Origin of the sequence: Mycolicibacterium sp. MU0053, assembly GCF_963378095.1 — a bacterium.
Taxonomy (GTDB): Bacteria; Actinomycetota; Actinomycetes; order Mycobacteriales; family Mycobacteriaceae; genus Mycobacterium; species Mycobacterium burgundiense.
Map to the genome: position 1 here is coordinate 4378155 of NZ_OY726397.1, position 114469 is coordinate 4492623.

General features: G+C 67.7%; 109 protein-coding genes, 1 tRNA gene and 1 pseudogene (2 of these 111 only partly in view). 45 read left to right on the top strand and 66 right to left on the bottom strand.

Annotated features, from left to right (window positions below):
* From RCP80_RS20890 to clpB, 4 genes are all read right to left on the bottom strand, one after another.
* A protein-coding gene (locus RCP80_RS20890) for a hypothetical protein (protein WP_308479489.1) crosses the window boundary here: on the bottom strand, positions 1–283 show its 5' end (the start). The gene continues 542 nt to the left of window position 1, outside the view; only the first 283 of its 825 coding nucleotides appear in the window; it begins with the start codon at positions 281–283; the stop codon falls past the left edge of the window.
* Positions 276–821, bottom strand: coding sequence for an orotate phosphoribosyltransferase (gene pyrE, locus RCP80_RS20895; RefSeq protein WP_308482964.1), 546 nt, complete (start codon positions 819–821; stop codon positions 276–278). The genes RCP80_RS20890 and pyrE overlap by 8 nt, the downstream gene beginning before the upstream one ends.
* Before the next feature lie 26 nt (positions 822–847).
* Complete coding sequence (gene ttfA, locus RCP80_RS20900; RefSeq protein WP_308479490.1) at positions 848–1615, bottom strand: trehalose monomycolate transport factor TtfA; 768 nt, start codon at positions 1613–1615, stop codon at positions 848–850.
* Positions 1616–1700: 85 nt separating this feature from the next.
* Positions 1701–4247 carry an ATP-dependent chaperone ClpB gene (gene clpB, locus RCP80_RS20905; protein ID WP_308479491.1) on the bottom strand — a complete coding sequence of 849 codons (2547 nt, stop codon included), beginning with the start codon at positions 4245–4247 and terminating at the stop codon, positions 1701–1703.
* Positions 4248–4443: 196 nt separating this feature from the next.
* Between clpB and RCP80_RS20910 the strand changes: the two genes are divergently transcribed.
* Both RCP80_RS20910 and RCP80_RS20915 read left to right on the top strand, forming a co-directional pair.
* Positions 4444–5112, top strand: coding sequence for a GAP family protein (locus RCP80_RS20910; RefSeq protein ID WP_308479493.1), 669 nt, complete (start codon positions 4444–4446; stop codon positions 5110–5112).
* Between the two features lie 58 nt (positions 5113–5170).
* Entirely contained in the window at positions 5171–5812 is a 642-nt protein-coding gene (locus RCP80_RS20915; RefSeq protein ID WP_308479494.1) for a CYTH domain-containing protein, read from the top strand.
* 4 nt (positions 5813–5816) lie between these two features.
* Here RCP80_RS20915 and RCP80_RS20920 read toward each other — a convergent pair whose 3' ends face one another.
* Positions 5817–6455 carry a TetR/AcrR family transcriptional regulator gene (locus RCP80_RS20920; RefSeq protein WP_308479495.1) on the bottom strand — a complete coding sequence of 213 codons (639 nt, stop codon included), beginning with the start codon at positions 6453–6455 and terminating at the stop codon, positions 5817–5819.
* Positions 6456–6559: 104 nt separating this feature from the next.
* Between RCP80_RS20920 and RCP80_RS20925 the strand changes: the two genes are divergently transcribed.
* A complete protein-coding gene (locus RCP80_RS20925; RefSeq protein ID WP_308479496.1) occupies positions 6560–7546 on the top strand; it encodes an ABC transporter permease in 987 nt (328 codons plus the stop codon).
* Positions 7547–7557: 11 nt separating this feature from the next.
* Positions 7558–8721, top strand: a complete 1164-nt coding sequence (locus RCP80_RS20930; RefSeq protein WP_308479497.1) for an FAD-binding oxidoreductase — start codon at positions 7558–7560, stop codon at positions 8719–8721.
* Here RCP80_RS20930 and RCP80_RS20935 read toward each other — a convergent pair.
* The 4 genes from RCP80_RS20935 to dnaK are packed head-to-tail and all read right to left on the bottom strand — an operon-like array spanning position 8718 to position 12819.
* The gene (locus RCP80_RS20935) at positions 8718–9116 is read right to left on the bottom strand and encodes a heat shock protein transcriptional repressor HspR (protein ID WP_308479498.1); all 399 of its coding nucleotides are present in this window, start codon (positions 9114–9116) and stop codon (positions 8718–8720) included. The two genes, RCP80_RS20930 and RCP80_RS20935, sit on opposite strands and share 4 nt — an antisense overlap.
* Positions 9117–9122: 6 nt before the next feature.
* Positions 9123–10301, bottom strand: coding sequence for a molecular chaperone DnaJ (dnaJ, locus tag RCP80_RS20940; RefSeq protein ID WP_308479499.1), 1179 nt, complete (start codon positions 10299–10301; stop codon positions 9123–9125).
* Positions 10302–10345: 44 nt separating this feature from the next.
* Positions 10346–10969, bottom strand: a complete 624-nt coding sequence (gene grpE, locus RCP80_RS20945) for a nucleotide exchange factor GrpE (RefSeq protein WP_308479500.1) — start codon at positions 10967–10969, stop codon at positions 10346–10348.
* Positions 10966–12819 carry a molecular chaperone DnaK gene (dnaK, locus tag RCP80_RS20950; RefSeq protein ID WP_308479501.1) on the bottom strand — a complete coding sequence of 618 codons (1854 nt, stop codon included), beginning with the start codon at positions 12817–12819 and terminating at the stop codon, positions 10966–10968. Before dnaK ends, grpE begins: the two co-directional genes overlap by 4 nt.
* Before the next feature lie 306 nt (positions 12820–13125).
* Here dnaK and RCP80_RS20955 point away from each other — a divergent pair.
* Both RCP80_RS20955 and RCP80_RS20960 read left to right on the top strand, forming a co-directional pair.
* Positions 13126–13277: pseudogene (locus RCP80_RS20955) on the top strand (carotenoid oxygenase family protein); the annotation flags it as partial.
* Between the two features lie 41 nt (positions 13278–13318).
* Positions 13319–14041 (top strand): oxygen-binding di-iron domain-containing protein, encoded by a 723-nt coding sequence (locus tag RCP80_RS20960; RefSeq protein ID WP_308479502.1) that lies wholly within the window; start codon positions 13319–13321, stop codon positions 14039–14041.
* Here the strand turns inward: RCP80_RS20960 and RCP80_RS20965 are convergent.
* Positions 14036–14590, bottom strand: a complete 555-nt coding sequence (locus RCP80_RS20965; protein ID WP_308479503.1) for a DUF488 domain-containing protein — start codon at positions 14588–14590, stop codon at positions 14036–14038. The genes RCP80_RS20960 and RCP80_RS20965 overlap by 6 nt on opposite strands.
* An 85-nt stretch (positions 14591–14675) precedes the next feature.
* Between RCP80_RS20965 and RCP80_RS20970 the strand changes: the two genes are divergently transcribed.
* Genes RCP80_RS20970 through RCP80_RS20980 form a run of 3 tightly spaced genes read left to right on the top strand, consistent with a single transcriptional unit; the run spans position 14676 to position 16811 of the window.
* Positions 14676–15227: a hypothetical protein gene (locus RCP80_RS20970; RefSeq protein ID WP_308479504.1), complete on the top strand. Its 552-nt coding sequence runs from the start codon at positions 14676–14678 to the stop codon at positions 15225–15227.
* 18 nt (positions 15228–15245) lie between these two features.
* Positions 15246–16178, top strand: a complete 933-nt coding sequence (locus RCP80_RS20975; RefSeq protein ID WP_308479505.1) for an LLM class F420-dependent oxidoreductase — start codon at positions 15246–15248, stop codon at positions 16176–16178.
* Between the two features lie 27 nt (positions 16179–16205).
* Positions 16206–16811 carry a hypothetical protein gene (locus RCP80_RS20980; protein WP_308479506.1) on the top strand — a complete coding sequence of 202 codons (606 nt, stop codon included), beginning with the start codon at positions 16206–16208 and terminating at the stop codon, positions 16809–16811.
* A gap of 1 nt (position 16812) precedes the next feature.
* On the opposite strand, the gene RCP80_RS20985 is transcribed toward RCP80_RS20980, so the two are convergent.
* A complete protein-coding gene (locus RCP80_RS20985; protein WP_308479507.1) occupies positions 16813–18306 on the bottom strand; it encodes a dynamin family protein in 1494 nt (497 codons plus the stop codon).
* 59 nt (positions 18307–18365) lie between these two features.
* Between RCP80_RS20985 and RCP80_RS20990 the strand changes: the two genes are divergently transcribed.
* Entirely contained in the window at positions 18366–18815 is a 450-nt protein-coding gene (locus RCP80_RS20990) for a hypothetical protein (protein WP_308479508.1), read from the top strand.
* Here the strand turns inward: RCP80_RS20990 and RCP80_RS20995 are convergent.
* The 3 genes from RCP80_RS20995 to RCP80_RS21005 all read right to left on the bottom strand — a co-directional run bounded on the left by RCP80_RS20995 (position 18812) and on the right by RCP80_RS21005 (position 22665).
* The gene (locus RCP80_RS20995; RefSeq protein ID WP_308479509.1) at positions 18812–20668 is read right to left on the bottom strand and encodes a dynamin-like GTPase family protein; all 1857 of its coding nucleotides are present in this window, start codon (positions 20666–20668) and stop codon (positions 18812–18814) included. The genes RCP80_RS20990 and RCP80_RS20995 overlap by 4 nt on opposite strands.
* An 82-nt stretch (positions 20669–20750) precedes the next feature.
* Positions 20751–21833: an IniB N-terminal domain-containing protein gene (locus RCP80_RS21000; protein ID WP_308479510.1), complete on the bottom strand. Its 1083-nt coding sequence runs from the start codon at positions 21831–21833 to the stop codon at positions 20751–20753.
* Between the two features lie 295 nt (positions 21834–22128).
* On the bottom strand, positions 22129–22665 hold the full coding sequence (locus tag RCP80_RS21005; RefSeq protein WP_308479511.1) for an Rv0340 family IniB-related protein: 537 nt from the start codon (positions 22663–22665) through the stop codon (positions 22129–22131).
* Between the two features lie 222 nt (positions 22666–22887).
* Here RCP80_RS21005 and RCP80_RS21010 point away from each other — a divergent pair, with 222 nt between their 5' ends.
* The 3 genes from RCP80_RS21010 (at position 22888) to RCP80_RS21020 (ending at position 30326) form a co-directional block, all read left to right on the top strand.
* A complete protein-coding gene (locus tag RCP80_RS21010; RefSeq protein WP_308479512.1) occupies positions 22888–24732 on the top strand; it encodes an Hsp70 family protein in 1845 nt (614 codons plus the stop codon).
* A 14-nt stretch (positions 24733–24746) separates the two neighbouring features.
* Positions 24747–27206 carry an isoniazid response ATPase/transcriptional regulator IniR gene (gene iniR / locus RCP80_RS21015; protein ID WP_308479513.1) on the top strand — a complete coding sequence of 820 codons (2460 nt, stop codon included), beginning with the start codon at positions 24747–24749 and terminating at the stop codon, positions 27204–27206.
* Between the two features lie 168 nt (positions 27207–27374).
* Entirely contained in the window at positions 27375–30326 is a 2952-nt protein-coding gene (locus tag RCP80_RS21020) for a (Fe-S)-binding protein (RefSeq protein ID WP_308479514.1), read from the top strand.
* A 3-nt stretch (positions 30327–30329) separates the two neighbouring features.
* Here RCP80_RS21020 and RCP80_RS21025 read toward each other — a convergent pair whose 3' ends face one another.
* On the bottom strand, positions 30330–30752 hold the full coding sequence (locus tag RCP80_RS21025; RefSeq protein WP_308479515.1) for a hypothetical protein: 423 nt from the start codon (positions 30750–30752) through the stop codon (positions 30330–30332).
* Between the two features lie 199 nt (positions 30753–30951).
* Here RCP80_RS21025 and RCP80_RS21030 point away from each other — a divergent pair, with 199 nt between their 5' ends.
* On the top strand, positions 30952–32217 hold the full coding sequence (locus tag RCP80_RS21030; RefSeq protein WP_308479516.1) for a pyridoxal phosphate-dependent aminotransferase: 1266 nt from the start codon (positions 30952–30954) through the stop codon (positions 32215–32217).
* On the top strand, positions 32218–33468 hold the full coding sequence (locus RCP80_RS21035; RefSeq protein WP_308479517.1) for a YibE/F family protein: 1251 nt from the start codon (positions 32218–32220) through the stop codon (positions 33466–33468).
* On the opposite strand, the gene RCP80_RS21040 is transcribed toward RCP80_RS21035, so the two are convergent.
* The 4 genes from RCP80_RS21040 to RCP80_RS21055 form a co-directional block, all read right to left on the bottom strand.
* Entirely contained in the window at positions 33461–33817 is a 357-nt protein-coding gene (locus tag RCP80_RS21040) for a nuclear transport factor 2 family protein (RefSeq protein ID WP_308479518.1), read from the bottom strand. The two genes, RCP80_RS21035 and RCP80_RS21040, sit on opposite strands and share 8 nt — an antisense overlap.
* 18 nt (positions 33818–33835) lie before the next feature.
* Complete coding sequence (locus RCP80_RS21045; RefSeq protein ID WP_308479519.1) at positions 33836–34558, bottom strand: maleylpyruvate isomerase family mycothiol-dependent enzyme; 723 nt, start codon at positions 34556–34558, stop codon at positions 33836–33838.
* Positions 34559–34562: 4 nt separating this feature from the next.
* Positions 34563–35888, bottom strand: a complete 1326-nt coding sequence (locus tag RCP80_RS21050) for a UDP-glucose dehydrogenase family protein (RefSeq protein ID WP_308479520.1) — start codon at positions 35886–35888, stop codon at positions 34563–34565.
* Positions 35889–35973: 85 nt separating this feature from the next.
* Positions 35974–37632 (bottom strand): DUF7159 family protein, encoded by a 1659-nt coding sequence (locus tag RCP80_RS21055; RefSeq protein ID WP_465270702.1) that lies wholly within the window; start codon positions 37630–37632, stop codon positions 35974–35976.
* Positions 37633–37831: 199 nt separating this feature from the next.
* Between RCP80_RS21055 and RCP80_RS21060 the strand changes: the two genes are divergently transcribed.
* Positions 37832–38545 (top strand): mycothiol-dependent nitroreductase Rv2466c family protein, encoded by a 714-nt coding sequence (locus RCP80_RS21060; RefSeq protein WP_373693388.1) that lies wholly within the window; start codon positions 37832–37834, stop codon positions 38543–38545.
* Here RCP80_RS21060 and dcd read toward each other — a convergent pair.
* Positions 38542–39114 carry a dCTP deaminase gene (dcd, locus tag RCP80_RS21065; protein WP_308479522.1) on the bottom strand — a complete coding sequence of 191 codons (573 nt, stop codon included), beginning with the start codon at positions 39112–39114 and terminating at the stop codon, positions 38542–38544. The two genes, RCP80_RS21060 and dcd, sit on opposite strands and share 4 nt — an antisense overlap.
* A 45-nt stretch (positions 39115–39159) precedes the next feature.
* On the opposite strand from dcd, the gene RCP80_RS21070 reads away from it, so the two are divergent.
* Positions 39160–39233: transfer RNA gene (locus RCP80_RS21070), tRNA-Gly, on the top strand.
* Between the two features lie 218 nt (positions 39234–39451).
* Here RCP80_RS21070 and RCP80_RS21075 read toward each other — a convergent pair.
* Together RCP80_RS21075 and RCP80_RS21080 are read right to left on the bottom strand one after the other, a co-directional pair.
* The gene (locus tag RCP80_RS21075) at positions 39452–40126 is read right to left on the bottom strand and encodes a hypothetical protein (protein WP_308479523.1); all 675 of its coding nucleotides are present in this window, start codon (positions 40124–40126) and stop codon (positions 39452–39454) included.
* Between the two features lie 388 nt (positions 40127–40514).
* Positions 40515–40784, bottom strand: a complete 270-nt coding sequence (locus RCP80_RS21080) for a hypothetical protein (protein ID WP_308479524.1) — start codon at positions 40782–40784, stop codon at positions 40515–40517.
* Positions 40785–41415: 631 nt separating this feature from the next.
* Between RCP80_RS21080 and RCP80_RS21085 the strand changes: the two genes are divergently transcribed.
* Positions 41416–42897, top strand: coding sequence for a hypothetical protein (locus tag RCP80_RS21085; RefSeq protein ID WP_308479525.1), 1482 nt, complete (start codon positions 41416–41418; stop codon positions 42895–42897).
* A gap of 68 nt (positions 42898–42965) precedes the next feature.
* Here RCP80_RS21085 and RCP80_RS21090 read toward each other — a convergent pair whose 3' ends face one another.
* The 4 genes from RCP80_RS21090 to RCP80_RS21105 all read right to left on the bottom strand — a co-directional run bounded on the left by RCP80_RS21090 (position 42966) and on the right by RCP80_RS21105 (position 47697).
* A complete protein-coding gene (locus RCP80_RS21090) occupies positions 42966–43637 on the bottom strand; it encodes a VldE C-terminal domain-containing protein (protein ID WP_308479526.1) in 672 nt (223 codons plus the stop codon).
* 382 nt (positions 43638–44019) lie between these two features.
* The gene (locus RCP80_RS21095; RefSeq protein WP_308479527.1) at positions 44020–44412 is read right to left on the bottom strand and encodes an Rv0313 family protein; all 393 of its coding nucleotides are present in this window, start codon (positions 44410–44412) and stop codon (positions 44020–44022) included.
* Positions 44413–44492: 80 nt separating this feature from the next.
* On the bottom strand, positions 44493–46280 hold the full coding sequence (locus RCP80_RS21100; RefSeq protein ID WP_308479528.1) for an Hsp70 family protein: 1788 nt from the start codon (positions 46278–46280) through the stop codon (positions 44493–44495).
* A 184-nt stretch (positions 46281–46464) separates the two neighbouring features.
* Entirely contained in the window at positions 46465–47697 is a 1233-nt protein-coding gene (locus tag RCP80_RS21105; RefSeq protein WP_308479529.1) for a hypothetical protein, read from the bottom strand.
* 38 nt (positions 47698–47735) lie between these two features.
* Between RCP80_RS21105 and RCP80_RS21110 the strand changes: the two genes are divergently transcribed.
* The 4 genes from RCP80_RS21110 to RCP80_RS21125 all read left to right on the top strand — a co-directional run bounded on the left by RCP80_RS21110 (position 47736) and on the right by RCP80_RS21125 (position 49768).
* Positions 47736–48380: a TetR/AcrR family transcriptional regulator gene (locus RCP80_RS21110; protein ID WP_308479530.1), complete on the top strand. Its 645-nt coding sequence runs from the start codon at positions 47736–47738 to the stop codon at positions 48378–48380.
* A gap of 29 nt (positions 48381–48409) precedes the next feature.
* Positions 48410–48781, top strand: a complete 372-nt coding sequence (locus tag RCP80_RS21115; protein WP_308479531.1) for a hypothetical protein — start codon at positions 48410–48412, stop codon at positions 48779–48781.
* A gap of 33 nt (positions 48782–48814) precedes the next feature.
* A complete protein-coding gene (locus tag RCP80_RS21120) occupies positions 48815–49270 on the top strand; it encodes a nuclear transport factor 2 family protein (RefSeq protein WP_308479532.1) in 456 nt (151 codons plus the stop codon).
* A gap of 273 nt (positions 49271–49543) precedes the next feature.
* A complete protein-coding gene (locus RCP80_RS21125) occupies positions 49544–49768 on the top strand; it encodes a hypothetical protein (RefSeq protein ID WP_308479533.1) in 225 nt (74 codons plus the stop codon).
* A gap of 127 nt (positions 49769–49895) precedes the next feature.
* On the opposite strand, the gene RCP80_RS21130 is transcribed toward RCP80_RS21125, so the two are convergent.
* The 7 genes from RCP80_RS21130 to RCP80_RS21160 all read right to left on the bottom strand — a co-directional run bounded on the left by RCP80_RS21130 (position 49896) and on the right by RCP80_RS21160 (position 57201).
* Complete coding sequence (locus tag RCP80_RS21130; protein ID WP_308482966.1) at positions 49896–50165, bottom strand: hypothetical protein; 270 nt, start codon at positions 50163–50165, stop codon at positions 49896–49898.
* Positions 50166–50460: 295 nt separating this feature from the next.
* The gene (locus tag RCP80_RS21135) at positions 50461–51024 is read right to left on the bottom strand and encodes a hypothetical protein (RefSeq protein ID WP_308479534.1); all 564 of its coding nucleotides are present in this window, start codon (positions 51022–51024) and stop codon (positions 50461–50463) included.
* A 29-nt stretch (positions 51025–51053) separates the two neighbouring features.
* Positions 51054–53630, bottom strand: coding sequence for a glycohydrolase toxin TNT-related protein (locus RCP80_RS21140; RefSeq protein ID WP_308479535.1), 2577 nt, complete (start codon positions 53628–53630; stop codon positions 51054–51056).
* 39 nt (positions 53631–53669) lie between these two features.
* On the bottom strand, positions 53670–53960 hold the full coding sequence (locus RCP80_RS21145; protein WP_308479536.1) for a WXG100 family type VII secretion target: 291 nt from the start codon (positions 53958–53960) through the stop codon (positions 53670–53672).
* On the bottom strand, positions 53953–54267 hold the full coding sequence (locus RCP80_RS21150; RefSeq protein ID WP_308479537.1) for a WXG100 family type VII secretion target: 315 nt from the start codon (positions 54265–54267) through the stop codon (positions 53953–53955). The genes RCP80_RS21145 and RCP80_RS21150 overlap by 8 nt, the downstream gene beginning before the upstream one ends.
* A 1953-nt stretch (positions 54268–56220) precedes the next feature.
* Complete coding sequence (locus RCP80_RS21155) at positions 56221–56880, bottom strand: L,D-transpeptidase family protein (protein WP_308479538.1); 660 nt, start codon at positions 56878–56880, stop codon at positions 56221–56223.
* 174 nt (positions 56881–57054) lie between these two features.
* A complete protein-coding gene (locus RCP80_RS21160; RefSeq protein ID WP_308479539.1) occupies positions 57055–57201 on the bottom strand; it encodes a hypothetical protein in 147 nt (48 codons plus the stop codon).
* 19 nt (positions 57202–57220) lie between these two features.
* Here RCP80_RS21160 and RCP80_RS21165 point away from each other — a divergent pair, with 19 nt between their 5' ends.
* Positions 57221–57607: a hypothetical protein gene (locus RCP80_RS21165; protein WP_308479540.1), complete on the top strand. Its 387-nt coding sequence runs from the start codon at positions 57221–57223 to the stop codon at positions 57605–57607.
* Positions 57608–58002: 395 nt separating this feature from the next.
* Positions 58003–58467 carry a hypothetical protein gene (locus tag RCP80_RS21170; protein ID WP_308479541.1) on the top strand — a complete coding sequence of 155 codons (465 nt, stop codon included), beginning with the start codon at positions 58003–58005 and terminating at the stop codon, positions 58465–58467.
* Here RCP80_RS21170 and RCP80_RS21175 read toward each other — a convergent pair.
* On the bottom strand, positions 58429–59748 hold the full coding sequence (locus RCP80_RS21175) for an IS256 family transposase (protein WP_064961518.1): 1320 nt from the start codon (positions 59746–59748) through the stop codon (positions 58429–58431). The genes RCP80_RS21170 and RCP80_RS21175 overlap by 39 nt on opposite strands.
* Before the next feature lie 268 nt (positions 59749–60016).
* Between RCP80_RS21175 and RCP80_RS21180 the strand changes: the two genes are divergently transcribed.
* The 5 genes from RCP80_RS21180 to RCP80_RS21200 all read left to right on the top strand — a co-directional run bounded on the left by RCP80_RS21180 (position 60017) and on the right by RCP80_RS21200 (position 65527).
* Entirely contained in the window at positions 60017–60235 is a 219-nt protein-coding gene (locus RCP80_RS21180; protein WP_308479542.1) for a DUF5631 domain-containing protein, read from the top strand.
* 131 nt (positions 60236–60366) lie between these two features.
* Positions 60367–60912, top strand: a complete 546-nt coding sequence (locus RCP80_RS21185; protein ID WP_308479543.1) for a hypothetical protein — start codon at positions 60367–60369, stop codon at positions 60910–60912.
* A gap of 866 nt (positions 60913–61778) precedes the next feature.
* Positions 61779–63080 (top strand): DUF5631 domain-containing protein, encoded by a 1302-nt coding sequence (locus RCP80_RS21190; RefSeq protein ID WP_308479544.1) that lies wholly within the window; start codon positions 61779–61781, stop codon positions 63078–63080.
* Entirely contained in the window at positions 63077–64015 is a 939-nt protein-coding gene (locus RCP80_RS21195; protein ID WP_308479545.1) for a hypothetical protein, read from the top strand. Before RCP80_RS21190 ends, RCP80_RS21195 begins: the two co-directional genes overlap by 4 nt.
* A 24-nt stretch (positions 64016–64039) precedes the next feature.
* Complete coding sequence (locus RCP80_RS21200; protein WP_308479546.1) at positions 64040–65527, top strand: bifunctional phosphatase PAP2/diacylglycerol kinase family protein; 1488 nt, start codon at positions 64040–64042, stop codon at positions 65525–65527.
* Here the strand turns inward: RCP80_RS21200 and RCP80_RS21205 are convergent.
* Entirely contained in the window at positions 65481–66107 is a 627-nt protein-coding gene (locus RCP80_RS21205) for a phosphatase PAP2 family protein (protein ID WP_308479547.1), read from the bottom strand. The genes RCP80_RS21200 and RCP80_RS21205 overlap by 47 nt on opposite strands.
* 100 nt (positions 66108–66207) lie before the next feature.
* On the opposite strand from RCP80_RS21205, the gene RCP80_RS21210 reads away from it, so the two are divergent.
* Complete coding sequence (locus tag RCP80_RS21210) at positions 66208–67146, top strand: hypothetical protein (protein ID WP_308479548.1); 939 nt, start codon at positions 66208–66210, stop codon at positions 67144–67146.
* Between the two features lie 41 nt (positions 67147–67187).
* On the opposite strand, the gene RCP80_RS21215 is transcribed toward RCP80_RS21210, so the two are convergent.
* Genes RCP80_RS21215 through RCP80_RS21225 form a run of 3 tightly spaced genes read right to left on the bottom strand, consistent with a single transcriptional unit; the run spans position 67188 to position 71025 of the window.
* Positions 67188–68726 carry an adenylate/guanylate cyclase domain-containing protein gene (locus RCP80_RS21215; RefSeq protein WP_308479549.1) on the bottom strand — a complete coding sequence of 513 codons (1539 nt, stop codon included), beginning with the start codon at positions 68724–68726 and terminating at the stop codon, positions 67188–67190.
* 37 nt (positions 68727–68763) lie between these two features.
* Entirely contained in the window at positions 68764–70227 is a 1464-nt protein-coding gene (locus tag RCP80_RS21220) for an HNH endonuclease signature motif containing protein (RefSeq protein WP_308479550.1), read from the bottom strand.
* 33 nt (positions 70228–70260) lie between these two features.
* Positions 70261–71025, bottom strand: a complete 765-nt coding sequence (locus RCP80_RS21225) for a trans-aconitate 2-methyltransferase (RefSeq protein WP_308479551.1) — start codon at positions 71023–71025, stop codon at positions 70261–70263.
* A gap of 19 nt (positions 71026–71044) precedes the next feature.
* Between RCP80_RS21225 and RCP80_RS21230 the strand changes: the two genes are divergently transcribed.
* Together RCP80_RS21230 and RCP80_RS21235 are read left to right on the top strand one after the other, a co-directional pair.
* Entirely contained in the window at positions 71045–71923 is an 879-nt protein-coding gene (locus RCP80_RS21230) for an amidohydrolase family protein (protein ID WP_308479552.1), read from the top strand.
* A gap of 29 nt (positions 71924–71952) precedes the next feature.
* On the top strand, positions 71953–73179 hold the full coding sequence (locus RCP80_RS21235) for an alpha/beta hydrolase family protein (RefSeq protein ID WP_308479553.1): 1227 nt from the start codon (positions 71953–71955) through the stop codon (positions 73177–73179).
* On the opposite strand, the gene eccE is transcribed toward RCP80_RS21235, so the two are convergent.
* The 12 genes from eccE to RCP80_RS21295 all read right to left on the bottom strand — a co-directional run bounded on the left by eccE (position 73169) and on the right by RCP80_RS21295 (position 88832).
* Positions 73169–74116: a type VII secretion protein EccE gene (gene eccE, locus RCP80_RS21240; protein WP_308479554.1), complete on the bottom strand. Its 948-nt coding sequence runs from the start codon at positions 74114–74116 to the stop codon at positions 73169–73171. The genes RCP80_RS21235 and eccE overlap by 11 nt on opposite strands.
* Positions 74113–75489, bottom strand: coding sequence for a type VII secretion-associated serine protease mycosin (mycP, locus tag RCP80_RS21245; RefSeq protein WP_308479555.1), 1377 nt, complete (start codon positions 75487–75489; stop codon positions 74113–74115). The genes eccE and mycP overlap by 4 nt, the downstream gene beginning before the upstream one ends.
* Positions 75486–76913, bottom strand: a complete 1428-nt coding sequence (gene eccD, locus RCP80_RS21250; RefSeq protein WP_308479556.1) for a type VII secretion integral membrane protein EccD — start codon at positions 76911–76913, stop codon at positions 75486–75488. Before eccD ends, mycP begins: the two co-directional genes overlap by 4 nt.
* Positions 76914–76927: 14 nt before the next feature.
* On the bottom strand, positions 76928–77776 hold the full coding sequence (locus tag RCP80_RS21255; protein WP_308479557.1) for an ESX secretion-associated protein EspG: 849 nt from the start codon (positions 77774–77776) through the stop codon (positions 76928–76930).
* Between the two features lie 4 nt (positions 77777–77780).
* Positions 77781–78068 (bottom strand): WXG100 family type VII secretion target, encoded by a 288-nt coding sequence (locus RCP80_RS21260; protein ID WP_126335613.1) that lies wholly within the window; start codon positions 78066–78068, stop codon positions 77781–77783.
* On the bottom strand, positions 78068–78361 hold the full coding sequence (gene esxG, locus RCP80_RS21265; protein WP_308479558.1) for a type VII secretion system protein EsxG: 294 nt from the start codon (positions 78359–78361) through the stop codon (positions 78068–78070). The genes RCP80_RS21260 and esxG overlap by 1 nt, the downstream gene beginning before the upstream one ends.
* Before the next feature lie 45 nt (positions 78362–78406).
* Positions 78407–79984 (bottom strand): PPE family protein, encoded by a 1578-nt coding sequence (locus RCP80_RS21270; RefSeq protein ID WP_308479559.1) that lies wholly within the window; start codon positions 79982–79984, stop codon positions 78407–78409.
* On the bottom strand, positions 79984–80295 hold the full coding sequence (locus RCP80_RS21275; protein ID WP_308479560.1) for a PE family protein: 312 nt from the start codon (positions 80293–80295) through the stop codon (positions 79984–79986). The genes RCP80_RS21270 and RCP80_RS21275 overlap by 1 nt, the downstream gene beginning before the upstream one ends.
* A 5-nt stretch (positions 80296–80300) precedes the next feature.
* The gene (gene eccCa / locus RCP80_RS21280; protein ID WP_308479561.1) at positions 80301–84254 is read right to left on the bottom strand and encodes a type VII secretion protein EccCa; all 3954 of its coding nucleotides are present in this window, start codon (positions 84252–84254) and stop codon (positions 80301–80303) included.
* A complete protein-coding gene (gene eccB / locus RCP80_RS21285) occupies positions 84251–85816 on the bottom strand; it encodes a type VII secretion protein EccB (RefSeq protein ID WP_308479562.1) in 1566 nt (521 codons plus the stop codon). The genes eccCa and eccB overlap by 4 nt, the downstream gene beginning before the upstream one ends.
* Entirely contained in the window at positions 85813–87666 is a 1854-nt protein-coding gene (eccA, locus tag RCP80_RS21290) for a type VII secretion AAA-ATPase EccA (RefSeq protein ID WP_308479563.1), read from the bottom strand. Before eccA ends, eccB begins: the two co-directional genes overlap by 4 nt.
* Before the next feature lie 287 nt (positions 87667–87953).
* Positions 87954–88832, bottom strand: a complete 879-nt coding sequence (locus tag RCP80_RS21295; protein WP_308479564.1) for an oxygenase MpaB family protein — start codon at positions 88830–88832, stop codon at positions 87954–87956.
* Between the two features lie 81 nt (positions 88833–88913).
* Here RCP80_RS21295 and RCP80_RS21300 point away from each other — a divergent pair, with 81 nt between their 5' ends.
* Positions 88914–89528, top strand: coding sequence for a TetR/AcrR family transcriptional regulator (locus tag RCP80_RS21300; RefSeq protein ID WP_308479565.1), 615 nt, complete (start codon positions 88914–88916; stop codon positions 89526–89528).
* Here the strand turns inward: RCP80_RS21300 and RCP80_RS21305 are convergent.
* Positions 89525–90097: a VOC family protein gene (locus tag RCP80_RS21305; protein WP_308479566.1), complete on the bottom strand. Its 573-nt coding sequence runs from the start codon at positions 90095–90097 to the stop codon at positions 89525–89527. The two genes, RCP80_RS21300 and RCP80_RS21305, sit on opposite strands and share 4 nt — an antisense overlap.
* 56 nt (positions 90098–90153) lie before the next feature.
* Between RCP80_RS21305 and RCP80_RS21310 the strand changes: the two genes are divergently transcribed.
* The 5 genes from RCP80_RS21310 to RCP80_RS21330 all read left to right on the top strand — a co-directional run bounded on the left by RCP80_RS21310 (position 90154) and on the right by RCP80_RS21330 (position 95867).
* Entirely contained in the window at positions 90154–90759 is a 606-nt protein-coding gene (locus RCP80_RS21310) for a TetR/AcrR family transcriptional regulator (RefSeq protein WP_308479567.1), read from the top strand.
* A complete protein-coding gene (locus RCP80_RS21315; protein WP_308479568.1) occupies positions 90759–91844 on the top strand; it encodes an alpha/beta hydrolase in 1086 nt (361 codons plus the stop codon). The genes RCP80_RS21310 and RCP80_RS21315 overlap by 1 nt, the downstream gene beginning before the upstream one ends.
* The gene (locus RCP80_RS21320; protein WP_308479569.1) at positions 91820–92806 is read left to right on the top strand and encodes a 2-hydroxyacid dehydrogenase; all 987 of its coding nucleotides are present in this window, start codon (positions 91820–91822) and stop codon (positions 92804–92806) included. Before RCP80_RS21315 ends, RCP80_RS21320 begins: the two co-directional genes overlap by 25 nt.
* A 20-nt stretch (positions 92807–92826) precedes the next feature.
* On the top strand, positions 92827–95037 hold the full coding sequence (locus RCP80_RS21325) for an acyl-CoA dehydrogenase family protein (protein WP_308479570.1): 2211 nt from the start codon (positions 92827–92829) through the stop codon (positions 95035–95037).
* 101 nt (positions 95038–95138) lie between these two features.
* Positions 95139–95867 (top strand): DUF72 domain-containing protein, encoded by a 729-nt coding sequence (locus tag RCP80_RS21330; protein ID WP_308479571.1) that lies wholly within the window; start codon positions 95139–95141, stop codon positions 95865–95867.
* Here the strand turns inward: RCP80_RS21330 and RCP80_RS21335 are convergent.
* From RCP80_RS21335 to fadD2, 3 genes are all read right to left on the bottom strand, one after another.
* A complete protein-coding gene (locus RCP80_RS21335; RefSeq protein WP_308479572.1) occupies positions 95864–96853 on the bottom strand; it encodes an LLM class F420-dependent oxidoreductase in 990 nt (329 codons plus the stop codon). The genes RCP80_RS21330 and RCP80_RS21335 overlap by 4 nt on opposite strands.
* A gap of 42 nt (positions 96854–96895) precedes the next feature.
* Entirely contained in the window at positions 96896–97519 is a 624-nt protein-coding gene (locus RCP80_RS21340) for a UdgX family uracil-DNA binding protein (RefSeq protein WP_308479573.1), read from the bottom strand.
* 122 nt (positions 97520–97641) lie between these two features.
* Entirely contained in the window at positions 97642–99330 is a 1689-nt protein-coding gene (gene fadD2, locus RCP80_RS21345; protein WP_308479574.1) for a long-chain-fatty-acid--CoA ligase FadD2, read from the bottom strand.
* Positions 99331–99397: 67 nt separating this feature from the next.
* On the opposite strand from fadD2, the gene ligD reads away from it, so the two are divergent.
* A complete protein-coding gene (ligD, locus tag RCP80_RS21350) occupies positions 99398–100633 on the top strand; it encodes a non-homologous end-joining DNA ligase (protein ID WP_308479575.1) in 1236 nt (411 codons plus the stop codon).
* Positions 100634–100826: 193 nt separating this feature from the next.
* On the opposite strand, the gene RCP80_RS21355 is transcribed toward ligD, so the two are convergent.
* Positions 100827–101318 (bottom strand): nuclear transport factor 2 family protein, encoded by a 492-nt coding sequence (locus RCP80_RS21355; protein WP_308479576.1) that lies wholly within the window; start codon positions 101316–101318, stop codon positions 100827–100829.
* A gap of 4 nt (positions 101319–101322) precedes the next feature.
* Positions 101323–101790 carry a VOC family protein gene (locus tag RCP80_RS21360; RefSeq protein WP_308479577.1) on the bottom strand — a complete coding sequence of 156 codons (468 nt, stop codon included), beginning with the start codon at positions 101788–101790 and terminating at the stop codon, positions 101323–101325.
* A gap of 66 nt (positions 101791–101856) precedes the next feature.
* Here RCP80_RS21360 and RCP80_RS21365 point away from each other — a divergent pair, with 66 nt between their 5' ends.
* Entirely contained in the window at positions 101857–102795 is a 939-nt protein-coding gene (locus RCP80_RS21365; protein ID WP_308479578.1) for a DUF808 domain-containing protein, read from the top strand.
* On the opposite strand, the gene RCP80_RS21370 is transcribed toward RCP80_RS21365, so the two are convergent.
* The gene (locus tag RCP80_RS21370) at positions 102792–103745 is read right to left on the bottom strand and encodes a LysR family transcriptional regulator ArgP (protein WP_308479579.1); all 954 of its coding nucleotides are present in this window, start codon (positions 103743–103745) and stop codon (positions 102792–102794) included. The two genes, RCP80_RS21365 and RCP80_RS21370, sit on opposite strands and share 4 nt — an antisense overlap.
* Between RCP80_RS21370 and ygiD the strand changes: the two genes are divergently transcribed.
* Both ygiD and RCP80_RS21380 read left to right on the top strand, forming a co-directional pair.
* Positions 103744–104610 carry a 4,5-DOPA-extradiol-dioxygenase gene (gene ygiD / locus RCP80_RS21375; RefSeq protein WP_308479580.1) on the top strand — a complete coding sequence of 289 codons (867 nt, stop codon included), beginning with the start codon at positions 103744–103746 and terminating at the stop codon, positions 104608–104610. The genes RCP80_RS21370 and ygiD overlap by 2 nt on opposite strands.
* Before the next feature lie 72 nt (positions 104611–104682).
* Positions 104683–105294, top strand: a complete 612-nt coding sequence (locus RCP80_RS21380; protein ID WP_308479581.1) for a LysE/ArgO family amino acid transporter — start codon at positions 104683–104685, stop codon at positions 105292–105294.
* Between the two features lie 5 nt (positions 105295–105299).
* Here the strand turns inward: RCP80_RS21380 and RCP80_RS21385 are convergent, their stop codons facing one another.
* From RCP80_RS21385 to RCP80_RS21425, 9 genes are all read right to left on the bottom strand, one after another.
* Positions 105300–105731, bottom strand: a complete 432-nt coding sequence (locus RCP80_RS21385; protein ID WP_308479582.1) for a hypothetical protein — start codon at positions 105729–105731, stop codon at positions 105300–105302.
* A 21-nt stretch (positions 105732–105752) separates the two neighbouring features.
* The gene (locus RCP80_RS21390; protein ID WP_308482967.1) at positions 105753–106358 is read right to left on the bottom strand and encodes a hypothetical protein; all 606 of its coding nucleotides are present in this window, start codon (positions 106356–106358) and stop codon (positions 105753–105755) included.
* Between the two features lie 89 nt (positions 106359–106447).
* On the bottom strand, positions 106448–106579 hold the full coding sequence (locus tag RCP80_RS21395; protein ID WP_308479583.1) for a hypothetical protein: 132 nt from the start codon (positions 106577–106579) through the stop codon (positions 106448–106450).
* A gap of 16 nt (positions 106580–106595) precedes the next feature.
* On the bottom strand, positions 106596–107402 hold the full coding sequence (locus tag RCP80_RS21400) for a CbbQ/NirQ/NorQ/GpvN family protein (RefSeq protein WP_308479584.1): 807 nt from the start codon (positions 107400–107402) through the stop codon (positions 106596–106598).
* Positions 107403–107412: 10 nt separating this feature from the next.
* Positions 107413–108918, bottom strand: coding sequence for a nitric oxide reductase activation protein NorD (locus RCP80_RS21405; protein WP_308482968.1), 1506 nt, complete (start codon positions 108916–108918; stop codon positions 107413–107415).
* A 171-nt stretch (positions 108919–109089) separates the two neighbouring features.
* Entirely contained in the window at positions 109090–109692 is a 603-nt protein-coding gene (locus RCP80_RS21410) for a TetR family transcriptional regulator (RefSeq protein ID WP_308479585.1), read from the bottom strand.
* 219 nt (positions 109693–109911) lie between these two features.
* Positions 109912–110613, bottom strand: coding sequence for a hypothetical protein (locus RCP80_RS21415; protein ID WP_308479586.1), 702 nt, complete (start codon positions 110611–110613; stop codon positions 109912–109914).
* A 41-nt stretch (positions 110614–110654) separates the two neighbouring features.
* Positions 110655–111257: a TetR family transcriptional regulator gene (locus RCP80_RS21420; RefSeq protein WP_308479587.1), complete on the bottom strand. Its 603-nt coding sequence runs from the start codon at positions 111255–111257 to the stop codon at positions 110655–110657.
* 85 nt (positions 111258–111342) lie between these two features.
* Positions 111343–111948, bottom strand: coding sequence for a TetR/AcrR family transcriptional regulator (locus RCP80_RS21425; RefSeq protein ID WP_308479588.1), 606 nt, complete (start codon positions 111946–111948; stop codon positions 111343–111345).
* Between the two features lie 111 nt (positions 111949–112059).
* Between RCP80_RS21425 and RCP80_RS21430 the strand changes: the two genes are divergently transcribed.
* The 3 genes in view from RCP80_RS21430 to RCP80_RS21440 are tightly spaced (at most 27 nt apart) and all read left to right on the top strand, a layout consistent with a single transcriptional unit that may run on beyond the window.
* A complete protein-coding gene (locus RCP80_RS21430) occupies positions 112060–112890 on the top strand; it encodes a mycofactocin-coupled SDR family oxidoreductase (RefSeq protein ID WP_308479589.1) in 831 nt (276 codons plus the stop codon).
* Positions 112887–113690 carry a mycofactocin-coupled SDR family oxidoreductase gene (locus RCP80_RS21435; RefSeq protein WP_308479590.1) on the top strand — a complete coding sequence of 268 codons (804 nt, stop codon included), beginning with the start codon at positions 112887–112889 and terminating at the stop codon, positions 113688–113690. The genes RCP80_RS21430 and RCP80_RS21435 overlap by 4 nt, the downstream gene beginning before the upstream one ends.
* 27 nt (positions 113691–113717) lie before the next feature.
* A protein-coding gene (locus RCP80_RS21440; RefSeq protein WP_308479591.1) for a carboxymuconolactone decarboxylase family protein crosses the window boundary here: on the top strand, positions 113718–114469 show its 5' portion. 40 nt of this gene lie beyond the right edge of the window; 752 of the gene's 792 nt are visible here — the first part of the coding sequence; its start codon is at positions 113718–113720; its stop codon lies beyond the right edge, outside the window.

A 114469-nucleotide genomic window follows, 5' to 3' on the forward strand; every position in this document is an offset into this window, starting at 1 on the left:
CCGAATGGGTCCGGTCGTCGGGTTCGACCGGGACCACGTCATCGGTGACCTGACGCAGATACTCGGCGCTGTCCCCGACGAGTTCCCGCGCCGGGCGCACCCGGCACACGTGCCAGCCGAGGTTCGCGGCGGCCACCGCGGCGGCCGCGGCGACCGGGCTCAGGCCGACGCAGACCACGTCGACGGCGTCATCCCAGGCGAAACCGTCGGAGTCATCCGAATACTCGGGCTGATGCTGTGGCTCGGGCGCCGAGCGCCTCCCGCGGCGGTGTCCGTCAGCCATCGGCCAGCCCGAGATCATCCAGGCTGAGCACGCTGCGGTAGGGCAGCCCCTCGGCCTCGATGATCTCAGCGGCCCCGGTAGCGCGGTCGACAACGGTGGCCACGCCGACCACCTCGCCGCCCTTCTCTCGGACCGCGCGGACCGCGGTCAGCGGCGAGGCACCGGTGGTGCTGGTGTCCTCGACCACCAGCACCCGCTGTCCAGCGACATCGAATCCCTCGATGAGTCGTTGCATGCCATGGGTTTTGGTCGACTTGCGTACCACGAACGCGTCCACCGGAGGGCCCGGCGCGTGCATGATCGCGGTGGCCACCGGATCGGCGCCCAACGTCAGCCCGCCGACCGCGACGTAATCCCAGTCCGCCGTGAGTTCCCGCATCAGCGAACCGATCAGCCGGGCCGCCCGATGCTGCAGGGTGGAGCGGCGCAGGTCCACGTAGTAGTCCGATTCCTGCCCCGAGGACAGCACCACCCGGCCGCGGACCACGGAGAGTTCACGAACCAGGGCGGCCAATTCGGCGCGGTCGGTAGCCGTCAATTCGGGTGTGAGCGTCACGGCGGCTGCTAACGCTGGTAGTGGGGGGCTTGCCTGACGTTGTGCGGCGGGGCCGGCCGTCGGACCGGGTCGACCGGTCGGGCGGGTGGCTCGGGCCGGGCGCCCGGCGCGGTGGCCAGCGGCCGTCCCGGTGCCGCGTTGCGGCGCGGCGCGGCGATCGCGCGCTGCGCGGTCGGCGGCAGCACCCGCAGCAGGTCGTTGAACTGCCGGACGGTGCGCAGTCCCTCGTCCCACTGCGCGCGGGTGCTCGAGATCGGCATCGAGACCAGCGTCCAGTTCTCCTCGTTCCACATGATCTCCGCGCAATCCGGCGCGGTGTGGGCGAAGGTGACCATCCGGCGGTCGCAGGCCCGCCGCGCGGCATCGAGGTTGGTGGAGTACACGATCCGCGGGCCGATGGCACCCAGCAGCCAGATGTCGCTTTCCCGGGGCTCGTTGAGACCCTTGAGTCGCATGTCCATCACGACGCTCGTGCCGACCTTGCGATGCAGCGCGATGACGGTGGCGGCATCGTCGAGATCGAAGATGAACACCGCCTCACCGCGGATCTGTCCGAGCACCACATTGCGGGCCGTGACCTCGCCGACGCTCGACATGACGCCACGCTTCCAGCGTTCGAGGATCTCGGTCGACTCGGGCTCGTAGTCGAATCCGTGCGACCGAGCCCACGACTTCCGACGACGACCGAGTCCCCGACGCCGATCAATGTCGACATATAGCAGCACCCCCGCGCCTGTGAAACAGAGCGCGGACAGCGTGAACCAGAGCGGGACCATTGCGCCTAGCCTATCTGTTTCGGGCCGGATCCGAGAACGGCTGCCGGTCACAACCCAGTTACACCCTGTTCAGACCGGTGCGACCTCAACCCAGGATAAGGCTGTCGCCGTCCGGGCTGACGTTCACCGGCACCGTATCGCCGTCGTGCACCTCGCCCGCGAGCAGCATCTTGGCCAACTGATCGCCGATCGCCTTCTGCACGAGCCGGCGCAATGGCCGGGCGCCGTACATCGGGTCGAAGCCGCGGTGCGCCAGCCATTGCTTGGCCGGCAGCGACACCTCCAGCGTCAGTCGCCGCTGCGCCAGCCGCTTCTGCAGCTGGGCCAGCTGGATGTCGACGATGTGGACCAGTTCCTCGGGGTTGAGCCCGTCGAAGATCAGCACATCATCGAGCCGGTTGATGAACTCGGGCTTGAACGCCGAGCGCACGGCCGCCATCACCTGCTCCTCGTTGCCGCCGGACCCCAGGTTCGACGTCAGGATCAAGATGGTGTTGCGGAAGTCGACCGTGCGGCCCTGACCGTCGGTCAGCCGACCCTCGTCGAGCACCTGCAGCAGCACGTCGAACACGTCCGGGTGCGCCTTCTCGACCTCGTCGAACAGCACCACGGTGTAGGGGCGCCGCCGCACGGCCTCGGTGAGCTGACCGCCCTGGTCGTAGCCGATGTAGCCCGGCGGCGCCCCGACCAGGCGCGCCACCGAATGCTTCTCGCCGTATTCGCTCATGTCGATGCGGGTCATGGCGTGCTCGTCGTCGAACAGGAACTCCGCGACCGCCTTGGCCAGCTCGGTCTTGCCGACCCCGGTCGGGCCGAGGAACAGGAAGGAGCCGGTGGGCCGGTTCGGGTCGGCGACGCCGGCCCGGCTGCGACGCACCGCGTCGGAGACGGCGGCGATCGGGCGCTTCTGCCCGACGACGCGCTTGCCCAGCTCGTCCTCCATCCGGAGCAGCTTGGCGGTCTCGCCCTCCATCATCCGGCCGGCCGGGATCCCGGTCCACGCCGCGACCACGTCGGCCACGTCGTCGGGACCGACCTCCTCCTTGAGCATCACGTCCTCGCGGGCCTCGGCGGCCGGCAGCGCCGCGTCGAGCTGCTTCTCGAGCTCCGGGATGCGGCCGTAGCGCAGCTCCGCGGCCTTGGCCAGATCGCCGTCGCGTTCGGCGCGTTCGGACTCCCGGCGCAGCTCCTCGAGCTTCTCCTTGAGCTCGCGCACAATGTCGATGGCGTTCTTCTCGTTCTGCCAGCGGGCGGTCAGCTCGGCCAGCTGTTCCTTCTTGTCGGCCAGCTCGGACCGCAGCTTGTCCAGCCGCTCCTTGGACGCCTCGTCCTCTTCCTTGGCGAGCGCCATCTCCTCGATCTCCAGCCGCCGCACCACGCGCTCGACCTCGTCGACCTCGACGGGGCGCGAGTCGATCTCCATGCGCAGCCGGGAGGCGGCCTCGTCGACCAGGTCGATGGCCTTGTCCGGCAGGAACCGGGAGGTGATGTAGCGGTCACTGAGCGTGGCCGCGGCCACCAGCGCGGAGTCGGTGATGCGCACGCCGTGGTGGACCTCGTAGCGGTCCTTGAGGCCGCGCAGAATGCCCACGGTGTCCTCGACCGTCGGCTCGCCGACGTAGACCTGCTGGAACCGGCGTTCCAGCGCGGCGTCCTTCTCGATGTACTTGCGGTACTCGTCGAGCGTGGTCGCACCGACCAGGCGCAGCTCGCCGCGGGCGAGCATCGGCTTGATCATGTTGCCGGCGTCCATCGCGCCCTCGCCGGTCGCGCCCGCACCCACGATGGTGTGCAGCTCGTCGATGAAGGTGATGACCTGTCCGGCCGAGTTCTTGATGTCGTCCAGGACGGCCTTGAGCCGCTCCTCGAACTCGCCGCGGTACTTCGCGCCGGCCACCATCGAGCCCAGGTCCAGGCCGACGACCGTCTTGTCCCGCAGGCTTTCCGGCACGTCGCCGGCGACGATGCGCTGCGCCAGCCCCTCGACGATGGCGGTCTTGCCGACGCCGGGTTCACCGATGAGCACCGGGTTGTTCTTGGTGCGCCGGCTCAACACCTGGATGACCCGACGGATCTCGGTGTCTCGACCGATGACCGGGTCCAGCTTGCCTTCGCGGGCGCGGGCGGTCAGATCGGTGGAGTACTTCTCCAAGGCCTGGTAGCTGCCCTCGGGGTCCGGGCTGGTCACCCGGGCGCTGCCGCGAACCTTGACGAACGCCTCACGCAGGGCTTCCGGCGAGGCGCCGTGCCCGGTGAGCATCTTGGCGACGTCGCCGGTGCCGGTGGCCAGGCCGACCAGCAGATGCTCGGTGGAGACGTATTCGTCGTCGATCTCGGTGGCGAGCTGCTGGGCCACCGAGATGGCCGCGATGGCCTCCGGATTCAGCTGCGGTGTCGTGTTCGCCCCGCTGACGGTCGGCAGCCGGTCGAGCAGGCGTTGCGCCTCGACCCGGATGGTCGCGGGTTCGACACCGACGGCCTCCAACAGCGGCGCGGCGATGCCGTCGTTCTGCGTCAGCAGCGCCAACACCAGATGCGCGGGTGTGATCTGCGGGTTACCCGCGGCGGTGGCGGCCTGCAGGGCCGCGGTGAGGGCCGCCTGGGTCTTCGTGGTCGGGTTGAACGAGTCCACGTCACCTTCACTTTCTCCTAGAAGGGCCGTCAGGTGGCCCGGTAAATGCTTCTCGCCCTACTCAACGTAGTCAAGGTTGAGTCTGTTCCGCTCAACTTTAGCTCTTTTTTCGCGGCGGGCGCGATTTCATCCCCGACCCGCCGCAAAACTCGGGTCGTGCCGCACAACCGGGGCCATAACCGCTACCTTCTCTCCCGTGCGCCCCGGCTTCGGTTCCGCCCTGCTCGACCTCATCCCGCTCGCGGTGGTGATTGCGCTTTCGCCGCTGTCGATCATCCCGGCGGTCCTGGTGCTGCACAGCCCGCGACCGCGCCCGGCCGGGCTGGCATTCATGGCCGGCTGGCTGATCGGGCTGAGCGCGCTGACCGCCGCGTTCATCGGGGTCTCCAGCATGCTCGGCGGCATGGGCGAGGAGCCGCCCGGTTGGGCGTCCTGGGCGCGGGTGGCCGTCGGTGCGGCGCTGATCGTCTTCGGACTGTTCCGCTGGTTCACCCGGCACAGCAAGCCGCATCAGATGCCCGGCCAGCGCCACCTCACCGCTGCGACACCGGTCAAGGCCCTGGCGTTGGGCGCGCTGCTGACCGTGGTGAATCCCAAAGTCCTGTTCATCTGCGCCGCAGCCGGGTTGGCGATCGGGACGGCGGCCCTGGGTCCGGCCAGCTGGATCGCGGCCGCGGTGTTCGTGGCGGCCTCGGCGTCCACCGTCGCGCTGCCGATCCTGGGCTACGCGATCTGGAGCCAGCGCCTGGACCCGGCGCTGGCCAAGCTCAAGGCGTGGATGGAGCAGCACAACTCCGCCCTGGTCGCCGGGATCCTGATCGTCATCGGGCTGATGGTGCTCTACAAGGGCATGCACGGGCTGTGACGGCTCGCCGCCGCGGCGGTGCCGCACCAACGGGCCCGCGGCGGGCTAACGTCTAGCCATGTCCGATACCGGTTCCGGAGATTTCGAGTTCGAACGGAAGTTCTTCGTTCGCGAACTACCCGTGCTGGCCGCGTCGGACCCGACACCCACGCTGATCGTGCAGGCGTACCTGTTCGCCGCCGACGGTTACGCGGTGCGGGTCCGCGTGCACGGCTCGGCCCCGGCCGAATTGGGCTCCAACCCCGGCAAACTCGTGGCGGCCCTGGGCCCGGATTCGATCGGCACCATCACCACCAAGGGCCCCGCGATCGGCGGCACCCGGTACGAGGCCGAACGCGAACTCGACCCGGTGGTCGCCGGCGAGATCGTGCGCCGGTCCGACCATGTGGTGGCCAAGATCCGGTATTCGGTCTGGCTCGGGCAGGACGGCTGGGTCATCGACCGTTTCCTGGGCGCTAACGCCCCGCTGGTGGTGGCCGAGGTCGAACGGGGCGGTCCCGTGGTCGATTTGGAGATCCCATCCTTCTGCGCCACCGAACTGTCCGAGGACCACCGCTTCCGCAACGAGTACCTCGCGCACCGGCCGTTCGGCGCCTGGGCCGCGGACTATCTGAGGGAGCTCGAGCGCCGCGGTCCGGTCTTCGTGGACACGCTGGGGCACAACCAGTTCGAGGGCAACCGGCCCAGCGATCGCCGCTAGCGCGTCACGCCCGGTAACCCTGCGGGATACCCAGTTCGTCGAGGCTCCCGGTCAAGTAGCGCTGCACGCTCGGCGCGACCATTCGAACGACCTCGTCGGTGCTCACCTCGGCCAGCGGGCCGATCGCCATCACATACCGCAGCATCGCGGTGCCCACCAGGTTGGTCGCGGCCAGCATGGCCCGCAGCCGGGTGTCGGGACCGCCGCCGAGCGCGCCGGCCACGCCCGCCAGCACATAGTCCCGCATGAATTCTCGAAATGCCTCGCGCGCATCCGAATTGGAGGTGGCCGAGGCCAGCATGGTGGCCATGCTGGGGCCGGACTCCGGGCGGTCCCAGATGTCTAGATAGGTCCGGGTCACCCGGACACCGAGTTCCTGGCGCGGGGACTCGGCGATTGTGGCGACCAATACCCGCGGGTCGATGATCAGCCGCATCGACTCGCGAAAGAGCTCGTCCTTGGACCCGAACAGGTACAGCACCATCGAGGCGTCGACCTGCACGTCGGCGGCCACCTGACGCAGCGTCGTCTTTGCGTAACCCTGCTCGGCGAAGCGCTTCTTCGCGGCGAGCAACACCTGCTCCCGCGACACCGAGGCGCCCTTCCGGCGGCCACGCCGTGGCTTTTCAGCAGGTGAGCCCATCCGCCGACGGTAACATTTCACCGGCTGTTGAAAACAGTCCGCGGCGGGGTTACGCTCGCTGAAAGGATTTCAACAGCCGATGAATACCGTCCCGGGAGTCCGCCATGACCACGCAACCCCACGAACCGCCCGCGGCCGCCAAGGCCGTCGGACTCATCGTCGTGCTCACAGTCGTGCTGGCGGTGATCTTCGTCGCGTTCGCGCTGCCCGCCACCCGGTCCGCCCCGAACGACGTCCCGATCGGGGTGGCCGGACCGCCGCCGGCGGTCGCGCAGATCGAATTGGCGCTCGCCGAGCGCGCCCCCGGTGGCTTCGCCGTCACGGGCTTCGCCGACCCCGGTGCGCTGCGCGCCGCCATCGAAAACCGGGAGGCCTACGGCGGACTGGCCGTGGGACCGCAGGGTCCCACCGTGCTGGTGGCCTCGGGTGCCAGCCCCATGATCGCCGGGGTGTTGACCCAGATCGGCACCTCAATCGGCGAACGCAGCGGCCTGCCGGTGCGCACCGAGGACCTCGCACCGCTACCCGCCGGGGACCCGCGCGGCGTGGGGCTGGCCGCCGCGGCGTTGCCGCTCACGCTGGCCGGCCTGCTGCCGGCCATCGCCCTGGTGTTCGCCTTCGCGGGCCGGCCGTGGCTGCAGCTGGGCACCATGGTCGCCTTCGCCGTGGTGGCCGCGGTCACCATCGCCGCGTTGATGCGCTACCTGTTCGACGCCATCGACACCAACTTCTGGGGTGTCACCGCCGGTCTGAGCCTCGGGATCGCCGCGATGGGCCTCGCGGTGCTGGGCCTGGGCGCACTGTTCGGCCGCATCGGCCTGGGCGTCGGCGCGGTGCTGGCGGTGCTGGTCGGCAATCCGCTCTCGGGGATCAACAGCGCCCCGGAACTGCTGCCGGGTGGCTGGGGCACCTTCGGCCAGCTGCTGCCGCAGGGCGCCAATGCGACGCTGTTGCGCTCGACGGCCTACTTCGGCGACGCCTTCCCGGAACCGCGCGCCACCACCGCGATCATCGTGCTGGGCTGCTGGGTGCTGGTCGGTGTGGCGCTCATCGCCATCGCCGCACTGAGGGATCGGCGCAGCGACGCATAGGATCGGGCATTGTGGGCCTGGAAGATCGCGCTGCGTTGACGGTGTTGCACACCGCGGTCACCCGGCCCGACGCCGACGAACTCATCGGGCGCTTCTACACCTGCTGGTTCGCGATCGACCCGCCGGTGCGCGACCTGTTCCCGCCGGACATGGCGGGCCAACGCGCGCTGTTCGGTCAGGTGCTGGACTTCGTGCTGACCGAATTCATCGCCCAGCGCGCCGAGGAACCGGTGGCCTTCCTGGCCCAGCTGGGTCGCGACCACCGTAAATACGGTGTGACGCAGGAGCATTACGAAACCCTGGCGCATGCCCTGTACGCGACGCTGAGCAGCGACCTGTCCGACCGGTGGACCGATGAGGTCGACGACGCGGCCCGCCAGGCCATCAACTTCATCGCGGGGGTCATGAGCGGGGCGGCCGAGGCCGAGCCCGGCCCGGGCCGCTGGCAGGGCACGGTGCTGGAGCACCATCGGGTGTCGCGGGATCTGGCCGTGGTCCGGCTGCAACTCGACCACCCGCTGAACTATCTGCCGGGCCAGTACGTCAAGGTCGAGACGCCGCAATGCCCGCGGCGCTGGCGGTACCTGTCCCCCGCGATTCCGGCCCTGCCCGACGGGCGGATCGAGTTCCACATCCGCGCCGTCACCGGCGGACTGGTGAGCAACGCCATCGTGGCCGAGACCCGGCCGGGCGACCAGTGGTCGGTGTCGAGCCCGCACGGCGCGCTGGAACTCGACCGCGACGGCGGCGACGTCCTGATGGTGGCCGGCAGCACCGGCCTGGCGCCGCTACGCGCGATGATCATGGACATGTCCCGGTTCGGGGTCAATCCGCGGGTGCACCTGTTCTTCGGCGCCCGTTATCCCTGCGAACTGTACGACCTGCAGACCCTGTGGCAGGTCGCGGCGCACAATCCATGGCTGTCGGTCACCCCGGTCAGCGAGTACGCGACCGACCCGCCGTGGGCCGCCGACTACCCGGATGTGGCGCCGCCGCGCGGCCTGCACGTGCGCCAGACCGGGCTGCTACCGGAGGTGGTGACCCGCTACGGCGGGTGGGGCGATCGGCAGATCCTGATCAGCGGCAGCCCCGCGATGGTGGCCGCCACCAAGTCCGCCCTGATCGCCAAAGGCGCTCCGGCGGAGCGCATTCAGTACGACCCGCCGTTCGGCTAGCGCCGCGGCCGGCGCGGCTGCCAAACCACCACCGCGGTGGAGGTCGCGGGCTTGGCGACCAGGTCGCGGCGCTGGCTGGCGCGCGCGGCCGCGAGTTCCTCGGCCAGTTCGGCGATCCGGGACTGCAGCGCCTCGACCTGGTTGGTCAGTTCGATGATCCGTTTGATACCAGCGAGATTGACGCCCTCGTCCTGGGACAACCGCTGCACCTCGCGCAGCAGGTCCACATCGCGCTCCGAATAACGGCGGCCGCCACCGGAACTGCGGCGCGGCGACACCAGCCCCAGCCGGTCGTAGGTGCGCAGCGTCTGCGCATGCATACCGGCCAGTTCGGCGGCCACCGAGATCAGGAACGTGGCCGATTCCTTGCGTCGAGCATCGTCAGTTGCCGACATCGAACATCACATCCGATTCCCGGCCCAGCCGGCCCGCGGATCGAAGCCGCCGGCGCGTTCGGCCGCGGCGTAGGCCTCCAGGGCCTCCAGCGCCTCGCCCTCGAGGTTCGGTGGCACCGCGACCTTCACGGTGACCAGCAGATCACCGTGGCCGCCACTGCGTTTCGGCACGCCGCGGCCACGCACCCGCAGGATGCGCCCGTCGGCGGTGCCCTTGGGCACCCGGACGCCGACCTTGCCCTCCAGCGTGGGCACCGAAAGGGTGGTGCCCAGCGCCAATTCGGCGAAGCTGACCGGGACCGTGACCGTCAGGTCGTCGCCGTTGCGGCCGAATACCTTGTCGGGGCGCACATGCACGGTGACATACAGGTCGCCCGAGGGCGCCCCGCGCAGTCCCGCTTCGCCCTGACCGGCCAGCCGAATACGCTGACCGTCCTCGACACCGGGCGGGATGCGCACGTTGATGGTGCGGGTGCGGGTGGTCACGCCGGTACCGCGGCACTCATCGCACGGATGCTCGATGATCGAGCCGCTGCCGCGACATTCCGTGCACGGTTCGGAGAACCCGAAGGCGCCCTGGTTGCGGTTGATGACGCCGGCGCCGTTACAGCTGGCGCAGACCTTGGGGCTGGTGCCCGGCCGCGCCCCGCTGCCGTGACAGTTGGTGCACGGCGCCGGGCTGGTGAGCCGCAGCGGCATCGCCACGCCCTTGGTGGCCTCGAGGAAGTCGAGTTGGGTCTCGGTCTCCAGGTCGTTGCCCCGGCGCGGACGGCTGGGCCGCGGTTGCGCCCCGCGGCCGAACAACCCGCCGAACAGGTCGCCGATGTTGGTGCCACCGGTCTGCCCCGCCGCGTCGAACAGGTCGCCGAGGTTGAACTCGGTCCCGTCGGCGCCGTACCCACCGAATCCCGGACCCCCGTTGGTGAACCGGCGGCCGAAGCCGCCGCCCGCGAACAGCCGACGGGTCTCGTCGTACTCCTTGCGTTTGGCGTCGTCGGTCAGCACTTCCTTGGCCTCGGAGGCGGCCTTGTACCGCTCCTCGGCCGCCGGGTTACCGGGATTCCGATCGGGGTGGTGCTCGGCAAGGACCTTGCGCGCGGCGCGCTTGATCTCATCCTTGCTGGCGTCGGAGGTGACGCCCAGCTCCTTGTAGAAGTCCTTCTCAACCCACTCGCGTTGAGCCACTGCGCGTCACCTCCTTACCGGTGTTCATCTCGATGTCGTCTCATCTACGATTCTGCGGGTCCATCCGGATCCGCAGCGGGAGGTTCGGTGTCCTCCGCGGTCGTGTCGGGGTTGTCGTCGGTGTCGATGACACCGACCATGGCATGCCGCAGCACCTGCTCGCCGAGCCTGTAACCGCGGCGCATGACCGTCCCGATCACCGGCTTGGAACCGTCTCCCTCGTGCTGCACGGCCTCGTGCAGGTCGGGATCGAATTCGTCGCCCTCTTCACCGAATCCCTTGAGCCCCAGCCCCTCCAGGGTGTCCAGGAGCTTGTCGGAGACCGCCTTGAGCGGCCCCGTCTCCAGATCACCGTGGCTGCGGGCGCGGTCGAGGTCGTCGAGAATCGGCAACAGCTGGCCGACCACCGCTCCCTTGGCCCGTTCGGCGGCCACCTGCTGGTCGCGCAGGGCCCGCTTGCGGTAGTTGGCGAAGTCGGCCTGCACGCGTTGCAGATCGGCGATCAGCTCGGCGGCTTTGTCCTCCTCCGCGCTGCCCGCGGCCGCCGCCGGCTCCGACCCCTTTTCGGGGGCCGGGCCGGCGGTCGCCTCACGTACCTGACCGGTCTCGGGATCGATGCGCCGTTTGTCGGTGACGGTCACCGGCTCGTGCGGATCGTTTTGACTCACTTGCGCTCCTGGTCATCCTCGACAACCTCGGCGTCCACCACGTCGTCGTCCGCGTGGCCGGCAGCTCCGCCGTCGCCGGCGGCCTGCTCAGCCTGGGTGGCCTCATAGATGGCCTGGCCCAGGCTCTGCGATTCCTCGCCGAGCTTCTCCATCGCGGTCTTGATCGCGGCGATGTCCGTGCCCGCCAGCGCCGTCTTGGCGTCGGCGACCGCGGCATCGACCTTTGCGAGGGTCTCCTCGGGGATCTGCGAGCCGCCCTCGGCCTCGCGCTGCTCGGTGACGAACTTCTCCGTCTGGTAGACCAGCGATTCGGCCTGGTTACGGACGTCGGCCTCTTCCCGGCGGGTGCGGTCCTCCTCGGCGTGCGCCTCGGCGTCCTTGATCATCCGGTCGATCTCCTCCTTGGACAGGCCGGAGCCTTCCTGGATCTTGATCGTGTTTTCCTTGCCGGTGCCCTTGTCCTTGGCCGTGACGTGCACGATGCCGTTGGCGTCGATGTCGAAGGTGACCTCGATCTGCGGGACACCGCGCGGGGCCGGCGGGATGCCGGTCAGCTCGAAGCTGCCGAGCAGCTTGTTGTGCGCCGCGATCTCACGCTCACCCTGGTACACCTGGATCTGCACCGACGGCTGGTTGTCGTCGGCCGTGGTGAAGGTCTCCGAGCGCTTGGTCGGGATCGTGGTGTTGCGTTCGATGAGCTTGGTCATCACGCCACCCTTGGTCTCGATGCCGAGACTCAGCGGTGTGACGTCAAGCAGCAGAACGTCTTTCACCTCGCCCTTGAGCACGCCGGCCTGCAGAGCGGCGCCGACCGCCACCACCTCGTCGGGGTTGACGCCCTTGTTGGGCTCCTTGCCGCCGGTCATCTCCTTGACCAGTTCGGTGACCGCGGGCATCCGGGTGGAACCACCCACCAGCACCACGTGGTCGACCTCGGAGATCGAGCCGCCGGCGTCCTTGATCACCTGCTGGAACGGCTTGCGGGTGCGGTCCAGCAGATCCTGAGTGATCTTCTGGAACTCCGCGCGCGTCAGCTGCTCATCGAGGAACAGCGGATTCTTGTCCGCGTCGACGGTGATGTAGGGCAGGTTGATCGAGGTGGACTGACCCGAGCTGAGCTCGATCTTGGCCTTCTCAGCGGCCTCACGCAGCCGCTGCATCGCCATCTTGTCCTTGGTCAGGTCGATGCCGGAGGTGCCCTTGAACTTCTCGACCAGCCATTCGACAATGCGGTCGTCCCAGTCGTCGCCGCCCAGGTGGTTGTCACCCGAGGTGGCGCGGACCTCGACGACACCGTCGCCGATCTCCAGCAGCGAGACGTCGAACGTGCCGCCACCGAGGTCGAAGACCAGGATGGTTTGTTCCTTGCTGCCCTTGTCCAGGCCGTAGGCCAACGCGGCCGCGGTGGGCTCGTTGACGATCCGCAGGACGTTCATGCCCGCGATCTGGCCGGCTTCCTTGGTGGCCTGGCGCTGGGCGTCGTTGAAGTACGCGGGCACGGTGATGACCGCGTCGGTGATGTCCTCGCCCAGGTAGGCCTCGGCGTCCCGCTTGAGCTTCATCAGCACGCGGGCGCTGATCTCCTGGGGGGTGTAATGCTTGTCGTCGATGTCCACGGACCAGTCCGTGCCCATGTGACGCTTGACCGAACGGATGGTCCGGTCGACGTTGGTGACCGCCTGGTTCTTGGCGGGCTGGCCGACCAGCACCTCACCGTTGCGCGCGAATGCGACGACCGACGGTGTGGTCCTGGAGCCCTCTGAGTTCGCGACGACCACGGGGTCGCCGCCTTCCAGCACGGCGACGACGGAGTTGGTGGTCCCGAGGTCGATTCCGACCGCACGAGCCATAGTTACTGCCTCCTGTATAGCTTCAATAGGATCTGAGTGAACCTCGCTCAAGCCTGCTACCGCTGACGCCTGCTTGTCAACTCATAGTTGAGTCTGATGCACTCAAGTTATCAATACCCCCAACGGGTCGGTCGCGGGATTTGTTCCCGGTGCCCCCGCGCGATCGTCGCCGCGACCCCGCCGCTCCCCCGGCACCCCGCGACAGTGCGATTTCATCCGCGAAACGCCGACCTGCCGGATGAAACTGCGCTCTCGCGCGTCGGCCCTGCCGCCGGAATGGGTCGCACGGCGCCGCCGGTGCAGGCGACCGTCGGCTACAACGAGGCCGCCCACCGCAGCCGGCTGACGATCTTCGAAGCCCAGCACATCGTGCCGGACCGATCGCCGAGGCGTGGCTGCCGTTCCATCTGCCGATGAGCTATCACGGGGTATTCACCAGCGGCATCGCGGTGCACTGAAAGCGCTCCGCCAGGGTCACTGCCGGAGGAACATTGTGCAGATGAACTCGACGGAGGTCGACGAGATCGCGGCGGGCATCTACCGCATTTCGACCTGGATACCGGGCATCACCGAGAACGGTTTCACGTTCAATCAGTTCCTGCTGACCGGTGATGAGCCGCTGCTTTTCCACACCGGTCAGCGTTTTCTGTTCGCGCAGGTATCCGAGGCAGTCGGACGCGTCCTCGGCGGGCGACCGCTGCGCTGGATCTCCTTCGGCCACCTGGAGGCCGACGAATGCGGAGCGGTGAATCTGTTTCTCGCGACCGCACCCCAGGCCGAGGTCATCCACGGTCCGCTGGCCTGCATGCTGTCGCTGACGGATATGTGCGATCGGCCCCCGGTGGTGGCGCCCGACGACGATGTGCACGATATCGGCGGGCATCGCCTGCGGTTCCTGCCGACCCCACACGTTCCGCACAACTGGGAAGCGGGGCTGTGGTTCGACGAGACGACCTCGACACTGCTGGCCGGAGACCTGTTCACCCACACCGGACGCTGTCCCGCCTTGACCGAATCCGATTGCGTTGCACCGGCCCTGGAGGCCGAGCAGATTTTCCACGCCACCGGACTGACGACGAATCTGGTGCCGACACTGACGGAGCTCGCAGCCTTGCGTCCGGCCACGTTGGCCGTCATGCACGGTGCATCGTTCTCCGGCGACGGGTCGGCGCAGCTGCAGGCGCTGGCGGATGGCTATTCCGGGATGCTCACGGCCTCATGAGGTCTGCTCCTCCGGCGGATAGCTGACCCGCTTCCCGTCGACCCGCGCGAACGACGTCAGCACGTGCCTGCGCGCATTTGTCGCCGACATGATCTCCACGGCCGGCACCCCGCGCGCCTCGAGCGCGTCGGCCACCAGCGACCGGTGGCAGCGCCACGGCACCGCCTCGGCGCACATGATCGCGGTGCGCCCGGACTCGGCGCCGGCGACGAGTTCGGCTACCGCAGCGGCGAACTCGTCGGTCTGCATGTAGTCGGCGTAGCCGCGGAAGCTCTTGTTGCGCCACGCGCTGTTGGGGGAATCCTTGCGCGCATGCCGCAGCCCGCCTAGCGCGGGCATCGGTACGTATGCGATGCCGGCCGCCGGCAGGGACTCGGCCAGCTCGTCGGCGTTGAACTGTGGGTTGTGCCGCGACCGGGGAATGGTCCGAATGTCGGCCAACCGCTCGATGCCGTAGCCGTGCAGCAACGCGACGAACTGCTCCGAGGGCAGCGTCGAATGCCCGAGCGTGAAGATCGCATCGGGGGGCCACGACGGTTCGGGCGCCACGGGCGCAGGATAGCCCCGGCTACGGCTTCGTAAACATCATTAGCCACAGGTTTCACTCCCGCACCACCGCGGGTACCGTGAGGCCATGGTCTCCAGGCTGGCGTTGGCCGGCACCGCGCTGCTCGCCACGTTTGCGTTGGTGAGCTGTAGCAACGTCACCGACGGCACGCCGGCCTGCCCGGGCTGCGGCACCCACGCCGAACCCGAGTTCCCCACCGCGCGCCCGCCGGTGCCGTCGCCGACCACCCCGACGCCGGCGCCCGGCCCGACCGCCACGGCCGCACCGCCCTCGGGCACCGAGACCCTGCCGGCCGATGCCCAGGGCTACGTGTTCGTCCAGACCAAGTCCGGCAAGACCCGCTGCCAACTCAACTCCGAGGCCGTCGGCTGCGAATCGCAGTTCGAGAACTCCCCCGACGTCGACGGCCACCCCGCCAACGGCGTCAACGTCACCTCGTCCGGATCGGTGCGCTGGATCCTCGGCAACCTCGGCAACATCCCGGCGATCACCCTGGACTACCGCGATTACAGCGCGCAGGGCTGGACCATCGCCGCCAGCGCGGAGGGCACCCGCTTCACCCATCAATCCACCGGCCACGGGATGTTCGTCGCTGTGCAGGGCGTCGAGACGTTCTGATCCGCCTAGGCTGGGGGCATGGATTTTCGGGTATTCGTCGAACCTCAGCAGGGCGCCAGTTACGCCGATCAGCTCGCCGTCGCCAAAGCCGCTGAATCACTTGGGTATTCGGCTTTCTTCCGCTCCGACCACTACCTCGCCATGAGCGGCGACGGCCTACCTGGCCCCACCGATTCGTGGGTCACCCTGGCCGGGCTCGCGCGCGAGACCAGCACCATCCGGCTCGGCACCATGGTGAGCTCGGCAACCTTCCGCTACCCCGGCCCGCTGGCCATCTCGGTGGCCCAGGTCGACGAGATGAGCGGCGGCCGGATCGACCTCGGCCTCGGCACCGGCTGGTTCGAGGACGAGCACACCAGCTACGGCATCCCGTTCCCGTCGCTGCGGGAACGCTTCGAGCGGCTCGGCGAACAACTCGACATCCTGACCGGGCTGTGGACCACCCCGACCGGGCAGACCTTCGACTACACCGGCGCGCACTACACGGTCGCGGACTCGCCCGCGCTGCCCAAACCCGCCCAGCGTCCGCATCCGCCGATCATCATCGGCGGCAAGGGCGCCAAGCGCACCCCCGCCCTGGCGGCCAAACACGCCGCGGAGTTCAACGTCCCCTTCGATTCGCTGGACGTCATCAAGACCCAGTACGGCCGGGTCGCCGAGGCCGTCACCCAGGCCGGCCGCGAACCCGACTCGATGACCTATTCGGCGTGCTTCGTGGTGGCGGCCGGGCGCAACGACGCCGAGGTGGCCCGCCGCGCCCAGGCGATCGGGCGCGAGCTCGACGAACTGCGGACCAACACGCCGCTGGTCGGCACCCCGGCCGAGATCACCGACCGGCTCGCACCGTTCGGCGAGGCCGGCGTGGAACGGGTGTACCTGCAGGTGCTCGACCTGTCCGATCTCGACCACCTGGAATTGTTTGCCGACGGGGTTGTCGCTGCGCTGCGCTGACGGCCGCGGCCGTTACTATCGGAGCCCGTGGCCCGTAACGACACTCCTGACGACGAGTTCTACAGCGACCCGACCCGCGCGGCCAACTACGGCGGCGACAGCGGCGGCCAGGCCTACAGCGAGCTCCCCCCGGAGCCGCCGGTCCCGCCCGCCGATTACGGCTACCCGACCGGCTATCAAACCGGCTACGGGCAGGCGCCCGAACCGCCGACGCCGTGGTACCGCAAACCCGCCGCCCTGGTGGCGCTCGGCGCGGCGGCCGCCTTGCTGCTCGCGCTGGCCATCTACGCCATCGTGCAGTTGACCGGCGATTCCTCGAGCCCGACCGACGCCACCACCACCACGACGACGACGCCGACCACCACCGCGGCCCCGACCGAGACCGGCGGCACGCAGGCCCCGGCGCCGGCCCCGGTCCCCGGCGAGACGCTCACGGTCACCGAAACGCCGCCGCCGATCGAGGAGCCGCCCGCCGAGGAGACCACCACCACGACGACCGAGGCGCCCACCACCACCGAGGAGCCGACGACCACCACGGCACCGCCGACGGAGACGGTGACCGAGACCGAGACGGTGCGGCCGACCTGGACCCGGCCCACCCTGCCGACGCTGTTCCCGCGCCCCGGCGAGTAGGTCAGTAGCCGCGCGCGGCGAACAGGGCCACCAGTGCCTCGGCGCTGCGCACCGCGGCGCGACAGGCGCGGGTGGTGAACGGATCGTTGAGCGGATGCTCGGCGCGGCGGCGCCACCGCTGCGCGGCCGCGAACGCCGCCCGCGGCCCGTCGTAGGGTTCCTCGGCGGTCAGCCCCAGCCGGCTGGCCGCATCCGTTCCCGACCCGCCGATGATCCGGCGCAGCGACACGATCTCGTCGTCGGTCAAAGTGGTTGGTCGCGAACGTAGTTGGCTGAGCAGCCGCAGCTCTTCGAACGCGTGCGTGTCGGCCAGCAGCGGATCGATGTCGGCAATGATGTAGGGCGTCGCCCGGATCGGGTGCACCTCGACGAACCGGCGCAGCGCGAGCATCGCGGTGTGCGCCTTGAGCAACTCGGAGCGCTGCGCGAACTGCTGATCGATGACGTCGCGCAGCGCCACCAGCCCGCTGCGCTCGAGCAGTTCGTCGGCCAAACCCACCGAATCGCCGATCCCCGAGCGCAGCACCGCGATCGAGATCCGGATGCCGAACATCCCGAACCGGTCGAGCAGCGCGGCGCGGGTGGCGGCGTCGACGGGCAGGGTCTGGTCCTCGCGCACGAACCGGTCCACGCTGAGCATGGCCTTGTTCAACTCGGCCGCGTCGACCCCGGCGAGCTTCTCCAGCGCCACGAACTCGCTCTGGCGCAACGTGCGCGCGGTCAGCGCCAACAACCCGGACACCGGCACCACGGCCTGACAGATGCCGGTCTTGTCCATCTCGGTGGTGAATCGTTGCGCGACATCGTTGGCCGAGAGCATCGCGTCGATCCGGCCCGCCCCGATTTCGTCGGCGCGCGAGGCCACCCCGATGACGCCCAGCGCCCCGGCCGATCCGCCGACCAGTTCACCGATCTGCTTGAGCAGCGCGATGTCGGCGGCGTTGAGGGTGCGCAGCAGGAACACCACCGCGTCCACCCGCGGCACCCCGTCCTCGGGTACCAGTAGCCGCAGCGTGCGCTCGGAGACGTCGCGCGACAGCGACGACGTCCCGGGGGTGTCGATGATCGTGGTGTCGATCAGTTCCGCGGCCGGCCACTCCACGTCGAGCCCGGCCACCTCGGCGGGGTCCAGCGCCGCGAGGTCGAAGGTCAGGCCGCGGTCCTCGGCGTCGCGGCCGATCGGCACGTTCGCGCGGCGCCCGCCGTAATAGTTGGCGGTCACCTTGGGCGTGGGACCGTGCCGGAACCAGGTGACGATCCGGGTGGCCTCGGTGGCGTCGGTGGGGGCGATGTTCTCCCCGACCAGCGCGTTGACCAAGGTCGACTTGCCGGCCTTGAGCGTCCCGGCCAACGCGATGCGGATGGGCTCGTTGAGCTGCCAGCCGATCCGGTCGAGTTCGCTGAACACGTCCGGGCGCTGCTGATAGGCGGGTTCGCCCTGATAGGCGCGGATCGTTCCACCCAGGATCGCGCGCACCTGATCGCTAGTGCTCATCGGTTCATTGAGTTTACGGGCCGCGCCGCGGCGCGGGTTCGCGGCTAGGATCGGCGCCCGTGGCTGACGACGACCGTTCCGACGAAGTGCCGTGGCATCGCAACCCCAATGTGGTGTTCACCGCCGGCGCGTTGGGACTGCTGCTGATCGTCGCGCTCGTCATCACCGTCGTGCGGATGTCCGACGAGTGGAGCAAACCCGAGCAGACCACGGTGTTCACCACCCCGCGGACCCCGGAGCCGACGACGTCGCGCGAGCGCCAACCCTTCGTGGTCACCCCGTCGGAGTCCACCACGACGTTCACCACCAGCGTGCCGCTGTCCACGACGGACATCGGGGTGCCACCGCCCGCCGAGGGCCCCACCGAGACCGGCACCACCACTACCACCACGACCACCACGGCGGAGGCCCCGGACACCGACGAGGATTCCGAGGCCACCACCACCACGCGGAAACGCCCGCGGTTCAACCAGACTCGGACGCTGTTCCCCAACGGCTCGCGGGACTAGCGACCCGGCCCGCGCAGCTTCTCGATGTTGTCGCTGACCTGGGTGAGGATGTTCAGCTGCCGCTGCAGTTCGCGGACCCGGTTGTTGCGTTCGGCCTCTTCCAGCTGCGCCGAGGCGATGGTGGCCTGCAGCGACTCGTTCAGGGATCGGGTGGTCTGGTTGGCGATCTCGCGGTAGTGGTCGCGCAACTGCCGTTGGATGCCCTTGAGCCGGTCCCGGGACTCCTTGCCCACCGCGAACGAGATGTCGTCGACGAAGCGGCGCAGGTTGGTCTTGGCCTCGTTGCGCACCCGCAGCATCCGGTTGTCCATTTCTTCGCGGTAGGACTTTCGACCCACCAGCAGACCGGCCCCCAGCGAGATGGGGTTGAACATGCCCAGACCGGCGATTGAGGTGAGCATGCCGAACATCAACACCCCACCGAAGGAGCCCCGCATGCTCGATACCGCCTTGTCCCCGACGCCGGCCGACTTGGACTCCAACCGCCCCAACGACTTCAGTCCATCGAAACCGGCGCCCATCTCGCGCGCGCTGACGTGCGGCAGCTTGATGGCGTCCAACCCGGCCTCGACGAAGGTCCGGGCCACCTCGTGCGCCAGCGCCTCGGCCCGCTGATAGGCCCAGACGAAGTTGTCCCCGACGGCGGTGGCCACGGCCTCCTCGACCTCGGTGCCGATCTCGGCCCAGTGCTGGGTCGGGTCGCAGGAGTCGATCACGCCTTCGGTGTGCGCCACGATCGCGCGAAACCGCGCCCGCAGATCGTGCTCGACGTCGGCGGTCAGGTCCGCGATCCCGTCGTTGAGCACCTGCTGCCACAGCGCGGTGTGCTGCAGCGCCTGCTGGGCTTCCTGCTTGCGGCGCTCCAGATCGTCGGTGAGTCGGCGGACGTCCTCGGGGTCGTTGATCGCCGACAGCTCGGCGTTCACCGCCAGAGTGAGATGCTCGGCGGCCGAATTGATTTCGCCCAGCACCTGGTCCCGAACCCGGTCGTTCTCGCGGGAGAGCACCTGCTCGGACAGGAACCGGACAATCGCCGGGAAGTTGGATTCCTCGTTGAGTTCCTTGTCGTTGAGTTGCACCGCGTGACCCCGCAGCAACGCCGACGCCGGGATCATCGGGATCGGCAGCCCCGCCCGCTGCAGGTGCGCGGTGTTGGCCTCGACGATCTGGCGCCAGTGCGGGTACAGGTCGGTCTTGGCGGCGATCACCACCCCCACCGGGCAGATCTCGTAGGCCTGCCGGATGAACCGCATCTCCGGTTCGGTGAACTCCTGGCTGGTGTCGCTGACCATGAGCATCGCGTCGGCGTCGGGCAGCAGACCCAGCGTCGCCGACAGGTGCGGCTGACCGTGCCCGCCCACGCCGGGGGTGTCGACGAACGCCAGGCCGCCCTTCAGCAGCGGGCTGGGCGCGCTGACCTCGACGCGCATCACCTCACGACCGCCGGCCTGGGGGGCGCGGCGTAGGTCGTGTTTGATGTCGTCGATCGGGATCGGGATGACCTCGGGCTCGGTGCCGCCCGGGCCCGGCGCGACCACCAGCCGGGCCGAGGGCTGTTCGCCGTAGGTGACGATCGTGACCAGCGCGGTGGTCTCGTCGTCGCCGACGCGGGCCACCGGCATGTTCAACAGCGAGTTCAGCAGCTGACTCTTGCCCTGCTTGAGCTGGCCGGCGATGACGACCCGAATCTGCGGGTCGCTGATCCGGTTGCGCGCTACCGCAAGCCGTTGCCGCAGGTCCGCGCGGTCATTGAGGTCGGCGATCGCGCTGGTGTGGTCGATCAGCTCGACGATCACCTTCACTCGGCGCGGGTCGTCGGCCCGGTTGGCCGGTGCGCTGTTCGCCTGTGTCACCGTTTCTCCCTCGCGTCAGGTCCACCGTAAGCCGCGAACGCGGCGGGAACCCGAAGGTCCCCGCCGCGCGGCGGATGCTCGATCAGAAGCCGAGCATGCTGTTGTCCGATCCCAGCGACGCCTCGTGTCCGGTGTCGAGTGCGCTGTTGGTCGCCGAGGTCTCCCGGCTGTTGTCGAACAGCGAGGCACTGCGCTCCGAGGAGTTGTCGTAGACCTCGGTCTGCGAGTGATCGGAGTAGTCGGCCGTGGTGCTGGAGGTGGCGACCTCGGTCTGGGTGTACACCGAGGTGTCCGACGAGTTGCCGCTGCCGGCGTTGCCGCCGACCTGGGTCTGATCGCCGCCGACGACGTTGCTGGTGGTCTTGTCGCTGACGATGACGATCCCGCCGCCACCGGCGTTGCCGCCCTGGGTGGTGTCGCCGCCGAGGCCGATGTCGATCAGACCGCCGCTGCCGCTGCCGGCGCCACCGCCGTTGCCGCCGCTGGCGTCGACGTCCTGGAACACCGGGCCCTCGTTGTCGGAGATCACCGAGCCGCTACCGGTGTTGACCGTGCCGTCGTCGTCGATGCTGCCGTCGCCGATGTTGACGTTGGAACCAGTGCCGGCCCAGACGTCACCGTTGACGACGTCGTTGTTGTTGCCGAGCACCGCGCCGTCACCGCTGACGATGTCGCCACGGTTGTCACCGTCGATCACCACGGCGCCGTCGGTGGCGGTGGTGGTCGTCTTGTTGCCCAGGGTGATGTCACCGAAGCCGAGGTTGAACGCACCCTGCTGGGCGTTGGCGCCGGCGTCCTGGACCGGGCTCATGATCGGCACCTGGTTGTGGCTGGCCAGATCGGTGTTGTTGTGGCTGGCCAGGTCGGTGTCCGGGGCGAACGTCGGCGACGGCGCCCAGGTCGGGGACAGCAGGCTGGTCGAGGCCGAGTAGTCGTTGGCCGGGGCGAACCCGTAGTGGTTGGACACCGCGCGCTGCAGGCCCACCACCGGGTCGCCACCGCCGAGCATCATGCTCGGGACCGCGGTGGCCGCGACGGTGGACAGCTGGGCGGCGGACAGTCCGGACAGGCCGGCGTCGCGCATGGCCGCCTCGGGCGAGGCGACGAAACTGCGGGCCGCACTCTCATCGCGGAAAAGGTTCAGGATCCAGTCGATAATGTTCATCTCTGTGCCTTTCGGTCATCCGCCGGACCTCCCGGCGATCTGGCAACAACGTTATGGGTTGACGCACCCCCCGGAAACGGGGCGCAAACCCGTGCTGCACCCCGCTTCGCTAGGGGTAGGAGTCCCCAGGCCATTAGGGGATTAGGGGGTCGATGGGGTTTGATGCGGGCAGTGCGGGGCATGCGGTGAAACCCCTAGACGAGCCGGGCATTTGACCTGGTGGTGGCCCCAACCAGCACAACGCCGACAACACGGGTGTTGTCGGCGTTGCGGTATTCGGGTCTGTGGCGCGCGGTCAGAACAGGTCGAAGCCCCCGGGCTCGTCGGCCGAACCGGGATCGGCCGGCAGCGCGGAGTCGAGCACGCTCTGGTCCCAGTGCGCCACCTCGTCCAAGGCCGGGTCCTCGAGCGGTTCGGAAATCCCGCTGAACTGTGGGTCCTGCTGGATCGTTGGCACCTGCTGGGCCAGATCCAGGTCGTCGCCGCGGACCGGGGCGCCCAGGTTGGGGTCGATCACGGTGTTCGGCACGTCGGCCAGGGCATCGATGCCCGCCTCGGGAACGGCCGGCGCGAAGGCGTCGAACGCCTCGAACGCCTGGGTCGCCGCGCCGCTGGTCCACACGTTGTCGTCGAGCGGCGTCGCGGCGCCGAACGACGGGGTCGTCATGGACAGTGAGTCGGCGACCACCGGGATCAGGTTGTCGACATCGACGCTGGTCACCGAGGTGAGATCGGCCGCGGCGAGGGCGCCTTCCGGGTCCGCCGCGTAGCGGGCCGCGACCGCGGGATCACGCACCAACGACATCACGAAGTCGAGCAATTCGTTGGCCATGACGTGTCTTCTCCCCTGTGCGGATAGTGCTGTCCGATGTCCCCAAAGACTAGCCAGCCGTACGGCGGGTGGGATCGGTGCTGACCCCACCGCGCCGTCGCGCGCATTAGGGGGTCACCCCATAGGGGATCGAAGACAATAGGGGGAAATGTCGTCGACCTCCGCCGACCCGGCCCGATCACCCGCTATCGTGAGAATCGTTATGAGCGACGGACATGAGTCATGAGTGACGTGCTGGGCCTGTCGATCGGCCAGACCAATCTGGGAGCGGCTCGGACCGCACGCCCACCGGTGACCCGTCGGGCGGTGCTCACGCTGTTCGACCATCGTCCCCCCGAGGTCGGGGTCCCGAGCGAGAACCCCAACCTGACCGAACCCGGCCTGATCATGTGGGGTTTCGTCGAGCGGGTCGGCGACCCGGTCCCGCTGGTCGCCCAGGACGGTTCCTCGCATCGCGGTGACGTGCTGACCGCCGAGGCGCTCGACGCCATGGCCCGCGCGGTCGCCACCGGTTCTCCACCGAGCAAGGTCACGGTCGCGTTCCCCGCGCACTGGGGTCCGGCGGTGGTGGGGTCGCTCCGCGCGGCGCTGCGCAACAAGCCGTCGTTGTTCTCCGACGGGGCGCCGCCGGAACTGGTCTCCGACGCGGCCACCGCGCTGGCCGCGCTGCAAACCGGCCCCGGGCTGCCCAGTTCCGGGGTGATCGCGCTGTGCGACTTCGGCGGCACCGGCACCACCCTCGCGCTCGCCGACGCGGGCCAGGGGTTGGCGCCGGTCGGCGAGGTGGTGCGCTTCGGCGAGTTCTCCGGCGACCAGATCGATCAGGCCGTCCTCGGCCACGTGCTCAACGGCCTGCAGGAGTCCGGCGACTCCGATCCGGCCGGGACGGCCGCAGTCGGTTCGCTGACCCAGTTGCGCGCCGAGTGTCGGGCGGCCAAGGAACGGTTGTCCGCCGAGACCTCCGCGGTGATCGGGGTGCAGTTGCCCGGCGCCACGGCCGACGTTCGGATCACCCGCGCCGAGCTGGAGGATCTGATCGACGCGCCGCTGCGCGACTTCCTCGACATGCTCGGGGATACCTTGGAGCGCAACCGGATTCCGGCCGCGCAGCTCTCCGCGGTGGCCACCGTCGGCGGCGGTGCCGCGATCCCGCTGATCACCCAGCGGCTTTCGGAGCTGCTGCGGGTCCCGCTGGTGACCATGCCGCAGCCGGCGTTGACCGCCGCCGCCGGCGCTGCCGTCATCGCCGAGCAGGGCCCCTCCCCCGACGCACCCACCGGCATGGCGCCGGCCCCCGACGCCGCGGACCTGCCCACCGGGTTGGCGCCGGCCGCCTGGGCCGCGGGCGCGGCCGGGGCTGCGGCCGCCGAGTCGGCGTCGGACGGATCGCCGTCGGCCACCTTCCGTGCGCTGGCCTGGTCGCAGGACGACGACGGCAGCGAACCGGTGCCCTACACCGGCGCGGATTACACCTTCGATCAGGCCGCCGCCGCCCGCCCGCCGATCGAATTCGAGACCGACGAGGTCGACGCGTTCGGGTCCGACGGCGGCGAACCGCCGTCGCTGCCCTGGTACCAGCGTCCCCCGGTGCTCTTCGGTGCCGCCGCGGTTGCACTGCTCGCGGTCTCCGGGGTGGCCTTCTCGCTGACCGGCAACTCCGCCGACAGCGAACCGGTCACGGTGAAGACCACGCTGCCCACCTCGGAGACCCTCACGACCGTGATCACCGGTACCGACGGCGAGCGGACAGTGTCCACCACGGTGGTGCCCCCGCCGCCGCAGCCGACGACGACGACCGAACCGACGGCCGAGCCCACCACCACCACCACCCAGCCGACCACCACGACAACCACGACGACGACCACCACCACCACCACCACCACGACCCAGCCCACGACGACCACCACCCGCCCGACCACGACGACCCCGCCGCCCACCACCACCGAGCCGCCCCCGACCACCACCGTGGCGCCGCCCACCACGACGCAGGCCCCGCCGCCGACCCCGGACGAACCGATCATCGATGACGGCGCCGCGGGCGGCGACGTCCCGATCGACGGCGAGTAGCCGTTGGCCCCGCCGTGACCGAAGTCCCCCCGGCCGCCCGGGCCGTCGTGAGCGCATTCGGCGATCCGGCCGCCACGCCGGCGAAACTGCTCGTGGCCGGCGGCATCGGCACCGGCAAGACCGCAACGCTGCTGGCCATCCGGGAAGCGTTGCGGGCCAACGGGATCGAGGCGAGTACCACCGCAGCCGCGGAGCTCGCCGGGACGGCGATGGTCATCGACGACGCCGAAGCGCTCACCGACGCCGAACTCGGGGTGCTCACCGGATTGGCCAGGACGCCCGGGTCGACGGTCGTGGTGGCGACGCAACCCTGTGAACAGCGCCGTGCCCTGCGGGAGCTGATGACCACGATCGAACGCGAGCGGCCACGGGTGACACTGGGCGCGCTGTCCCGCATCGAGGTGAGCCGCCGGCACGACAATCAGGACGCCGAGATCATCAGTGCCATCCTGGCCGCCACCGCCGGGTTGCCGTTCCTCGTCGACGCCGTCGCGGTGACCGAGAACATCGCCCGATCAAGCTATTTCGCGCTCGTCGACCGGTTGCGTCGGGTCGACGAGGCGTTGCTCGAGGCGATGCTCATCGCGTCGCTGAGCCCCGGCTTGGGCCCGGCCGACATCGCGGCGGCATTGCACATCGAACCCGACCCGGCGCGCGAGGTCACGGACCGGGCGTTCGCCACCGGGTTGCTCGACGCCGCGCTGGGCGCGCCGTTCACCGCGACCGTGCACCGCGCCGTGGCGCAGATCCTCGGCGCCGTCCGGCATCACGAGATCGAAACCGCCCTGCTGCGCAGCCAGCTCGAATTGGGCACAATGTCAACGGATCTCGCGCTGCAGTTGGCCGAACACGGCATGCGCGAACCGGGCCTGTCCGCGGTGCTGACGGAGGCCGCGACGCGCGCCGACGGCCGCGCCGATATGGTGCGCGTCTATCGGGCCGCGATCGACGCCGGACCGGAAGCCGGCTCCGAGGCCCTGTCCGCACGGCTGGCCGATGCCCTGGCGCAGCGGGGCCGGTGCGGTGAGGCGGCCGCGCTCAGCGATGCGCTGCTCGACAGTGCGGACCCGGACGTGCGGGCGACCGCGGTGCGGGTGGGCGCCTCGGTAGCCATGCACGACGGTCACGCCGATCAGGCCGCCGAGCTGTTCGGGTGGCTGGGCCCCGACGCCTCGGTCGGCGCGTCCGCAGCGGTGGTGTTTGCCGCCGTCGGGTCGCTGCCGGCCGCCCGGGATGCGCTGGAAGGCGGGCGGGCCGGACCACCGACGTCGGGGGCGCGCGCCGCCCGCAACCTGGCCCAGGGCCTGTTGATGACCTTCGACCAACCCTATGACGTGGCCGCGGCGCGGCTGGGCCTGGCGGCCGGCGGCCCGCCGGCGCAGCACGCCGTCCCGGACACCCCCGCGGCCGTCATCGCGCTCGCGGCGCTGCACTCCGGGGATCCGGTGCGGGCCCGCAGCGTGCTCGCCCGGGCGTTACGCGAGGCCGACACCACACCCGCAGCGGCGTTCGACCATCGGCACCGGCTGCTGCAGGCCTGGCTGAAGATGCAGGACGGCCAGCTGACGGCCGCAGCGGCCGAGGTAGCGGCCCTGCCCGGCCCCGAGCTGCACCGGCGCGACGCCCTGTGGTGGACCGCACTGCAGGCGGCGCTGGCACGCCGCAACGGCGACACCGGGGCCCTGCAGCAGCACTGGTACGCGGCCATCGAGGTGCTCTCCGAGTATTCGGTTGACCTGTTCAGCCTGCTGCCGCTGGGCGAGCTGTGGGTCGCCGGGGTTCGCATGCGGCAGGAGGATCGACTCGCGCATCCGCTGGATCAGGCCTTCGGCCTGCTGTCCGACCTCGGCAACCCGGTCGCGTGGAGCCTGCCGCTGCGCTGGGCCGGGGTGCACGCCGCGATCCTGGCCAACTCCCCGGAGTCGATGGCGCCGCACGGGCAGGCACTCAGCGCGGCGGCCCCCGCCAGCGCGTTCGCCCGGGCGCTGGCCCAGGCCGGACGGGCGTGGCTGCGGGTGTTGGCGCACCAGGTCGAGGTCGACGACGTCGCCGCCGCCGCCCGCGGGCTGGCCCAGTTCGGCCTGGGCTGGGACGCCACCCGGCTGGCCGGCCAGGCCGCACTGCAGACGCCGGATCCGCGGGTCTCGAGCGCCATGCTCCAGGTGGCGCGGGACCTGAAGCTGGTCGCCGGTCAGGACGCCGGCGCGGGACCGGAACCGACGGGCACCCCCGCGGGTGGCGAGGACGCCCCCGCACGCCCGGCGCCGACGCCGGCCGGGGCGCTGTCCGAACGCGAGCGCGAGGTTGCCGAACTGTTGTTGCTGGGCCTGCCCTATCGCGATATCGGCGCCCAATTGTTCATTTCGGCGAAGACCGTCGAGCATCACGTGGCCCGCATTCGGCGCCGTCTCGGGGCCGAATCCCGCTCCGAGATGCTGTCGATGCTGCGGGCGATGTTGCTGCCCCAGGGCTGATTTCGGACCAATCTCGCGCTGAGACGCATAACACACCGGCGCCAAGTTAGGTAAGCCTCGGTAGCGGCAGGAATCACCGAAGTGTCACTATGAGCAGGACGTGGTCTAGTTACCGGCCAGTAACATAGCCGATGTTACCCACGGGTAACTACAGAATGGAGGCGCGCGGTGGGCACTCTCGAGTGGATCAGGTTGGGCATAGGCCTGGCTGCGACCGTGATCGTGCTGGTATTCGCCGCCAAGCGGGTGCTTTGGCTCACCAACCTCATCCGGTCCGGTCAGCCCACCATTCACGAGGGCGCGCGCAAGGATGATCTCGGTCAACGCCTGCTCAATCAGGCCAAGGAAGTCTTTGCCCAGACCAAGCTGCTGAAGTGGTCCATCCCCGGCATGGCGCACTTCTTCACCATGTGGGGCTTCTTCATTCTCGCGACCGTGTATCTCGAGGCCTACGGCGTCCTGTTCGACCCCGAGTTCCACATTCCGATCGTGGGCCGCTGGCCCGCGCTGGGCTTCCTGCAGGACTTCTTCGCCGCGGCCGTGCTGGTCGGCATCATCGTGTTCGCGATCATCCGGCTGCGCACCGAACCCAAGGAGCACGGCCGCTCGTCGCGGTTCTACGGCTCGCACACCGGTGGGGCCTGGCTGATCCTGTGGATGATCCTCCTGGTCATCCTGACCTTCGCGGTGTTCCGCGGCGCGGCCGTCAACGTGCTCAAGGACGACTTCCCGTATCAGTCCGGCGCCTTCTTCTCCGACGCCATGGCCTGGCTGATGGCCCCGCTGGGCGACACCGCAAACCACGTCATCGAGACCGTCGCCCTGCTCGGCCACATCGGCGTCATGCTGGCCTTCCTGCTGATCGTGCTGCACTCCAAGCACCTGCACATCGGCCTGGCGCCGGTCAACGTCACGTTCAAGCGGCTGCCTGACGGCCTGGGTCCGCTGCTGCCGATGGAGCACAACGGCGCCCTGATCGACTTCGAGGATCCCGCCGAGGACGCCGTGCTCGGCAAGGGCAAGATCGAGGACTTCAGCTGGAAGGCCTACCTCGACATGACCACCTGCACCGAGTGCGGGCGTTGTCAGTCACAGTGCCCGGCCTGGAACACTGGCAAGCCGCTGTCCCCGAAGCTGCTCATCATGGACCTGCGCGATCACCTGTTCGCCAAGGCGCCCTACATCATCGGCGGTCAGACGGTCCTGGAGAACACCCCCGAGGGCGGCCTCGGCGAAGAACTCCGCGGCGAGAAGCACGCCGAGGAACACCACGTCCCCGAGTCCGGATTCGGCCGGATCACCGGGTCGGGCCCCGATCAGGCCACCCGTCCGCTGGTCGGCACCGCCGAACAGGGCGGCGTCATCGACCCCGACGTGCTGTGGTCCTGCACCACCTGCGGCGCCTGCGTCGAGCAGTGCCCGGTGGACATCGAGCACATCGACCACATCGTCGACATGCGGCGCTATCAGGTGCTGATGGAGTCCGAGTTCCCCTCCGAACTCGCGGTGCTGTTCAAGAACCTGGAGAACAAGGGCAACCCCTGGGGCCAGAACGCCAAGGACCGGCTCAACTGGATCGACGAGGTCGAGTTCGACGTCCCGGTCTACGGCAAGGACGTCGACTCCTTCGACGGCTACGAGTACCTGTTCTGGGTCGGCTGCGCCGGTGCCTACGAAGACCGTGCCAAGAAGACCACCAAGGCGGTCGCCGAACTGCTGGCCGTGGCCGGAGTGAAGTACCTGGTCCTCGGCGACGGCGAGACCTGCTCGGGCGACTCGGCCCGCCGCGCCGGCAACGAGTTCCTGTTCCAGCAGCTCGCCGCGCAGAACATCGAGACCATCGACAACCTCTTCGAGGGCGTCGAGACCGTCGACCGCAAGATCGTCGTGACCTGCCCGCACTGCTTCAACACCCTGGGTCGCGAGTACAGCCAGACCGGCGCCAACTACACCGTGCTGCACCACACCCAGCTGCTGAACCGGCTGATCCGGGACAAGAAGCTCACGCCCGTGAGCCCCGTCTCGCAGGACATCACCTACCACGACCCGTGCTACCTGGGCCGACACAACAAGGTCTACGACGCACCCCGTGAGCTGATCGGTGCTTCCGGTGCCACGCTCACCGAGATGCCGCGGCATGCCGACCGCGGCCTGTGCTGCGGCGCCGGCGGCGCGCGGATGTGGATGGAAGAGCACATCGGCAAGCGCGTCAACACCGAACGCACCGAAGAGGCCATGGACACCGGCGCCTCGAAGATCGCCACCGGCTGCCCGTTCTGCCGCGTGATGATCACCGACGGTGTCGACGAGGTGTCGGCCGCCCGTGAGGTGGACAAGGTCGAGGTCCTCGACGTCGCGCAGTTGCTGCTGTCCTCGTTGGATCTGTCCGAGGTGAAGCTGCCCGAGAAGGGCGTCGCAGCCGCCGAGTCCGCCGCGCGCGCCGAGGCCCAAGCCGCTGCCGCTCCCGTCGCCGAACCCGAGGCCCCCGCCGAGGAAGCACCCGCGCCGGAAGCCAAGACCGAGGCACCGGCCGCGCCCGCGGCCCCGGTCAAGGGCTTGGGCATCGCCGGCGGCGCCAAGCGTCCCGGCGCCAAGAAGGCCGACACCCCGGCCGCCGAGGCGGCACCGGCCGCACCCGCAGCCCCGGTGAAGGGCCTGGGCATCGCCGGCGGCGCCAAGCGTCCCGGCGCCAAGAAGGCCGCTGCCGCACCGGAGGCCACGACCGAGGCACCCGCCGCCGGAGCGGCACCCGCCGCGCCGGTCAAGGGCCTGGGGCTGGCCGCCGGCGCCAAGCGCCCGGGGGCCAAGAAGGCGGCTGCCGCACCGGAAGCCACGACCGCGGCACCCGCCGAGCCGACCGCCGCGCCCGAGGCTACAGCCGCCGAACCGGCCAAGCCCGAAGCTCCGGTGAAGGGCCTCGGCATCGCTGCCGGTGCGCGTCGTCCCGGCGCCAAGAAGGCCCCGTCCGCTCCCGCGCCCAAACCCGAAGCCGCACAACCCGAACCGGAACCTGCGGCGCCGGAGCCGGCCCAGGAGTCCGCTCCGGAACCGGCCAAGGACGAGCCGCCGGTGAAGGGTCTGGGAATCGCGAAGGGGGCCCGGCCGCCGGGCAAACGCTAGGGGTCAGCCGACCTTGGTGAGCTGGAACGGCGTCCGGTCGATGTGGCCGCCGGGACAGCCGTAGTTGGAGTCGCTGGACACCGTGCCACCGAGGGTCACCGGGTTGACGTCGATGGAGATGAAGGCGGGCGCATAGCGCCCGTCATCACAAATCGCGCCGTCGGGTTTGGTGACCACGAAATGCCAACTGTCGCCGTAGTACGTGGCCGGGCTGATCCAGCCCTGGTTGCTCGACACCGTTGCGGTGCACGCGGCTGGGGCGCACGTCGAGGAAATGGTCCACAGGAACTCGTCGGCGCCGCCCGTGCCGGTATAGGTGCCGTTGAGCAGCGGCGGCGGTGCGGCGGACGCGACGGCGGCAAAGCCGAGCATCGCCGCCGTCAGGGCGCCCGTGGTGACCAGTGCGCGTGTCGATGCCAGCTTCATGTGTGGGCCTCCTGAGGCGATACCAAATTCCCAGCAAGTTAACAGCCGGCCAGGGTCATTTCGGCCACGCGGGAGCTGAAACCGCCGGTCGTGACGGCTACGTTGCCGAACCGAAGACGAAATGCAACGTGCGTCACAGGTTGGTGGCGAACAATTCCGCGCCGAAAATGCGTGGACAGGCCGTGGGACAATTGCCGTCATGAGTACTTCGCAGTTGCCGTGGCACACCACCGGCCACGAGCACCGGCAACGCATCTTTACGCAGTCGACCAAATTGCAGGACGTCCTGTACGAGATCCGCGGGCCGATCCACGATCACGCCGCCCGGCTCGAGAACGAGGGCCATCGGATCCTCAAGCTCAACATCGGAAACCCGGCCACCTTCGGCTTCGAGGCCCCGGATGTCATCATGCGCGACATCATCCAGGCGCTGCCTACGGCCCAGGGTTATTCGGACTCCAAGGGCATCCTGAGCGCGCGCCGAGCGGTGGTCACCCGTTATGAACTGGTCGACGGCTTTCCCCGGTTCGACGTCGAGGACGTCTTCTTGGGCAACGGTGTCTCCGAGCTCATCACGATGACGCTGCAGGCCCTGCTGGACAACGGGGACCAGGTATTGATCCCCGCGCCGGACTACCCGCTGTGGACGGCCTCGACCGCGCTGGCCGGCGGCACCCCGGTGCACTACTTGTGCGACGAGACCCAGGGCTGGCAGCCCAGCATCGAAGACCTGGAGTCCAAGATCACCGATCGCACCAAGGCGCTGGTGGTGATCAACCCCAACAACCCGACCGGCGCGGTGTACAGCCGCGAAATCCTCACCCAGATGGCCGATCTGGCGCGCAAGCATCAACTGCTGCTGCTGGCCGACGAGATCTACGACAAGATCCTCTACGACGACGCCAAGCACATCAGCATGGCCTCGGTCGCCCCCGACGTGTTGACGCTGACGTTCAACGGCCTGTCCAAGGCCTACCGGGTGGCCGGCTATCGATCCGGCTGGCTCACCATCACCGGCCCCAAGGAACACGCCAGCAGCTTCATCGAGGGCATCAGCCTGCTGGCCAACATGCGGCTGTGCCCCAACGTGCCTGCCCAGCACGCGATTCAGGTGGCCCTCGGCGGTCATCAGAGCATCGACGATCTGGTGCTGCCCGGTGGCCGGTTGTTGGAGCAACGCGATGCGGCCTGGAATGCGCTCAACGAGATCCCCGGGGTGTCCTGCGTGAAGCCCGCGGGCGCGCTCTACGCGTTCCCGCGACTGGACCCCGAGGTCTACGACATCCAGGACGACGAGCAGTTGGTGCTCGACCTGTTGCTGCAGGAAAAGATCCTGATCACCCAGGGCACCGGGTTCAACTGGCCCGCACCGGATCACCTGCGGATCGTGACGCTGCCCTGGGCGCGCGATCTGACCAACGCCATCGAACGGCTGGGCAATTTCCTGACCAGCTACCGTCAGTAGGTGGCGCATTCCCATTCCCACTCCCACCAGGGCGGGCCCGCACCGGTAGGCCCGATCGCAGCCAGGATTGTCGTCGGCCTGCTCATCGCGATCGGCATCGGTGTGCTCGTCGGCGGTGTGCTGCTGTGGCCCGCTCAGCAGAAGGTCGACATACCGCTGCCGTTTCAAGACGCCACCGGCGGCGCGGTGAGCACCGAAGGTGGGCAGGTGATCTCGAGCACGCTCGGCGATTGTGGCAGCCCCTCGGTGGGCCAGGTGCTGACCACAACCCCGGCTCCCGGCATCGCGGGCGCCGGGCGCTGCGCCCAGGCACTGATCGCCATCGGATCCGGACCCAACGTCGGCGCCAACACCCTGCTGGAGTTCAGTCCATCCCCTGGCCAGCCGAATCTTGCTGCCGGCGAACACATCCGGATCACCCGGCAGGTCGATCCGCAGGGCGCCACCAGCTACGCGTTCTACGACTACGAACGGACCTGGCCGCTGATCCTGCTGGCGGCCGCGTTCGCCGTGGTGATCGTCGCGGTCGCGCGGTGGCGGGGACTGCGGGCCCTGATCGGCATCGTGGTCGCCTTCGGCATTCTGGTGGTGTTCCTACTGCCCGCCCTGCGGGACGGCGCACCGGCGATTCCGGTGGCGCTGGTGGCCTCGGCCGCCATCCTCTACGCGGTGCTCTATCTGGCGCACGGGGTGAGCCTGCGCACCAGCGCCGCGCTGCTGGGCACCCTGACGTCGTTGCTGCTGGCCGCGGGGTTATCCTGGGCGGCAATCGAACTCGCGCACCTCACCGGGCTGTCAGAGGACCAGAACAACCAGGTGACCGCCTACCTGGGGCACATTTCCATCACCGGCCTGCTGCTGGCCGGGTTCATCATCGGGTCCCTCGGTGTGCTCAACGACGTGACCGTGGCCCAGGCGGCGACGGTCTTCGAGCTGGCCAACGTCGGCGAGAACCCCTCCCGCCGAGCGATTTTCACCGGCGCGATGCGAGTGGGGCGCGACCACATCGCCAGCACCGTCTACACGCTGGTGCTGGCCTATGCCGGCAGCGCACTGCCGCTGCTGCTGTTGTTCAGTGTGGCCAATCGCTCGCTGGGCGATGTCCTGACCAGTGAGGCCGTTGCCATCGAGGTGGCCCGCTCCGCGGTCGGTGGTATCGCGCTGGCCCTGTCGGTGCCGCTGACCACGGCGATCGCCGCGGTGCTGGCGACCAACTCGCCGAGCGCTCCCCCGGCCCGACGCCTCAGCTGACGAGATCGTCCTCGGTGAGGTCGGTGGCGGCCAGGGCGCTGGGCAGATCGTCGTGCCGGAACACCGAGGTGACCTTGTCGTGGACCACGCGAAATGCCGAGGCGCAGGTGCCGCCGTCGCCGAACCGCTGCTCGACGACCACCACGCCGTCGTGCACGTAGGTCCTGCCCACGCTCACCGCGGTGGGAAAGGCCTGTGCCCACTCCCGCAGGGCGGTCAGGCCCTGGGTCGCGCCGTGCGCGTCGCCGACGTCGATGTCGTCGGCGGACAGTTGCAGCAGCGTGTCGATGTCCTTGGTGTCCAACGCGTCATGCCAAGCGAGCACGGTGGCGAACTCCGAAGTGGTCATAGCAGCCAACCTATCCGGTCACAGCGACATTGCGGCCAACCAGGTGTGCAGCGCCTCATCGGCGCCGAACACCTGGACCTCGGTCTCCTCGACCGCGCGCCGCCTGGTGGTGAGCAGCAGCAAGTCGGCCACCGGCCCACGTAGGGCCACATCGCCCTTGGCGTGCTCGTGTCGCCAGCTACCGTCGCGCAGGGTCCACTCACCGGCCGCGCCCAACCCGTCGTCGGTGGCGTGCAGGTGCACGGATTTGTCCCCCAGCTCGGGAAGCCGGGGAGTCAGCAGGTCGAACCATTCGCTGAGCGCGTCCGCGGCCTGCGCGGGCGGGATGGTGAAGTCGACGCCGACGGCAATCGCGGCGTCGGCGCGGTGCACCGCCACCTCGTGCACCCAGCGCCGAATCCACCACGCGGCGGGCCTGGGGCCACCGAAGGTCCACACCGGGGTGTCCGGTCCGGTCCGGGCCACCGCCTCGAGCAGAATCTGCGGCCCGTCGAGCAGCCACTGCCGGGCGGCCGCCGGTTCGGTGGGCGGCTTGCCGTCGCGCACCGCCTTGGGGTCCGCCGGGCCGTCCAGCCCATCGGTGACGTTCTGCGCGGCCCACCGGATTCCGCGGCCGACGTGCCGAAACAGGTGGTTCAGGGTCCAGTCCGGACAGGTGGGAACCGGGGTCTGCGGGTCGGCGCCGAGCACCAGGTCGGCGAATGCGGTGACTTCCTCGGGGAGTTTCGCTGCGTGGTCCACGCCGTCAGCGTACGACCCGACCGAGGCAGTGCACCTGCCAATCGGCGGCCTGCCAGCGCGCGATGTCGAGGCAGTTGCGGCCGTCGACCACCACCCGGTCCCGCACCACGTCGCCCAGGTCCCGTGGATCGAGGTCGACGAATTCCTTCCATTCGGTCAACACCAGCACCGCGTCCGCGCGCTCGCACGCTTCGAAGACCGACGTCGAATAGTTGAGGGTGGGAAACACCTTTCGGGAGTTCTCCAGCGCCTTCGGGTCGTAGACGTTGACGGTCGCGCCGTTGAGTTGCAGCATGCCGGCGACATTCAGGGCCGGCGAATCGCGCACGTCGTCGGATTCGGGTTTGAACGCCGCGCCCAGCACCGCGATGTTGGCACCCAGCAGGGAACCACCGCACGCCCGGGTCGCCAACTCCACCATCCGAGTGCGCCGCCGCATGTTGATGCTGTCCACCTCGCGCAGGAAGGTCAGCGCGTGGTTGGCGCCCAACTCCCCCGCTCTGGCCATGAACGCCCGGATGTCCTTCGGCAGGCAGCCGCCGCCAAACCCCAGCCCGGCGTTGAGAAATCGCCGGCCGATGCGCGGGTCATAGCCCAGCGCATCGGCCAGCACAGTCACGTCTGCGTCGGCGGCCTCGCACACCTCGGATATCGCGTTGATGAACGAGATCTTGGTCGCCAGAAAAGCATTGGCCGAAACCTTGACGAGTTCGGCGGTCTGCAGGTCGGTCAACAGGAACGGCACCTCGTCGGCCAACAGCGGCGCGTAGAGGTCTCGGACAGCTTGTTCCGCGCGCGCCGAATCACGCTGCACGCCAAGGACAATCCGGTCCGGGCGCAGGGTGTCCTGCACCGCGAATCCCTCGCGCAGGAACTCGGGGTTCCAGGCGATCTCGACGTCGACGCCGGCCGGTGCCAGCGCGCGGGTCCGCTCCACCAACGCCGCGGAGGTTCCCACCGGCACCGTGGACTTGCCCACGATCACCGCGTGCCTGCTCAGTCGCGGCACCAGGGTGTCGATGACGGCGTGCACGTGGCACAGGTCGGCACCGAGTTCCCCCTTCTTCTGCGGCGTCCCGACGCCGAGAAAGTGCACGTCGGCGAATTCGGCGGCCAGGTCGTAATCGGTGGTGAAGCGCAGCCGGCCGGCGGCCAGGTTATCTCGCAGCAGCTTGCGCAGCCCGGGCTCATAGAAGGGGATCTCACCGGAGGCCAGCTTCTCGACCTTGCCGGGGTCGATGTCGACGCCGATGACCTCGTGTCCCAGCTCGGCCATCCCGGCCGCGTGGGTCGCACCCAGATAACCCGTTCCGAACACCGTGCATCGCATGAGCCCTGTCTATGGGGCCTGAGTGAGCGGACCGCATCGGGGCGCTGAGCGTCATGCCAACAGCAGGTAACGAGTTGCCGCGGGCTCAGTCACCGAATGAGGGCCACGGCCAAATCGAATCGGAGCCGCTCGACCCACGACTCGAACCGCGATCGGAACCCGAGCTCGAACCGCGGTCCGATCCCGAGCTGGACCCCGAACCCGGCCACCGCGGGCGCTGCGGTTGCTGCGTCTGCACCGGCCACTGCTGCTTCGGCGGGTCATAGGACGCCGGCGGATCCCACTGCGGCGGCTCGGATTTCGGCGGTTCCCACTTGGGCGGCTCCCACTTCGGTGGGTCGTACTTCGGCGGGTTGTACTTGGGCGGGTTGTACTTCGGCGGGTTGTAGTAGTCACGCGACGGTTCCCACGGCGGCCGGAACAGCGGCGGCAACACGTTGGGCCTGGGCAGCACGACTATCGGCGGCGGGAGCACCGGGGCAGGCACCACGGCAGGCGGCGGCGGAGCCACCGGAGGCGGTGGTGGCGGGGCGGCCGGTGGCGGTGGCGGTGGGGCCGCGGGTGCCGGAGCGGGGGCGGCCGGTGCGGGTGCGCGGTCGACGAACACCGTGCGCGGCGTCTGCGGCGCGGGCGCCTCCTGCACGACCGGCCTGGGCGCCTGAATCGTCTCGATCGGTTCCGGCGGCGCCGGGGCTGGCGGTTCGGGCGCCAACGCCACCGCCGGCGGCTTGGGCGGCACCACCATGCTCTCGCCGGGGGTGGGGCGCTCATCGACGGTGGGCCGGATGCTGACCGCGAGCGAGATCACCAGCGCGGCCACCCCGATCACGAAGATCGACGTCATTGCGCTGCCGACCAGCAGGAACGGCTTGCGCCCCGGCACGGCGGCGGCCGGGTCCTCGACCGGCGCAACGGCCTCGGAGAGATCGAGGAACCCCGAATCGGCCGCGTCCACCTCGCTGTAGGCCAATGAGGCGGCCGCGGCTGGTTGCATGTAACCGGCACCGGCCAGCTGGGTGACGTCGGCGGCCACCGGGGCATCGGCGAACCCCAGGCCCACCGTGGTGGCCTCGAACCGGGGCGCGTTCGCGCTCGCCAGCGCCGCGCCGCGGGCCAATGCCAACTCGGCCTCGTCCGGCGCGCTGACCGGAAGCGAGGTGGCCGACTCCAGTTGCAGCTTGATCGCGGCCACACTCACGCCCGAGCCCACGACGAACACGGCCTGCGGCGGTTCGTCCAGATCTTCCAGCCCGCCGACCATGGCGGTCAGCTCGGCGACGGCGTCCTCAGTGTGCAGGTCCTGACTCTGCACCTTGACGATCGAACCGTCGGCGGTCTGCACCACCGACATCGTCGCGGTGTCGCGTTCGAGGAACATCAGCGCGGTGCGCTCGTAACCCACCGCGCGCCCCACGGCTTGCGCCAGCGCACCCGCGGCGTGGAGCTCGGAGACCAGCATGACGTCGTCGATGTGGTGCCTGGCCAGCGTCTCGCGCAACGCCGCGGCCTCGTCGTGGTCACGCCAGGTGACCCCGGTGGCGGCCAGGTGATGACCACCTTCGGCCGCGCTCTCCCGAGTGCCCAGGATCGCGGTGACAACCTGCTCCGAGGCCGTTGCCGAGGTGTCCTCCGAGCCGACATTGAAGGCGTCGTGGTCGACCGTGAGGCCGTCCGCTTTTTCGCCTTCGACCAGCACCATGCGGACCGACGTGGGTGTCATCGACACACCAAGTACGATGTCCACTACGCCTCCAAAATTGTTTGCTAAGCCACTTCAGTTCTAGGCCGGGCACGCAGTCCGCCCAAGCCACCCACTACGAACTTCATCGAAGCTTCCACCTGCGGTGTTACATGTGCAGCCGCTGTGAAGTTCGGTCTCCGCAGGCCGCCGGTGGGCCTCGAAAAGCCGGTAGCTACCAGGGTACCCATGGGAGGCTGACGAGGTGAGTCCCCGAACCGACGAGGTCGATTTCCATTTCGATCCCATGTGCCCATTCGCCTATCAGACCTCGGTGTGGATCCGAGCCGTCCGGGACCAAACCGGGCTGACCGTGAACTGGCGCTTCTTCAGCCTCGAAGAGGTCAACCGCGTCGAGGGCAAAAAGCATCCCTGGGAACGCGACTGGTCCTATGGCTGGTCGCTGATGCGGATCGGCGCGCAACTGCGACGCCGCGACCCGGCGCTGCTCGATCAGTGGTACCTCGCCATCGGTCGCGAACTGCATGTGTCCGGCGGTAAGCCGCACGATCCGGCCGTGGCCCGTGCGCTGCTGGCCCAGATCGGCGCCGATGACGCGGTCTTCGACGCCGCGTTGGCCGACCCGTCGACCCATGATGACGTCCGGGCCGACCATCAGCGCGTGCTCGACGCGGGCGGCTACGGGGTGCCGACGCTGTTCTTCGGCGATCAATGCCTGTTCGGCCCGGTTCTGGTCGATCCACCGACCGGTGCGGCGGCGCTGCGGTTGTGGGACGTCGTGACCGGGATGGCGCAGCTGCCGCATGTGTACGAGTTGCAGCGCCCCAAGACCGCGGCCGATGCCGAGCTGATCGGGCGCAGCCTGCGGCCCTACCTCGACGGCCGGGATTGGGTGAGTATCAACCGCGGTGAGGTGGTGGATGTCGAGAAGCTCGTCGGCGGGAGCACCGAGGGTTAGGTGAGCTTGCGGAAGTTCTCGTAGGACCGCGACGGGGTGGGGCCCCGCTGACCCTGGTACTTCGACCCGGCCTTCGCGCTGCCGTACGGGTGCTCGGCCGGGCTGGTGAGCCGCAACAGGCACAGCTGACCGATCTTCATGCCCGGCCACAGCGTGATCGGCAGGTTGGCGACGTTCGACAACTCCAGCGTGATGTGACCGGAGAACCCCGGATCAATGAAGCCGGCCGTGGAGTGCGTCAGCAGGCCAAGCCGTCCCAACGACGACTTGCCCTCCAGCCGGCCCGCGAGGTCGTCGGGCAGGGTGCAGATCTCCAGGGTGGAGCCCAGCACGAATTCCCCCGGATGCAGCACGAACGGCTCGCCGTCGATGGGTTCCACCAGGCTGGTGAGGTCGTCCTGGCGCTGCGCCGGATCGATGTGGGTGTAGCGGGTGTTGTTGAACACCCGGAACAAGCCGTCGAGGCGGACGTCGACGCTGGAGGGCTGGACCAGGGACTCGTCGTACGGCTCGATGGCTAAACGCCCGGCGGCCAGTTCGGCCCTGATGTCACGATCTGAGAGCAACACCCGACGAGCGTATCGGCTGGTGGTGATAACCTCTCAAGCCACACCGCCGATGTAGTTCAATGGCAGAACATCAGCTTCCCAAGCTGAATACGCGGGTTCGATTCCCGTCATCGGCTCCACTATTACCGAGGCCCTGCTGGGCGTCGTGCTGGGCTGCGACGGCCACGACGTGGGGCGCAAATGCCTGGCCGCCCAACTCCTCTTTTCGCCCAACCCTGCGCCAGCCGGACGGATACACCCCATCGGCGTCGGACATGCCCACGCCCGAAGTCATGTTTCGGTGCTCATCCGCGACCTCGACCTCCCGGTGTTCAACACCGGCATCGGTGAAGTCTGGTCAGTAGAAGACAGAGGTGTTCGTGCTGGTTCCGTTATCGCACGTGATCGTGCCGGTGCGATTCTTGAGCAGCCGAATGGCCGGTACAAACAGGTCGAACGAGCCGTTGGCCGGCAAACCGAAGGTGCTCTCGAAACCCTCAGAGGAGTAGGTGCATTGCGATGCGACTGCACTGCGATCCGTGACGTGGAAGGTGACACCGGTGAGGCCCGCCTTCGGTGTCACGGTCGGGCCCTGTTTGGGCAGATTGGCAGGTGCGGCCGCCCCGACGTCGCTGACGACGGCTGTCCCGCCCCAGCGCTCCATGGCTCCGCCGCCCGGACACTTGGCGTTCTGAAAGTTCAGCGAGTGGACACCCGGGCTCAGTTGCGTGACCGCTCCCAAGGTGACTGGCGTCTTGCCGTCGAAGTCGACGTCCACGGTGTAGCCGGGGCACTGCGAGTCGGCATCTTTCACGAGGTTGACAACCACGCTCGGTGTCGTGTTTTCGACGCGAAGGCCCACAAAGCCGTTGGGCTCACCGCAGTACTTCGGACAGCTCCCACCGAGGTGCATGTTGAGGATCTGTCCCTCGGCTCGAGCGGGAGCGGGGGCGGTGGTAGTGGCGATACCCGCCAGCGCGGCAGCAACCGTTGCGCTGCCGGCGATGAAAGTCGCTAATCGTGTGGTGAACATTTGGGTTCCCTTCAGGAGCGAAGCGGTGTCGCATCGAACCCGATCGCCGCGTCGGAAGCAATATGATTGCTGAGCTGGACGTTTTCCGGCATAAGTGCACGCTAGTCCGGTATCACGCGGTTTGGCGAAATTTACTGGAATTACGCAGAAATTTGGCTAGCTCCTCAAACGAAGTCACCCAGTCGTACATCAGCGACTGGGGCAGAAGATGATCGCGGCGGGTAGGAAGCCGAGCACCGCACGGCACGCTTACAGGCAATCGAGACGGTGTCATCGACATCGCCAGCAGGTCGGCGAGAAAACTTCGCCGAGTCGCTCGATTGGCTAGCGGATCGGGCGAGCACTAGCGACCCACTCGGCGCAACGGATTGACTTCAGGCTTTTCGGGTCAAATGCCGGTGCACAGCGCCACGAACGGGATGGGCGCGCAGATTCCTACCGAGAAGCCCGGCGTCAGATCGCCGTTCCACGCCGGCGGCGGGGGCGGCGGCGGTGGCGGCAGGGGCGCGGCCACGCACGTGTTGGTGGGCGGATCGAACAACGTGCCGGCACCACACTCAGCAGCGCCGGCCGTCGCGGGCGCTCCGAGGGCGATAAATGCCAGCGGCAGCGACGCCGCCGCGCCGCCGATGGCAAGACGACGAATCATGTTCATCATCGCAGGCCTCCTGAGGTCCCCCGACCCTGCTTGAACCCTGAATTTACGCCGCTCCTGGGCACCGTTTCAACAAATTGACGAGCCCGTCGGGCACCCGGAGGCTGGCCCGAAAACCGCCCAACCCGAGCGAGTGACGAGAATCACAGCTCGGGCGCGGCGGCCGCCGCGAGAGCACCCGCCTGGGCCCCGAATGCAAATCGGCATTCAACTGAGTTGTCAACGAGATAAAACCCGTGGGCGAGGGTTCTGGGCGGTCGCCGGGGTGAAATTTTCTGCACTGGAAAACAAATTGGCCAGGTTTAGCTTAGTTAGGTAAGCCAACCCTAAACCCCAGGCCAGGGCACCGCCGCGCCGACCGGCGCATTTGCTTCACATTACAAAGAGTGATGCCGGAATTGAGCCCTACCAATTCCGGGCCTGCATAACGCGCGTTTCTTCCCGAACCAATTCGAAACAGCGCGGGGCCCAGCTAAGCGAATGCCACTGGGCCTGCTATCAGGTTTCTCCAGGCAAACCCCGGCTGGGCGGCCATCGTCGCAGCTAGGACGTAGGCATTGTTCCTCAGGGTTCTCTCAGTTACCGTCGCGCTGCCGGATAAGGCAACCCTCAGTTAATTAGACTAGGAGACCAAGTGCAGCAAGCTCCAAGCATCGAATTGGGCCAGGAGGACGCTCCGTCGCCGTCGCGCGTCGGAAAGTTCCTGGCCGCCGGTGTAGCCGTCGTCGGGGCCACCGCCATCGCGGTGACCCCAGTGAGCCCGGTCCTCGAAGACGTCACCGTCTCGAACCGTTCCTTCTCTCTCACGGCGAGCGCCAACCCGACGTACTCGAGCCCCACTGCGGCGGTGTACCAGAACCTGTTCGCCCAGGCGTCCGCCAACCTGAGCGGCCTCGGCGACACCCTGTTCAGCGATCCGTTCCCGATCCTGAGCCAGGTAGGCGAAAACCAGCTGGCCAACGCGGACAAGATCATCGGTGGCTTCACCGCGATTCCGGACTCGTTCAACTCGTACTGGAACGGCAACAACGGGAAGAAGCTGTTCGACGAGGCGCTGGTGCACCTGCAGAACGGTGAGTACGCGGATGCCTGGGACCGCATCAACCGGTCCTTCGTCTACTCCCTGAACGTCCTGTCGCCGGTATACGCCGCGATCTGGTCGCAGGCTCCCAGCGCCCGGAATCCCGAGGGCAACATGGGCATTCCGGAGCAGATGGCCACCAACCTGCTGCAGGTTGTCCAGGCCGTGTTCGACCGGGCCTCGATCGTCAACGGCAGCACCCAGGCGCTGTTGGGGCCCTTCCTGGGGCTGAACTTCGAGATCGCGCTGCTGGCCGACGCGGTCACCAATGCCATCGAGGAGGGCGACGCCGAGGGTGTATTCACCGCGTTGGTCAACGCACCCGGCGTGTTCGCCAACACTTTCCTGAACGGCTACGTCAACCCGGAGTGCGAGGGTGCGGCGTGCGAGGACCAGTTCCCGGGTCTGATCAACGCGACCGGCCCCATCGTCAATCTGTTCTCGGGCATCCCGAAGGCCATCGCTGAGGCGCTGAAGCCGGACCCGGTGCCGGGTGCTCCGTTCGTCCCGACCCCGCCGGCTGCAACCCCGCAGATCGCGGCCATCGACTCGATCATCGCGGCCCGCAACACCGTGACGCTGGAGATCGAGCCGGCTTCCGAGAAGTCGGAAGACGAGCAGTCGACCGATGTGGTCACCGAGCCCGTCGCCGATGAGGTGCCGGTCGTCGAGACCACGCCGAGCGAGACCGCGCCGGTCGAGACCACTCCGGTGGAGACCGCGCCGGTCGTCGAGGCTGACCCGGTGATCGACGAGTCCGAAGCCCTCCTCGAAGAGGCCGGCACCGGCACCACGGCTCCGGCGGCCAAGCGGCCCGTCAGTGCTGCGGTGAAGAAGACGCAGGCGGCGCTGAAGCAGGTCCGGTCCGACATCCGGGATTCGGTCAGCAAGGTGCTCAAGCCACGCAACAAGAAGGACAGCTCCTCGGAGTCGTCCAAGGACAGCACCGACAGCGGTGCCGACAAGGACACCGCCAAGTCCGATAAGGGCAGCGACAAGTCCGACAACGGCAGCAGCAAGTCCGGCGACGAGTAGTCCCGACACCCCGTAACGGCGACGGCCCCCTCGAGAACGAGGGGGCCGTCGTTTTGCGTGTGGGGCCGCTAGCGGAGGTAGATCTCGGAGCCGCTGGGGAAGCCACCACCCTTGGTGGTGATGTGAACGTGGTCGTAATGCCCGTAGCCGCCCGCGCGCGCGCCACCCGGGGTGAAGTAGACACCGCGCCAGATGGCGTCCTGCAGGTCGAACTGCTCGGCGTTCTTGAGCGCGAAGGCGACAATCTCGTTGCCCAGCGCGATGCCCTCGGCGCTCGAGTGGTTGGGAATCATCACGTCGATCGCCAGACCGTTGGGATGCCAGCGCAGCGCGTCCGAGCGGACCCCGCCGATGTCGGAGATCTCGGGGAAGGCCGCGCTGACGGCCCGCGCGGCCAGAATCGTCTTGATCTGCAGTCCGGTTTCCCGCGCGACGCCGGCCGGCAGCACGCGTCGCACGCTGCGATCCGCCGCCTGCAAGTGGGCGGCCGTGACGACCTCGAGGGCGGGCACGTCCTCGATGGCCGCGGACTTGTGCACCGTGCCCGGTCCCACCTGGCCGGCCGCAATGATCTCCATGCAGCACTGCGCGGCCTCCGGGGCCACGGGCTGCGCAATACCCTGGGCGAGCGGGGTCGCGCCGCTACCAGCCGCCAACAGCGCAGCGGCTGGGGCAATCATCATCGCCAGTGCGACGGGCGAGCGCCGCCGTCGTTTCCTGGCCAATACATGCCGACCCACGACAAGCACCATAACGGCTTGGTAACGGTTGTCCAGCTACCGATCAAGATCAGCCCTTCGAACTCTCTTACCTATCGCGGCCCAGACCCATCTCTCGCCGGCGCCTCGCCGAGCGTCGGTCGACGCGGAACCGGACCGCGCGACGACGGCACGTCCCTTCGCATGAAATCCCTCTGAACTGGGCGTTTCCGCCCGCCGTCGGACGTTGGGCGCGCCCAGGTCCGGCTGCGGAGGCCAGCCCCGAGGCGACGGGCGAGCGGGCGTGGGCGCGCTCCCCTCGGCCACGCCTGCGATACGAGAAATCTCACAATTGGCTTAGCAAACTGCGCGCTATTTATCGTCGTACCTGATTCCTGCAATGGCGCTGATCGCTGACCGCGCACTACGCCTCGGACTCGGTGTCCAGTCCGTCGTCGGATTCGTCGAGTGCGGTCACGGCGATGCCGTACGGCAGGAACCGCACCTTGCGCTTGGGGTCGGTGTTGTACTTGTTGGCCCGCAGCGCGTCGAGTTCGGTGGCATAGACCTGTTCCACCGTGGCGGCGCCGTCGTCACCGACGATGAAAATCGCCCAGACGCCCTCGCCGGTGTCGCCGGTGGTCTCGGGTTGCGGCTTGGACCGACGGCCGAACTCGTCGAACAGCACACCCCAGCCCGCGCGTTCACCGCTTGTTTCGAAGACCTTGCCGAACGCGTCGCGCAGACCCTCGCCCGCTTCCCGGACCATCCGGTCGAAATCGTCCGGGTCGAAGCCAAACGGCCCGTAGTTGCTCATCGCAGCCTCCATGACGGCAAGTCCCGCACCAACTGCGGTTCCACCAGTGTGCGGGAAATCCGCGCACCGTGCCATAACCCCTACTGCTGCGGCTGCCCCGGGACCGGAATCGGGATCGGCGGCAACCCCGGGATGTTCAGGTGCGTCGTCGTCATCGGGGGCGGCGTCGTGGTGGTCGTCGTCGGCACCGTGGTCGTGGTGGTTGTCGTCGGCGGCGTCGTGGTCGTCGTCGTCGTGGTGGTGGTTGTGGTCGTGGTCGTGGTGGTGGTCGTCGTCGGCGGTGGGGTCGTGGTGGTCGTGGTGACCGGCGTGGGCGGCGGGGGCGGCGGCGGCGGCGGCGGCGCCACCGGCGCGGGGGGCGGTGGCTCCTGGGTGATGGTGACGACGGGCGGGGGTGGCGGGGGCTCCGGCGGTTGCGGCGGTGGTGGTTCCACGGTGTCGGAGATCACCGGGATGGTGATGCTGGGACTCGGGCTGGGTTCGGTGCTGCTCGACTGGGTCGTCAGCGTGTAGGCGACGCCGCCGAACGCCACCAGTGCGATCAGCGCCGCGCCACCGATCGCGAATTGCGGCACCCGGTACCAGGGCCGCGGGCCGGCGTCGATCTCTCCGGTCGACGGGGTGTACTCGATCTGCGGCCGGGCCCCGCTCTCCTCGATCGCGTACGGGTTGGGCCCGGTATAGGGCACCGGTTCGGCGCTGACGTCGTCGTCCTGCGACCAGGCCAACGCCCGGAATGTCGAGGACTGCGACGGGTCGGGCGCGGCCGCGCCGAGTCCGGCGCCCAGCAGGCCGGCCGTGGCGGCATCGCCGATCGCGGTGCCGATTCCGGTGGGGGCCTCGGCGTCGGGGCGCGCGGCCGTCAGTGCCGCACCGATGGCCGCGTCCAGGTCCGGACGCGGCGTGGTGACCACCGCGGCCCGGCTCAGTTCCGAAAGTTGTTGGGTGACATAGGGAATGCTGGCTCCGCCACCGACGGTCGCGACGGCGGAGATGTGGGACCACACCAGCCGATGCCGGTCCAGCTGTTCTTCGAGCGCGGCCAGCACGCCGCGAACCGGCTCGGCGATGACGCTTTCCAGCTCGGCGCGGGTGAGCCTGATCTCCGATTGTGACCCGGGCAGTTCGACGGCCAGCGTGGTCACGGTCTCGGCCGAGAGCCGCTCCTTGGCTCGCCGGCACTCCTCGCGCAACCGCACCAGCGATCCGACCGCGGCGGTGGCCGACGGGTCGGCCTGACCGCTGCTGGAGATCCCGGCCAGCACCGTCGTCAGCAAAGCCTGATCGATCTGGTCGCCGGAGAATTCGGGGTAACGCAGGGTTTCGCCGATGGGTTGGAATCCGCCCTCGGCGTCGGCCAGCGTGATGCTGGTGCCGCTGGCGCCGAAGTCCAGCAATGCGACGATGCCGTTGCCGGCCAGGCCGGGATTGGTTTGCAGCGCCGTCAACGCGGTGGTGGCATCGGGTATCAGCCGGGGCGCGACACCGTTCGGCGACAGCACGGGGTGGGTGCGCAGGGCGGCACCGAATGCCCGCACGGTGCCGGAGGGCCAGTGCGCCGGGACCGCGATGACGAGATCGCTGGTCGGGGCGCCGATCATGCCTGCCATGGCCTCGATCAGCAACCGGTCGGCGTCGTGACTGGAGCCGTCCGGGGCCACCAGCGGGACCGGGTCGCCGACACGTTCGACGAATCCGCGAATTACCTGACCCGGCTCGTTCAGATTCGGATTCTCCGACGGCAGACCCACTTCCGGCGCGCGGTGGGGGTACAGCGTCAGTACGGCGCGGCGCGTGGCCGGTGGGGCTCCCACCCGCGCCACGACCAGGTTGGTCGTCCCAATTGACAACCCTGAGGGGTCAGTCACTACCTCTACCTTGCGTCCGTCAGGGGCTGCGGCCAGTGCTCCACCCTAGACCCCGGGCGCACCGAGTCGGCCTAGCGACTCGGTCACCGAAGCAATGAATGCGCCATCCGCGTAATCCACGCAACGGTAGCGCCGCCATGGCGGCAAACCCCGGCCGGGGCCGCGCGTCTCGCGATACGGCGGCTCAGACGACGGTGAGCGGTAGCGACTTTCGGTCCTCGAAGACGAAGGTCGAGCCGCCGCTGATCTTGGCGACCTCCACCTCGGAGGACACCTTGTGCGCGGTGTCTCCCATCGCGAATTCGAGCGTCCAGTCGGTGTCGGTGCCCGTGACGTGGACGTCGATGAACGGGTCGACGGCGGTGGCGATCGCCTGCAGCGGCCGGGTCTCCCCCGGCGTGCACAGCGAGATCCAGGTGCCGTCGTCGTGGGCGACGCTGCGGTGCACGTGCATACGTCCGCCGTCGAATTCGGCGTCGACGTAGCCGTTCGGGTTGACCAACGGATGCAGTTCGAGCACCCGCAGCGCACCGTCGATGCCGTCGGGCAGCTTGAGCGCCTTATGGATTCGCTCGGCGGCCAGCCCGGCCAACCCGATGAGCTGCTTGGTGCAGATGTCGCGGGCCTGCGACTCGTCGGTGGCCCGGGTCTTGACCGCGAGTACGAACGACAGGTTCAACAGCTGCATCTGCAGGCAGACCTCGTCGGCCATCCGCACCAGCGCGGACTTCGAGTACACGCTGAAGTCGAAGTCGCTCACCAGCGGTCCGGAGTAGTCGGACTGGCCGTCATCACCCGGGTCGATGGGCGTCAATTCCCAACTGGCGGCGTGGGTTTTCTCGATCACCGCCAACGGCGGCAGGCCCGAGACCACGGGGTGTGATTCATCGATGATCACCGTCCAGGCGCAGTGCGGTTTGCGATCGGAGGGGATGCGGGGCGGACGGTGGATGGGCCGGATCTGGGTGCGCGGATTCGTCGCCACCGCGGTGGCGTCGAAGGTCGGATCCTCGATGTCGTGGCACATGCCGCGGACGTACTCGTCGCCCATCGGCTCGACGTCCATCAGCGCACCGCAGTGGTCGAGGTAGAACTCGCCGTGGTAGCGGTCGTGCAGGATGTAGCGGAAGTCCATGAACTGCGGCGGCGCGCCGATGTCCAGCTGCATGCCCTTGAAGATGGTGGGGACATCGTCGCCCTCGAAGTTCAACGCGCGCTGCATGCGCTTGGTGTAGATCGGGCTGGCGCCGGCCCACTCCTCGATGGCGATCTGCAGCATTTCTTCGCGGCCGAAATTGCTGATGCACCAAGCCATCCCAGAGCGGTCGATCATCTGGCCGATGAGCAGCAGTTCGGGCAACAACGTGGCGAGCTCGGCACGCGATAACGACTCAAAGCGACTGGGGGCTGCGGTCACGCTTCCAACATAGAGTCAACAATGTTATAAAGTCAACAATGACATCTGCAGCCCGCACCTCGCCGACCCGGCGGACCACCGCGCCCCGCAAGCGCGGCGATGAAACCCGGGCCAAGATCATCGACGAGACCGCGCGCTGCGTGGTCGAGGAGGGATTCACCGCAGCCACCGCCAAACACGTCGCCGAACGCGCCGGCGTGACCTGGGGCGTCATCCAGTATCACTTCGGTGATCGCAATGGACTGCTCATGGCCGTGGTCGACGACGGCGTCGCCAAGCTGATCGAAAGCCTGTCGACCGCCGACGTCAGCGGGTTGCCGTTGGCCGAGCGCATCGAAACCGTCGTCGACATCGCGTGGCAGTGCTACCGCAGCCCCACCTCCATGGCCGCGTTCGAGATCCTGCAGGCCACCCGCGGGCGCCTCGGCGACTCGTCGCGTCGGCACCTGCTGGAGATGAACGACGCAATCAGCGCATTGGGTCGGCTGATCTCCGAGAATCCCGCCGATCATCTGGTCTCAGAAGTCATCTGGTCTGCGCTGCGCGGCATGGTACTCGCCGACATGATCGTGGGGCGGCCCGTCGATTGGCAGCGTGAACGCGCCACGCTGGTCGACATGGTCACGCAGTACCTTGGGCAGAAGCACCTCGGCGATGACGCCGACAGCGGACATCTCGATTAAGGCGGTTGGTAGTGGCAGGTTATGACGACGTGGATCGGTACGTAGGGCCACTGCTTTCCCAACTCGGCTTCGAACCCGACGGCGTCGACGAAGCAATTCAGTACGGTGAGCGACCCGCCTGGGCCGTCTATTACCGCGGCGAGGACTGCAAGTTTCAGGTGTGCTGGTCCGCCAGCGAGGGCGGCGTCGACTTCATGCTGAGTCCGTTGGACGCGCCGAATGAGTTTGGGCTGGTGAACAAGTCGGGGCAGTGGCACTACGTGCTGGCCCTCAGCGGAACCAACGACGGCGAGATGACGCCGAGCCTGGATGCGACGGCCGGCACCTGGTGGGCCTGGCGCGAGGCGCTCCTGGAAACCCACCTCGGCACGGCTCGAACCGCACTGTTGGCAAATACGTGATGGCGCTCCCGCACGTTGTGCTGCAATGGTGCCATGAGCGATCTCGCGGACATCAAGGCAGTCAAGTATCGATACCTACGGGCACTGGACACCAAGAAGTGGGACGAGTTCGCGACCACCTTGACCGAGGACATCGCCGGCGACTACGGCTCGTCGCTGGGTGAGAAGCACCAATTCACCGACCGCGACTCGCTGGTGGGGTTCATGCGGAACTCGCTGCCGACCAACGTGATCAGCGAGCACCGCGTCACGCACCCCGAGATCACCATCGACGGGGACGAGGCGTCCGGGATCTGGTACCTGCAAGACCGCGTGATTGTCGCCGACTTCGATTTCATGTTGATCGGTGCGGCGTTCTACCACGACCGCTACCGCCGTACCCCCGACGGTTGGAAGATCTGCGCCACCGGATACGAGCGGACCTACGAGGCGACGATGTCGCTCAAGGGGCTGGATTTCAAGCTCACGCCTGGTGCGGCGCTGGATTAGCGATGGTCGCGAGCCCCGGCATTGACCTCAAGTTTGCGCCGGCCGTGGCCGTGGTCGGCGGGGGTCTGGGAGCCGTGCTGGTCGCAGTCTCGCAGTACGGCTGGTTGTGGATATGGCCCTTCGCCATTGGGTTCGCCGCCGCGGGTCGGGTGGCATCACCTACTGGTGGCGGCGGAAACAGTCACCGCCTTGGTGGGCCGCGGCAATCGCGACCAGCCTGATAGTGGTCAGCGTGGCGGCCGTGATCCTCGGAGCAAGCGCTGGGGACCTACTGTGAAAACCCGCCATCGAGATTGGGCCTGGCAGGCGGCGGGGCTCCTGGTCGGGATCGGCCCGGCGATTATGTTCGCCTACGGACTGCTTGTCGGAATCGCCTTCTTCGTGTTGCTCACCTCGGCCGGGATGCTGTGGGAGCGGACGCGGTCGTTCTTCTACGGCGCGATGTGTTCCCTGCTGGCACTGCCCGGACTTGCGGTTGGAGTGTTGGTGATTGGGTGAGTGTTGGCCGGTGAAGCACAAGTCGCGTTGGCGATTCTTCGCATCGCCCCTGGCGGGCCACAAAGCAGTTCAACGCACTCCCCCGCGGCGGATCCGAAGTATCCGGGAGTTGCTGGTGCGCAATGCCTTACATAGGAATGCCGCGGTTGCTCCCCGGCGCATAGATCAGCAGGTCATCGCATTCACGTCGCCGGCACCTCTCGGCGAACGCTACCGCCGCGGATACATCCTCGAGGTACCGCCGGTACCGCTCTTCCGAAAGCAAGTACAGCTCGTCGTAATCCACGAGTCCGTTGGTTACCGGTATGGCAAGGTAGTAACCATCGGTCTTCCGATCGATCCCGAGGACGTACCGGTGTTCAGCCGAGAAATAGACCTTCTCGAACCGATTTTTCAATGTTCTCCTCGGGTCAGAAGCTGCGCTTCCACGGATGGCGAGATCTAGCTCAGGATACGATCGCGGCATTATATTCCAGTATGGGATTACGCCAGGAAAGCCAACAGCATACCGCGAAGAATCTTTGTCCAAATCGATTATTTTTAAGTGTTCTCTAACAAACCCTTTGTCGAGTGGAAAGCGTTGACCTACGTGCGCCAAATCCGCTTCGTGCGGTAAGACCTCAATTAATTGAGAGTCTAGCCCTAATGATCGGCGGTGCAGAACTAGCTGCACTTCATCGCTGCGACAGCAGCTAGATATGACGTGTTACAGACTCTGGCATTCCGGCGAGAAGAACGGCATCAAGGTCGTCGTAACTTAGCACTAACAGGTGATTCTCGGGTTTTATCCCGCCGGCGTACGCATCCAAATAGATTGCAGGGTTATTTTTTAGTGCGTACCGCGCTAGACCGTCCGTCAAATCGCGCTTTTCCACACCAGGATTCAGTCCCGCCGTTCGCCATGCCCGAGTAACGGGCGGTAATCCACAGTGCATGCGGATTCCTTCCGCGTTGTTCCACAGAATGAACTTCCCTGCGTCCTCGAAGCGGGAGAAGTGAGCCTCTAATCGCACTGCAGGGTCTACGCGACGCTCAGTTGTAGCCGAATAAACGTCAAACCCGGTACCGCGGGGTGCAATTGTGCGTCCGGTCCAACCTTCATTTGGGTATCCGTAGCGAAAGTTCAGCCGGTCACCTTCCCGTGCGGGCTCGTCTGGGACGATGTAACCGGCATAGGCGGCTATCTGCCTCCACTTTTCATAGCGGCGAGCTAGCTCGGTGAAGCCATCGCCAATACCTCTACCTGTTGAAGTCACGCTGCTGCCTCCCTGTATGAATATGAGCTCTATCGGGTTGGGATCTCGTCGACGACGCCGCTTCTTACCAGTACTTCGACGGGCACTTCGAACATGGTGTCCTTATAGACCGCTACCCACTGGATGGCTCCGCCAGGTTGCCCAAACGCGCCTACCGCTGGTCCATAACGGATCTCCGCGTTCAGGTCAGGGGGTATGGGCTGGCCCGTTCCGACATACCGGTGGTAATCACTCGCGACTCCTGGTGGCATGCCACGGGTACTCAGTGGCGCACCTTCGTCTGCCATGAAGGCGCCTTTCTCAAAGCCTAGTCGGTCAAGTGAGTGACCTTGGGGGACGTGATCCGTGACCATCGGGGGTCCGGCAAATCCCTGGTTGGGCGCTTGAGTGGTCCAGTCCCATCGGCGGGTGCCGTCCTCCTTGAGGACCGTGAACTCACGTTCGAACTGGTCGACGGTCCTTCCCGCCAACGGGTCATAGCCGTCCGTCACATTTGAAGGAACGCCGCCATCGTTGAGTCGGGCAATTTCGTCGGCAGGACTGGATACGTGTGCGAATGCTTCCGACGGGGCGAAGCCGTAGTCGCGCCCTGGCGCTGGTGAAGAGTTTCGAATGTCTTCTAAATCACGGCCCAGGCCAGGCCCGCCCGATCCCGATTCACCGTGGTCGCGACTGCCCGAGCGGTCTGGACCGCGGTCGCCGTCCCCTGATCCAGATAAGCCGCTATCCGGCAAAGTAGGACTAGCTCCACCCCCGCTAGGCACCTCACTGCCAGCAGGCGCCGCCCCACCTGATGGAATATGCTGCTGCCCACCGACAGAAGAGTCCGCGTTGTGGGATCCCGCGGAACCCGCATCGACGGCGGGCCCTCCCGGGGCCGCACCCTTCTGTGTCGGCCCCGATTCAGGAACTGGCGATACAGACACCTCCCCGCGAGGCGCTGGCGCGGCAGCCTCGGTCCGCGCTCCCCCTTCGGGCCCGCCACTCGGCGGCACATCCACCTGCGCCGCCGTGGCCACCCCCGGCGCAGGAGTCGCAGGGGACGTCGGGGCTCCACCCCGTGCCACCGGCGGCGTTGATGGCTCGGAAAGCTGCGGTCCCGGTACCGGTTTCCCAGACGCGGGTGGCAGCTCTACAGGCGTTCCCCCGAGATCGTCCAAGCGGTCTGAGATGTTCTCGGCGGAGCGCCGAATATCTCCTAATTCGGCTGTATTTCTTGAGATTTCAGGAAGACCTTCGACAGGACCCTCTCCGTGGCGACCCGCACGTCCGGCTTGAGCCACGTCGTCGCCGACCTTGGCCACGCTGCCCGCTTTGGTGGCGGCTCCGCCCGGAACTAGAGCGGTGGCAGCATCAAAGCCCAACGCACCGACACCCAGAAACGGTCGATCGGAGGTGAAGATGTCGTCGGCATGCACGATCCCCTTGAGCGTTTCCCAGCTGCCTTGAGGATCCATCGCGATGGTCGGAAGGGCCGTGGCGGGATTGAACAACATCGCCGCCTCGGCCATCCCGTTCAGAGACTCTAAGGCGCCTTTCGGGTCCGCGGGATCGAACGCCAGTAACCCCTCCACCAAATTCAATGGGCCCATCGCGGACAATCCCAGTTGGTAGTCGGTCCGTGCGTCCAACATGTTGGCGATGTGGTTACCGGCGGTGGATCCAAGATGTTCGACGAGTTCTTTGCGGGCAGCTACCTGCAGCTCACGGCTGGTGGACTTGATGCCTTCCTTCAGGCGTGCGACGAGCTCTTTTCGCGCATCAGCCTGACGTTTGTGGTTGTTGATGACGACCTTGATGTCGGCGGCAACCTCGCGGATCTTGTCGTCGGCGTCGCCGGTTACCAGCTCGAAAACCGTTCCGAGGATGCCCTTGTCAACCACCGAACCCACGACCGACTTGAGCGTGTCGAGGAGTCGGCGAACCGCGTTCTGCGTCGTTTGTACGTCATCGGCGAACCCGTCGAGCTCATCTGCCAAGGATTGGCTATGCCCAGCCAGAGTTGACATGGCCGACCCGATGTCGGCTACCGCCCCGCGCATTGCTTCTCGTTCAGGGACCTGTTGCGCACCAATTGTGTTGGTAGGCCCAGAGACGCTAGTTGCGAGCCCTGATAACGGCTCGGCCAACTGCCGCCAAGCCCCTGCGGCTGCGCGCAGTTCGGCGGGTTTGCCGTTCGGCCACACGTTTCCCACGACGGCTTGCACCAGGTACCAAAGCACCGGCGGTGATGTACCGGGTCCGTTAACGTCCGGATCACCGCCGGGAGTCGGATATTCCGTTGGCGCTGCGGGAGCTGGCAACGGCGAAGCCCGGCGACCAATATCGGCCGCGACTTCGGCCATCGAGTAGTTGGCGGCTGTTACTTGCACCAGGTAGCCGGTCGTGCGCAGCGCATTGACCCCCGCCGCCACAGCCGTCACTATCTCCAAACCCGACTCCTGATATGCGTACCCAAACGCCGCACCCGCAGAATCCTGACCCGTGTCAGCGTTGTATGCGGCAGTCAGCGTGGACAGCGCAGCCACTAATCCGTCGCCGGTGGATGCCACCGCCGCTCCAGCTCCAGACAGCGACGCGGGATCGACCACCAGCGGTTCAGTCACGCCGGCCGGTCCCGGTCAGGATACGGGCCAACCATGGTTTCAGGCCCAGATCTTCCCGTTCGACTCGATCGCAGCGGAATACGCCTCGTGCGCATGACGACCGGCCCGTTGCAATTGGTCCAATGCCTGACTCATCATCTCGGCCCCGGACCGCCACTGCTCGTGCGCTTCTGTGTGAGTGCGGCTCGCTGCACCGTCCCAATTCCGATGCAGATTGCTGACGACTGTTTCGACTTCGCCGAGCATGGATTCGACGACGCGCTGGTAGTCCGCCATCCGTTCGACGACGGCCATCATTCTGTCCAGGTCGACCCCGAACGGTTCAGCCACCGTGCACTCCGTTGAGTGCTTGTGCCGAAGCGTCCTCGTTGGATTCGAACATCAACCCGCCCGCATCGAGCCATCCAGCGATTCTTGTCAACGCCGCCTGCACCTGCGTCGCACCGGAATGCCATTGCTGCCACGCTGGCCGGTACGAGCCGCCCGCCACGCCGGTCCAGGTAGCCAACATCTCGAGCACCTCGGCGTCGAGCTTCTTCAGTCCCTCCTGCAGATGCTGTGCACCAGCAGCCAACGACTCAGCGGCTGCCCGCAACGCCTCTGTGTCGACATCGATCACCTCGTCGGGATTCGTCATCGAGACCACCCGGAGCTCGTCTGGTAACCGGTCTCACGTCGCACCGTGTAAAGCTAACCAGCAAACCTGATGTCCACAATTCACCGAGGCAGAGACAGTCAGTGACAGCCGATAGGTAGCCATCGCAACGAATGATGACCCCGTCACTGCAATGCAACGTACGAGTGACTAGCCACGCGCTGCAGTTTGCTGTTAGACATTTGCGCATGGATGTGGGGGACGGACCGGGTGGCGAACTTCGCGCGGTTATCGAGCACCTGACGCAGTCCGGGTTGGCGGTCACCAAGCACGGCGAGGAGTTGGCGACTGCGCACACGGTTGCGGACGCTCGGGTGGAATCCGCGTCCGGTGGGTGGCCCGGATTGTCGTCTGCCGCGCCGGCGACCCGTTCAGAAGCCTGGGTCACCAGCACGAACGCGCTACTGACGCGGCTGGGCGCACATGCTGACGCACTGCATCGCTGTGCCCAGACTTTCTCCGAGATGGAACACGGGCACACGGCCGCAATAGAAGCCGTCCATCCCGGCGGTCATGCCGCAAGCCCGCCCGGTGTCGATCCCCGAAACATGTGACTTGACGTTAGATATCGCCGACGTCGAGCGACGGGAGGCTGGCGACGTGCGCGAGTTGTTCTATACGGCCAGCAACCGTGCCAGGCGCCGCCGGCACCTACCGGCGAACGCTATCGCCGCGATGGATCGTCGAGGTGGACCGAGAGTTGAGCGGCGGGCGGTCATCGAGCGCCTAACGCAGTTGGGATTGGCATCACCAGGCACGGCGAAGAGTTGGCGGCGCGCCGCCCAGCGCCTGCGGTTGCTCGGGCGCTTCCGGCGGAAGGCAGGGGTGTCGTCGGCAGTAATAGAAGCGTCCCCTCGGGCCGCACCGCCAGCAGGCCGGTGTCAATCCGCGTGACGATCCAGCGCATACGCGCCCATCGAGCGTTAGCCGAGATCCGCTTAATCTTGCCGGTCGACCCAAGCCTAGGCAAGCTGAAATGCAGGCTATCAACGAGGCCTAGACGCCATGCAGTACGTCCGTGCCGGAACCGGGAACGCCCACGCAATTCCGTCTTTGCACAATGCCGGATCGGCTGTCCCATCCACCCTTCGCAGCACCTGCACCGACTCTGACGGTTCATCGCAATACGCCAGCAACATCTCCCTCACGCTGCCTTCCGACCGGTAGCACTCCCCCTCAAATAGATTCGGAACGAAACACCGAATCCCAGAGTTGGCTATCATTCGGGAGTACGACGTGTCCTTCCCCTTCCCGTCCGGACATGTGTCGTCGGGTAAGCCCTCGTAGGCCAACTCGTAGCGTGCACGCTTAGCTGAACAGTCCACACCGGTCGCGGCTCTGTTGGCCGGCTGGAAGTCGCTGTCGAGAATGCACTCGCCGACCCTTAACGGCGTTGCCCGCGGCATGCGATCTGAATCACCAAGGCGTGCAGTCCAAGAGCTCAGGGCCAAGAGGAGTCCGAGGCCGCACACGACTGCGCCGATCGCCGCCCACGCAGTCCCCGTTGAGCGATGGTTGCGACGCTGACGCAACCCAAATAGCAGCAACCCCAGACCCACCACCGGAATTGCGAAGGCACCGAGCACGCTACCGGCTAAGTAGGCCAAATTTCCGGAATCAAGCACCACACCCCCCTCGATTCGGACAACCCTAGCAAACCCTCAACGGGCTGCCGCAGCTTCCCGACGCCCGCCCACGGGCCGGCCGACGTACCCTCCGCCTTTCGAGACAGACACCTCCGCGCGCACCTGGTTGGCTGGCAGTGAGCCCGGGCGCTCCACGGCATCCCATGGGGCCGCACACCAGGTTTTGGCAGCTTGTGCCGGAGACACGTCGCCTCATTTAGCCTTCCCAGCATTATTCGGGCAGTGGACGACATCAGGGACTGCCCCGAGTTTGGTTGACTCGGGGCAGTCCCTCAGACGTTGAAAGCCCTTACTGCTTGGCGACCGCAATCACCGCACCAGGCCGCAGCCACCGCATGATCTGAACCAACGTGCCGTCGTCGATGCCAACACAACCCGCCGTGGGCCCGCCGTCGGTGGTGTGAACGAAGAACGCACCACCCTTGCCCGGGATCCGCTCCTTGTTCACACCCATCACGACCGCGTGCTTGTACTGCGGGATGTGCAGGTTCTCCGTGCCGCTACTCAGGTTGGTACTGAACGAACACTGCGCCTTCTTGCAGATCTGCATCGTGTTGTAGGTGGGGCTCTTCATATCCCCATCCCACCAGTGATCCGGTGTCACCTGAACGTATTGAAGGCCGCCACCTGGGTTCGGTTCGGTGCCGAACGCGAAGTCGAGGCTGTAGACACCCATCGGCGTCATCATCGAACCGTCGAAGTGATCCTTCGACATCCCTTTGGAGCCGATCTTCGCCGGGATGCCGGCGGATACCGGCTGCCAGCCGGCGGGGGTGCGCTGCCAGACGTCCACCTTCGCGTCCGATCCTCCCACCCCGGTTACTGCCAGCACCTGGGTGGCGGTGCCGACACTCTTGGCGAACCATGGGGTGAAATCCGCGCTGCTTGCCGGCGCGGTGAGTAGCGCCAGGCAGGCAGCCGTAGTCAGCACACTCAGCAGTCGGCGCACACGGACCATCGTTGCCGCGCCACGTCACCGTTGAGAAACGGATTCGCGTCCAGTGCGTACCGGGTGGTTAGCGCTTCCTAATGAGCCACGGCTTATCGGGAATCGGGTCCCTCGCTGCTCAACGGCCTGCAAGTTCGAATCACTGAATAGCCAGCGCCAGAATCGGCGTTACGATCACGGAATGTCGAACCCGCCGTATGGAGGCATGCCGCCCGCCGCAGCACCCTGGCCGCCGCAGGGTCCGCCACCGGGCCGGGGACCCTCGAGGCTCCCGCTGATCCTGACGGCAGCGGTCGCGGTGATCGCGATAGTGGTGGCCATCGCGTCGTGGTTTCGGCCTATGCCCGAACCCGAGGCGCAGGTCGCGGAACCGCAGTTCAGTGAGCAGGAGATTGCGGACGCGAAGGACGCCATGTGTGAAGCGTGGGATAAAACATATAGAGCTATACGTGCCACCGGTGAGCAATCCGATGCCGATCCTAGTCACGCCTATTTTGTTGCAGTCAACACCAGGCTTGCTTTTCATGCCTCTGCCGACTATCTGACAGACACGCTTAGAGATAATCCCGCAACTCCTCTAGACCTGAGAGAAGACGTAAAGCAACTTGCTTCAGCGTACTACTTCACTGCCATCTCCCAATTGGGAAATGCACACCAATCAGAATTCGAGCTCTCCAATGCTCAAATGGACGCCGCGGACGCGCGCCTCCATTCTGCATGCAACTGATTTGATAGTTTCCCATCCGTTTCGGGTGTACAACAGTCGTCGACTTAGGCGCATGACTCTGCCGCGAGCGTCAGGGGGAGTCCGGATAAAGCCGGGGTCAGCGACGACGGAATGGCGCGTGCAACACGAGTAGCTGGCACATCCACATCAGCAGTAACAGGTCCTGGCCGCACGGATCGCTTCCAGCGGTAGGTCATGCGCCCCGTACTTAAATGCTGAATAGCCACAGTGAGAATCGGCGTTACGCTCATGTCGTCTTTTATCCAACGACTGGGGCCCGCCAGCGATTCCCCCGCCCTGGCCTATCCAGGCCCCCTTAGGACAGCGACAGTCGCGCCTTCTGATGATCATCCCTACGGGTGATTGCGCTTGTGGCTCGGCATAGCGATCGTGGGGTGGCTCCGGCGACCTCCGGGCCTGACGCACCACCGCCGGACGCACAGTTCAGCCAGCAAGAAATCGCGGATGCTGAAGAGGCTATGTGCGATGCCTGGCGTGCAAGCTACGCTGCGATCCGAAACGTCGCCTCTAAGAATAGCCAGGACGACACCTTAACGTACGTGCTGAATTTAGAATCGCAGGTAGTTTTCGACGCTTCGGCAGATTACATTCAATCGCACTTACGGAATCATCCTGCAACGCCCCGTCAGCTAGCAGAAGTTTTAAGCCGACTGTCGCTATCCTACCAAGACATGGTGCTAGCTCGTTTGGCTGACGTTTCGGAATCTGAAGTCGAACCTATAAAGGCAAAGATGAACTCTGCTGAAAGTTCCGTTCGGCAGGAATGCGAGGAATTGTCAATACCTGTGGATCGGCGTGTTTCAGGCGACCTCCGTTCCGGCTTGCTGATCGCCGTCTGAGGGCGGTGTCGGTGGGGTGATTTCGGTGGGGCGTTCGAGCAGTTTGCCCTTGTGGAAGACCGCGCCGGCGCGGACCAGGGCGACCAGGTGTGGTGCGTTGACGGCACGCCAGCGGGCCGCGGCGGCGTCGATGAGCTTGTAGGCCATGGCCAGACCAGCCGCACGTGATCCCGGCCCCTTGGTGACCTTGGTTCTCAAACGTACTGTGGCAAAGGTGCTTTCGATCGGATTTGTCGTGCGTAGGTGGATCCAGTGCTCGGCGGGATAGTGGTAGAACTCCAGTAGGGTGTCCAGATCGTCGGTGATCTTGGCGACCGCCTTGGGGTACTTGGCCCCGAAGTCGACCGTGAAGGCCTTGACCGCGACCTGGGCCTTGTCGATATCCTCGGCGTTGTAGATCTCCTTGAGCGCCGACAACGCCGACGCGTGCGCTGATTTCGGCAGGGCGGCAAGCACATTGGCTTGCTTATGAAACCAGCACCGCTGTTCTTTGGTGGCCGGGAACACCTCGCGTACCGCTTTCCAGAAGCCGAGTGCGCCATCGCCGACGGCGAGCACGGGTGCGGTCATGCCGCGTCGTTTACAGTCGCGCAGCAGATCAGCCCACGACTCGGTCGATTCCCGGTAGCCGTCGGTGATCGCCACGAGCTCTTTGCGGCCGTCCGCGCGCACGCCGAGCATCACCAGCAGACACAGCTTTTCCTGGTCCAGGCGGACCTTGAGGTGGATGCCGTCGACCCACAGGTAGACGTAATCGGTGCCCGACAGGTCCCGGGCGGCAAACGCGCGGGCCTCGTCCTGCCACTGGCTGGTCAGCCGGGTGATCGTGGTGGCCGAGAGCCCGGCACCCGAGCCCAGGAACTGCTCCAGAGCGGGGGTGAAGTCGCTGGTGGACAGCCCGTGCAGGTACAGCAGCGGCAGCACTTCGCTCATCTGCGGTGACTTGCGTGCCCAGGCCGGCAGGATCGCCGAGGAGAACCGTTTCCGTTCACCGGTGTCGGGGTCGACGCGTTTGTCGTTGACTCGCGGTGCTTTCACCTCAACTGCCCCGGCTGCCGTCAGCACCTCGCGGGCCTGGTGATAGCCGTTGCGGACCACCAGCCGATGCCCCTTCTCATCGAGCTGATCGGCGAACTGGGCCACGTAGGCGGCGACCTCAGCCTTCAACGCGGCGGCCAGCATCTGACGGGCGCCGTCGCGGACGATCTCGTCCAACAACGACCGACCAGCACCGCCAGTGCTTTCGTTGGCCTCGATGGCATCGTGAACTACGGTGAGCATGGGCGTACCTTCCCGAACCAGCGCGCCAACGCCGGCTCATGATCGGACCTTCGGATATTCAGATCATCCTCGGGAAGGTGCGCCCACTTTCACGCCCCCTCACCGAGGCTCATCCACAGGTTCTGATCATTGCTCCAGGAATGCGAATGATTCCCACTAACGCCAGTAGTCCATGGGGACGAATGATCATCCGCTCACATGTGCCGAGTAGTTTCTCTGTGACAACGGGCACCGAACTCGGCGACGACAACGACATCGCACCCACCCCATGTCGATAAGGTCCGCGACCTCCGACGTCGACGTCATCAACTGGGACCTCACCCAAGCCACCAACTGGCGCAACGGCCTCCGCCGACTCGCCCACACCCTGGCCGAAGCCGGGGTCGCCGGCACCGGCATCCTCGACACCGAAGCCGGTTCGTGGAACGAACGGGCGCCTATAGCCTCGGCTCGCCTATCCGTCCGCCCATGTTTTCGGGTTCGGTAGCACAGCCTCTTTGCCCATCTGAAGCGGTCTGGAGGAGTGTTATAGCTCCCACGCTCACAGCTACCGGGTGGCCACACACGCATCAGCAACAACTGAATAGCCAGCGCCAGAATCGGCGTTACGATCACGGAATGTCGAACCCGCCGTATGGAGGCATGCCGCCCGCCGCAGCACCCTGGCCGCCGCAGGGGTCGCCACCGGAACACGGACCCTCGAGGCTCCCGCTGATCCTGACTGCCGCGGTCGCGGTGATCGCAATAGTGGTGGCCATCGCGTCGTGGATCAGGCCTATGCCCGAACCCGAAGCGCGGGTATCGGAGCCGCAGTTCAGTGAGCAAGAGATCGCGGATGCGAAGAACGCGGTTTGCGAAACCCATACCAAGGCTTTTAGATCTGTACAAAACGTGGGCATAAAGAATAGCCCGGACACCGCTTTGACATATGTACTAGGACTGGAGTCGCAGTTAGCGTTTCATGCTGCCGCCGACAAATCGTTAAACAATCTCCACGCGCATCCCGCCACGCCCACAGAACTTGCTACAGCCGTCGACCGACTGGCCTCATCGTTCCACGACATTGTATTAGCTCGACTAGCCGATGCGCCCGAAACGGAAATAGACGGCATCACATCAGAGATGGACACGGCGGAGGCGTTAGTTAAACAGGAATGTGAATGATCAGCAGAAGTAGAGGTTCCTTGGGCCAGGCGATAATTGCACCGTATTTGCCGAGTGAGTCATCCATTACTTCGGCGACACACGCGGCCGGCAACCGCGGCAGCATCGAATCCTTATTTCAGGATTACGAAGGTCGACTTAGCGTTACCCGTTCAAACACGTTAACCGACCTAAGCGGCGCGACGGCCGATGCTCTTAGAAACGCCTTCCAGCGCGCCGAAGCAACTGCAAACTCTGTTTCACAAAAAAATGGTGTCAAAAAAGCTGCGCACACTTCAGCCGCCCAGGCCCTAAACGACCTGCGGTCGGAATTGTTGCAGATTGGTGCAGAGGCCGACAAAGAAATTAATAGCATCGTCCAGTCGAAGAGACCGTTACCTCAGAAGATCGCCGAGATTACAGCGGCTTTCGAGAAACATTCAGCATACGCCGCTCACAGGGCGAGTAGTCACGGCAGCACGATTTTCAATGCTATACGGGAGGTACTGACCGCTCAGGGTGACAATCGATCGCCAGAGGAATTTGCTACAGACAATGGGATTGATATCACCCAAGCTGCACCCCACAGCCAGGATCAAGTTCGAGCACTGGTCGAACGTGCCATCAGAAATCCCTCGCCACAGGATCAGGGCTTCACTCGACCTTCCGACCTGAGTGCAAGCGGAATTACCGGTGCCGACCGCACTGCGTCTCTTAGCGACTCTCCAAGTTCGGCCCAAGAAAGCGGATCGCTTCCGGGATCAACAACCCCGCAGGTGATCCCAGACCAAGGGTATTCAGCTGCTTCAGCAAACGTAGCGCCCGGAACTACCCCCACAGCCATTCCCGCCCCGCCAACCCCCACCCCCACCGTCTCCACCCCAGCAATGGTCGACTCCGCCCTCCCCACCTCCGGCGTAAGCGCCCCATCCACGGCCGGAGCCCCGTCGTTCTCCGCCCCCACGACCACGTTGGGTCCGCAGCAATTGGCGGACAGTTTCACCCGTGGCATGGACATGGGGGCGCCGATGTCGCAAGGCACGGGGGCGCTGACCCAGAACGCCATGGATACCGCGTTTCGGCCCTCGACCGGCACCCCGGACTTCAGCATGCCGACGACCACACCAGCCGATTTCTCCGCCTCGACCACCCCCAGTTCGGGTTTCGCCACCGCAGAGGCAGCCCAGCACGCGGCCGGCTCCACCGGGTACGCCCCCACCAGCACCATGGCACCCGCCCCAACCATGTACGCGCCCGTGGCGCCGATGGCCACCATGGCCCCCGCCGCCCCCGTCATGTCCGCGGGCCCGCTGCCGGCCTACGGCGCCGACCTGCGCCCCGCTGTCGCAGCTCCCGTCGTCCCGTCCGCACCCCCCGCCCCCGCAACAGGAGCCCCGGCCTCCGCCCCGACCTCGGCCGCCGGCGCCAGTGCCTTCAACCAGCAAGCCGTGGTGCGCCAAGCTCCCACCGCGGCCCCGGCCGCAACCTCAGTCCCCCTCGGGATGACCGAAACCGCGACCGCCGCAGCTACTTCCGGTGCGGTCACCGGTGCATTGTCAGCCGAAGCCGCCGCCAAGACCCGCCTGCGCAACCTCGTCGAGGCCGTCGCCCGCCAAGAACCAAAACTGCGTTGGGCCATCGGACAACGCGACGACGGCAGCACCGTCCTGGTCACCGACCTCGCCGCCGGCTGGATCCCCCCACACGTCGAAATCCCCACCGGCGTCGAGATTCTCGCCCCCGCACCACGGCGCCACAACCTCGAAACCCTGCTCGCCGACACCACCCTCATCGAAACCTGGAAACCAGGCCAATACCTGCCCGACGACCACGACGTCGCCCCCACCGCCATGTCCATACGGGCCCGCGACCTCCCCGACGTCGACGACATCAACTGGGAACTCACCCAAGCCACCAACTGGCGCGACGGACTCCCCCGCCTCGCCCACACCCTGGCCAAAGCCGGCGTCGCCGGCACCGGCATCCTCGACACCGAAACCGAACTACTGCACCAACACCTAAGTGCCACAGCCGAAACCGTGCTCAAGGCGTACCCCGAGACGGACGCCAATGCCATTGGCAACTGGCAACTCCTGGCCGCCATCGACGCGTTGATCGCGCAACGGCCCACCACCTTGAACTACCACTTCGCCTGGTTCCAGGCGCTGCAGGAAGGGGGCCGCCCGTGACCGACGGCCACAACCAGATCGATTTCGACAGCGACGCCTACTTCGAGGCGTTGGGCGTTGAGCCGCCCCCAGGCATTCCGTCGGACATGATCGGGCCCGCCGCAGTCTGGACCGAGCAACTGCTGGTGGCCCTGCAAACCGCCGCCAACGCCGACGATCCGATGGACATCGCCGCCGGTGAGGCAGCCTATGCCGAACGCCAGGCCCTGGCAGGGGAAGCGCTGACCAAGTTCCCCGAAAACGAGGCGCAGTCCCAGGCCCAGCTCCAAGAGGTCAGCAAGATGGCCGAGCAGATCCCGCAGATGGCCAGCGGGATCGCCGGCGGCATCGCGGGCGCCCTGGGCGGGGCGCTGAAACCGTTGACCGAACTGCCTCAGCAGCTCGCGCAGTCGATGCAGGGCCTCATGCAGCAAGGCATGGGTGCCATGGGCGGCGGCGAGGATCTGGGCGCCGAGGCGTTCGAGGCATCTGCCTTGGGCGACGAGTTCGGCGGCGGCGCAGGCGGACTCGAAGCCGGCGGCGGTGGTGGTGGCGGCGGAGGCTTCGGCGGCACGGTGCCGATGTCGACGCTGGGCCCGGCCGCGACCCCGTCCGGGGCAACGGCACCGACCTCAGGCCGAGCCGCCATGATGGCGGTCACCCCCTCGGTGCCCGCATCTGTCCCGAGCCACATGGGCGGCATGGGCGGCTACCCGATGATGCCGCCGGGCGCGATGGGCGGCGGGGCCGGCGGCGCCAAGGACGACAAGACCGCCACCAAGAAGGTCACCGTTCCCTCGGTGCGAAACGGCGCCCCGGTACAGGGACGGGTCTCGGCGCCACCCACCGGTCCGACGGTGTCCAAGCAGGTGGAAGGCAAGACGGTCGCGACGCGCCGCATCGTGCTGCCGAACGACAAGACCACCACCAAATCCGACGACGATCCCGGTCGCTGAGCAAACTCCATTAGTCTGGGCGAGATGAACCTGCCTTGGCGACGCACTCGCGGACTGCAACGGATCACCCAGGGACTGGGAACCCTGGACCGCGAGGTGTTCGACGCGATCGCCAATTCCCCTACGCCGCTGCTGGACACGGTGATGCCCCCGCTGACCCGCGCGGCCGATCATTCCAAGCTTTGGTTCGCGATCGCGGCCGCGCTGGTCGCCACCGGCCGGCCCACCGCCCAGCGCGGGGCGGCCCGCGGCCTCGCGACCCTGGGCGTCACGAGCCTGCTCACCAATCAGGTGGCGAAGCGGGTCTGGAAGAGGCCTCGTCCCAGCCGCACTTCGGTCCCCCTGCCACGCCAGATCAAGCGCTTCCCCACGTCCAACTCGCTGCCGTCCGGGCATTCCGCCAGCGCTGCCGCTTTCTCGGTGGCCGTCGGCCTAGAGAACCCGCCGCTGGGGTTGGCGCTCGCGCTGCTGGCCGGCCTCGTCGGGCTGTCCCGGGTGGCCACCGGAGCCCACTACCCCGGCGACGTGGCCGCCGGTTTCGGACTCGGTGCCGCGATCGCCGTGATCGGCGGCAAGCTCATCCCGCCGATCGTCGAAGCCCAGTTGCCCAGCACCGAACCCCTCATGGTGGAGACCCCCGAACGTCCCGACGGTGCGGGTGTGATCCTGGTGGTCAACCCGGCCTCGGGCAGTGGCACGGGCGCCGAGGTCATCGATGAGGTGCGGGAAGCGTTGCCGCGCACCGAAATTATCGAACTCGAGGCCGACGACGACCCCGTCGAGGTGCTGAAATCCGCCGCCGAGCGGGCCGAGGTGCTCGCCGTCGCGGGCGGCGACGGCACGGTGGCCACCGCCGCAGGCATCGCGATGGACGCCAAACTGCCGCTGGCGGTGTTCCCGGCCGGAACCTTCAACCACTTCGCCAAGGACATCGGCTGCCCCACCGTGGCCGACACCGTCGAGGCCATCCGCACCGGCACCGTGTCCTGCGTCGATCTGGTGTGCCTCAACGAGGCACACATGGTGATCAACACCGCGAGCATCGGCGCGTACCCGATGTTCGTCCAGACCCGCGAGAAGCTGGAGAAGCGGATGGGCAAGCCGCTCGCCGGGGTCTACGCAATGCTGCATACACTGCGCCACGGCGAACCCGTGCAAATCAGCTACGACAACAAGACCCTGCAGACCTCGCTGTTCTTCCTCGGCAATTCGGTGTATCTGCCGTCGGGGTTCGCACCGTCGCGTCGCACCAGAATGGACGACGGGCTGATCGACGTCCGCATCTTGGAGACCGGCCGGCGGTGGTCGCGCATCCGGATCCTGACCGCGCTGGCCCTCGGGCGTCTCGAACGCAGCCCGCTCTATCACGAGATTCAGGCGCCGGAGTTCAGCTTCTCGGTGGCCGACGGCGCCACGCTGGTGGCGCGCGACGGCGAAGTCGGCGACGCGTTCGACCGCGCCACGTTCACGTCGCTGTATCGAGTGCTGCCGGTTTTTCGTCCCATACCGTGAGCAACGGCAGGCACAGCACGAAGTAGAGGTAACCCAGCGCCCACCCGGCGAGCACATCCGTCGGGTGATGCACGTTGAGGACCACCCGCCCCCATCCGATCGCCACCACCAGCACGGCACCGGCCAGCACCAGCGGTCGCCGCCACCGCAGGGCCACCGCCGGAACCAGCACCGTCAGTAACGCCAGGACGCTGACCAGCACACCCAAGGCGTGCCCGGACGGAAACGACGTCGACCAGGCGTGCACCAGCGCGGTTTCCGGCCGGGGGCGGTCGGCGATGTACTTGGCGCCCTCGGTCAGCACGCCGCTGAGTTCGATACTGACGAACAGAAACAGCGCCGGCCCCCGTCGTCCCCGAAGCAACAGCCACCCGATCAGGAGCAAAGTCAGCGCCCGAAAGACGCCGGGGCTGAACACCGTGCAGAACACGTCCCAGGCCGTCACCCAGGCCGGGTGCGCCACGCCGACGGCGTGCATGGGATCAAGCAGCCACCAGTCGAACGTCGTCAACCACGACCAGTGCTGCGCGTAGCCGATCCACAACACCACATACAGCAGTGCGGCAGCCCCAGCCGTCACTGCGGTCCGCCGGGTCACTCCTCACTCGTACCACAACTCTCGTGCTGCCCACCCGGACACCAACCCTTACGATGCCCTTTGGCCTCTGGGAAGGACGGCAATGACCTCACCGAAGTACATCGGCTACCTGGGCGGTGCAGCGGTAGCCGCGGGAGTGGGCGCCGCGATCGCCGTGGGCGGCGCGGCCGCCGCGTACGCCGACACCGCCGACACCAAATCCGACAGCAAGTCCGACGCCACCTCGACCGAGGCCAAGGGCCCGAAGAAGGAACCGTCGACGCGCCTCGGAAAGACCGCCTCCAAGCTGGAGCAGCGGGTCACCACCGTCGCGCGGGAGGCCCGCGACGCCCGCGAGGCCCGAATCGAGCGGGTGTCCAAGTTCGACCCGGCCGACGCGGTCAAAGACCTCCAGAAACGATTCACCAAGGCCGCCAAGGCCGCCGACAAAGCCGACACCGACGTCGCTGAGGACGAAACCCAGCAGCCCACACGCCTGAACCTGGCGGCCAGGGCCGCGGAGACGGCCCGCGCCCTGAAGCCGGCGCCGGCACCGCTGGCGGCCGCGGCGCAGTCCGAGGACGTCCCCGCCGCCGCGTCGACCGACGACTTGTTCTCCAACCCATTCCGCGCCGACGACCCCGCTCCCAAACCGGTCGGGATGTTCGGCCCGTTCCTCGACATCCGCACCGCTGTCCTGGATGCCAGCCCCGATGCCCTCGAGCCGTTTGTGCGCGAGGGCTACGAAGCCGGGTACCGCGTGAGCCAGATGGTGCCGTGGGTGAACCTGCCCATCCCGCTGCTGCACATCGCCGCCGCGGCCGCGGATCCGGACCAGCGCATCGCCCAGGTGGGGATCAACCAGCTGCTTTTGACGCTGCCCCCGGTCGGCATCGCCTATTACGGCTACGACCAGGCGGCCGACCTCATCAACATGGAGGTCGCGGCGGCCGCGCTGAAGGAAGACTTCTACCGCACAGTGTGGGACACGCTCGACCCGCTCGAATTGCTGCACGATCGGGGTAACGCCGGACTGCCCTGACCGGCGGCGAATCACGCTACAGATCAGCGGGTCTCGGCTTATCAGTTCCTGACAACCGGGGCCAGGCGGACCGCCCCGCGCAGGATCCACGGTGCGTGCCTGGCGATCGCCTCGACGGCGCGGTCCGAGCGTCGCATCGCGGTTTGTCGGCCGGGAGTCGGGATGGCTGCCAGTTCCGCCTCGGGCGATCCCGCCCGCGGGCCATGGCGATCGACTGCCAGGAGTTCCCAGGTGCCGGGCACGCCGCGCAACTCGACGTTGCCGCGATCCTCGAAACCCGTGCCCGAGCCGACGACCAGGTCGCGCACGGTGCGCGAAACGAGGATCTCGCCGGCGCCGGCGTGACCGAGGATCCGCGCCGCGATGTGGACGGCGAGCCCCCCGATGTCGTCGTCGAGCAGTTCGCACTCGCCCGTGTGAATGCCCACCCGGATCTCGATGCCCAGCGTCTCGGCATCCCCGCGCAGCGCTTCGGCACAGCGGATGGCCTGCGTCGGGCCGTCGAATGTGGCGAGGTGGCCGTCGCCGGTGCTCTTGACGACCGCGCCGCCGAACTGCCGCGTGAGTTCGGTGGTGATCTCGCCGAAGCGGTGCAATACCGCACGCCATTGCTCGTCGCCCGATGCGGCGGCGTGTTGCGTCGAGGCAACGATGTCGGTGAACAACACCGTGCGCAGGGCGCGATGGGACTGCGCGGGCGCGGCGTGGCTTCCGGTGAGGAACTGCTCGATTTCCGCCAGAATCTTGTCGGGCTCGGTCAGGAAGGGTGCGTGGTCCTCCCCCGCGACCTCCAGGTACCGCGCGCCGGGAATGTGATTGGCGAGATACCGGCCGCCATGCACCGGAACGGCGGGGTCCTGGCGGGAATGGATGATCAGGGTTGGCACAGCGATCGCTGACAAGATCGGGCGCACATCGGTCGAGAACGCCGCTTCGAACGATGCCCGGGCCATCCCCGGGCTGGCGGCCATACGCTCCAGCATCGCCAGTTGGCGGATCGACCGGACCGACGGCGCGCTCATACTCGCTGCCGCACCACTGCCCCACCCGAAGCGCACGGCGCGGCACGCGTCCAGCCAGCGGGCGAGCTGCTCTATCGACGGCGTGTATTCCTCGCCCACCTCGGCGACATAACGCGCCCGTAATGCGGACGGGCCACGCTCCAGGTCCTCCCATTCGCCGGGATTGAATGCGTATGTGGCGCAAAGGATGAGCGCTCGGACTCGTTCCGGTCGCGTCGCCGCGAACATCATGGCGGCTGGTCCACCGTCACTCAGACCGGAGACGACGGCCTGCTGAAATCCCACCGCATCCATGACGGCCTCGATTTCCGAGACCCGATCCTCCAGCGTGCGCACTTTCGGCACCGGGTCCGACAGCCCGACCCCGGCCTTGTCGAACAGCGCCACGCGACAGAAAGTGCCGAGTTGCTCGACGAACGCTTTGAATTGGGGGAGGGTCCAGGCCAACTCGATGTGGCTGACGAACGGCATGACGACGACGAGTTCGATCGGCCCGTCGCCGAACACCTGATATGCCAGGCTCAGGTCGCCGCAGGATGCGTACGACGTTTCCGCCACAGTCTGGAGAATACTGCGGCCGGATGCCAGCCGTGCCCTAAAACGGCGGCGGCTCCCCGTCGGGCACCGAGTGCAGGTCGAAATCCCATTTGTCCCAACGGCGGCGTTGGGTCCGACGCCGCTCGTTGCGGCGGCGTTCGGCCTCGATGGCCGCGGCTCGGTGTTGGGCACGGGTCCGACTCCGCAGCGGCATCATGGTCAGCCGGTTGTTGCAGGGCGCGTCGGCGACCTCGGGCGGTTCGGGCAGGCTGCCGGTCGGCGCACACAGCGACGGGAACAGCAGGGCACTGCCCGGGGTCGTGACATGCTTGCGGCCGTCGGGCAGCGTCCAGATCACCGTGCCGTCCGGGAGCTGCTCATCGCGCCAACCCCAAAATGTCTTGAGCAAGTGGTGCTTTCGGCAAAGTAGCTTCAAATTGGACGCGTGTGTTGCCCCGCCGCACTCGTACGGCACCGTGTGGTCCACATCGCAGTCCATCGCGGGCTGGTCACAGCCCGGCGCCCGGCAGGTCAAGTCCCGGCAGCGCACGAAATCGGCCAACCCCCGGGAGGGGATGTACCGCGGCTCCGGGTCGGCGTCCACCGGTCCGATCACCGGTAGCAGCCTGGCGGTGGCCGCCAGCTCCCGCAGCACCTCGGCGGAGATCAATGCGTCGCTGCCGGCGACCACCGCCGGGGTCTGCGAGGTCCCGTCAAGACTCCCCTGCTCGGCGACGACGTGGATGACCACCGTGCCGGGCGGCCGAGTCTTGGTAGCGGCGGGGCAGTCCGCACTGTCGCACCGGCAGGGCATCCGGTCGGTACCGGCCACCAGCGCCTCGATCGCGTCCGCCCGCCGCTGGTCCCGGGTGCGCGGATCCGCCTCGCAGACCGTGGCCGCCAGCTCGTTGAGCCGCCGGTCCAGGGCCTTACTCGTGGTGTCGAACATCCGACCGACCACCTCGGCCATGCCGGCGTCACTGTCCTCGACCTTCACGAAGCGGTCCTCGGCCAACTCCTTGGATCGCCGCACCGCATCGGGGTCGACTCGGGCCACGATGGTGTCGATCTTGGCCGCCAGCTTGCGGCGGGTCATCGACGGCCACCGCGGGGCCCGGGCCGCGATCTGGCCGTCCACCTTGTCCAAGGCATCGAGATCGGTGATCAGGAAGGTGCGGAAGACGATCGTCTGAAACAGGCGGTAGTCGATGTCACCGGCCTCGAAGACGGCCCCCACCTTGGGCAGCCGGTAGCGCATCGCCGTCGCGTACCGCAGGTAGCTCTTCCCTATCCCGAGACTCACCCTCAACGTGGCGGCCACCTCGGCAGCGACCGCCTCCCAGATATCGATCACCCAGTTGTCACACCCGCCGAACTTCTTTTCCCGCTCCTCGAAGAGGTCGGCAATGGCCACCAGACGCTCGGCGGCGGCCTGCGCCTCGGCGCGCGACGCCGCGGCGATGCGGTCGACCAGAGCCGTCGTCGCCGGTGTCGGTGGCCTCACCTTGGGCGGTTCGAACATACTTTCGATTGTGCCATGGGGGTACGACTTGACTCAGCGAACGCGGGCCACCACGAACACTCGGCGAAACGGAAAGAAGGTCCGACCGTCCGCACGGGCCGGATAGGCCTCGGCGAGCAGCGGGATGATCTCGCGTCGATACTGTTGCCACGCCGGCTCGGACAGCCTGGCCCGCACCTCGGTGAGCACGGTGCCGGCCATCCAGTCCAGCACCGGCGTCGCCCCCGTGAGCTCATGCAGATAGGTGGTCTCCCAGGCGTCGACGTCGCAGCCGGCCGTGGCCAACGCGTCGGCGTACTGTAGCGGCGCGTCCACCACGTCGGCCTCGCGGAAGGTGAGGTCGCGCAATGCCGCCGCCAACGCCGGCCGACGCGCCACGGTGCGCACCGCGACGTGCGAGGGCGCATCGAAGTTGCCGGGCACCTGCATTGCCAGCCAGGCACCGGTCGGTAGCTCGGCCGCCCACCGCAGCAGCAGTTCGCGATGCGTGGGCACCCACTGCAGCGCGGCGTTGGAGATCACCACGTCGGTATCGGGTTTCGGAGACCACGCGGCGATGTCGCCCTCCTCGGCGGGAATGCCGCGCCCCCGGGCCGCGGCCACCATCTCCGGCGAACTGTCCACCGCCTCGACGACGGCCGCCGGCCAGCGTTGCCGCAGCGCGACGGTCAGGTTGCCGGGTCCGCAACCCAGGTCCACGACACGTCGCGGCGCGGTGGCACCCACCCGCGCCACCAGGTCGAAGAACGGGCGACCACGATGATCGGCGAAGGCCAGGTACACCTCCGGGTTCCACATGATGACATCCTCTATGACGATGGATGACATAGAACCGGTACGACGGATCTGGCAGCAGCTCGAGTTGCCGGGTGTCGTCGACGTCCACACCCACTTCATGCCGAAGCCGGTGATGGACAAGGTGTGGAAGTACTTCGATTCGGCCGGCCCGCTCACGGGCCGCGAATGGCCCATCCGCTACCGCACCGCCGAGCAGGACCGGGTGCACACGCTGCGCCGCTTCGGGGTGCGGGCCTTCACCTCGCTGGTGTACGCGCACAAGCCCAATATGGCGCAGTGGCTCAACGAGTGGGCGCATCAATTCGCGGTTCAGACCCCCGACTGCCTGAGCACCGCGACCTTCTTCCCCGAACCCGGGGCGGCCGACTACGTGCGTACGGCAATCACTCAGGGCGCCAAGCTGTTCAAGTCGCACATCCAGGTCGGCCACTACGACCCCAACGACCCGCTGCTCGACGACGTGTGGGGCGCACTCGAGGACAGTGCCACCCCGGTGGTCATCCACTGCGGATCCGGTCCCGCCCCCGGTGAATTCACCGGGCCGGCACCCATCCGCACCCTGCTGCGCCGCCACCCACGCCTGGTCCTGATCATCGCCCACATGGGGATGCCCGAATACGCCGAGTTCCTCGACATCTGCGACGAGCACCCGCACACCATGCTGGACACCACCATGGCATTCACCGGTTTCGCCGAGACGATGATGCCCTTCCCCGCCGATCACAAGCACCGACTGCGCGATCTGAGCGAACGCATCCTGTTCGGCAGCGACTTCCCCAACATCCCCTACAGCTACGCCGAGGCCATGACCGCCCTGATCGAACTCGGTGTCGGCGACGAGGACTGGCTGCGCAACATCTTCTACCGCAACGGCGCACGACTGTTCGGCCTGTCCTGATCCGGCTTCCGGGGCTACCATCGGGAACTGTGGGCTCACCTACCCCGGCCGCACCGCGACCCGACGCCGATCTCGAACCACCGGTCGACCTCCCGATCCCGCTTCCCGACGTTCCCGGCGCGGACGCGGGTGAGCGCGGACTGCCGGACCGCTCCGAACTGACGCTCACCCAACGCGCCATCGTCGATGTCTCCGCGGTCGCCGACCTCGGCCTGCGCACCGGCATCGCGTCCCTGGTGGGGGCGGCCATGCTGCCGCCCGTCGTCGCCGGGGTGCTGCGCGGCAACGATCTCAGACGCGAGCGCGAACACCTCCGGTTCTATGCGGACATGGCCGCCCAACACGACACCGAGTTGTCGTTTCCGGCGCCCGAATCGAAGCCGCGCGTCTCGGTGCAACCGGCCAACCCGATTGCGCGCTGGGTCACCCACGGCGACGTCCAACACGTGCAGTTCCAAAGCAGCTACGAGGCCCGTAATCCGGAGATGCGCAACCTGTGGCGTGGCCTGAACCGCAACAACGTCGTGCACGCCCAGCACTGGCGCCACGACGACGGCCCGCACCCCACGCTGTGCGTCATTCACGGGTTTCTGGGCTCGCCGTATCTGGTCAACGGGCTGTTCTTCTCGCTGCCGTGGTTCTACCGCACCGGATTCGACGTGCTGCTGTACACGTTGCCCTTCCACGGTCGGCGCGCAGAACGGTTCTCGCCGTTCAGCGGCTACGGATTCTTCTCCAACGGAATGGCCGGCATGGCCGAGGCCATGGCGCAGGCCGTTCACGACTTCCGGTCCGTCCTGGACTATTTGGAGTCGACCGGGGTGGACAAGATGGCGCTGACGGGCATGTCGCTGGGCGGCTACACCTCGTCACTGATCGCCTCCGCCGACGACCGCCTGGAGGCCGTCATCCCGAATGTTCCGGTGGTGAACCCGGAATCGGCGTTCGACGACTGGTGGCCGGCCAACAAGCTGGTCGAGTTCGGGCGCCACGCAAGCGGGATCGGCCGGGAGGAGGCGGCGCGCGCCTCGGCGTTCCATTCGCCGTTGAACTACGCGCCGAAGGTCCCCAAGGACCGCCGGCTGATCATCACCGGTCTCGGCGACCGGCTGGCCCCGCCCGAGCAGGCCGAGGCGCTGTGGGAGCACTGGGATCGCTGTGCCTTGCACTGGTTCCCCGGCAACCACATCCTGCACGTCAGTCAGCCGGAATACCTGCGCCGGATGACGAGGTTCCTTCGCCCGCTTATGTTTTGACGGCGGTCCCGCGCATCGGCCAGCGCAGCGAGGCCAGGTCCGCGGTGGTGGCAGTGGCCCCGGGAAGCCGATCGGTGGCGGTCGGCGACATGGCGTCCAGCGCCTCCCATTGATAACCCCGCAGCGAGGTCAGTTCCGGCAGTGGTGCGGCCCGCCCCGGCATCTCGTCGGTGCGGATCGCGCAGGCGGCGGCCACCTTGCCGTCCGGGGTGATCTGCAGGGCGGTCCACACCTCCGGCGAGGAGTGCGCCCACAGCTTGGCCAGCGTCTCCGGCAGCGCGTCGTCGACCCGCAGCGCATAGGCGGCGACAAAGCTCTTCGGTCCGTCTTCGACGGCACGCCACTTCGCCTTGGCCTGCGGGCCCAGGATGTCCGGCACATCGACCTCGGAGGTGGTCACCGCCCAACCGAGCTCCCGCAGGTGATCAGCCAGCCGCCGCAACGCGACTTCGGCGGTGTCGCGCAACGGGATCCGCGCGGACCGAGCCTGCAGTTCGGCGAGATTCGTCGCCGCCGACATGGTCAGCCCGATCCAGGTCGTGGGCCCGGCGGCGGTCTTTCGGCTGGTGATCCGGGCCGCCTCGCAGCGCAGGCCGTACCGGTCCAGGTAGCCGGCGATCACGTCCAGCGGCAACTCGCCGTCACTTTCCGGCAGCACCCGCAGTACCACGGTGGTCTGGGCGTCGGCGCCGGTGCGCTGCACCAGATGGCGTGCGCCCCCGCGGGACTCGCGCGAGCCCAGCAGGGCGATGCGGCGCCGGATCATGGTGGTGAAGAACATCCCCCGCCACTGGCCGAGCAGAATGATCGCGACCGCAACGGCGATGCCGAGGGCCCATTGTCCGGTCACGGTCTGCCAGGGGTAGGCCATCGCGGCGGGCACAACCGCCAACAGCACCAGGGTGAGCCGACCGGCCCCCGGCCAAGCAATCCTCACTGGGAGCGTTCCTTTCGTCGGTTCACCGCGAAGGCGGCCGCGGCGACGGCGACCGCAAGGGCGGCCGTGCCGGCGAACGCGATGTTTCGCGGCGTGTGGTTCTGGGGCGGTGCCGCAACCGGCGCCGCTATCTGAGTGGCTGGGAGTTCCCCGGGTGGAGGCGGCAGTTCCCACGTCAACGCGGCAACCGGATCGAGGGTGCCCGCTCCCACCAGGTTGGACGGATCCCGCGCACCGTTGTGGGCAGTACGCGTCAGGCGTTGAATGACATGATTGGCCGGCATTTCGGGGAACCGGCTGCGCACCAGCGCGGCGACCCCGGACACGTAGGCCGCGGCGAAGCTGGTTCCGCTGATCGCGCCCAACTGTCCGCGCTCCGTCGGCACGGCGTTGGCCAGGCCGTCGCCGTTGCTCACCGAGACCACGCTCTCGCCCGGGGCCGCAATACCGACCCACGGACCGCTCATGGTGAACTTCGAGGGTTGTCCGCCCGGCGTCAGCGATCCCACCGACAACACATGGGGCTGCCACCACGACGGCGTGGACACCGCGCCGACCGCGGCCCAGTTCCGCGGGTCCTCCGGGTTGGTGGCCCCGCCCACGGGATTGGACTGGCAGGCCTGGCCGCCGGCGATCCCGTTGGGTCCGGCGTTGCCGGCGGACGCGACGATCACGGCGTCCTTGTCCACCGCCGCATACCGCAGTGCCGCGCCCAGCGCGGTCTGATCGACGTCGGCCCCGGCCGGCAGGCAGGTGGCCGAGGAGATGTTGATGACGCGCGCGCCCAGGTCGGCCGCGCGCACCACGGCCCGTGCCAACGAATCGATGTCCACTTTCGCGTGTTCCAGCACCGGATCACCGCCGGTGGTGCGCGGCGAGTACCGCGCCGAGGCCTGCCGGATCGACAGGATGCGCGCGGCCGGGGCGACGCCGGAGAAGGCATCGTCACCGGGCTGTCCGCCGATCAGGCCCGCCACCAGCGTGCCGTGGCCGTCGCAGTCGGTGAGTCCGTCGCTGTCGCCGACGTAGTCGCCGCCGGGCTCCACGTTCGGAAGCCGCGGACCCGGCTTGACACCGGTGTCGATGACCGCGACCGTCTGCCCCTCACCGCGCGAAAACCGCCAGGCCCCATCGAGATTGAGCATCCGCTGATTCTGGGATGCGACGGCCGGGTCGAATCCGGGCAGCACACCGGTGGTGATGCAGTCGCCCTGCTGTTGCATCGGTACGGCAGCGCCGGCGCTACCGGCGGGCGGCGGCGTGGCGGGGTCCACCGCCGGTGGGCCGATCGCCCACGCCGCCGGACTCAGCACCAGGGCCGCGGCGCAACCGGCCGCGGTGGTCTTGAGTCCGAGCCGAAGCACTCGGGTCATCGATTGAGGACCCAGGTGAACAGGCCGACCGCGTAGGCCATGACCGGGATCAGCGACGCGTCGATGGCCGCGGCGAGGAAGCTGACGTAGCGCCGCATGGGCAGCGAATAGCTCTCCGGCGAAGCGAATTTCGGGTTGGTGGCCGCGAACACCCACACCACGGTGACCACCGCCAACGCGCCGACCGCCCACAGCGCCAGTTCGTAGCGGCCCTGAATCGAAAACGCGATCAGCAGCGCAATGCCGACCAGATACGGCTGGGCCAGCAGCCACGCCTTGCAGGCCGCGGTGTCCCAGACCCGGGCCCGCAGCACGGCGGCCGCGGCGGTGGCGATCACGATGTAGGTGCCCCACACCCCGGGCGACTGCGACTGCGCGGCGATGGCCAGCGAACCGAGCACCGACAGGATGACCGCTCCGGCGATGAACCCTGTCTGATGGGCATCGCTGATGCGCACCCGGCGCGGCAGGTCCTCGAGCACCTTCAGCGACGGCGCCGACGGCGCGGGGTCGCCCGGTGCGGGAATGACCGGCAGCGGCAACCGGGCCCACAGCGCCGACAGGTGCGCGGCCTGCACGTTGATCAGCAGCGCCAACACGATCAGGCCGCAGCCCAGCGCCAGCAACGGCACGGTCCAGATCGCGGCCACCGCGGCCGCCACCAGAACGCCGAATCCGACGACCGTGGCCGCGGTGAAGAAGCCCAGCGAACGCTCGGAGATGAAGGTGCTGATCAGCGACCACGCGGTCACCCCGGCGGCGGCGAGAATCAGTTGCGGGGGCCCGAATTCGCCCGGCACCGCCAGCGCGAAGGCCGCCGCGATGGGCGCCAGCGCGGCGATCGACAACTCGACCGCGGGTTGCTGAGAACGGGCCCGCAGGGCCAGCGCGGCGACGATGGCCAGCGCCGCCAACGCGCTCACCGCGAACAGACCCGCGGGATGCCCCGTGGTCAGCCGGTGCGCCACGGCGAATCCCGTGCCCGCCAACAACATCACGATCACGGCCGCCCGGGCCGCCCGCTGAATGTGGGTGGCGCCCCAGGGCCTGGTCCGGGACTCGGAGAAGATCACGGCCGCATCGGCGATGTCCTCGACTATCCCCGGCGCCGCCGGGCCGGCCGGAACCGGCTGCAGCGCAAGCAGATCGCCGTCGACGACACCGACGGTGTCCAGGGTGGCGTCCAGGGAGAACGTCGCGCGACCGATCGGGGCCAGGCTCAACCGCCGCGGTGCGGTCGGACCGTCCGCGCCGTCCTGGTCCTCATGGTCGTTCGGAAGCAACCGCAGCACGGCCGGCATGATCTCGCGCAACGGCATCTGGGCCGGTAACGCGATCTCAGTGATCCGGCTGTCCGCCAAGACGGCAACGCGCACGATCGCCATGACCGGAGTGGCAATGGTCGCCCCGGAGGTGTCAGTCATCTATTCGTTCTCTTTCAGCTGCTTTGGGTGGTGAAGTCACGGGCCACGGGGGCCGAGGGAAACCATTGGCCGTCGGGCAGGGTCGCCGTCAGGTGCTGCAATGCCAGCGCGATGGCGAACGGCGTGCCAGGCGCAAAGGTGGAAATCCATTCGCCGTCGAAGGCGCGGGTGGGGCTCACCAACACCCGGCCTTCGTCGGTGTCGACCACGGCGACGCCGACCTCGGCGGTCTGCTGGGTGGCGTCGCGACGCTGTCCGGCGACGATCTCGACGTATCGCCGCCGACCGCCGAAGACCGACTGCACGACCCCGTGCGCCGACGCGGGGACACCGAGGTAGTCCAGGACGCTGGACAACTCGGCCCCCTTCCGCAGCTGTTCATCGGCACGGGCACCCACCCGGGCGGGCATGGCGAACTCGTCGAACTGTGCCGGCGCACGGTTCGACAGGCCCACCGTCACCACCGGCACCAGACCGTACGGTTCGGCGATGTCCATCGCCGTGAAGGTCACCAGCTGGGCGTTGCGCAGCGCGACCACGGTCTGGTCTCCGCGACGCGCGACGATCCCGCGCAGCAGATCCCCCTCGGCGCTGCCGCTACCGACGAACCGCAGTTCGAGCCATTGCTCCGGGTGGCACACCGCCCGGATCCATTGCCGTACCGCTGGGTCGATCTTGTCGCCGACCAACACGCCGAGGCGGGTCAGCTGCTCGGTTTGGCGCGCGACGAACGCCGCCCGCTCCGAACCGTCCTGGTATGGCGGAGTGATCGCCAGCACCCAGGGAAAGGTGCCGGCGCCCACGGTATCCGCGATGTACCAGGCGCCCTCGACGGTCAGTTCGACCGCATTGGGCGTCTTCACGGGCTCAGCCCCACTTGGCGCCTTCCGCGGCGTCGCGGGCCTGCATGGCCATGGTGTTGCTCTCGTGCGTCATGGACATCGCGCGGTAGGCCCGGACGAGCTCTTCCATCGCGGTGTTCCACTGGGCCTGCCAAGCCTGATACGTCATACCGGTGTCACCCTGCCAGGCGCCCTGCAGCGCGGCCTGCTCGGTGGCGATGTCGGCACCGACGGCCTGCAAGGTGCCCGCGTAGGCACCCATGTCGCCGGCGTGGCCGATCATGGCGGGGTAGTTGTACATGATCTGGGACATCAGAAACCTCCGTAGGTGCTGGCGGCGGCGGCATCCTGCGCGACGTAGTGGGCGCCGGCGTCACCGAGGTTGACCTGTGCGACGTCGAGCAGCATGTTGACCTTCGCGGCCACCTCGACGAAGCGGGCGTGGGCGGCCTGGAAAGCCGCCGAGGACTCGCCCATGTGGAACGCCTGCGAGGACATCGCAGCCTGTTCGGCCTGTGCGATCGTGCTCCGCATCAGCGCCGTCTTGGCCCCGAAGGCCGATTCCGAGGCGATGATCTGCGGGATGTGAGCGTCGAGAAGACTCATGCTTGGTGTTCTCCAATCAGTTTGAACGGCAGGATGATTCGTGTCTTACGGACGTTCAGGCGGTTCCCCCTCCCCCCAGCTGTTGGGCAGCATGGGCGTGGTGGGCCCGTTGCCGAAGGAGTCCTCGTCGAGCGTGTTCAACCCGCTCGCCTGACCCACTTCTTCCTTGGCGTCGGTGCCACTGAAACCTCCGGTCGCGCCCAACCGCCCGGCGCCCTGCTCGGAGGCCTTCGTGGTGGGTTGCGGCCGGTTCGCGGACTGCGGGGCCGGTTCCGGCGGCAGGACCGGGCCGTCGTCCATCGTCATGTATTCGTCGCGGTGGCCGCGGTCCTTGATCGCCGCACCCCGACGTCGGCGGGCCCGGCTCTTCTCCCGACTGGAGGCCAGCGCTCCCGCCGCGGCCGCGGCGGCGATGTCAGAGGCCGGGGCCTTCGCGCCGCTGCCCTCGTTGAGGGTGGGTCCGACGCCCTCGTCGGGGTTGCCGCCGTGCACCGCGTAGGCGGCCACCTCGGCACCGACCGGCGGGGTCATCGGCGTGGCCGGGGCCGCCGGGGCGGCGGGCGCCGGGGGCGCTCCGGCACCCGCGGGCGCCGCCGGGGCCGGCGACATGCCCGCCAGCGGCATGTTGTCCACCCGCGGCGCCGCGACCGCGGCTTCGGGCTGTTCCTCGGCGGGCACCTCGGCGGGCGGCACGGCCCGCTGGGCGATCTCGTTCAGGCCCCAGATACCGAGTCCGAGCGCCAACGGCAGCAGGATCGGTGCCAGCAGCAGCGACGGATACAGGATCGAGGCGCCGACCCACGACACCGCCTGATAACCCACCGCGAACAACAGCGGACCCCAGGTCACCAACGCCGCGGACGGGTTGGTGAGGAAGTCGGTGATCAGCTGCTGCAGGTTGCCCAGCGGGTCCTTCAGGAAGTCGAGGATGGGCCCGAACAGCTGATCCATCATGTCCTGGTACTGCGCCAGCAGGTCCGAGATGATGTTCGAATTCGTGGTCGCCGAACCGGATTCGGCGGCCTGCGCCTGGGTGGCGGTCTGCATCATGCTCGCCATCGCCGCGCCGGCCTCGCCGACGCCCGGCGTCAGGATGAACGGCGCCACGGTGGTCCGCGGTGCCGTCGCCAATGCGGTGGTGCTGATCGCCTGATAGACGCTCATCGAGGTGGCCGCCTGCACCCACATCCGGGCGTAGTCGGCCTCGTTGACCGCGATCGGAATGGTGTTGATGCCAAAGAAGTTCGTCGCCACCAGCACCGCGCGGGTGGCATGGTTGGCGGCCAGCTGCGCCAGCGTCGGCATGGTCGCCAGCGCCGTGGTGTAGGCGGCGGCCGCGGTCTGCTGCTCGGCGGCCATGCCCGCGCTGTTGACGCTGGCCTGGGTCAGCCAGGCCAGATACGGCAGATGCGAGGCGGCGTACTGCTGGGCACTCGGACCCTCCCAGGAACCGGCCTGCACCTGACCGAGCAGCGCGGCCAATTCCGCTGCCGCCGAGGCATACTCGGCACTCAGACTGCTCCACGCACCCGCGGCGGCCAGCAACGGCCCGGGGCCGGGGCCGCTGGACAGCAGCGCCGAATGCACCTCCGGGGGTGAGGCGAACCAGATGGGTGCGGTCATCAGACGCCGCGGGCGGTCAGATAGGTGGACGCGGCCATCGCATCGCCGGTGGCATAGCTGACCCCGGACTCACCGACACCCAGGCCGGAGCGGCCGAGCTCCTGGACACCCTGGGCCGCGACGGCGGCATGCTCGGCGCCCTGCGCGCTGAAGCCGGCCGCGGTCTGCAGTGACACCGGGTCGGCCGCGGGCGGGATCACCGCGGTGATCATCGGGGCGGCGGCCGCATGCGCGGCGGCCAGCCGGGCGGTCAGGGCCTCCACGGCGGCGCTGGTGGCCGCCAGGCCCTCGGGAACCACGCGAAGCGTCATGATGGTTACTCCCTTCCTCGTTGCATACTCGCGCCGATCAACGGATTGACGAGCTGGACATGGGTCGGTGTGTCGGTGTCGTCCAGCAGGACCGCGCGACCGACCGGCAGTCGCGCGAAGCGATGGCCGCGCACCTTGCCGCCGTCCTGCGGGTTGCCGGACAACATCAACGTGGTGGCCTGCAACTCGTTCATCCGCCGCAGCAGCGGGTTGGTCATCAGGGCATGTCCGGAACCGGTGGCCCGCGCCGTGACGATCACCCGCAGCCCCAGGTCGGAGGCCTGCGACAGCACGCCGAGCAGCGGCGTCCACGGCCGCTGTCCGACATAGGGTCCGGACATCGCCGGGGCATCCGGGATCTGGTCGACGTCGTCGATGATCAGGTAGTGCGTGTGCCCCGTGTAGGTCCACCGCGCCAGGTCGGCCGGCGCCATCCCGGCCGGCGGTCGCCGACCCTCGATGATGGCCGACAGGCCCAGCATGGCCGGGGTGATCCGGTCAATGTTGGCCGTGTACTCGTTGTCGGGGAACAGCGGTTCCTCGACCAGATGCAGGCGGCGGTCGATCACCGTGAACGCCACCTGATCCGGGGTGGCGTTCTCCCGCACCGTCCGAATGAGGTGGCGCAGCAACGTCGTCTTACCGGACTTGGTGTCGCCGAGGACCAGCAGCAGCGGCTGATCGCCGAAGTCGACCGGCACCGGCGCCAGGTCCTCTTCGCGCTGGCCCACCACAATGCGTTCGCCGCCGAGGTACAGCGGGGCGACGTCGTCCGGGGACAGGTCGGTGGGCAGCAACCGAATCCGCGGCGCCCGGACATCCGGATAGCGCGCGTTGATCTCGGGGATCCGGTCCAGTTCCGGCGCGGCGAACAGGAAGTGCTCGGCGGCCATCGTCAGGCCGCGGCCCGGCTGGTCATACGGCACCGCATCGGCCGGGCGGTGCAGCGCACCGGTGACCCGGACATTGCTGTCGCGCGCGTCCGGCAACCGCAGCTCCAACCGCATCCCGAGGCCGTCGCGCATGGCCAGCGGCACCTCGAGCCAGTTCGGCGTGGTGATGATGACGTGGATGCCGTAGGCCAGGCCGTTGTTGGCGAGCTCGGTCACCCGGTTCAGCAACGGGTTTCGGGTGTTGAACTGATCGGTGTTGTCCCGACCGAAGGCGTAGAGGTTGTCGATCACCAGGAAGACCTGGGAATGCGACTGGCCGGCTCCGCCGTGCTGCCGCTGCTCCAGCAACTGCTCGAGTTCGCCGAAGGTACGACGGATCCGCTCCGGCTCCAGCGGCGAGGCCACGGCACCGACGTGGGCCAGCGACTCCAGCGACTTCAGCTGACCGCCGCCGTAGTCGAGGCAGTAGAACGCCACCTCGCGCGGCGAATGCAGGGCCGCCGCCGCCAGGATGAACGACTGCAGCGCGGTCGACTTACCCGACTTCGCCCCACCGTGGATGACCAGGTTGCCCGCGGCCGAGCGCGCGTCGAAGATCAGCGGGTCGCGGCGCATCTCATACGGCCGGTCGATCTCGCCGAGCGGCCAACGCCACTGCCCTTCGCCGACACCGGAATTGGCCAGCACCGCGCCCAGGCTGACCGACTCGTCCAGCGGCGGCAGCCACAGCTTCGGGGCCTGCGGGCCGTAGGCCGCCAACTGATCGCCGATGGTCGCGATCAGCTTCTTCGGCGGGCCCGCGTAGACGCCTTCGCCGTTGTTCTCCACCGGGACCACCACGATGTCCTGATCCGCGTCGACCGCACCGGCGGTGAACAGCTGCGGACGCGGATCGGCCGGCACCACAATGGACTTCGGCCGCCGCGGCGGATCGTAGATGCCGTCGACATAGGTGCTGCGGAACTTGATCGGATCGGCGCCGGGCGCGGGAACCAAGAAGCCGCTGCCCTTGTGCTCCTTGCCCGACTCGATGTGATACGCGTCCTCGACGCCGATGATCTGGCGGGACACCGAGGCGCTGGCCACCTTCAGACCGATCCGGTACGAGGTGTTCTTGTCGATGTCCTTGATCTTGCCGACATCCAGCGTCTGCGAGGCGAACAGGATGTGGATGCGGAACGAGCGGCCCTTGCGGGCAACGTAATCGAACAGCTCGGCATATTCGGGGTGGTCGGCGAGCATCAGCGTGAACTCGTCGGCGACCACGAACAGCGTCGGCATCGGCGGCAGATTCTCGGTGCCCGGCGCGCCCGAATCCCGAGCGGCTTCGTACTCGGTGACCGAGTTGAAGGCGCTGCCCTGGATGCGACGACCGGCGTCGCGCAGCATGTTCTCCCGGCGCGCCACCTCGCCGCGCAGCGTGTCGGCGAACCGGTCGGCCAGCGACTTCTTCTCGGCCATGTTCGAGATGACCGCGACGACCTGCGGGAAGTTGCGGAAGATGTCGGCGCCGGCCTCGCCCTTGAAGTCGGCGTAGATCACGATCAGCCGGTCCGCGGAGTGGGTTGTCAACAGCGACAACAGGATCGCCATCAGCGTCTGCGACTTGCCCGAGCCGGTCATGCCGATCATCAGGCCGTGCGGGCCCATTCCGCCCTCGGCCTCGTCCTTGAGGTCGAAGTACAGCGGCTCGCCGGTGGCGGTGACGCCGATCGGCACCCGAAGCTCGTCCTCACGCCGCCGCGGTGCCCACAGCGTGGGCACGTCGAGTTGCGTCGCATCGGCGATGTCGAGCAGCGTGGTGAAGGTCGCCCCGCTGGTGGCCGCCGAGCGCAGCCCGGCGTGGGTGGGGTTGGAATCCCAGCGCGACAGCAATCGCGCCAGGTGCGCGACCTCGGGCGTCGACAGCGCATCGGCGCGGCTGACCGCGGGCTGCCAGCCCTTGGCCCCCCAGCGTTCGATCTGCCCGTCGACGATCTGGAAGATCGGCCGTTCCGGGTCCGGGTACTGCTCGCGGTGCGGCGGCGTGTCCGAGATGTTGATCACCGTGACGCCGGCCCAACCGGCCGACAGTACCGACGCCGACAGGTCATAGCCCGGGTCATCGACGACGATCAGCAGATGGCGCAGCCCCAACTCGCCGGCGTCGGAGCCGTCGAACAGCGGGCGGTCGGCCAGCACCGGGCCGATCTTGGCGATCAGCTCGTCCGGATGGGCGGCCAGGAAGCGGGCCGGCCCGACCCCGTCGACGGCACCCGGAATGTCCACGTGCGGCAGCCATTTGAGCCAGGACCAGCCCTCGGATTCCAACTGCGGGCTGGCCAGTGCGACGCCCAGCACGCCGGGGTCGTGCCAGGTGACGGCCTGGGCGATCCAGGACCGCACCGCGGCGTGCACCTCGTCGGGGGCACCGAGGACGGTGATCCGCGCCAGTTTGGTGAGGTCGAGCCCGGTCGGGGCGTTGCGCACGGTGCGTTGGGTGTCGAGCAGGCCGCGCAATGCGCTGTGCGAGACCGGCTCCAGGTCCACCTCGTCGACGGTGTCCTTGACGCGCAGCGCGGTGTCCAACGGGACGTCCTGCAGACCGGTGCGGATCAACAGGAAGTCCGAGTCGTGCGGGTCGCGTTCCCACTGCCGGCGGGAACCCGGGATGGTGGCGAGTTCTTCGGGCTCGGGATGCGACCACTGCAGCGCCGCGCGCTGATCGGCGGCCTGGGCGCGGATGTTGTCGCGCACCACCGACAGGTAGCGCAGGTAGTCGGCGCGTTCGGCGTCGATCTCCTCGGTGCGCAGGTTGTTGCTGTTACCCCGGTACAGCGCCGTGGCCGCCAGCAACAGGACGAACGGGAAGAACAGCATCTGGGGCGAGATCAGCCGCATTCCGGTCGCGACCATCGCGACGATCATGCCGACGATCAGGATCACGATCATGTACGGCAGGGCCCGGCGCAGCAGCGACGGCGGGACCGCGCGCGGCAGCTCCGGCGGCGCCTCGATCGTGATGGTGCCCTTGCGGACTTCGGGACGGGGCAGCCGACGGCGGGCCTCGAAGATCAACCTGCTCATCGGTTCTCCATCCCGCCCGTGCTGGTGTATGCGGTCAACGCATCGGCCTTCGACAGTGCGGGACCCGGGGCGAACAGCGACAGCACCGACCACGGGATGGCCGTTGCGGGCGGGGTCAACCCCAGCGCCTCAACGGTTTTGGCAAGTTCGTCCTGATCGGCACCCTCGATGCCGAACCGTACTCCGGTGTCGGCGACCCAGAACAACGAACCGGCGATCGGCGAGGTCGGCTCCTGGCCCACGGTCTGGGTGAAGTAGCCGGTGCCGACCGGCAGCGCCACCCGAGAGGCGGTGATACCGGAGCGACCGGGCAGCAGATCCAGCGTGCCGACGCCGTCGGCGATGGGCAGCGCCGCCCCGGAGAGCAGACTCAGCGAACTGGTGCTGGCATCCAGCGCCTTGGTCCACCGCACGCAGCTGATCGGGGCCGAGTCCGAGTCGACGATCGTGCGGCGCTGCGCCGGGAAGCTCGCGGTGTCCAGCAGGTTCGACACCGGCAGCTTCGCGATCTCGTCGGCGTCCAGCCGCAGGGGCTGTTCCAGGCCATAGGAATTGGCGTTGCGCAGCAGGGTCGCGTACACCTGCGACACCGGCTGCAGGCCATCGGGCAGCACCGCGTAGTGCAGCAGGGTGTTGTCGGTGCTGTAGGCCACCACCACGGCGCCCACCGGGGCCGGAACCGACAGCTCGAACCGCGGCGCGGCGCCGGCCTCCGGAACGTCCGGGGCCCGCAGCGGCGCGCTCTCCGGGATCGCGTTGAAGAAGCCGGGTGAAATGGGCCGCGGCGCAGGCATATTCGTTTCGAATCCGAGCGCTGCGGTCACGCCGCGGTCGGCCAGGTCGATGGGGCTGCGCTTCCCGTCCCACAGCAGCCAGATGCCCGCACCGCTGTCGACCAGGATCGCCTGATCGTCGTTCAGTTCGGCGGCGCGCTCGCTGCCCGCGGCCGGTGCACCGGCGATGACGGTGACGCCGGGGTTGGTTTGGCCCACACCGTCGCAAACCGTCCAGTCCGCGTCGCGCGCGGTGTTCTGCACCATCCGCTCGGGCGCGCCGGGGATGCCGACCAGGTTGCCGCGCGGCAACTTGTCCAGTTGCGCGCTGCGCACACCGGCCGGTTTGGCGGCCTCGCCGGCGATCAACCGCGCCGAGGTGAGGTTGAGCACCGGATGCAGCTTCTCGTTGACCCGGACGTACATCGCCGAACTGTCCCGGTCGGTGAGAACCACGCTGTTGCCGACGTCGCCGCCGGGCCGGATCCACGAGAAGACCACGCAGCCAAGCAGTCCCGTGACCACGGCCAGAACACCGACCAGTACGCCGCGGGTCTGGGTGCGCAACGGATCGACCAGCATCCGGGTGTCGTGCAACGCCACCCCGGACGCGAGCCGACGCACCACGAAACGCCACCCGGTGACCTGATGCTTGGTGACGAAACCGCGGCGGTAGCTCACCCCCTCCGGGTTCTTGTTTTCCGGAGTGCGTGAGACGAACGAGCGCCGGTCGTCGGTGTTCTCGACCTCGTCGTCGTCGCGACCGGGTCGTCGATAGGTGCCGCTCATGCGGGCACCGTCAGACCGAGTCCGCGCAGCAACGGCGCAACCGCGTTGCTGACATCGCCGGCGGTGATAGTCATCAGCTCCTCATCGGTGAATTCATGCGGTGCGCCGCTCGCCGAGGCGTCCAGGTGGTCGAGCCGGAACTCTCGCTCTTCCTCGGAACGCTCGACCACGTTGCGGACGAAGCGGCCGTTGCCGGCGATGTCGAGGCTGCGGCGGTCGACGCCGTTGGCATCGGGCATCGTCGTCGTCGCCAGGTGGTTGCACAGCACCTGCAGGTCATCGAGGGCGGCCTGCTCGAAGACGCTGTCGCGCTGCCGGGCCATCGCGCCGGCGATCTCCACCAACTCGCTCGGCGTGTAGGACGGGAAGTCGATGCTGCGGGTGAACCGGGACCGCAGCCCCTCGTTGGTGTCCAGGAACCGATCCAGGTCGGCGCGGTAGCCGGCGATGATCACCACGAGTCGGTCGCGGTCGTTCTCCATGCGCGCCAGCAGCGTGTCGATCGCGACCAGGCCGAAATCGTTCTTGGCGCCGGTGGCCACCAGGGCGTAGGCCTCGTCGAGGAACAGCACGCCGTCGAGCGCGCTGTCGATCAGGGCGTTGGTCTTGGCCTCGGTCTCACCGATGTGCTGACCGATCATGTCGGCGCGGTGCACCTCGCGGACGTTTTCCTTCTTCAGCAGCCCCAGGCCGCAGTAGATCTTGGCGACGACGCGGGCGATGGTCGTCTTACCGGTTCCGGGCGGCCCGGCGAACACCAGGTGGTGGGAGCGTTGCGCCACGGCCAGCCCACGTTCCTGGCGCAGCAGGGCCATCGCGACCGAACTCTTCAGGCGCGCGACCTGATCCTTGACCTCGTCGAGGCCGATGAACTCGCCGAGTTGCTCCTCGGCCTCGGCCAGCAGCGCGGCCTTGCGTTCATGCGCGCCGGGGTCGACGAAATCCGCGTCGGTGGGCTCGGTTTCGGCATCCCACGGGTCGGTGCGCGCCTCGATCCGGGCCGCGGTGGTGGTGACGATGCCGAACGACGGGTCCGACAACGCCTCTTCGACTTGCTCGTTCTCGGGGTTGGCGGCATAGAGGTCCTGCAGCACCTCGGCGGCGTCCTCTTCCAGGCCGTGTGCGCGCAGGGCCAGCGCCTTGGCCAGCGACCCGTCCAGCACGGCGACCTCGATCGGGCCGGCGGGGTCCTCGAGATAAGACAGCGCGGGCGCGAACATGCCCAACCGGGCCAGCGCGGTGCCGAGCGCGACCTTGACGGCGTGCGCGAAGGTCTCGTCGAGGGTCTTGTCGTTGACGATCGGCGTCAGCAGCTTGACGACGTCGGACCAGCGCGCGGCGCGGAACTGCAGCGCGGCCTGCACCCAGCGGGCGTCGTGCCAGCCCGGGCGACGCGCGGCGATCTCGGCGGCAATCTTGTCGGCCTCGGCGAAGCGGCCGGCGGTGGCCAGGGCCGCGGCGTAGGCGAGCCGGAAATCGTCCGGTTCGGCGGCCCGCAACTGCAGGTAGAGCCCGGTGTCGTAGGTGAACCCAAGGGTCCTGGGGGCCAGTTCGATCTTGCGCTGCAGGATCCCCGCGGTGTTCAGCGTCGCCGCGATGTTCTCCAACACCCGCGGCGAGGTGTCGCCGGCGGCGGCGAGACCGGTCCACGCGTCGCACTGCTCGTGGGCGATGCGCGTCAGGGCGGCGAACCCCGAGCGGGCCGCGGCGAGATCCGCCGGTCGTTGGCGCTCGTACACCACCAGACCGAGCGCCTTACAGCACGTCGCGAAGCGGCTGACGACGTCGTCGTCGACGCGGGCGGCGCTGTGCACCGTGAGGAGGTCGCTCCCGTTATCTGCGGTTCCCATAGTCTTTTCTGGCGGGACGCAGCGCACGGCCGCCCCACCCGTTCTCCTAGGCCTCTTACACGGACGTGAAGTAGTTCACGTCAACTTTGCGAAGTTAGCATTGCATAAGCTAACTGTCGAGATGTTGGGTTACCCTGCCCTAAGCCTTACGCAACTTGTCGCCACGGCGCTGACCAGCGGGTTTAGCGCCCGATCAGCACGCGTTGTGACGGTTGTGGCGTGAGCCACAAGAAGAAGTTCGCCCGAACCGGACGGCGCCGTCGTTGCCAACGGGGTCCGCCGTCGGGTCAGACCAGCGGACGTCCGGTGCGCACGCGCCGGTCCAGGTCCTTGAGCAACACGTTGAACGGGAACTGCCGCAGGAAGCGGGGCAGCACGTTGTTGACCGTCCGAAGGACACCCATCAGGCGATCGAAGCGGCGCTGACGTTGCGGGTCCCACGGCAGTCGCATCTCATCGCGGAACCGCTGCGGCAGGAAGCCCGTGGTGATCAGCAGCCAGAAGTCTTCGTGACGCTGCTGCAGAAAGCCCGGCAACGCGAGCCCACGCAGCCGGTTGGCCGCGATGGGGTACAGGTACTCGCGGACGGCGTCGTCGATGTGCACCTGGCTCAGGGACTCCTGCCAGTACTGCTCGAACGCGGCGCGGTCGGCGGGCCACATCTCCTCGGGCACCTGCAGCGTGGTGGCCAGCGGCATGCCGTCGGCGTAGTGCCGGTCGGCGGTGTCCTCGTCCATCTCGCCGATGAAGGTGCGGTAGACGTCGACGCCACCCTTGTACAGGCAGGCCCCGACCCACAGCTGCAGATCCTTGTCGAAGGCGTTGTACTTGACGGGACTCTTGCTCTCCTCGTTCGAGTACACCTGCGCATGCGCGCGGTTGACCGCCCGCCGGAACGCGGCCTTCTGCTCGTCCGAGCCCTGGGTGGCCACCGCCAGATAGGTGAAGGTGGTGCGGGCCCGCTTGATCGGGTGGCGATCCACCCGGCCGCTCTCGACCCGGCTCTCGAGCACCCCGTAACCGACCCCGGGCCGAGCCAGTTGCATGATCACATTCGCGGGCCCGGCCAGCAGCGCGACGCCCATCAGCCCGTCGTCGATGCTGGCTCCGGGCCGCAGCGCGGGTCCGCGACGCACCGGTGCGGGGCGTACTTCACTGATCGTCATTGGGCCACCTGACTGCTTAAAGTGAGAACGGCTGTTACCTGATATTGCCCGACCTGCCGATTAGGTGTCAAGATGGTGGGCATGGCCCGTCCGTACCGCGGGGTCGACGCAACCGCACGCCTGGCGCAGCGCAGACAGCGCTTCATCGATGCCGGTTTGGAGCTGCTCGGCGGCCAGACCGATCCCGAGGAACTCACCGTCCGGGCCATCTGCGCGCAATCAGGGCTGACCGTGCGCTACTTCTACGAGAGCTTCCGCGACAAGGACGAGTTCGTCGAGGCCGTCTTCGACGCCGTCACCGCGCAACTGGCGACCACCACGCAGGCCGCGGTGGTTACCGCGCCGCCGGCCGAACAGAACCGCGCGGGCATTTCCAACCTGATCCGCGCCATCACCGCCGATGCCCGGGTCGGCCGGCTGCTGTTCAGCAAGCAGTTGTCCAATGCGACCCTGCTGCGGCTGCGGCTCAAGCACCAGGGCATGTTCGTCGCGCTGGCCGGGCGGCACATCCAGGACGCCCTGCATGTCGGCGGCAGCAACCGGCTCGGCGGCACCACGCACTTCGTGCTCGGTGGGCTGCAACAGGCGATCAGCGCCTGGCTGGCCGGCGAGGTCAAGCTCAGTGGCGACCAACTCGTCGACCTGCTGGTGGACATCCTCGCCGACCTCAACGACCCCGGCCTGTTTCGGGGCTAGCTCGCCGGCACCCGCCGGTCGGCGGCGGTCTTGGGCACCGTGACATTGTCGGCCTCGCCGAATTCCTTGGTCCAGCAGGCAAATTCGAGGGTTATGCCGTCGGGGTCGGTGAAGTAGAAGGACCGCACGTACACGCCGGGGTGCAACTCGCGGGCCGCCTGCCACTCGCTTTCGTCGTGGTTGAGCACCGGCCCCACCCGCACGCCCTTGTCCTTGAGCTTCTGCCGGTACTCGTCGAACTTCTCCTGCGGCACGTGGAACGCCAGGTGGTTCATGGTGCTCACCGCGCTGACGATCTCGCCCAGGCCGGGCAGGGCGTTCGGTGACGAGATGCCCGGTACGCGGTCGGGCGCGTCGGCGAACCAGAAGAACGCCACGCAGGAACCCCCGCCGGCATCGAAGAAGAAGTGCTGTCCCATGCCGGCCGGCAGGTCCAGCGATTTGATCAACGGCATGCCCAGCACGCCGGAGTAGAAGTCCACGGTGCGCTGCATATCGGCGCAGACCAGGGCGACGTGGTTGATGCCGCCCAGGTCGAACTCGCTGTTGGGGTTGTGCGGCTTGATCATGAACTGAATGTAACATCAGGTTCAGTTACACCCAAGCAACCGCGAAGGACATTTCGGTGACACAACCGACCCGACGGGGCCGGGCGACGCAGGCCGCGATCGACGCGGCGGCGCGCACGGTGATCGCCCGCAAGGGCATCCTGGCCGCGACGGTCGCCGACATCGCCGCCGAGGCCGGCCGCTCGACGGCGTCGTTCTACAACTATTACGACTCCAAGGAGGCCATGGTCCGGGCCTGGGCGCTGCGGTTCCGCGACGAGGCGAACGAACGCGCCCAGGCGGCGACCCGCCACGGCCTGTCGAACTCCGAACGGGTCCGCGAGGCCACCGCGGCGCACTGGCACACCTACCGGCACCGCCTCGCCGAGATGATCAGCGTTTCGCAACTGGCGATGGTCAGCGAGGACTTCGCCCAGCACTGGGCGCAAATGTGCTCGATACCAACGAATTACATCAGCGAGATGGTCTCGCGCGCCCAGCAGCAGGGTTACTGCCCCGACGACGACCCGGGGCTGATGGCCCAGGCCATCGTCTCGATGCTCAACCAATTCTGTTACCTGCAACTGGCCGGCAACGCCGACCTCGACCGGGTCGACGACCAGGCCTGCATCACCACGCTGTCCAACATCTTCTATCGCGCGATCTTCAGCAAGGAGCCCTGATGAGCACCGAGATAGTCCGCACGTTCCTCGGCCTGGACTCCCCCACCGCGGGGCGTGCCGGGGCCGGCGGGCACCCGTGTCAGGGCCTCTACCACCACGCCGCAGGCCCGCCGCCGAAGGTCGCGATGATCGCCACGCACTATCAGATCGACTTCTCCGAGCACTACATCGCCGAGTATCTGGCGGCCCGCGGCATCGGGTTCCTCGGCTGGAACACCCGGTTCCGGGGCTTCGAGAGCAGCTTCATCCTCGATCACGCGCTGGTGGACATCGGCGTCGGCGTGCGCTGGCTCCGCGAGGTGGCCGGCGCGGAAACCGTGGTGCTGCTGGGCAATTCCGGCGGTGGGTCGTTGATGGCGGCCTATCAGGCCGCCGCCGTCGACGGCACCGGCCGCACCGAACTGCTGCCCGCCGACGGCTACGTCGCCAGCGCGGCCCATCCCGGCCGGCCCGAGGTGCTGACCGCCTGGATGGACGGCGCGGTCGTCGACGAGAACGACCCGGTGGCCACCGACCCCGACCTGGACCTGTTCGACGGGCGCCACGGCCCACCGTTCGCCGCGGACTTCGTGGCGCGCTACCGCCGCGCGCAGGTCGCCCGCAACGAGGCCATCACCGACTGGGCCGAGGCCGAATTGGCGCGGGTGCGCGCCGCGGGCTTCGCCGATCGCCCGTTCACGGTGTGTCGGACCTGGGCCGATCCGCGCATGGTCGATCCCACCATCGAGCCCACCAACCGTCCCCCGAATCAGTGCTACGCCGGTGAACCGGTGCACGCCAACCGCTCCACCCGCGGCATCGCGGCGGCCACCACGCTGCGCAACTGGCTCGGGATGTGGAGCTTGCGGCACGCCAAGACGCGGGCCGAACCGCACCTGGCCCGCATCGAGTCCCCGGCCCTGGTGATCAACGCCGAACAGGACACCGGCGTCTTCCCCTCCGACGCGGCCCGCATCTACACCGCACTGGCCAGCAGCGATAAGTCGCAGGTGGCCATCGACACCGATCACTACTTCACTACCCCGGGTGCCCGCGACGAACAGGCGGATACCATCGCGGCATGGATCAGGAAACGATGGGCCTGAGGGTCCTGGCGCATTTCAAGCCGGGCGACCGGGCGACCGAGAGACTGGCCGCCGAATCCGACTGGCTCGACGTGCGGTGGGTTCCGGAGGACGACGACGAGGCGTTCTATCGCGAGTTGCCCGAGGCCGAGGTCATCTGGCACGTGCTGCGGCCGTTGTCGGGTTCCGACCTGGAGCGGGCGCCCAAGCTCAAGCTCATCCACAAACTCGGCACCGGCGTCAACACCATCGACCTGGAGACCGCCGCCAAACGCGGTGTCGTGGTCGCCAACATGCCCGGCGCCAACGCCGCTTCGGTGGCCGAGTGCACCGTGATGCTGATGCTCGCGGCGCTGCGCCGGCTGCCCGAGTTGGACCGCGCCACCCGGGCGGGGACGGGTTGGCCCACCGACCCGAGCCTCGGCGATCGGGTCCGCGATCTCGGTAGCTGCACCGTCGGACTGGTCGGCTTCGGCGGTATCGCCAAGCGCGTCGAACAGATCCTGCGCTCCATGGGAACCCACATCATCCACACCTCGACCAAGCGCGACGAGCACGCCGTCAACTGGATGCCGCTCGATGATCTGCTGAGCAAGAGCGACATCGTGTCCATCCACGCGCCGCTGACGTCGGCGACCGAGGGCCTGCTGGACGCCGAGAAACTGGCCAAGATGAAGCCGGGCGCGATCCTGATCAACACCGCGCGTGGCGAGATCGTCGACCAGGATGCGCTGGTGGCGGCGCTGCAGTCGGGTCAGCTGGCCGCCGCGGGCCTGGACGTCTTCGCCGCGGAACCGGTACCGGCCGACAATCCGCTGCTGGGACTGGACAACGTTCTGCTGATGCCGCACGTGAGTTGGTACACCGCCGACACCCTGGATCGGTATCTGGATGCGGCCCTGCAGAACTGCCGCCGACTGCACGAGGGCAAGGCGCTGTATTACGTGGTCGAAGAGCAGCAGACCGCCACCGCCACCACCTGACTGCCGAGTAAGCTCGACGAATGCCGATCGCAATCAATTCCGAGCACGTAGACCTGGCCGATTCGGTGCGCTCGCTGGTGGAGCGGGTCGCGCCCTCGGAGGTGTTGCACGAGGCGCTCGAAACGCCGGTCCCCAATCCGCCACCGTATTGGAAGGCCGCCGCCGAACAGGGCCTGCAGGGTCTGCATCTGGCCGAGTCGGTGGGCGGGCAGGGCTTCGGAATACTGGAATTGGCGATCGTGCTCGCCGAGTTCGGTCGCGGCGCCGTGCCGGGGCCGTTCGTGCCGTCGGCGATCGCCAGCGCGCTGATCGCCGCGCACGATCCGGACGCCGAGATCCTCGCGGGCCTGGCCGCCGGCGAGACCATCGCGACCTACGCGCTGGACTCCGGGCTGACCGCCACGCGCCAGAGTGATGCGCTGGTGATCCGCGGCGAGGTGCGTGCCGTGCCGGCCGCCGCGCAGGCCGCGGTGCTGGTGCTGCCCGTCGCCGGCCTGGATTCGGCGACCTCGGGTTCGGAGTGGGTGGTGCTCGACGCCGAAAGCCTCGAGATCGAACCGGTGGTCGGACTCGATCCGCTGCGTCCCGTCGCGCATGTCCGGGCCAACGCCGTCGAGGTCGGCGACGACCGCGTGCTGTCGAACCTGACCCGGACGGCCGCGCACGCACTGATCTCGACCCTGCTGTCGGCCGAGGCCGTCGGCGTCGCCCGGTGGGCCACCGACACCGCCTCGGCGTACGCGAAGATCCGCGAACAGTTCGGTCGTCCGATCGGTCAGTTCCAGGCCGTGAAGCACAAGTGCGCCAACATGATCGCCGTCACCGAACGCGCCACCGCCGCAGTCTGGGACGCGGCCCGCGCGATCGACGAGGTGGCCCGCGGCGATGTCGACCTCGAGTCCGCGCACGTCGAGTTCGCCGCGGCCGTGGCCGCCACGCTGGCGCCGGTCGCCGCGCAGCGCTGCGCCGAGGACTGCATCCAGGTGCACGGCGGCATCGGCTTCACCTGGGAGCACGACACCAACATCTACTACCGGCGCGCGCTGGTGCTCGCGGCCTCGTTCGGCCGGGCCGCCGACTATCCGCAACGGGTCGTCGACGCCGCCGGCGCCACCGGCATGCGAGGCATCGACATCGACCTCGATCCCGACACCGAGAAGTTGCGCGAGCAGATCCGCGCGGAAGTCGCAGGCCTGAAGGCGATCCCACGCGAGGAGCGCAACACCGCGATCGCCGAGGGCGGCTGGGTGATTCCGCACCTGCCCAAGCCGTGGGGCCGGTCCGCGAGCCCGATCGAGCAGATCATCATCGCCCAGGAGTTCGGTACCGGCCGGGTGCGTCGACCTCAGGTGGGGATCGCCGCCTGGATCATCCCCTCGATCGTCGCGTTCGGCACCGACGAGCAGAAGCAACGCTTCCTGCCGCCGACCCTGCGCGGCGAGATGATCTGGTGCCAGCTGTTCTCCGAGCCCGGCGCCGGCTCCGACCTAGCGAGCCTGACCACCAAGGCCACCAAGGTCGACGGCGGCTGGCGCATCACCGGTCAGAAGATCTGGACCACCGGCGCGCAGTTCTCGCAGTGGGGTGCGCTGCTGGCGAGAACGGACCCGAGCGCACCGAAACACAGTGGCATCACCTACTTCCTGCTCGACATGGCCAGCGAGGGCGTCGAGATCAAGCCGCTGCGCGAGCTGACCGGCAACGCGATGTTCAACACGGTGTTCATCGACGACGTGTTCGTGCCCGACGACATGGTGCTCGGCGAGGTCGACCGCGGCTGGGAGGTCAGCCGCAATACCCTTACCGCCGAACGGGTTTCGATCGGCAGCAGCGAGCCGCCGTTTTTGCCCAGCCTGGACAAGTTCGTCGAGTTTCTCAGGGCGGGGCAGTTCGACCAGATCGAGCAGAACCACGCCGGGCAGTTGATCGCCGAGGGGCACGCCGCGAAGCTGCTGAACATGCGCTCGACGCTGCTGACGCTGGCCGGCGGGGACGCGATGCCCTCGGCGGCGATCTCCAAGCTGTTGTCGATGAAGACCGGCCAGGGCTACGCCGAGTTCGCGGTGGCCTCGTTCGGCACCGACGGGGTGCTCGGCGACGAGCAGACCCTGCAAGGCATCTGGGCGCAGTACCTGCTCGCGAGCCGGGCGACCACGATCTACGGCGGCACCTCGGAGGTGCAACTCAACATCATCGCCGAGCGGTTGCTGGGCCTGCCCCGCGACCCGTAGGCCACCACTTTCCCGCGAGCAGACACAAACTCCCCCGCTTTCCCTTGAAATTGGGGGAGTTTGTGTCTGCTCGCCGGTGAATGCGGGGTATACGCCCCGCTATGGCGATCCATATCGGAACCTCGGGGTGGTCCTACGACCACTGGAACGGCGAGCTCTACGAGCCGGGTCTGCCCAAGTCAAAACGGTTGTGGCGCTATACCCAAGAGTTCGACACCGTCGAACTCAACACCAGCTTCTATCACTGGCCGCGCGCCACCGCGTTCGCCCGGTGGCGCGACGAATTGCCCAGCGGCTTCATGATGACGGTCAAGGCACCGCGTGGGCTGACCCATGCCCGGCGACTTCGCAACCCCGAGGTGTGGATCGAACGGATCGCCGACAGCTGGCCCGAACTCGGTGACCGCCGGGCCGCGCTGCTAGTGCAACTGCATCCCGCACAGCAGCGCGACGACCCGCGACTGGAGTACTTCCTGAGCCTGCTGCCGGCCGCGACCACGGTCGCGATCGAACTGCGCCACCCGTCGTGGGACGCCCCGGAGGTCTACGAACTGCTGGAACGGTACGGGGCGGCGTATGTGGTGATGAGCGGGGCGGGCATGCCGTGCGTGCTGCGGGCCACCGCCGACTTGGTCTACGTGCGGTTGCACGGCCCGGATGACGCCGATCTGTACGCGGGTTCCTACAGCGCCGCGGACCTGCAGTGGTGGGCGCAGCGCATCGACGAGTGGGAGCGCCAGGGCCGGGACGTGTTGGTCTACTTCAACAACGACGGCAGTGGCAACGCGGTGCGCAACGCCCGGGATCTGCGGGCATTGCTGGACAGTTAGGCCGGTGCGGCGTCGCGCAGCGCGCTCAGCAGCGGCTGCGCCGCCTCCTCGAGGAACCGGTCCTGGCTCTCGTCACCGATCTGGACCACCGCGATGTCGGTGAAGCCCGCCTCCCAGTAGGCGCTCATGGCGTCGACGATGGCCTCGAGGTCGGGCCCGCACGGGATGGACTGCGCCACGTCCTCGGGCCGCACGAACTGGGTGGCCCCCGCGAAACCCGCCGGCGTCGGCAGGTCGGCGTTGACGTCCCAGCCGCCGGCGAACCACCTGAACTGCTCGTGGGCCCGTTGCACGGCTGCGTCCCGGTCGGGGTCCCAGCAGATCGGGATCTGCCCGACCACGCGGGATTCGCCCGGCAATCCGTACCCGTGCCGGGTGTCATGCCACGAGCGCACCAAGTCGGCCTCGGGTTGCACCGCGATCAGGTGATCGGCCAGCGGCGCGAACGCCTCGACCGATTTGTCGCCGGACACCGCGGTCGCGATCGCCACCGGAATCTCGGGCAGATCCCACAGCCGGGCCGAGTCCACCTCGTAGTAGGTGCCCTTGTAGTCGACGAGTTCGCCGCCGAACAACTCCCGGATGATCCGGGTCGCCTCCCGCAGCATGTCGTGCCGTCGCTTGATCGTGGGCCAGCCCTTGCCGACCACATGCTCGTTGAGGTTCTCACCGCTGCCCAGGCCGAGGGTGAAGCGTCCGTCGGCCAGGATCTGCAGCGTGGCGGCCTGCTGCGCCACCACCGCCGGGTGATAGCGCATGGTCGGGCAGGTCACGTAGGTGAACAATTCGACCTGTTCGGTGACCTGGGCGACCGCACCGAGGGACACCCACGCGTTGGGCGCGTGCCCCTGCGTCGTCAACCACGGCGAGTAGTGGTCGCTGCAGACCTCGAAGTCGAAACCCGCCTGCTCCGCCGAAATGGCGTACCGGACAAGGTCTTTGGGTCCACTCTGTTCGGTGAACAAGGTATATCCGAACCGGGTCATGTTCGTTCGGATACCCGCGCTTCGCCGCGGTAAACAGCATCCTCAGAGCAGTCCGGACGCCAGGCGCAGGTCCGACACCAGGGCCTCGAAGGCCGCGTCCCGCCGGTCGGCCGGGCCTCGCAGGACCGACGAGGGGTGTGGGGTGGCGAGAGCGGGCGTGTTCTCGGGGAGCCGCAGCACTTCACCACGGTGCGCGGTCAGGCGGAAATCGTTGCCCAGCAACGCCTTCGCCGCGGTGGCCCCCAACAAGACCACGACCTCCGGCTCCACCGCGGTGAGCTCGGCGAACAGCCAGGGTCGGCAGGCCACCACCTCGGTGCGCGACGGTGTCTGATGGATGCGGCGCTTGCTGCCCGCGGCCCGCTTGAATTTGAAGTGCTTCACGGCGTTGGTTACGTACACCTCCTCGCGGTTCACCTCGGCGGCAAGCAGTGCCTTGTCCAGCAGCCGGCCCGCCGGGCCGACGAATGGCTGCCCGGCCCGATCCTCCTGATCACCGGGCTGCTCGCCCACCAGCATCAGCCGCGCCGAGGCCGGACCGGCGCCGAACACCGTCTGCTCGGCGTCGCGGTACAGCTCGCAGCCCCGGCACCCGCGCGCGGCGTCGGCCAACGTCGTGAGGTCACCGGATTCGGGGACGAACTGCTGCGCTCCGCGGGCCGCCATGGCTTGCGGTTACCCGGATCGTCGCCCGCCTATCCGTCGCGAGCGTGCGCTGTCCCGCGGATTTGGTCGGCGTGTCGGCCGGGGACACGCCCGCTCGCGGGAAAGGGGGGACCCGCTACGGGTCAGTCGAACATCTCCCGGAGCTCGCGCTTGAGGATCTTGCCGGTGGGGTTGCGCGGCAGCTCGTCGAGGAATATCACCTCGCGGGGCACCTTGTAGCGCGCCAGGTTGGTTTTGACGTACTCCTTGATCGCGGCCTCGTCGATGGTGGCGCCATCGGCCTTGACCACGAACGCGCGCAGCCGGTGGCCCCAATCCTTGTCCTCCACGCCCAGCGCCGTAGCCTCGACGACCTCGGGGTGTCCGCTGATGAGGTCCTCGATCTCGGCCGGGAACACGTTCTCACCGCCGGAGACGATCATCTCGTCGTCGCGGCCGCTGACGTAGAGCAGACCGTCCTCGTCGAAGTAACCGACGTCGCCGGAGGACATCAGGCCGTCGATGATCTGCTTGCCGCCGCCGCCGGTGTAGCCCTCGAACGGGAAGGTGTTGCCGACGAAGATGCGACCCACCTCCCCCTTGGGGACCTCCTTGCCGTTCTCGTCGTAGAGCTTGACCTTGACGCCCTTGACCACCGGGCCCACGGTCGCCGGATTCTTCTGCAGGTCCTTCGGACGCGCGATCGAGGCGAACGCGATTTCGGTTGAGCCGTAAAGGTTGTAGACCACCGGCCCCAGATCCTTCAGGGCACGGGACGCCAGCTCGGCTCCCAGCTGCGAGCCGGAGACGAACACGATCCGCAACGACGACAGGTCGGGCTTGGGATCGGTCTTCTCCAACTCGTCGAGCAGTCTGGAGAGCATCACCGGCACCACGACCATCGCGGTTACCTTGTTCTTCTCGATGTCGGCGAGCACCGTCGCCGGCTTGAACCGGCGACGCAACACCAGCGTGGAGCCGAGCATCATCGCGATGGTGGCGTGCAGGAAACCCAGGGCGTGGAACATCGGCGCCGGCAGCGAGGTCACCTCCCCGGCGCGGAACGGCACATGCGAGAGCACCCCACCGATCGGCGCCAACGACGGTGGCGAACTGCGGTTGGCGCCCTTGGGGGTTCCGGTGGTGCCGCTGGTCAAGATGATGATCTTGGCGTGGTGACTGACCTTGGGTGCGTGCTCCTTGCTGCTGCGCGCGACGAGGTCGGCCAGCGTCTCGTCGGTGGATCCCGACGGCTCGGACGTGTCCGGGTTGGTCGCCAACGCCCGCAGCTTGCCCAGCGCCGGTTCGGCCATCGAGACGGCCTCGGTGTATTCGTCGTCGTAGATGATGACCTTGGCGCCCTCGCGTTCGGACACCTCTTTGATCTGCGGTCCGGAGAATTCGCTGTTGAGCAGGATCATCCGGGCCCCGACGCGCGCGGCGCCGTACAGCGCGATCAGGAACCAGCGGTGGTTGCGGATCAGCAACGCGACCCCGTCGCCGCCCTTGACGCCCATCGCCCGCAACCCGTTGGCCACCGCGTGGGCGGCCTCGTCGAGTTCGCCGAACGTGATCTCGCCGTCGTCGTCGACGACGGCCACCCCGTTGGGGTTGCGGCGCGCATTCAGCGCGGGAATCATGCCGAATTCGCCCCACCGTCGAATGTCGGCAACCATTGCCACCATGTTCTGCGGGGGCTCGATCCGCAGTGCGCCGGCCTCGAACATCTTGCGCGCATAGTGCAGTTCGGCCGCGCCACGTTCCGCGTACTTGCCGACCGACTGCTGCAGTTTGGCGGCTGCCAGCAACGGCAGGTCCGTGAGCTTTGCCATCGTGACAGCCTATGTGACGGGCGTTGTACCCCGGTCCCGAACGGAAAGCCGATTTACGATGGGCGACATGGCCGGCACCAGCGGTAAGAGCAACCGGAAGACAGTCCTGGAGGTCGCCGGGCGCGAAGTCACCGTCAGCCACCCCGACAAGGTCATCTTCCCCGAACCGGGCGTGACCAAGCTGGACCTGATCAATTACTACCTGGCGGTGTCCGAGGGTGCGTTGCGCGGGGTGGCCGGGCGCCCGATGATTCTCAAGCGGTTCGTCAAAGGCATTGACGAGGAGGCCATCTTCCAGAAGCGGGCCCCCAAGAATCGGCCCGACTGGGTTGAGGTCGCCGAGCTCAAGTACCGCTCCGGGACCTCGGCGGAGGAGGCGGTGATCCACGACGCCGCCGGGTTGGTCTGGGCGGTCAACCTGGGCTGCATCGACCTCAACCCGCACCCGGTGCGCGCCGGCGATCTCGAGCACCCCGACGAGCTGCGCGTCGACCTGGACCCGATGCCCGGCGTCGAGTGGCCACAGATTGTCGATGTCGCGATGGTCGCCCGCGAGGTACTCGCCGATCACGGACTGACCGGGTGGCCGAAGACCTCCGGCTCCCGCGGCTTCCACATCTACGCGCGCATCGATCCGCGGTGGCCCTACCGCCAGGTGCGGCTGGCCGCCGAGACCGTGGCCCGCGAGGTGGAGCGCCGAGCCCCGGAGTTGGCCACCAGTCGGTGGTGGAAACAGGAGCGCGAGGGTGTTTTCGTCGACTTCAACCAGAACGCCAAGGACCGCACGGTGGCCTCGGCGTATTCCGTGCGCTCCCGGCCCGACGCCCGGGTGTCCACGCCGCTGCACTGGGACGAGGTGCCGAGCTGCCGCCCCGAGGACTACACGGTGGCCACGGTGCCCGAGCGCTACGCGCAGCTCGGCGACCCGTGGGCCGGGATGGACTCGGCCGTCGGCGGGCTGGACCGGTTGCTCGAACTCGCCGAGGAGTTGGGTCCGGCCGAGAAGGCACCCAAGGCCGAGCGCGACGCGAACCTCATCGAGGTGGCGCGCACCAAGACCCGCGACGAGGCGATGGCCGCCCTCGATACCTGGAAGTCGCGTAATCCCGAGGCGGCCGCCAAGCTCGCACCGGTCGACGTGCTGGTCGACGGGATGCGCGGGCCGTCGTCGATCTGGTATCGGATCCGGATCAATCTGCAGCACGTGCCCACCGACCTGCGTCCGCCGCAGGAGGAGTTGATCGCCGATTACTCGCCCTGGGAGGGCTATACCGGCTCGCAAACACGCAGGCCATCGGGCTGAAAGTCTTACCGAAGAATTACCTTCGGCTTCCTGGCGCCTTAAGGTGCGCCACTACGTTCGTAGTCATAGAGCCCGTTGTGGCTCGCCGCGTACGACCCGAAGGTAGGTGATGACCGTGTTGCTCGACATTCGTTGGTTGCGGTTCCGTTTCTTCAACCGGCACCCCGCGCGCTAGACATCCGTCGGGCCACCGTCAGCGGCGCCCGCCCAAGCGGGCAGCCGCGTTGCGGATTCGATCGGAGATCCGCACCGAGAACACCGGATTGAACACATCCTCGCGCAGTCTCGTCAGCTTCGAGGTCTTGATCAGCCAACGCCCGTCGACCTTCTCGTAGGTCTCGGTGTAGTGGCCATAGCCCGCGAGGTTTATCCCCGGCGCCAGCCGGACCACGTCATTGAGCGCCCAGATGCCCGTCGCGGTGACCGCCGAGGTCAGTTCGATCTCGGGGGCGTGCACCTGATGGACGGTGACCTGCGACGGCTTGCCCAAGATTTTGCGCAGGAACGCGACGAACTCGTCGGCACCCGTGATGACCCGGCCGCCGGCCGCCGAGGTGTCGCTGACGAAATCGTCGGCGAACAGGGTCCGCCAGGCGCCCCAGTCCTTGGCGTCCAGGTGGCGGCAATAGCGGGCCTTGAGCTGCTTGATCGCCTCGATTTCCAGCAGGGTGGTGGCGGCATCCATGGCGCTAGTCTGCCGGACGGGCCATGGTCTGGAGGAACCCGTCCCAGTCACCGAACATGGCCCGGTTGACCAGCTCGATTCGGACCCCCAGCGGGTCCAGGTAATACGCGAAGACGGGTTCGTCGCCGGCGGCGCGAACCTCCTGTCGGTAACCGACGCGCTCGAGTTCGGCCCCGGTGGCGGCGACGTCGTCGGCCCAGTAGCCGAGGTGATGAACGGCGTTGCGCGGGGCGCTGACCCACGGCGATCCCGGCACCTCCTGAAGCACCTCCAGGTGCGGCGCCTCCAGCGAATAGGCCAGCTTGAATGGAATCTCGGCCGGGCCGTCGGCGGTGACGACGGGGACGGTGTATTCCATGGTCTGCGTCCACTGATAGCCGCCGGCCGCAGCCAACCGCTGCAGCGCGCCGTCGAAGTCGGTGACCACGATGCCCACGTGATACAGGTCGGCGGTGGACAATGCTGTGCTCATGGGGAGTCCCAATTCGTCGGGCAGTGCGAGCCTGCGAGTAACCTTCGGTTTCATGACGGAGCTGCGATGAGCGCTGGCCTGTTCGGACTCCTCGATGACGTCGCCGTCCTGGCCCGGCTGGCCGCGGCCTCGATCGACGATATCGGTGCGGCCGCCGGAAAAGCGACCGCCAAGGCAGCGGGCGTGGTCATCGACGACACCGCGGTGACCCCGCAGTACGTGCAGGGTCTGGCCGCCGAACGCGAGCTGCCGATCATCAAAAAGATCGCGATCGGTTCGCTGCGCAACAAGCTGGTGTTCATCCTGCCGGCGGCGTTGCTGCTCAGTCAGTTTGCGCCGTGGCTGCTGACGCCGATCCTGATGATCGGCGCCACCTATCTGTGCTACGAGGGTGCCGAGAAGGTGTGGGGCTGGCTGCGCGGCCACGACAAGCACGCCGTGCCGGCCGCGGCCGTCGGTGGCGATCCGGAGAAGTACATGGTGACCGGGGCCATCCGCACCGACTTCATCCTGTCGGCCGAGATCATGGTGATCGCCCTCAACGAGGTCGCGAGTCAGGCCTTCCTGCCGCGGCTGATCATCCTCGTGGTGGTCGCTTTGGTCATCACCTTTGCGGTGTACGGGGTGGTGGCCGGGATCGTCAAGATGGACGACATCGGCCTGCACCTGGCCCAGCGCACGTCGACGTTCGCCCAGAAGGTCGGCCGCGGTCTGGTCGCCGGGATGCCCAAACTGCTGAACGCCCTGTCGGCGATCGGCACCATCGCGATGCTCTGGGTCGGCGGCCACATCCTGCTGCTGGGCACCGACACCCTGGGCTGGCACACCCTCTACGAGTTCGTGCACCACGGCGAAGAAGCGGTCCGCAACGCGCTGCCCGCGGTCGGCGTGGTGTCGGCCTGGCTGGTCAACACCGCCGCCTCGGCCGTCATCGGCCTGACGGTCGGCGCGGTGGTGGTCGGGATCATGCATCTGCTGCCGTTCGGCAAGAAGGCCGCGCACTAACGGTGTAGCGCGGCCGCGGCCGAGCGGACCGCGTCGGTCAGGCGCACGATGATCGGGCTGTCGAGCTTCCAGCACTGCCAGTACAGCGGCACGTCCAGGTGTTGGTCGACGACCGGCCGGAAGTCGTCGTCGACGAGCGGTTGCGGATACATCCCCCACCCCAGCCCCGCCCGCACCGCCGCGCCGAAACCTTCCGGGGTGGGGATGTAATGCACCGGCCTGCCGATGTCGCGCCGAAACACCTTGCGCACCAACTGGTCCTGCAGCCCGTCGAGCCGGTTCCAGGCCAGCGACGGCGCCTGCGTGACGGCGGCGGCGGTGAAGCCGTCGGCCAGATAGCGTTCGAGGTAGGCCGCGCTGGCCACCGGGACGTAGCGCATGGCGCCCAGCGCCGTCACCCGGCAGCCCGGCACCGGGGCCCGTTCGGTGGTGACCGCGCCCATCACCGCTCCCTCGCGCAGCAGCCGGGCGGAATGGTCCTGATCCTCGATCCGCACGTCGAAGAGCGGTCCGGCCAGCTCGGCGAACACGGCCGTGAACCACGTCGCCATCGAATCGGCGTTGACGGCCAGGGCAATTCGCGGGTAATCGGCCGAACCCCCAGTGGCCTCGACCAGCGCCTCGGCCTCCAACAACGCCGTTTGCGCCGCCAGGCGTAGCAGCGGAATGCCCGCCGGGGTCGGAGTGCACGGTTTATCGCGGACCACCAGCACCTGGCCCACCCGGGATTCCAGCGCCTTGATGCGCTGGCTGACCGCCGACGGCGTGACGTGCAGGCGATCCGCGGCGGCGTCGAAGCTGCCGCATTCGATCACCGCGGCCAGCGCCGCGAGCTGGTCTGCGCCCAGCCGGGCGTCGGTGTTGGTCAAGCCGGCGTCGATTTGAGCCTCCCGGTGAATCTCTACCAGTGTGCCGCCCGCGTCCGGAATTTGCGGGGATGATGGCGCCATGGCCGACACCACTGAGCTACTACCCGCGGCGTTCATCGGCCACGGCAGCCCGATGAACGCTCTGGAGCTCAACAAGTACACCGCGGCGTGGCGCGCATTCGGTCAGGCGGTCCCGCGACCCCGCGCCATCCTGGTGGTCAGCGCGCATTGGTACATCAACGCCACCGCCGTCACCGCCATGGCGCGTCCCCGCACCATCCACGACTTCTACGGGTTCCCACGGCCACTGTTCGAAGTCGACTACCCGGCGCCAGGGCTGCCCGAGTTGGTCGGGGAGATCCAAGAAGTCGTGCAGCCCACCTGGGTCGGCGCCGACGTCGACAGTTGGGGCATCGACCACGGCACCTGGTCGGTCCTCGTGCACGCCTTCCCCGACGCGTCCATCCCGGTGGTGCAACTGTCCATCAACGCCGACAAGCCGTTGGACTACCACCTGGAGCTGGGCGCCAAGCTCGCGCAACTGCGCGAGCGCGGCGTCCTGATCATCGGTAGCGGCAACATCGTGCACAACCTGCGGCAGATGAGCCAGGACCACCCGGACACGGGTTACGGGTGGGCGCAGCGCTTCGACGAGGCGGCGCGAGACGTGTTGACCTCGACGCCGGAGGCGGCGGTCCGGCTCCGCGAGCACAGGGACTACGCTGCGGCGGTACCGATCCCGGATCACTTCATCCCGCTGCTCTATGTCGCCGGCGCGGCGGGCGCGGCCCGGGCACCGTTGACCGAGTTGGTCGACGGGTACTGCTACGGCTCGCTGTCGATGACCTCCTACACGGTCGGGATGACGGTGCCCGCGGCCCAGGCTCCCGCGGCCGGCGCCGAGCGCGCACGGATGGCCGTACCGGCGGATCAGTCGAACATCTGACATTAGCTTTCCTAATGCACCATAAGAATATTTAGCTGTACTGATTCGCTGCCGAACCCTACCGTCGGAACCATGAGTTCTCCGCCGCCGATGGTCTTCGCCACCGGCTTCGTCACGTCGCTCGCGCTGATCGCGGCCATCGGGGCCCAGAACGCGTTCGTGCTGCGCCAGGGCATCCGTCGGGAGCACGTGGGCACCGTCGTCGCGCTATGCGCGGCATCCGATTTGGCGCTCATCGCCGCGGGGATCGCCGGGTTCGGCGCGATCGTCGCCGCCCACCCCGATGTCGTCACCGTGGCCAAACTCGGCGGTGCGGCATTCCTCGTCGGCTACGGCGCGCTGGCCGCCAAGCGAGCATTCCGCCCGGCCACCCTGGCACCCGCCGCCGTGGCGCCGGCGCGGTTGACCGGCGTGCTTGCCACGTGCCTGGCGTTGACGTTCCTCAACCCACACGTCTACCTCGACACCGTGGTGCTGCTCGGCGCGCTGGCCAACGAACATCGCCAGGGCCGTTGGTTGTTCGGGATCGGCGCGGTCACCGCCAGCGTGGTGTGGTTCGCGACGCTCGGTTTCGGCGCCACCAAGCTGTCCCCGCTGTTCGCCAAACCGTCGACCTGGCGGGCGCTCGACGGCCTCATCGCCGGGACCATGGTGGCGTTGGGTTGCTACCTCGCGCTGTCCTGACGGGTTCACCCTGCGGGCTGCTCAGCGGCCTGGCGCGCCATGCGTTCCTCGTAGCGATCGACAAGTTCGCGGAAGCCCAACCGGTCATAGCCCGGGACCGGTTGCACACCCCACTGGTCGCGCGCGGTGTCCTTGCCCTCGGCGCCCTCCGGCGGCCCGAGCGGCGGGTACGGATACTTGCATTCCAGCGCGTCGTCGGAGAACCGGACCTTCAGCAGTTCGCTGCAGATCTGGGTGAGGCTCAGCGTCGGGTAGCCGTAATAGACCGCCATGAAGGGCAGCGTGAAGGCGCCCTCGATGACCAGGGCGATCAGGCATACCAACACCGCCCGCTTGATCCATTTGTGCATGCGGGCGTAATAGGGCGTGGTACCCGGCGGCAGGTCCGCGGCCGGATCCTTCTCGTCGGCGTCCGGGGTCGAAGATGGTGAGGTCATGGTGTGGGCTCCTTAACCTGTTCAGTCCGTGAAGATTTCGCGGTTGACCGTGTGCAGATACGGGATCGCGAGGAATGGCGTGATGTAGAAGATGTCGTAGAGCCACCAGCCGATGACCGGGAACACCACCCCGGCGTAGCGGATGTCGGCGAACATCGTCATGTTCAGGACGTAGACCGGCCAGATGACCACACCCATCCAGCAGGTGATGATCATCCACTGGTGCCCCCAGCGCTTCATCTGCAGGAAGCCGATCGCGGCGGCGGCGCGCATCGCGAACACGGTCAGGATGAAGCCGATGACGTAGGCCTTCTCGCCGGGTGCCGACGAACCGCCGACCCACATCTCGTTGTAATGCCAGAAGTAGCCGGCGTCGAACATGTTGCCCCAGCCGATCATCAGCACCCGGTTGATCAGGGTGTGGTTGCCGATCATGTCCAGGGCCCAGCCGAGGCTGTTGAGCATGCCGTCGATCAGCACCAGGTACCCGATCAGGGTGACGATCATCGGCCGCACCGACAACCCGGCGCGCTGCGCTTGCCGCTGCAACCAGACGCCGCGCATGAAGATCGGGAACCCGATCAGGCCCGGCGCCCACATCCCCATCAGCGCGGCGCCGATGATCATCCATTTGTCGGCTCGGCGCTGCGCCCGCCGGGATTCCTCGTGGTGGTCCTCGAGGCTCACCGAGCCCGCGGCGGTGGTCTGCGATGCGCTCACAGGTACCACCACCCACGGTCGAACGACATCCACAGCTGGATGAGGAACATCGTCAGCAGAAAGCCGTAGATCACGATCTGGAAGACGATGAGCGCCCTCTTACGCTTCTTTTCCTTCTGATCAACCATGTGGAAACTCCTTCCCTTACAGTGGCCGGTGGCCGGGGCTGTCGGTGGCCAGCAGGCTGGCGGCGGCCACCTCACGCAGACCGTCGCTGATCGCCCCGTCGGTGCTCAGCGGCGCCAGGATGCAGGCCTCGGCGGCCTCCAGTTCGCCGGCGCCGGCGGCGATCAGCTGGGCCGCGGTGACCAGCACCCGGGTCGACGGCGGCTCGAAGTGAAAGGCCTCGTCCGCGGTGCGAATCGCGATGGCGCACTGGACGAGTCGCCGAGCCGCGGCCAGGTCGACACCCGTTTCGGAGACGACCGCCTCGGCTTCGCGATCCGGGGGCAGATAGCTCATCGGCAGCGTGACGAACCGCTGCCGGAACGACGGCTTGAGTTCCTTCAGCGAGCTGCGGTAGGACGGGTTGTAGGAGCACACCAGCATGAATTCGTCCGGCGCGTGGACGACCTCGTCGGCGCGGTCCAGATAGAGCGTGCGGCGGTGGTCGGTCAGCGAATGCAGAATCGCCAGCGAGTCGTGCCGCGCCTCCACCACCTCGTCGAGGTAACAGATAGCGCCGGCCTTGACCGCGCGGGTCAGCGGGCCGTCGGTCCAGATCACGTCCCCGCCGGTGACCATGAAGCGGCCCACCAGATCCGAGCTGGTCAGATCGTCGTGACAGCTGATGGTGACGACGGGTCGGCGCAGCAAGGTGCCCATGTGCTCGACGAATCGGGTCTTGCCGCAGCCGGTCGGGCCGGTGAGCATCACCGGGATCTTGCGGGTGAAGGCCTGCTCGAAAAGTTGGACCTCGTTGCCGTTCGAATAGTAGGTGTCGTTTGTCATCTGTCCCCTTTCATGCGGTGACCAACTCGCGATGGACGTGTGCCAGCACGCGCGGCAGTTCCTCGATGCGCCGAATGCGTTGGGAGCGGCGAGGTCCGAAGACCTCCGGAAGGGGATCCACCCGGGTGGGTCCGACCCCGACGTAGTAGACGGACACCCCCGCGTCGTTGGCTTCCTCGAGGGCATGCGCGGCGTCGGCCCAGGCGTAGCGGCCCTCGTAACCCTCGTCGGAGATCATGCCGTCGCCGATGATGATCAGCAGCCGCCGCTCCGACGGCTGATCGAGCAGCCTGGAGGTCAGGTGCCGGATGGGGGCGCCGAGGCGGGTGTAGCCGCCGGTGGACAGCCCCAGCCCGCTGGGCGGGACGAACCGCGGGTCCGGAAAGTCCTTGAGGCAGCGCACTTCCACGCGGTGGCGGGTGTTGCCGGTGAAGACGAAAATGCCGTGTCGTTCCCGAGCCTGCTTCATGGCGCGCGACAGCGCGTCGGCGCAGGCCAGCTCCAACCGGAACACCCGGCCGCCGTGGACACCGAGCGAGGAGCTGCCGTCCAGGAGCAACGCGGTGCTGACGTCCCGGTCGCTGGGCAGCAGTTCCCGAAAGACCCGCGGCTCGGCGGCCTCGCCGGTCCGCAGGTCGACATAGTGCCGCACGTACTGGTCGATGTCGAGATCCGAGCCGTCCTCCAGGCGGTTGGTCATGGTGCGGTGGGTGTGCTCCTCGAACCACTTACGCAGATCGGCCGAGGAGTTCTTCGCCGCGCCGATCCGGGTGTCGCGGGCCAGTTCGAGAACCGCGACATGGTCGGGCATGAAGCTTTTTGTCCACTGGTTCCACTCCGGGTACGGGATGCCCGGCCGGTGCTCCGGCGTGACGTCCATGTCGTTGTCCTCGGGCCGGCTCGGCGGGGGCAGGTTCGGATTGCGCACGCCGCCGTCGCCGCCGACGGGCACCGAATACGGCCGCGGCATCCGTTTTTCCGTGGTGGTCCACGGCATCCGGCCGAACTGTCGACGCATCTTGTCCACGAGCCCGGTCGGCGCGGTGAACACCGCGGGCAGCTTGCCCAGCAACGGGTGCGGGCTGATCCCGTCGGGCGTCTGGGCCAACTCGATGGCACGGGTGATCATGGTTTGGGTCGCCATAGCGGGATCGGCCGGTTCGAGGTCGGGCAGGACGCGCGCGAACTCCGGCATCAGGCCGGGCCAGCGGGCGGCGATCCAGCCCAGCGCCACGCCGGCCTCGACGACCGTCAGGGCGCGAATCTCGCGGGCGGACAGTTCATTCAGGCGGTACTCGCCGACCCGGTCCTTGGACTCCGCACACTGCAGGGCAATACCGCAGGTCAGGGTCCGCCGGGTCCACTCCGACCCGACTGGCGGGTACGGCACGTGAACGAACCTGCGGGCCGAACTCAGACCGAAGCCGCGGTGCTCACCGGTCACCAGTCGCACACCTTCGCGGCGCTGTTCGCTGAGCGCAACCGCGGTCAAGGAGCAACTGCGTTCGATCGCCATGGCCGGCAGGCCGGCGGGATCAGCCACGGTCGACGCCGTTCAGAACGTTCCGAGGTTGGAGAACATCCAGTACCAAAACCAGATGACCAGCGCGGTGCCACCCCACGCTCCGACGTATCGAAGTATCTCCCAGACGTATCCCCACACGTTGTGACCTCCTTGTTGACGGATTCATCGGATCTCCAGGCCGCGTACCGCGGAAGCGACCAGCTTTTCCAGCATGGCGTCGCGGCTTGCGACGGATTCGCCTGTGCTGAGCACGCCGTAGACGCCGAGCAGGAAGAACACCGCATTGGAGAACGGGTCCACGTCCGGATGCACGGCCCCCTGGGCCCGGGCACGTTCGATCTCCCGGACCAGCTGGACGATCACCGGGTGGTCGGTCCAGTTCTCCGACTCCGGGCGCGAGGGCGAAAAGTGCAGTGCGACGAGTTCTTTGAACAATGGGCTGCCGAATCGGCGTTCGATGCCCTGCACCAGCGCCACCACCTCGGTGAGCGCCGAGGCGAGCTCATGGGTGCCGGCCAGAAACCGCTCGAACTGCGCGGCGACCCGCGCCTCCTCGCGACGTTCCAGTTCCAGCAGGACGTGCTCCTTGGTGGGGAAATGGAAGTAGAAGGTGCCGTGCGCGACGCCCGCGGCCGCCACGATCGAGTTCACCTCGGCGTCGGCCATCCCCGAGCGCTTGAACTCGGCGATCGCCGCGCCGAGGATGCGCTCCCGCGTCTGCAGCCGCTGCGTCTCCCGCGTGGTCGGCTTGACCTGTGGCGTCATGATGGACCATTTCTAACTCACTGACTGACTTAGGTCAATAGCAATTCAGTGATGGCGTTCCTGATTCGGGGTATTGCAGCGCTGGGCAGGGTCTTTAAGCGTTGCCGGCACCGCGATCGAACGCCCCTACTGAGACACGTCACTGACACAGGTCAGGTCGTGTCGAGACATCGAGCCGACGAGCAGGGCGCAGCGCAACCCACGTTCGGCGAATTGCCGTCAGTCGGTGAATATCTCGCGGTTCACCGAATGCAGGTACGGGATCGCGAGGAACGGCGTGATGTAGAAGATGTCATAGAGCCACCAGCCGACAACCGGGAAAACCACCCCCGCGTAGCGCACGTCGGCGAACATCGTCATGTTGATCACGTAGACGATCCAGATCACCACGCCCATCCAGCAGGTGATCACCATCCACTGGTGCCCCCAGCGCTTCATCTGCAGAAATCCGATACCGGCCGCGATCCGCATGGTGAACACCGTCAGGATGAAGCCGACCTCCAGCGCCTTCTCCCCCGGGGCCGTCGCGCCGCCGACCCACAACTCGTTGTAGTGCCAGAAGTAGCCGGCGTCGAACATGTTGCCCCAGCCGTTCAGCAGCACTCGCGCCAGCAGGGTGTGGTGTCCGACCAGGTCAAGGGCCCAACCGACGGTGTTGATCGCCGCGTCGACGATGACGCAGTAGCCCAGCAGGGTCACCAGCATGGGCCGCACGGTCAGTCCGTTGCGGTGCGCCCGGCGCAGCAACCACACCCCGCGCAGAAAAAGCGGCAGACCGAAGATCCCCAGTGCCGCGGTCCCGATCAGCAAGCTGCCCGAGATCAGCCACTTATCGGCCTGGCGTTGCGCCAGGCGCGACTCCGCCATGTGGTCCTCGAGGGACAACCCGGCGAGGTTCGAAGCGGCAGCGGGGGGACGCATGGTCGCTGACTTTAGTCATGCAAGTCCGCAATCGACAAGGCTCAACCCGCAGGCGCCACACTGCGCAGGGTGCGCTTCACCAGATCGTCGAGTAGCTCCCGACGCATCGGATCGTTGGTGGTGATGGCCAGTGCATAGAGGCACAGCAGGAAAAAAACCGCGCTGTTGAGCGCGTTGACGTCACTGGCAACCTCGCCGCCCGCGCGTGCCCGCTCGATCTGCTCGGCGAGCAATACCACCAGCGAGTGGTCGCCGCCGCCCTCCGCGGGCGGACGGGTCTGCGAAAAGTGCAGCGCCAAAAAGTCTTTGAACAACACCTCGCCGAGGCGGCGTTCCAGGCCCAGCACCAACCGGGCCGCCTCTTCCAGCGCCGCCTCCAGGCCATGTCCCTTGTTGAGGAACTTTCCGAACTGCTTGGCCATCCGGTCTTCTTCGCGCTGCTCCAGCTCCAGCAGCACATGTTCCTTGGTCGGGAAGTGAAAAAAGAAGGTGCCGTGGGCAACTCCGGCGGCGGCCACGATGGCCCCGACGTCGGCGTCGGCCATCCCGGCCCGCTTGAATTCGGCGACGGCGGCCCCCATCAACCGCTCCCGGGTTTGCAGGCGCTTCGTTTCGCGCGCAGAGGGCCCGTTGACCACAGCCATGTCGCTCCGTCTCGTCGTACCCCAGCCACCCGGGCTGCCCCGGATCGTCACCCACGACAATATCGTCTGGGTTGCGCGAGCTGATTCAGCGCTGCGTCGACTCGTAACCCTTGCTCAGCCAGTACACGGTGCGCTCCAGGCTGGGCAGGATCTCGGTGCTGGCAATCTCGCCGGCGGCGAACCGGCCCAGCAAGCCGTAGACGACGTTGGTGATGACGGTGTCGAGATCCGCGACGAACCCCTCGTCGACGTCGGCGAGCACCTGCAGGAACGCAGGAACGACGGCGTCCAACCCTCGGCGCACCAGTTGCTCACCCCCGGGCGCGGCCCGGGCCTGGAAGTAGGCCTTGAGCATCGCGGGGTGCCGCTCCCAGGGCTCGAAAATGGTGCGCAGCACCCGCATCTGGCCGTCGTAGAACGACTCGCCGGCGGCCCGCTGCTGCCCCGTCAGACCTGCGTAGCGATTCTCATCGAGCCACATGTGCAAGGCGGCAAGGATCAGACCGTCGCGGGTGCCGTAGTGCTTGTAGATGGTGGCCAACGACGTACGGGCGCGGCGGGCGACCTCCCGCAGTTGGACCGCGTCGTAGCCCTCGGTTTCCAGGATCTCGACGACGATGCCGAGGATGCGGCGGTCGTGGGCCCCGGGGGCGACCCGCCCGTCCGGCGCCATCGCTTCAGCTCCCGTCATCGTTTCCGCCAACCCCTTGCCCTCGTCCTGTAACAGGGTTACTGTACCGGCTGTAACGCTGTTACACACCTCGGTCGCACACCGGCGTGCCCCGCGACGAAGCGAGAAGTTATGGGTTCTTTGGACGGTAAGGTCGCCTTCATCACGGGAGTCGCCCGCGGGCAGGGTCGCAGCCACGCGCTCCGGCTCGCCGCCGACGGGGCCGACATCATCGGCGTCGACATCTGCGCCGACATTGCCTCCAACGGCTACCCGATGGCCAGCCGGGACGAACTCGAGGAGACCGTCGCATTGGTGGAAGGCCAGGGCGCCAAGATGCTCGGCACAGTCGCCGACGTCCGTGACTTCGCAGCAGTGCGGGCCGCGTTGGACACCGGGGTTGAGCACTTCGGTCGCCTCGACATCGTGTGCGCCAACGCGGGCATTGCCCCGATGGCCTTCCGCGAGTTGACCATCGAAGAAGAACTCGAGATGTGGACCGACGTGATCGGGGTCAACCTGGACGGGGCGTTCCATACGGCCAAGGCCGCCATCCCCCATCTGGTCGCCGGACAACGCGGCGGGTCCATCGTCTTCACGAGTTCGACCGCCGGCCTGAAGGGCTTCGGCGGGATGCAGGGCGGCGGGCTGGGCTACGCGGCCTCCAAGCACGGCATCGTCGGCCTGATGCGCACGCTGGCCAATGCCCTGGCGCCACACAGCATTCGGGTCAACACCGTGCACCCGACCGCGGTGAACACCATGATGGCGGTCAACCCGGCCATGACCGCGTTCCTCGAGGCCTACCCCGACGGCGGCCCGCACCTGCAGAATCCGATGCCCGTGCAACTGCTGGAACCCGACGACATCAGCGCGGCCATCGCCTACCTGGTCTCCGACGCCGCCCAGTACGTCACCGGGGTCACTTTCCCCGTCGACGCCGGCTTCTGCAACAAGCTATGAGCGGCCGGGTAGCAGGCAAGCGGGTCCTGATCACCGGCGCCGCACGGGGAATGGGCCGCAGCCACGCGGTGCGACTGGCCGAGGAGGGCGCCGACCTGATCCTGGTCGACATCTGTGAATCGCTGCCGGACATCGAGTATCCGCTGGCCACCCGCGACGACCTGGCCGAGACCGCCCGACTGGTCGAACAACAAGGCCGGCGCGCGCTCACCCACGTGGTGGACGTCCGCGACGCCACGGCGCTCTCGACCGCGGTCGACGATGCGGTCGCGCGGATGGGCGGGCTGGATGCCGCGGTGGCCAACGCCGGGGTGTTGACGGCCGGCACCTGGGACACCACCACCTCCGAGCAGTGGCGCACCGTCGTCGACGTCAACCTGATCGGGGCGTGGAACACCTGCGCGGCCGCGCTGCCGCATTTGGTGGACCGGGGCGGCAGCCTGATCAACATCAGTTCCGCGGCCGGCATCAAGGGTTCACCGCTGCACACGCCGTACACCGCGGCCAAGCACGGCGTGGTCGGCATGAGCAAGGCGTTGGCCAATGAGCTTGCCGCCCTGAATGTTCGGGTCAACACCGTGCATCCGACCGGGGTGGAGACCGGGATGCAGCCGCCCTCGCTGCACGCGCTACTGCGCGAGAAGCGCCCCGACCTGGCACCCATTTTCGGCAACGCGCTGCCGGTGGTGATGGTGGAGGCGATCGACATCAGCAACGCGGTGCTGTACCTGGTCTCCGACGAATCCCGGTACGTCACCGGCCTGGAGTTCAAGGTCGACGCCGGCGTCACCATCCGGTGACGCCGCCCGCAGAGAGAGCAGACGACAATGGCCACCGACCGCGGTAGACAGGCCTTCGCCGACGTGATGACCTTCCCGGCCCCGGCGGAGTCCACGCCGACCTCGGCGGGCCTGCTGGACTTCGTCTTCGCCGAGGTGTGGCAGCGGCCGGGCCTGAGCCGGCGGGAGCGGCGTTTCATCACGCTGCCGTGCGTCGCGGCCGCCGACGCCGAAGGGCCGTTGCGCGATCACGTGTACGCCGCACTGAACAGCGGCGATGTGTCGTTCGGCGAAATGCAGGAGACCGCATTACATTTCGCGGTGTACGCCGGCTGGCCGAAGGCGTCCCGGTTCGCCATGACGGTCGACGAGCAGTGGCAGCGCATCCACGACGAGCGAGGCCAGGCGGTGCCGCCACCCGAACCGCTGTTGCCGCTGAGCACCCCCAGCGATCCGGAGCAGCGGCTGGCCGTCGGCGAGCAGGCGTTCAAGGACATCAACTGCCTGGGTTTCGCGCCACCGCGGGATCACCCGTTCCACGGGGCGGGCATCCTGAACTTCGTTTTCGGCGAGATGTGGTTGCGCCCCGGCCTGGGCATGAAGGAGCGGCGGTTGGTGACCGTGGCGTGCGTCGCGTTCCAGGACGCGCCGTATCCCATCCTGAGCCACGTCTACGCCGCGCTGAAGAGCCGCGAGGTGTCATTCGACGAAATGGACGAATTGGCACTGCATTTCGCGGCATATTACGGCTGGGCCAAGGCGGTCAATCTCAGCCAGGTGATCGAGGAGCAGAAGGTGCG

Bases quoted from the DNA above. Each gene is read 5' to 3' on its own strand.
- ttfA (WP_308479490.1), bottom strand. From the start codon at position 1,615: ATGGTCCCGCTCTGGTTCACGCTGTCCGCGCTCTGTTTCACAGGCGCG.
- RCP80_RS20915 (WP_308479494.1), top strand. From the start codon at position 5,171: ATGTCCGATACCGGTTCCGGAGATTTCGAGTTCGAACGGAAGTTCTTC.
- RCP80_RS20920 (WP_308479495.1), bottom strand. From the start codon at position 6,455: ATGGGCTCACCTGCTGAAAAGCCACGGCGTGGCCGCCGGAAGGGCGCC.
- RCP80_RS20925 (WP_308479496.1), top strand. From the start codon at position 6,560: ATGACCACGCAACCCCACGAACCGCCCGCGGCCGCCAAGGCCGTCGGA.
- RCP80_RS20935 (WP_308479498.1), bottom strand. From the start codon at position 9,116: ATGTCGGCAACTGACGATGCTCGACGCAAGGAATCGGCCACGTTCCTG.
- dnaK (WP_308479501.1), bottom strand. From the start codon at position 12,819: ATGGCTCGTGCGGTCGGAATCGACCTCGGGACCACCAACTCCGTCGTC.
- RCP80_RS20960 (WP_308479502.1), top strand. From the start codon at position 13,319: ATGAACTCGACGGAGGTCGACGAGATCGCGGCGGGCATCTACCGCATT.
- RCP80_RS20970 (WP_308479504.1), top strand. From the start codon at position 14,676: ATGGTCTCCAGGCTGGCGTTGGCCGGCACCGCGCTGCTCGCCACGTTT.
- RCP80_RS20975 (WP_308479505.1), top strand. From the start codon at position 15,246: ATGGATTTTCGGGTATTCGTCGAACCTCAGCAGGGCGCCAGTTACGCC.
- RCP80_RS20985 (WP_308479507.1), bottom strand. From the start codon at position 18,306: ATGAGCACTAGCGATCAGGTGCGCGCGATCCTGGGTGGAACGATCCGC.
- RCP80_RS21000 (WP_308479510.1), bottom strand. From the start codon at position 21,833: ATGAACATTATCGACTGGATCCTGAACCTTTTCCGCGATGAGAGTGCG.
- RCP80_RS21005 (WP_308479511.1), bottom strand. From the start codon at position 22,665: ATGGCCAACGAATTGCTCGACTTCGTGATGTCGTTGGTGCGTGATCCC.
- RCP80_RS21010 (WP_308479512.1), top strand. From the start codon at position 22,888: ATGAGTGACGTGCTGGGCCTGTCGATCGGCCAGACCAATCTGGGAGCG.
- RCP80_RS21025 (WP_308479515.1), bottom strand. From the start codon at position 30,752: ATGAAGCTGGCATCGACACGCGCACTGGTCACCACGGGCGCCCTGACG.
- RCP80_RS21030 (WP_308479516.1), top strand. From the start codon at position 30,952: ATGAGTACTTCGCAGTTGCCGTGGCACACCACCGGCCACGAGCACCGG.
- RCP80_RS21040 (WP_308479518.1), bottom strand. From the start codon at position 33,817: ATGACCACTTCGGAGTTCGCCACCGTGCTCGCTTGGCATGACGCGTTG.
- RCP80_RS21050 (WP_308479520.1), bottom strand. From the start codon at position 35,888: ATGCGATGCACGGTGTTCGGAACGGGTTATCTGGGTGCGACCCACGCG.
- RCP80_RS21075 (WP_308479523.1), bottom strand. From the start codon at position 40,126: ATGTTCACCACACGATTAGCGACTTTCATCGCCGGCAGCGCAACGGTT.
- RCP80_RS21080 (WP_308479524.1), bottom strand. From the start codon at position 40,784: ATGATGAACATGATTCGTCGTCTTGCCATCGGCGGCGCGGCGGCGTCG.
- RCP80_RS21095 (WP_308479527.1), bottom strand. From the start codon at position 44,412: ATGAGCAACTACGGGCCGTTTGGCTTCGACCCGGACGATTTCGACCGG.
- RCP80_RS21110 (WP_308479530.1), top strand. From the start codon at position 47,736: ATGACATCTGCAGCCCGCACCTCGCCGACCCGGCGGACCACCGCGCCC.
- RCP80_RS21120 (WP_308479532.1), top strand. From the start codon at position 48,815: ATGAGCGATCTCGCGGACATCAAGGCAGTCAAGTATCGATACCTACGG.
- RCP80_RS21150 (WP_308479537.1), bottom strand. From the start codon at position 54,267: ATGACGAATCCCGACGAGGTGATCGATGTCGACACAGAGGCGTTGCGG.
- RCP80_RS21160 (WP_308479539.1), bottom strand. From the start codon at position 57,201: ATGGCCACCACTATCGCGATCACCGCGACCGCTGCCGTCAGGATCAGC.
- RCP80_RS21165 (WP_308479540.1), top strand. From the start codon at position 57,221: ATGCCCGAACCCGAGGCGCAGGTCGCGGAACCGCAGTTCAGTGAGCAG.
- RCP80_RS21175 (WP_064961518.1), bottom strand. From the start codon at position 59,748: ATGCTCACCGTAGTTCACGATGCCATCGAGGCCAACGAAAGCACTGGC.
- RCP80_RS21180 (WP_308479542.1), top strand. From the start codon at position 60,017: ATGTCGATAAGGTCCGCGACCTCCGACGTCGACGTCATCAACTGGGAC.
- RCP80_RS21185 (WP_308479543.1), top strand. From the start codon at position 60,367: ATGTCGAACCCGCCGTATGGAGGCATGCCGCCCGCCGCAGCACCCTGG.
- RCP80_RS21190 (WP_308479544.1), top strand. From the start codon at position 61,779: ATGGTCGACTCCGCCCTCCCCACCTCCGGCGTAAGCGCCCCATCCACG.
- RCP80_RS21200 (WP_308479546.1), top strand. From the start codon at position 64,040: ATGAACCTGCCTTGGCGACGCACTCGCGGACTGCAACGGATCACCCAG.
- RCP80_RS21210 (WP_308479548.1), top strand. From the start codon at position 66,208: ATGACCTCACCGAAGTACATCGGCTACCTGGGCGGTGCAGCGGTAGCC.
- RCP80_RS21220 (WP_308479550.1), bottom strand. From the start codon at position 70,227: ATGTTCGAACCGCCCAAGGTGAGGCCACCGACACCGGCGACGACGGCT.
- RCP80_RS21225 (WP_308479551.1), bottom strand. From the start codon at position 71,025: ATGTGGAACCCGGAGGTGTACCTGGCCTTCGCCGATCATCGTGGTCGC.
- RCP80_RS21230 (WP_308479552.1), top strand. From the start codon at position 71,045: ATGGATGACATAGAACCGGTACGACGGATCTGGCAGCAGCTCGAGTTG.
- mycP (WP_308479555.1), bottom strand. From the start codon at position 75,489: ATGACCCGAGTGCTTCGGCTCGGACTCAAGACCACCGCGGCCGGTTGC.
- eccD (WP_308479556.1), bottom strand. From the start codon at position 76,913: ATGACTGACACCTCCGGGGCGACCATTGCCACTCCGGTCATGGCGATC.
- RCP80_RS21260 (WP_126335613.1), bottom strand. From the start codon at position 78,068: ATGTCCCAGATCATGTACAACTACCCCGCCATGATCGGCCACGCCGGC.
- esxG (WP_308479558.1), bottom strand. From the start codon at position 78,361: ATGAGTCTTCTCGACGCTCACATCCCGCAGATCATCGCCTCGGAATCG.
- RCP80_RS21270 (WP_308479559.1), bottom strand. From the start codon at position 79,984: ATGACCGCACCCATCTGGTTCGCCTCACCCCCGGAGGTGCATTCGGCG.
- RCP80_RS21275 (WP_308479560.1), bottom strand. From the start codon at position 80,295: ATGACGCTTCGCGTGGTTCCCGAGGGCCTGGCGGCCACCAGCGCCGCC.
- eccCa (WP_308479561.1), bottom strand. From the start codon at position 84,254: ATGAGCAGGTTGATCTTCGAGGCCCGCCGTCGGCTGCCCCGTCCCGAA.
- eccB (WP_308479562.1), bottom strand. From the start codon at position 85,816: ATGAGCGGCACCTATCGACGACCCGGTCGCGACGACGACGAGGTCGAG.
- eccA (WP_308479563.1), bottom strand. From the start codon at position 87,666: ATGGGAACCGCAGATAACGGGAGCGACCTCCTCACGGTGCACAGCGCC.
- RCP80_RS21295 (WP_308479564.1), bottom strand. From the start codon at position 88,832: ATGACGATCAGTGAAGTACGCCCCGCACCGGTGCGTCGCGGACCCGCG.
- RCP80_RS21300 (WP_308479565.1), top strand. From the start codon at position 88,914: ATGGCCCGTCCGTACCGCGGGGTCGACGCAACCGCACGCCTGGCGCAG.
- RCP80_RS21305 (WP_308479566.1), bottom strand. From the start codon at position 90,097: ATGATCAAGCCGCACAACCCCAACAGCGAGTTCGACCTGGGCGGCATC.
- RCP80_RS21315 (WP_308479568.1), top strand. From the start codon at position 90,759: ATGAGCACCGAGATAGTCCGCACGTTCCTCGGCCTGGACTCCCCCACC.
- RCP80_RS21320 (WP_308479569.1), top strand. From the start codon at position 91,820: ATGGATCAGGAAACGATGGGCCTGAGGGTCCTGGCGCATTTCAAGCCG.
- RCP80_RS21325 (WP_308479570.1), top strand. From the start codon at position 92,827: ATGCCGATCGCAATCAATTCCGAGCACGTAGACCTGGCCGATTCGGTG.
- RCP80_RS21330 (WP_308479571.1), top strand. From the start codon at position 95,139: ATGGCGATCCATATCGGAACCTCGGGGTGGTCCTACGACCACTGGAAC.
- RCP80_RS21335 (WP_308479572.1), bottom strand. From the start codon at position 96,853: ATGACCCGGTTCGGATATACCTTGTTCACCGAACAGAGTGGACCCAAA.
- RCP80_RS21340 (WP_308479573.1), bottom strand. From the start codon at position 97,519: ATGGCGGCCCGCGGAGCGCAGCAGTTCGTCCCCGAATCCGGTGACCTC.
- fadD2 (WP_308479574.1), bottom strand. From the start codon at position 99,330: ATGGCAAAGCTCACGGACCTGCCGTTGCTGGCAGCCGCCAAACTGCAG.
- ligD (WP_308479575.1), top strand. From the start codon at position 99,398: ATGGCCGGCACCAGCGGTAAGAGCAACCGGAAGACAGTCCTGGAGGTC.
- RCP80_RS21355 (WP_308479576.1), bottom strand. From the start codon at position 101,318: ATGGATGCCGCCACCACCCTGCTGGAAATCGAGGCGATCAAGCAGCTC.
- RCP80_RS21360 (WP_308479577.1), bottom strand. From the start codon at position 101,790: ATGAGCACAGCATTGTCCACCGCCGACCTGTATCACGTGGGCATCGTG.
- RCP80_RS21365 (WP_308479578.1), top strand. From the start codon at position 101,857: ATGAGCGCTGGCCTGTTCGGACTCCTCGATGACGTCGCCGTCCTGGCC.
- ygiD (WP_308479580.1), top strand. From the start codon at position 103,744: ATGGCCGACACCACTGAGCTACTACCCGCGGCGTTCATCGGCCACGGC.
- RCP80_RS21370 (WP_308479579.1), bottom strand. From the start codon at position 103,745: ATGGCGCCATCATCCCCGCAAATTCCGGACGCGGGCGGCACACTGGTA.
- RCP80_RS21380 (WP_308479581.1), top strand. From the start codon at position 104,683: ATGAGTTCTCCGCCGCCGATGGTCTTCGCCACCGGCTTCGTCACGTCG.
- RCP80_RS21385 (WP_308479582.1), bottom strand. From the start codon at position 105,731: ATGACCTCACCATCTTCGACCCCGGACGCCGACGAGAAGGATCCGGCC.
- RCP80_RS21390 (WP_308482967.1), bottom strand. From the start codon at position 106,358: ATGATCATCGGCGCCGCGCTGATGGGGATGTGGGCGCCGGGCCTGATC.
- RCP80_RS21395 (WP_308479583.1), bottom strand. From the start codon at position 106,579: ATGGTTGATCAGAAGGAAAAGAAGCGTAAGAGGGCGCTCATCGTCTTC.
- RCP80_RS21400 (WP_308479584.1), bottom strand. From the start codon at position 107,402: ATGACAAACGACACCTACTATTCGAACGGCAACGAGGTCCAACTTTTC.
- RCP80_RS21405 (WP_308482968.1), bottom strand. From the start codon at position 108,918: ATGGCGATCGAACGCAGTTGCTCCTTGACCGCGGTTGCGCTCAGCGAA.
- RCP80_RS21410 (WP_308479585.1), bottom strand. From the start codon at position 109,692: ATGACGCCACAGGTCAAGCCGACCACGCGGGAGACGCAGCGGCTGCAG.
- RCP80_RS21415 (WP_308479586.1), bottom strand. From the start codon at position 110,613: ATGCGTCCCCCCGCTGCCGCTTCGAACCTCGCCGGGTTGTCCCTCGAG.
- RCP80_RS21420 (WP_308479587.1), bottom strand. From the start codon at position 111,257: ATGGCTGTGGTCAACGGGCCCTCTGCGCGCGAAACGAAGCGCCTGCAA.
- RCP80_RS21425 (WP_308479588.1), bottom strand. From the start codon at position 111,948: ATGACGGGAGCTGAAGCGATGGCGCCGGACGGGCGGGTCGCCCCCGGG.
- RCP80_RS21430 (WP_308479589.1), top strand. From the start codon at position 112,060: ATGGGTTCTTTGGACGGTAAGGTCGCCTTCATCACGGGAGTCGCCCGC.
- RCP80_RS21435 (WP_308479590.1), top strand. From the start codon at position 112,887: ATGAGCGGCCGGGTAGCAGGCAAGCGGGTCCTGATCACCGGCGCCGCA.